We start from the raw sequence: 115,343 nt of genomic DNA on the forward strand, positions 1-115,343 counted from the left end.
CTGAGTGGCTCAGCCGGACTGGACGTGGTGGTGAGCCCCGACCGTGGAAATGCCGCCCTCTACGCTTATGCCGGGGCCGCTCTTGTGGCAGGTAGTAGCTCGAACAGCACTGTGGGATTTGTCGGAGGATTGTTCGGGATCCACAACTCCTCGGCATATGAGGGCGTCCGTGCGAGAATCTCGGTAGGCTTGTATCAGCTTCCGGTTAGTTTGCGAGGACCAATCAAGAATGCCTTACTGCAAGTTGCTCTGGCAGCAGCCAGGGGCGCGGTAGCGCCTCTGAACACGGGGTCAAGTGTCGGGGGCTCTCTTGACTTCGTAAGGCAGATCGGGAGGGCCAATGCCCGGCTGGCCGTGGCAATCAATCAGTTGGTCAACAACTCGGGGATTTCTATTGATTTCCCCATCGGTGATCCGAGCGGCCCTATCGGAATCAGTCTTGCGATCAATTTTACTGGCGCGTCGGCGTTTCAGACACGGAAGTACGGCAACGCAGCCACCTCGTTTTCTGTGGCGACCTACTTGCAATTGTATCCGTCTAAGTCCGTTGGCCTGTAATGTAGCGACGTTTAAGGCTGCTTGGACCTCTGCAATAGGCGTAGCTTGTCACAATTCCTCGGCCCTTTGGACGTAGCCCAATGGAGCGAGCCAAACTATCTGACGTCGTGCTCAAACGCCGTGCAGCCGTACTGAGTGACGTCAACCGTCTATTGAAGGCAGGGCATGAAGTGTCACTTCCCAGTCGCAGGAAGACGAGGTTCTTGTCAAATCCAGCCCAAATCTTTGTCATTATTATAGTTACCATGGTAATATCGCAATTGTTTTTGGCAATGATATTATCATGGAAACAGGTTGGCTTCGATCTTCGCAGCTTGTCGTACGTGCGTTCCCTTGCGCTCGCCGCTGTTGTGATGCTCTTCATTTGCAGAGCCCGGACGGCTAGGCTGAGCCTGCGATTAATTGGGCAAACTCTTGTAATAACTGAACACAGCCTATGGCGCACTAGTGAATATCATGTTAATAGTTTGGAATACAGCACCGTGTTATTGGAAGGTAATGCAGTAACGATTCGAGGGGCTCAGTGTTTGCGGCTTGGCACTGGACTCCAAGCTTGCGATCGGGAAGTCGTGGCCGACCTGCTTGTTTCCCTCATGGCGGTGCCTCAGACGACCGGAGGTAGCAGCCAGGCGAATTGAACCATCGAGGCCTCGGGGTCCAGATGCCTCGGGCAGGTTACCGAAGGAAGTCTGAAGGGAAGTCTGAAGGGGTCATTCTGGTCTGGAAGTCTGGACATGGCCGAAGGGTAATTGATTAGCGCCTGGGTGGCTTTCAGGCGGTCTGCGGGGTGGCGGGATGGACGAGGCGGACGATGGCGTCGAGCAGGCCTGGGCCGGTGAAGGTCCGCACCAGCGTGTTCACGACGCTCGTCCAGGCCTCGAAGGCTCGCGTGCCGGCCTCGGTCTTGGTGCAGTGCGACACCTTCCGCGCGATCACCGCCGGCCGCAACGCCCGCTCGTCGCGGTTGTTCGTCGGCTCGATCGATGGGTCATCCAGGAACCGCACCGGGGACTTCGGGGTCAGGGGACTTCGGGGTCAGGGGACTTCGGGGTCAGGTTTTGTTTTTGGTTTTTCGCGTTACCTTCTGTTGTCTTGGAGGGGGACTTCGGGGTCAGGTTTTGTTTTTGGTTTTTCGCGTTACCTTCTGTTGTCTTGGAGAGATGCGGGGGACTTCGGGGTCAGGTTTTGTTTTTGGTTTTTCGCGTTACCTTCTGTTGTCTTGGAGAGATGGGCTCGGCGAGGGGACTCGGCTCAAGGATTGTTGGATCAACCGGTTCGGGTTCGAGGGAATCGGATATCGCTCGAAGCTCGTCGGCGAGGGCCAGGTCGTCCTTCAATCGGCGGTCGAGCATGCGAGTCAGGTTCGGAACGCAGTCGGCGCGGGACAGGCCAAGGAGGCCGGCCAGCTCGCGAAGTGGGGCTTCGGTATGGCGGCGACAGAGCCAGGCCGCCGCGGCTCGCGCGATCGGGTTGCCATGGCGCTTCTGGAGTGCATCAGGGGCGACGCCGTAGTAATCGGCCACGGCGGTGCACACGCGATTCGGATCGAGTGCCGTGAGTCGTCGCGCCTCCGGTCGGATCGGATCCACTGCCTTGGTGCCAGCCAGTCCCCTCAGCCGATCGATGAAGCGTTGTGATCCCAGCGCCCAGCCGTCGAAGGCGTCGAGGAAGGGTGAACGCGGAGATTCAACCAGCCCCGCCTCCACGAATCTCCGGTAATCGCCCGCCGGGTCAGTCCCTCCGAATTCGCCTCCCCGCGCCTTCAGTACCTGATCGTAGTCGACCCACGGCAGCCGCCTCGATGCATCGACGAAGCCCGGGTAGCTCGACCAGGGCCAGGCCTCGGGCCGCTCGACCATCCCGGCCCTCACCGGGTTGAGATGGACATAGCGACTGACGATCCAGAAATACGACTCGTCCTCGATCATCTCGGCCTTGTAACGCCCCTGGAAGAGGTGGCCCAGGCGACGTCGGCGTCGTCCGAACCAGGATGCATAGGCCGAGAGGAAATGCTGCATCCCGTCGGCCAGGTTGGGCCGCGGCGTACGAACCATCAGATGGAGGTGGTTGCTCATCGTCACGAACGAGAGCACTTCCCAACCCGACCGCCTCGAGGCCCGCTCGAGATCGCTCATTAACCGGCGCCGATCGTCGTCGTCCTCCACGATGTCCTGCCGCCCATTGCCACGCGACATGACGTGGTAAGTCGCTCCCGGATACTGGATGCGGAGACGTCTGGGCATCCTCTCAGCAGACCCAAGACCGAACTCCTCGTCAAGAAAAAACCAAAAACAAAACCTGACCCCATCGGCCATGCAGGTCTACTCCCTCTTGATCTCAAGCGTCTCCATCACATTTCTGGTCCTGACGCTCTGCGCCTGGAAGTGGGGCGAAGGTCTCGAAGCGTCATCGCCAGGAGCGGGGATCGGCCTTGCTTCACGGTCTCTGCTCGCTCGCATATGGTGCGGCGGAAGGTGGGTGTTGCTGGCGATCACCCTGATCGCTTCCAACGTCGCCAGCGCGGCCTATCAACCTCTATACGACCTCTATGAGCCGAGGGCGGCCGACAGACCGGCTCTCGCCCCCGCGGATCTGGCGGCTCAACGACCGCACCGGTTCATCCTGAGGATCACGGGAGACCATGTCCCCGGCCTCACCGTAGAGGCGGAAGCCCGGATGCGTGCCCTGACCGACCTTCAGGTGGACTACCACGATCTCTTCGACGGCGATCCAAGAGTGCTGAACATCGCCGTCGACGGCACGCTCGTCGAACGGTGTGCCATGGAAGTGGAGGGCTACGCGCAGAGAACGTTGCCGGAGGTGATCTTCCAGGAGTCAACAATCGGCGAATCCACCATCGACTTCAAGCCGGACGGCAGCATCATCGGTTCCGTGGGGCGACCGGGAAAGACGCTGTCCCAACTGCGGCAACTCCGGCCGCCATCGTTCTCGTTCCTGGAGTGGCGATTGCCCTTGATCGGCTCCGCGGGAATCTCCGCGTTGGCCCTGTTCCTGACCTTGCGACGACTGAGCCGGGGACAGCTCCGACGCCTTATCGTTGCCGTTGCCCTTGTCGCCATCAACATTCCCCTTGTTCTCGCGTGCCTCCCCGCCGAGCCCCCTCGACTCCTGAGCAAGACCTGCAGCAACGCCGAGGTCGGGGAATTGTACTACACGGACGGAACCCGCCACGTCTACGATCAGCCCCGCGGAATGCCGAAGCGGGTCGCACGGATCAAACGGCCGAACCCCTCGCCGCGCCTGGCATCCCTGGGGCCGGTCATCGCCGGTCCTTCGATCACGATCCTCGTCCTGGGCTTCATGAGGCGGCGAAATCACCTGGCGAGGCGTGTCGATGCCATCGCAAGCTCCTCTTCCTGACGACTGGACCTGCTCTCGACTCCGCCTGGCCAGCGCCCCCTCGGGACAGACTCTCAGCCCCTACCGCCGTTTCCCGGCGGGTTCTCGCCCGATTCGTCGTCTCGTTCGGAGAGCAGCTCCGCCAGTTTCCCGGTCGACTGGACCCTGGCGGCGCTCGCCGGGTTGATCGCCACCGCTTTCCTGAAGGCCGCCATGCAGCGGGCGGAAAGGGAAATGTCCTCGGCCAGGATCCGCCGCGAGGGCTCCACCGCGCCGAGTTCGCCCAGGGCGAAGGCCGACGCAGCGCGGACCCACCCCGACGCCTCATTGCGACCTTCGAGCAACCGCACGGACTCGGCGGCCGTCGTCGGCAGGCAAGCCATGACCCAGGCGGCTCCCGCGCCGACGCGGGACTTCGGACCGTCGTTCAGGATTTGAAGGAGTTGATAGCGGGACCGACCCAGATTGCTGGAAGGCAGGGCGTGGGGCGTTTGACAGTTAGCACTAAGCTGAAGAGGGTGGCCGTGGTGGACGCGCAGCGACACCCCGGTGAGGCAGGCAGTCACGCCGGACGGAGTTTACTCCGGGGACGAGGCGGTCCCGTGGTGTGCCACCACGGCCACCCGAGCCCCTGCGTGGCGGCCGGGAGTGTCCTGAACCCCCCTCAGGATTTGGGGCGGTCCCGTTGATAGCCCTTCAACGATTCTCGGTAGATCGCGTGGAGCACCCGCAAATAGGGGCCGCCATCGTCCGTCCGGATCACGTCGCCGTGATGGATCTTCTCGACATGCCCCCAACTGAGAGAAGGGCTCGCAGCAAGTCGGGAACATCCTCCGGCGTGCCATGGGCGACTTCCAGGGTCTCCCACGGCACGTCATCAAGTCGTTCCAGCATGGTGCCGGCCCTCGCCATCGCTGGGGCTTGAGTCTCACCCCCGCTTCGGCTTCGGTGCCAGCAGCGGCCGGACCCAGACGCTCCGGAATTTCACCGGGCTGTGGTGGCCGAAGAGGACCAGCGGCCCGGCGACGACGCCCGGCGGCGGGGTGCCGGGGAGGACGGCGTGGTTGGTCGTGCCTCGGATCGGCTCGTCGAGCTGGACGAGGACGCCGTTGTGCAGGATCGTCACCCGCGGGGGCTGGACCTGCTTCGTTCCCTCGTAGACCGGGGCCTTGAGGAGGATGTCCATCGACTGCCACTGCTCCGGGGCGCGCTGGGCGTTGGCCAGCGGCGGGGTCTGGCCGTAGATGGCGCCGGTCATGCCGTCGGGATAGATCTTCACGTTGTAATTGTCGTAGATCTGGATCTCATACAGGCCCATCAGGAGGACGCCGTTGTTTCCCTGGTTGGCCCAGGAGCCGTCGTTGAACGGCGGGCCTTTCCATTCGACGTGGATCTGGCACGATCCGAACGAGCGGGTCGACTCCAGCAGTTTGTCGCCGGCCTGGAGCTCGCCGTGGTCGACGACCTTCCAGTCGGCGGGCTTGAAGGCGTCCAGGTGCGGCGAGGCGGCGTCGAACAGGACGACCGCATCCGAGGGCACCGGCGCCGGGGCGGGCGCCGGGCCGGGATCGATCCGCGGCGGCGCGGGCCGGTCCGGATCATGGACGTGGTAGCCGCACCAGGGCAGGACGGGCGTGTTCGTGTAGCCGAAGACGCCCGAACCATCCTTGGCCTTGACCAGGTCCTGGGCGGAGGCCGTCGCGGGGAGCGAGGCGGCCAGCAGCAGCGGGAGGGCGAACGCGCAACGGCGGGATGCGAAGGCGGGAATCATGGTGGGACTCCGGGAGGGTAGGATCACCCCGATCTTCGCGCCGCGCCGCGGCCCGGTCAAGCAGCAGCCCGGAAGGACGTCAAGGCGTCGAGGAGAGAACCACACCGGACCCAGGCCTGCACCCCGCACCCTGGGAGCCCGACGCCGCCACACGCAACCATTCATCCATCGATTTGTTTTTCGTTTTTTTTTCCAGGCGTCGAGAAATTCGCTACGGGTTGCAGGCGCGAATCACGCCCTGATCCTGGAGCGGGGTGCCGAGCTTCCGCACCTCCGGGAATTCCCAGTGATCCGGCGATCTGGGTTCTCCAGAGTGGCCTCTGATCCGAGGCGAGGTGAGAAATGAAGTGGTCCTTCGGCCTCGCGGTCTGTCTCACCGTGAACGCGATGGCCCAACCCTCATATTCCCAGTTCAATCGCATGGGCCCCGGGCCGAACAACCAGCCCTGGAATTCGACGAACACCGGATATGCAGCCTCGGTGCTACAGCAACAGCGTGATCAGCAGCAGCGGCAGGAAGCGCAGTCGCGCCAGAACGCCGCACGCATGCAGGAGATCACGAATCAGGGGCAGAAGAACTACGAGGCTCAGCGGGCGACATCCCAGCGGCTGGAGCAAGCCAACCGCGAGTCGGCCGAGAGGAACCGGAAGTCGATCGAGGCCATGAACGTCCGACGGGGGGATCTCGGATCCGAACGGTCGTTTCGGCCTCAGGCGACCGACGACCCCGACCTGAACGATGGGGCGGTCAGCGACCACTTCGGCTGGCGGGGCGGCGGAAGGTCGAGCATCGGAGTCAGGCTCGCCGTCGTCCTTCTCCTGATCGGCGGGCTCCTGCTCTGGCTGCGGGCGGACCGTGGGGCCTTCGGGAGAGCGTTCGCCGGGTCCACGACGCCGCCGGGCGACGGGCGAACCGGCCTCGAAGCGATGTCCCGAGAGCAAGCCGAAACCAACGTCGAGACCGGCCAGTCCGCGAGGGAGCACGGGCCGTTTCCGCGGGATCGGATCCACGCGTTGGCCGGCCGCATTCCCGGAGCCGTCCCGGTCTCCCTGATCGTGATCGGTATCCTGTGCGTGCTCTTCGGCGATGAGGTCGGCGCGGCCCTGAGCGGGGCGTACGATTCGATTCGCGAGGCCAGAGCGAAAGGCAGCCGCTTCCAATCGATCATGGATCGTGGCCGGGAGGCCCTCCACGCCGGCCGATCGATCGAGGCGGAGGAGCGCTTTGCGGAGGCTCGGGAAATTTACAGGGAAGCGGAGGACGCCGCGGAATGGAAGCTGGCCGAGGCCGCCCGGTCGGACGCCCAGAAACAGAGAGAGGCGGAAGCCGATGGACTCCTCGAAGCATTCGTCAGGAGTCGGGCCCGGAAGAAGTTCGAGGAAGCGGCCGGACTGCTCGCGAAGGCCGGGCCGCTCGCCGCCGGGTTGCCCGATCAGGTGAAGCGGCTCGAGGCGTATCGGGCGGGCATCGACGCGGATCGACGCAGGCTCCCGGAGTATCAGGCGGCGATGAGCCGAGGCGAGACCCTCCGCCGGGGTGGCAAATTCATCGAGGCGATCCGACAGTTCGAGGCGGCGCAATCGATCTATGCGTGGGACGACGAAGCGAAAAGCCGGGCGACCCAGACGGCCGCGGACAGGGATCAGGCCGTAACCGCCCTCCTCGCCGAGGCCCGCAAGCACGTGGTGGAGAAGCACGACGACGAGGCCGATCGCGCGATGACGCGGGTGGTTGAGGTGATGGGAGGGCCACAGGTCGCGGAGGCACACCGGCTCCGCGTCATCGCGCGCGACCACCTCGCCGAGGAGGCCGCTCGACGGATCCGCCGGGCGCTGGCCGGGGGCGAGTTCGAGCTCGCGGTCCGGCTCCTGGACGAGGCCCGAGAGCGGGGCCTTCCCACCTACCGCACGGACCAGGTGGAGGTCGAAGCGAGGTTCCGCCGGTCGATGCAGAGATCGGACCAGGCCCTGGAACGCCGTGACTACCGGGAGGCGGGCCGATTCGCCGAATCCGCAGCGGCGCTGCGGCCGGACGACCCCGCCGCCCGAGAGAGGATCTCGCTGACCTCGACGGCGGTCCGATTTGCGGAGACCGAACACCTTCCCTGGCCCGACAGGCCGGTCTCGCGGCTGGTGCCCCGACACGATGGCAGCGAGCTCGTGGCGATCGGAAGCGACGGGCTCGTACGCGTCTGGAGCCTGGAAGAGCGGGCTTCAAGAGGGACTCCCGTCCGCGAATGGCCGCCGCCGGGCGGGGACAGGGTGCTCGCCGTCGCCCTCGCCGCGGACGGACTCTACGCCGCTCGCGCGCTGACGTCGGGGAGGATCGAGTTGCGTGAGCTCGACGGGGGGAACACGGTCACATCCCCGCCCCCGACGGGCGAGCCGATCTCTTGCCTGGCCGTCTTCCACGACGAGTCGAACGGCATCATCCGACTTGCGGCCGGCGACCAGGGCGGCGGGATACGGATCTGGAAGGTGCGAGGATCGACTTGGGACGCGATCCGGGTGCCGCCGATCGGAAGGCCTCGGCCCGTGACCGGCCTCGCATTTTCGCGGCAGCGGGGGGACCTCGGCGTCGGATTCGACGGAGCGAACGTGGTGCTGTTCCGGGCTCGGGGGGCCAACTACGACGAGTTCGGAATCTGCGATCGAAGGGGTGACGTCGCCCGCGAGCGACTGACCTCTCTGTGCTTCTCGCCGGACGAGCTGACGCTGGTGGCGGGCTGGTCATCCGGACTGATCACGGGATGGGCCACGACATCCCGCAAACTCGTCACCTTCCGAAAAGTGCACGACCACAGGGTGAGCGATGTCGGGTTCTCGAACGACGGCCGGTTGTTCGCCTCGGTCTCCGATGACGGCAAGCTGATGCACGGCTTCAAGTCCAGGGCCGAGGGCGATCTGACGGCATTGACCGCGAAAGACAGGGGCTCGCGCGCCTCCCCGCCCCGAGAGGCGTGGGTCTTCCGGGATACCGTCCATCCCTCGCCGCACGGGACGCCGATCCAGGCGATCTGCTACCTGGGCGCCAACGGACTGGCGACGGCCGCTGAAGCGGGACCGATCCGCGTCTGGTCGTTGAACGAGGGTCAGTTCGCCGCCGATCTGGCCAGGTAATCGGTCGAATCGGTCGAATCGGTCGAGGTTCAGTCGACCCCGGGACTGGCACGGTTGCCAGCGGGCGAATACCGTCCCGGACCGGCCGTTGGCTCCGTCCGAGGGGCCGGGCCGCAGGATCGAACTCGCCCCGAAGCGAACCCCCTCTCAGTGCCCGAAGCCGCCGGCCTCGGGCGCGGGGCCTCCCTCGGCGGCGATCCGGTCCATGTCCTCGGGGAGGTGGCGGGAGCCGATCAGGAAGAGGATGCCCCCCAGGACCAGGACCGGGCCGACGGAGAGCATGGCGACCGTGAGGTTGGTCATGACTCCCTTCTCGTCCGGGGTGGGGGTCGCGCCGATCGCGGTCAGCAGGGTCCCCAGCGGCGAGGCCATCACGGCCTGCGAGCCGAAGGCGTCCGAGATCCAGCCCAGGAGGATGGGCGATCCGATGTCGCCCAGGACGTGGATCAGGAAGATGAACATCGCGTAGCCGGCCGCCCGGTGATTGGCCGGGACGACGTTGGCGGTGACCGTGTTCGCCGGCCCCAGGACCATCGCCATCAGGATCGAGGCGAAGAACAGGAAGCCGAGCGCGGGCACCCGCTGGGGCTCCAGGACGCCGAGGACCCCCAGCGGGACCGACGCCAGGATCGTCAGCGCCGGCAGGAGCATGTAGGCACGCCGCGTCCGCTTCCGGAGGAGATCGGTGAGGAATGTGCTCAGGGCGATGCCGATCAGGCCGGCCAGCGCCAGCAGGATGCCGATCCAGAGGGTCGCCTTCTCCAGCGACATCCCCCGGACTCGCTGGTAGAACGTCGCGCCCCAGGCCGCATAGGCGCCCGTGGCGAAGGTGGCGGCCGCCATGCCGAGCGTGTTGTAGACGAAGGTCCTCGTCCGGAAGAGCGCCAGATAGTCCTTGATCCGGGGGCGATCGGCCTTGCTGGCGGAGAACGTCTTCCCCTCGGACGCGCCGCGGCCCGGATCGAGGATCGTCAGGCCGGCGAACGCGGCCACGAGCCCCGGCAGGCCGACCACGTAGAAGACGTGCCGCCAGCCCCAGTGGGTCGCCACCTGGCCGGCGATCACGAACCCGAGCGCCGTGCCGATCGGGAGGGCCAGATAGTAAATCCCCATCGCCCGGCCGCGCTTCGAGACCGGGAACAGGTCGGCGATGAGCGCCGGGGCGATGACGCCGTAGCTGGCCTCGCCGACGCCGAGCAGGGCCCGCCAGAAGAACATGTGGTGCAGGTCGGTGGAGAAGGCGGTCCCGACGGTCGCGATGCTCCAGATCCCCACACCGGCCGCCAGCAGGACCCGGCGATTGTAGCGGTCGCCCAGCCAGCCCATGATCGGCGAGATGATCGTGTAGACGATCATGAACGAGCCGCCGAGGATCCCGTACCACTTGTCGTCGATCCCGATCTCCTCCTTGATCGGGGTGGCCACGGCGAAGAAGGAGTAGCGATCGATGTAGTTCAGCAGGTTCATCGTGAACAGGATCGCCAGCGCGAATCCGGCTCCGCCGATGGTGGGCAGGAACGTGCGCCTCGATCTGGACGCATGGAGGACATCCTCGGGAGAGCGTTGCATCGTCGTGGGGGCCTCGCCATGGATCTCAAACACCGGCCGAACCAACCGTTATACCCGCTCCGGCGGAGCCAGGCGAGATCCGCCGGGGATCACCGGGCGAGGAGGTCTGCGCCTTCATGCGCGGATCGGTCCGGGAGATGCCACGTCTCCCCCACGGCGACGGGCTCCTGAAAGTGCGTGTCCGGGCCAGGCTTTCGCGGTGCCGGCCGCCGTTCCGGGTGCGGTCGACCGCGATCCGGACCTGGTCCGCCTACTTCGCCCGCTCGAGCTTCCGGACGGCATCGAGGACCGACAGGAATCGGCGGACGGGCTCCACCCGGGAGGTCGCGTAGACCTCCGGATGGGAAAGGGAGACGGAATGGACGGCCTTCCCGTCGCGGACTTCCAGGGTGACCTCCCCGTGCCCCCCCTCCAGGACCTTCCGGGTCTCGCCGGCTTCCTCGAGGCGGCGGCGAAGGTCATCCGACTCGAGATCCCGGAAGGCACTCTTCTTCAGGAGATCGCGAAGATCCTGGATCACCTTCGGGTCCACGCGGCGGAGCTCCGCTCGGGTCTCCACCCGACCATCGTCATGGACCCGGATGACCCAGGGATGCGGGCGGGGGGCCAGCCCGCCCCCTTCGCGGAGCACGATCCAGGGCTCGCCTGGCTTCACGGGTTGCCCCCACCCGGCGGCCGACCTGGCGGCCAGGGTCACGGCGGAAAGCCCGGCCAGGACCACCGCCCCCCGGAGCCGCCGCGCGGCGGCTCCGGCGGCTCGACGGTCTTCGCGTTCAGGACGCATGATGCCTCCCAACCAGGCGCCCCCGGACGCTCACCACCAGGACCATGGCGATCCCGGAGAGGATGATCGATGCCGGCTCGGGGACGCAACAGCAGCCGTCGGCGATCGTGTAGCCCTTGTCCTTGTATTCCTTGAGGAACTGGTCCTTGAGGCTCTGGGTCGAGCCCGGTGACCAGAAGCCGGGCTCGATGGGATTGACGGAAGTCACGCCCGCATTATTGGTCGTGATCGTGAAGCCCCAGAGGAAGGAGCCGATCGTCTTGACCGTCTTCCCGGTCACGCAGACGAGGGCAGACTCCGCGAGCCACCTTAGGTCCTTGTAATCCGTCCCGAGCGTGCCGCGTCCCGGCGCGTCGAAGAGGGTCGCCGTGTATCCCTTCATGGTGAAATCGGTATAGAAGGGATCCCCGTCAATCTTCCGCGTGGTCTCATCCCCCGTCACGACGATGTCCTGCAGCCACCGATAAGTCGTATCCGGCCCTATCGGGCACGCGTCCGGCCCGGCGATGAAGCCGCCGTTGATGAGTGCGCCGCCGAAGTCATTCTTGTTGCCGCCGGAGAAGTCCCCCGTGTACGTCGTGTACTGGAACTTGATCGTGCCGATCTTGGCCCCGTCATCGGGACAGATCACGTCCTTCTCGAAGTCCACGACCTTCGAGGTGTAGGCGTTGATCTTGAGCTTGATGGAAGGATCAACCTGATTGTTGATGTCCTGGAGCGTGAACCCCGGGGGCGGGGCGGCCGGCAGGAGATCCGCCCGCACCAGCCCGCACGACCCGACGAACATCGAAGCCGAGACGACCAGCATGCTGAAACGCTTCATGACACCGCCCCTCTCCACGATGAGAGTCGTTCCCTCGAGGCGCGCGATGCCCCGGGACGCCGGAGCGACCCATCGCGGCCTCGATCCGGGCAAGTTCCACGCACGGTTGCGCCGACTCTTCAGGCGACCCGGACAGTCACGGCGCAGGCCCCCGGGCCGCGCGAGGATTCCCCTCACGCGGACGCGAGTGCGGCCGAACTCACTCCCGTCCCTTGCCTGCCCCTCCGCACGAGATGAGGGGTCGAAAGGGCGGCATGAGCAATATCAAGACCCACCGTTGTGTGGATTTTCCCGAGACGAAGCCTAGCGATCGCCATCCAGAGATGTCCACAAAAAACCCAAACGCCGATCGCGAATCGCCCGGGGATCATGTCGTCCGCCGAGGATTGTTGCTAATTATCAACACGCCACCGCCATCTTTCAAATCATTAGGAAACAACTTCGGGGAGGTACGGGGCGAACGGGCGGGCATGGAGCGGACAATGGGCATGGCGTGGGCCGGTCCGGCTTCGCCGCGACGTCGATTCGAGCTGACGCCGCGGCGACGCGGGTGCGGGTGCAGGCGGGGACGAGTCGGGTCGGGTCAGCGGTTCTCGCCGGAGGTGCCGTCGGAATCGAGGTCCGGCCCGCGGGTGGCTCGCCGGCTCGTCTTCCGGGGGCGGGCCGGGGGATCTTCCTCGGCGTCGGCCGCCGCCGCGGGGCGAGGCTTGGACCGCCGGGGGGCGGGAGCCTCCTCCTCTTCGGCGCTCGCCTGCTCGATCTCCGCCTTCTTGGCATTCTTGGATTTCGACTTGCCGCCGGTCTCGATGTCGATGAAGACGAGGACCTCGCTGGTCGAGGGCGCCCCGATCGGCGTGCCGAGCCAGCCGCTCTTGCTCTCGAGGATCCCGGGGTGGATCCCGCCGGTGATCAGGAGGACCTGGCCGAGTTGCCAGTTCTTGACGACCTGGTCCAGCCGGGTCATGCTCACCTCGGGGACGTCCACGGTCATCTCGGGCGGGCCCTGTTCGCGTGGGGCGATCACCTTGGTGCGGTGGAACATCCGGACGGTGTTGATCGTGAGGTCGATCGACGCGTCGACGGCATCGTCCTCGAAGGTCAGGAGCGGGCTGAATTTCAGGACGATGCTCTCCTCGATCTTGTCCGCCTTCGGGGCATAGCCCTGGCCCGAGGCACTCTCTCGCTGCATGCCGCCGGCGAAGGTCCGGGGCTGGGCCTGCTTGTGGGTGAGGGTCTGCCCGTTGAGCATCTCGAAGCGCTCCTCGGGCAGGGCTCGAAGCGTCTTCTGGCTCTGCAACTGGGAGACCATCATGGCCGCGTCGGCCATCCGCATCGTCCAGATCTGCTGGCCCTGCGGCCCGTTGCCCACGGCGGTGAGCTGGGAGAAGACCTGGTGCCGCCACCGCGTGTCGGCCGCGACGAAGTAGCGGACGTGGACGCTGAGGATGTCGTCGGTCGCCCCGGTGAAGCGCTCGACCACGTCGTCCACCTGCTTGAGGATCTCCGGGCTGTTGTAGGCGCGGACCTGGCCCCGGCTGGCCGAGAGGACGGCGATCTTGTCGCCGTGCCAGTCCGCCGTCCCGGTCCGCCGGAAGATCCACTCGACGATCGCCTTCTGCGGATTCTGCTGCCCCGGGGCCAGCTTCGTATACGAGGAGATGTCGTAGGTCCGCATCTGGTAGCCCGACTCGCGGAGCAGGCCGCTGGGCGGCTCGTCCGGGCTTTCCGGATCCTCACGCTCCCGTTCCCGGTCGTCGGCCGCCGGCCTCGACGCCTTCTTCGGTGCGGACTTGCGGCCGGCCTCCTCCTGGCCGAACAGCCTGGCCGGCGCGAGGAACCCCAGCAACGTCGTCAGCATCATGGCCTTGCGGCGATTCATGCCAGGGGCCTCCTTGCCGTTCATGCCCATCGGATCGATCGATCCGGAGAGGGACGTCTCGCGCCATCCTGGCGCGTAGTCCGCGAATCCGGCACGCCCGCGATGTGCTCGCGCAGGGCGTGCCTCGCCGAGTTCGCGGATAGATATCAGGATGCCGGATTTCCCTCAAGTCCAATGACCGGGGAGCCGACAGGGACGGCCGTGCGATGCAGGCGACCCACGTTCGTCCGATCGCTCGACCGGCCGAGGCACTGATCGAAGGTCATCAGCACCGCCCCGAGGACCGCCGCGGCGAAGAGGCAGACGATCAGCAACGCCAGAAGGAACAACCCCCAGAGGATGTAACGGTCGGGGATCCACGTGCGATCGAGGACGGTGAGGGGAAAGAGCTGGCCTCCGATCGGACCGACGGCCCCCGCAGGAAACACGGTGGCAAGCCAAACGTCGGAGGACCAAACATGGGCGTACCCGACCATCCGGGTGAGAAATTGCAGATAGCCAATCTCCACGAAGATGGTCCATCCGATCGAGAAGAGGACGAAACACGCCACGCTCGCGGCCACCGCGCGGCCGGTGCTCCGGAACCAGGTCGCGAACGCCAGGCCCAGGCTGGTCACCGCCGCGGCGTGGGCCAGCAGGAAGGCCGAGGGGAGGAACCCGGCGAGGATCCGCTCGTAGGTCTGGATCGGGACAGGCTCGCCGAGGCCGTACGTCATGGTCGGCTCCAGGGCCGTCGCGGCCACGAACAGGCCGGTGAGGGACGGGAAGACGAGGAGCGGGACCGACCGACGGAACACCGCGATCCATTTCCCGACAACGACCTCGCGCGTCGTGAGCGTGGTGCTGAGGAGGATATCCAGGCTCCCCCGGACGCGCTCCTCCGCCAGCGAGGTCGGCGCGACGGCGCTGAGGAGCAGGAGGCCGAGCATCGCGGTGACGAGATTGGTCGACGTGACGTACCTCGCCTGGCCGCCGACGGTCCCCATCCAGATCATCTCGTACAGGCCGATCCCCATGCTGACCGTCATCGCGATCGCGAAGAGGAGGCCGACGGCCCGGGCGATTCGAGTCGGCCGGTTCCTCCGCCACTCCCGCCAGAGCACCGGGTTGCCGTCGAGCGAGGGGGAGGGCCACCACGAGGCCAGATTGCACCGTACCCATGCCCCGATCGCCTCGAGCCGGGCCGATCGGCCACGGAGCGGCGCCGGCTCTTTCCGCAGCCGCGCGATCGTGAAGATCACGCACGCGATGGAGACGACCAGGCAGGCCGCCGTGAACCTGCCGACGTCCGCCCAACTTACATATCCGGGGTTCTGATACGGCGCGTAGACCAGGACATAGGGATTCAGCTTGATGAACCAGAGGGGAGGGCCGGTCAAATGGAAGAGCCCGGCCAGGGTCCTCCACAACGGTGCGGCCAGCAGCCACGCGGCCCACACGCCAAAGATGGCCATCAGGACCTCGTGGCTCGTCGAGGCCCGGGCCGAGAGCGCCATGGAGAGCGAGCCGCCCACCAGCAAGACCAGCATCGTGGCCACCGCCAGGATCCCGAGGGCTTCCGGGATGATCCCGCCCAGCAGCATCGCGAGCAGGAAGACCGGCAAGCCCGCGAGGACCAGCCCCGCGGCCGACAGGAACCGCGACGCCAGCTTGCCCAGGACGATCTCCGAGTCGGACAGGTCCGTGACGAAGGCGTGGGTCAGCCAGCCGCCGGCCCGGTCCGCGCAGATCGATCCCGCGGCCGCCGCGGGCGCGACGAGCAGCGCCAGCGTGAGCTGGACTCCCGCGGCCCCGTGGTAGAAATACTCCGCGACCTGGGCGAGCCTCCGCAGCGCCCCCTCTCTCGGGAGGCTCTCCTCGACGCCAGCCGCATACCAGGCGAACGTCAGCGAGCCCAGCAATCCCGCCACCAGCAGCCCTCGGAGCGCGTAGACCTGCCAGCGCCTCGAGGCCGCGATCGATTCGTAGACGAAGACCGGTCCCGGCGCGGGCAGGCGAGGCATGGTCGACGTGCTCCAGGAGGCCGAGGTTCATTCCTACAAGCGTCATGGGCCGCGCGCCACTGTAGCCGATGCGTCGAGGTTCCGCCAAGCTCCGGAGCAGGTTACGATCGCAGGGTCGGGCCTCGTCGATCGAGGCGAGCGGACCGAATGGAGAGGAGCGGGGCGGATGAACCGGGCAGGATGGATCCTTCGAGTGCTGCTCCCGGTCGCGATGGCCGGGATGAGCGCCGGGGCACGAGCGGGGGACGAGCCCGGGGACGCGATCGTCATCAAGCTGGTCCGTCCCGAGGGACAGGCGGCGGCGATCCTCGATCTCTTCGACGGCGCGAGGGCGTCTTCCCCGGCCGCCGCGCTCTCGCGGTGGAAGCGGGCCAGCATCGAGCCGGGGCGGCTGGGCAAGCCGCTCGAGGCCGTGATCGCCGTCTTCAACCCGGCGATGGCCCCGGAATGGAAGACCCTGGACGGGACGACCGTGGCGGCCGGGCTGGACGCGTCGAAGGGATCGCTCCGATGGCGGATGCACCTCCCCCACGATGACGGCTCGATCGCCTCGCTGCTCACGGCGATGCGGCTGTCCGGGGGCGGGGACGAAGCCCCGCTCGGCGCCTCCAGGGTCGCGACGGAACGACTGGGCGCGACCGGGGCGGTCGCGTCGCGGTCCGCCGACGGCCTGGACATCGCCGGCTCGCGAGCGGACCTCGAGAGGGAACTCCGCGATCGCGGGTCCGGGGAATCCCTGCCTTTCCCCGGGGCTGGAAGGGACGTCGCTTCCGGCCTGCTCTTCCGGATCGAGCCTTCGCGGCTGCCGGAACCGCAGCAGTCATCCGACGCGACGCGGCGGGCGATTGCGCTCGCGAACGGCCTGGGATGCCGGGCGCTCGACGGGTCGCTGGCCGTCCGCGGCGACGCGATCGGCCTGGAGGTCGCAGGCCGGCTCGACGAGCACAGCCCGTTCGGCCGGGTCCGGGGAGGACGTCCGATCGATCCGGCCTGGCTGGCCTTCGCCCCCGCCGACGCGCCCGCGGTCTTGTGCCTGGCGGCCGGCGACGGTCCCGCCTACTGGGATTCGATCTTCCGCCTGGCCGACCGAGTGGATCGCGCCCCGCCGGCCCGCGCGGGGATGGCACCGCTGCGGACACGGCTCACGCTCCTGGCCGCGACCGCGGGCGCGAGGCTCGAGGCGGACCTCTGGCCGCACCTGAAGGGCCTGACGCTCGTCGTGCTCGCCGATCCGTCGATGGCCCCGAGGCTCGGGCTGGCCCTCCACATGGATGGGGAGCCATCCGCCAGGGCTCTCGTCCTGCAGACGCTCCCGAGGCTGGCCGTGCTCTGGGGCGGCCGGGATCGGAAGGAGCCCGCCCCGAATCCGGCCGCGACGACCAGGCTCGGACAGGTCCGTGGCCGCCCGATCGAGGTGTCCGCACGAGGCTCGACGGTCGTGGTCGGCTGGGGCGCAGAGGTCGTCTCGGCGTTGCTGGCCTCGGCCGAGCGGCCGGCGAGCGGCCTTGTCGCCCGGCTCGAGCGCGAGTCGGCCCGGGATGCTCGCCGTGGGCTCCCCAACCGTGTCGGCCTCTTCCAGCCCGGCCGCGTCCGGCTGCCGGTGGCGGGGCTCGACGGCCACTCGCCACTCTCGGACACACTCGCCGAGGGCTCGCCCCTGGTCTGGGCCGGCTGGTCGAGCGGAGACGACTCGTTCGACCGCCTCGAATGGGCCGACCTGAAACCGCTCGTCCGCCGCTTCCTCGAGAAGATCCCGCTCGCCCCCGCAGCAAGGTAACGCCGCCCCATGCGACTCGTCGACCTCCGATGCGATTGGTCCCTCCAGTACGCGACCGAGAGCGTCCAGTACGACCCCGCGTTATATCCCGAGATCCCGGGCCGGCTGGCGCGGCTGGACGGTTACCTGACCACCGTCCGTGCCGCGATCCTGCCGTGCCGGCGCAGCCGGCCTGACTGGGCGAAACAGCCCGATCGCTGGCAGGCCCTCGATGCGATGCTCGCCCGCCATGAGGCCGAGTTCTCCGGCCGGCTCCTGATCGGGCCGGACGACGTGGCCCGCTGGGATTCTCAGCCGGACGACTTCCTCTGCTGGGGATTGCTCGGGCTCGCCGACCTGGACCTCATGGTCCGCGAGGAGTCGGACCTGACACGCCTCGAACCGCTGTTCGAACGCGGCGTCCGCGTGTTCCAGCTCGTCGCGGAGGAATGGTCGCCCTCGCTCCTGCTCCGGACGATCGAGGCCCTGGGAGGACTCGCCGGGGGACAGGAAGGGCCAAGGCCCGTCATCGACGTGGCCGGGATGAAGGCCGAGGCCGCGGCGGGAGTGCTGGACTGGTATCAGTCGGACGAGGTCCGGCGCCGGCTCCTCCTCGTCCATTCGCACGGCGAGCCGTCCCTCGACCTGGAGCGGTTTCGCGCCCTGGGGGGGCTGGTCGGCGTGGGTGTCAGCACGTCGTTCGCGGCGACGGCGGACGACCTGGCGGCCCGGATCGAGGCGATCGCCGCGATCCCGTTCCGGGGCAAGCCGGGATTCGAGGGGATCGCCATCGCCACCGATTTCCTCGGGATCGAGGAGGTCATCGCGCCCCTCGAGACCGCGGAGCGAGTGCTCGAGTGGCTGACGGGCCGGTTCGGGGAGCGCGAGGCCGCGATGCTGAGCCGGGCCAATGCCGAGGCCCTGCTGCGGGATTCGGCGGGGGCCCGCCCATCGTAGGGTGGCATCCGCATTCGTCTGAGGAAGTCCCCTGGCGTTCGGGGCCGGCACGGGTTCATAATCACGTTTCTGGATCTCCATATCCGGAATCAAAGGCGACATCGCGCATGATCTCTCAGACCGCCGAATACGCCCTCCGGGCCGTGGTCCTCCTGGGGAACAACGGGGGGAATCCGATGACGACGCAGGATATCGCCCGGGAGTCGAAGGTCCCGGGGGGGTATCTCTCCAAGGTGCTCCAGTCGCTGGGCCGGGCCGGACTGGTGGAGGCCCGCCGGGGCCTCCATGGGGGTTATGTCCTGACGAGGCCGCTCGACGAGCTCACGATCTATGACGTGGTGAATTCCGTGGACCCCCTGACACGGATCCTGACCTGCCCGCTCCGCCTGGAATCCCACTCGAAACGGCTTTGCCCGCTGCACCAGAAGCTCGACGATGCCGTGGCCATGCTCGAAGAGACCTTCAAGCAGACGACCATCGGTTCGCTGCTCCGCGAAGCCGGGCCCGATTCGCCCAAGCCCCTCTGCGACATCCCGGCGCTCGTCGGCGGGCTCGGGTTCCGCGGGCCTGCTCCGTCGGCTCGCTGACCGCTCATCTCGAGGATCTGCCGAAATGGCAGCGTGTCCTCGCCAAGTCCGCCTGTCGGCAGGCGCGGCCACCCCACCGAGGCCCGTTAAACCGACTCAAGTCATTCCACATAAACGACTTGTGGATATCAAACCCCTGGGCACACGGCTTGCATAAGGTGCGGGCGACATGGTTGCGCCCGGAGCCGGCGGCATCGTGCTCCGTGGGGCGCAAGTGGGTGTTTCGGATGTACCTCAGGAGACAGGGTCGATGAATCTGAAGCCACTCGGCGATCGCGTCGTGGTCGAGCGTGAAGAGGCGAAGGCGACGACGGCCGGCGGTATCGTGCTGCCCGAGACCGCGAAGGACAGGCCCCAGCAGGGTAAGGTCGTGGCGGTGGGCGAGGGCCGGATCACCAAGGATGGCAAGCGCCGCGAGCTGCAGGTGAAGGTCGGCGACACCGTGCTGTTCACCTCCTACGCCGGCGAGGAATTCAAGCTGGGCGGCGAGAAGAAGGTCCTGCTGATGCGCGAGGAAGACATCCTCGCGGTCGTCGGCTGAGCGTGCCCCCCAGATCGGATCGGTTCGATGAGCGGTGACCGAGGCCGCACGCCGATCGTTGTCGAAACACGAGATCGAATCCCAAGACGAGTCCCCACGAGAACCGGATCGGTTCGGGAGAGCATCGAAGATGGCAGCGAAGATGATCGCGTTCGATCAGGAAGCGCGTCAGGCCATGCAGCGCGGGATCGCGAAGCTGGCCCGCGCGGTCAAGGTGACGCTCGGCCCCCGCGGCCGCAACGTCATCATCCAGAAGTCGTTCGGCTCGCCGACCGTCACCAAGGACGGGGTCACGGTCGCCAAGGAGATCGAGCTCGACGACAAGTATGAGGACATGGGCGCGAAGATGGTCAAGGAGGTCGCCAGCAAGACCTCCGACGTGGCCGGCGACGGCACGACCACCGCGACCGTGATGGCCGAGGCGATCTACAACGAGGGCCTCAAGGCCGTCGTCGCCGGCGTCAACCCGATGCTCATGAAGCGCGGGATGGACAAGGCCGTGGCCGACATCGTCGAGCAGCTCCACAAGCTGAGCACCAAGGTCACGAACAAGACCGAGACCGAGCAGGTCGCCACCGTCGCCTCCAACTTCGACTCCGAGATCGGCAAGATGATCGCCGAGGCCACGGAGAAGGTCGGCAAGGACGGCGTGATCACGGTCGAGGAGGGGAAGACCCTCAAGACCGAGGTCGAGTGGGTAGAGGGCATGCAGTTCGATCGCGGCTACCTGAGCCCGTATTTCGTCACCAGCCCCGGGACGATGGAGGCGGTCCTCGAGGACGCCTACGTCCTGATCCACGAGAAGAAGATCTCCGTGGTCAAGGACCTGGTCCCGGTGCTCGAGAAGGTCGCCCAGACCGGCAAGCCGCTGCTGATCATCGCCGAGGACATCGAGGGTGAGGCCCTGGCCACCCTGGTCATCAACAAGCTCCGCGGCACCTTCCGCTGCGCCGCGGTCAAGGCCCCCGGCTACGGCGACCGCCGCAAGGCCATGCTCGAGGACATCGCCGTCCTGACCGGCGGCAAGCCGATCTTCGAGGCCCTCGGCATCGAGCTCGAGAACGTCGGCCTCCGCGACCTCGGCCAGGCCAAGAAGGTGATCATCGACAAGGACAACACGACGATCATCGAGGGGAGCGGCTCCCACGACGCGATCAAGGGCCGGATCGAGGCGATCCGCCGCGAGATCAAGGAGACCAAGAGCGACTACGACCGCGAGAAGCTCGAGGAGCGGCTCGCCAAGCTCGCCGGCGGCGTGGCCAAGATCAACGTCGGCGCCGCGACCGAGAGCGAGATGAAGGAGAAGAAGGCTCGCGTCGAGGACGCCCTCCACGCGACTCGCGCGGCGCTCGAGGAGGGCATCCTCCCCGGCGGCGGCGTCGCCCTCCTGCGGGCCTCGTCCACGGTCAAGGCGAGCGGCCTCTCGCACGACGAGGGGATCGGCTACCAGATCATCGTCCGGGCCTGCTCCGCCCCGCTCCATCAGATCTCCGAGAACGCCGGCCAGGACGGCGGCGTGGTCGTCTCCAAGGTCACCGAGGGCAAGGGCAACTTCGGCTACGACGCCCTCAAGGACGAGTACACCGACCTGGTCAAGGCCGGCATCATCGACCCCACCAAGGTCACCCGCTCCGCCCTCCAGCACGCCGCCTCGGTCAGCACCCTGCTGCTGACCTCCGACGCCCTGATCGCCGACCTCCCCAAGGACGACGAGAAGAAGCCCGCCGGCGGCCACGGCGGCTACGACGACATGTATTGAGTTCCGGCGACGTCGGAAAGTCAGGATACGTCATGCGAAAGGGACCGGGTCACCTGACCCGGTCCCTTTCTTTGTCCCCATCGGCCCGTCCACCCCGCGGTCGACGTGGCCTACCGAAGCCGGCTCACGGGCTCACCTACCAATGGAGCAACTCCGTGATGACCGCAAAATCCAGGGGCTTGACGAAATAGTGGTCGAATGCCGGCTTGCTATCGTCACGCCGGTCATTCGAGTTGTAGGCGGTGATGAGGACCAGCAGCAGGTCCTCGCCGAATTGCTCGCGGAGCCGCGCCGCCACCTCGTGGCCGTTGAGGCCCGGCAGGCCGACGTCGATCAGGGCCGCCTCGGGAAGGAAGCGACTCGCAACCTTCAGTGCATCCAGCCCGTCGAACGACGTCTGGACCTGATGCCCTTCGAGTTCCAGCAACCACGACGTGCTGAGGGCGATGTCGCGGTTATCGTCCACGACGAGGACCCGCCGCCCCCGCGAGGCCCGAGGATCCGGCTCCTTCCCACCGGCATCGAGTTGAGCTCGAATTCCGTCCATCGCCACTCGGAGCACTCCCGTCTCGTCCCGGGACCCTATCCTCGGCCCCCGAATCCCGACGGATTCCTGATATGCATCCCCGATACCGGCGCGCGGCGATTCCACGGACACCTATCCGAAAAAGACTCCGGCGATGACCGTCATCATCGGACCTCGCCACGAAGCGGAGGCTCAACCTCGAACTCGATGGCCTCGCCCTCGGCCCCCTTGTAGCCGCCCCAGCCGACGCTCACGGCCCCGATCCGGGACAGGTCGAGGATCCCGTCGCCGTCCTTCGCCCCCTCGAATCGCTGGAACCGGCTCACGGGGATGATGCTCCGGATCCGCCCCGGGGTGGCGAGCGAGCGGCCGGCACTCGCCAGGAAATCGCCGCCGTCCGCCTCGTGCAGGAAGACGAGCAGCTCCGTGGCCGCCGCCTGGCCGGGTGGGACCGTGACGTCCAGGACCAGGCAATCCGTCGGCGACAACGATCTCGGCCCGTCGAACCGGAACTGGACGAAGAGGTGGACGTCCACGCCCCCCTTCGTCAACCGGCCTCGAGCTGCATACCGCGAGGGGCCGCCGGCCGCCGAGGCGCCCATCGGCCTCAGGTCCGCCCGGACGAATTCCCCGTGCCCGACGGTCGGCTCGCCGGGGTTGAGCGGCGTCAGGGTGAGGCTCGGCAACGTCCCGGACGTCATCGGCTTCCGCGCCCCGGGCAAGGTCGCGGAGGTTCGCAGCAGGGTCGCACCGTAGGATTCGAGGGAGATCGGGATGCGGCTTCCATCAGTCGCGGCCCGGATCTTGCCGTCGGCCGGATCCCAGGTCGTGATGCCCCCGGCGGAGGCCGGCAGGGACAGCTCGCCGGCCCACGGCCGAGGAGAGTCGTTGATGAGGAAATACCAATCCTGGCTGTCGCCGCGCCGGTGCGTCAGCCGCAGGTTGGCGGCATCGCCGGCCACGACCAGGTCGGACTCGACGACGCCCCGCAGGGCCACGGGCAGCAGGAACTCGGTCCCCGCCGGCAGGTGGATGCCCCCTCCACCCCGGGCATTCGCGTTGGCCGTCGGCCCGGGCGCAGCCTCGCCGAAGACCTCGCGGGCGATGGCCTGGACGCGGGCCGACGGGAATTCGGCCTCCGAGTTCTCCGGCAGGCCGCCCAGGGCGATCAGGACGCCCCCCTCGCGGGCGAATCGCGACAGGTTCTCCCAGGCCGCGAGCGGCAACGTGTCGGCCCCCGGCAGGACGACGACCCGCCAGGCCTGGTCCCGGTGCCGGAGGGTCCCGTCCACGACCTTGGCCTCGATCAGGGCCCGCGAGTCCGCCACGAGGAACTCGCGGCGCGACTGGAAAAGGAGCTCCATCGCGTTCCGGAAGAGCGCGTCGACGGAATTCGCCGCGGCACAGTCGCGGGTCCACTCGCGAGAGGGTGTGAACCGCACCCAGGTGCTCTCGATCGGATAGACGACGGCGACGTCGGCGGCCGGGTGCGTGCCGCGGAGCACCGCGGCGACGCGGCCGAGCCAATCATTGAGGCGCCGCACGGCGTCGTCGGGAAGGCCCTCGAAGCTGTAGTAGCTGGTGATGCAGTTGACGCCCCCCGCGAGGAGTCGATTGAGCGTGCCCCGGATCTCCGACTCGCTGACGGGTCTCACCGGGCGGGCGTCCCCGGCGGGTCGATAGCGCTGGGAGTGGTCCGAGGTCTCGCTCATCACCAGGGTGTTGCCTTCCAGCTCCGCCGCGCTCGCCGCCAGCCGGGCGACGAACCAGGGGACCTCGGGAGGCAGGCTCGTCAGGCAATCGATCCCCGGGGCGTCCAGCTTCCGGGCACACCGGAGGAAGTCGCCATAGAGCGGGACATGCGCCGCCAGGCTCTCCTCCATCAGCAGATGGCCGCCCGAGAGGAGCGAATGCGACCGGCACCAGTCGCGGATCTGGCCGAAGTACCCGTCGGAGACGAGCTCCGCGACCGTCAGCCAGTAGTCGTGACGGGCCTTCGCCGCGGACGGCCCGGAATCCGACGCGAGCGAGGGCAGGATCGACTCCAGCGGATAGCCGCGACGCGATCGGAACACCTCGGGGAGCCGCGGCGACCACGGCAGGACGGCATACGGCATGGGCCGCATGAACACGCTCATCAACGAGGGCTCATCGGTGAAGGTCGCGATGAACAGGCGACCCAGGTCCTTCCCCAGCCGACCGGCATACCGGGCGTGCGTGACATCGAGGAAGTATCGCGTCACCTCCGGCGCCAGGAGGTCGACGTAGGGCCGCTTCTCCCAGACGTTGGAGTCGGCGTGCGTCCCCTCGTAAAGGCGTGACTCCGTGATCAGGAGCACACGCCAGGGCCCGCCGGTCGCCGGCGGCTGCCATTCGAGACGGCCGGAGCGGGCCCGATCCGCCAGGTCGACCTTACCGCCCAGGTCGATCGCCCCATGACGCAGCGGGAATGCCGCCGCGAGCACGAGCCGGCCCGGGGGCAACGACACGGCGAGGGGTCGATCCGTCGCATCGGCGCCCGCGACGAGCAGCCCGCTCGCCTGCCATTCGGGGTGGTCGCGGAGCACGATCCCCCCCGCGTTGCCGGACGGGTAGCCGCGCTCGTCGTAGAGCCATTGAGCGAAGCCGCGCCGGCCGGCCTCGCGGACGGCCCTTTCGAAGGATCCCCAGTGCGACGGACTCTCCAGGTAGCCGTCGAACGACACGTTGCTCACGACGCCGCCGAACCCCTGGGCCTGAAGCCGGCCCATCAGCTCATCCTGTCGAGCCGGCTCGTCGGGCCAGCCGTGGACGATCTTGAAGATCCGCGCGTCCGCGGGCGGGCGGGCGAATCGATCCTCGAGCCGCGGGCGGTCCTCGCCGACCGCCGAGGCGACGGACGCGAGGAGTATCGGGATGGACAGGAGGGCAGGGGGGCAGGAACGGATCATGGTCTTGCTCCGTAGCGACGCAAGGCGACGCGGTCGCTGCACGACGAGCGAGGAGGGAGGGAAAGCGCCATCCATCTTCGCAGACGCGGCGGGAGCATTCCAGGCTACGGCTCGCCCGGTCGCCGGACGCGGCCGGCCATCACCGGGGGGGAGAGGCGGAGCCAGCCGCCGCACGATCCTCCATCGGCCGCGTCCAGACGGTGGCCTTCAGCTCCTTGACGGTCAGCGTCCGGGATATCTCGCTCTGCGTGTTGGCCCCGAAGACGCCCACGTGAACGTCGGTCGCCGGATCGAGGAAATCCGGGTGCTTGATCGTGAGGGTATTGGACGAACCGCGGGTGAGGTTCTCAACCAGGAGCGAGTACCGCCCGCCGACGCGCCGCAGGGTCACCCGAAGATCCTGGCCGCGCGTCATGAGCCCGACCTCGTTGAGGTCCTGGTCGATGCCGTCCTTGTTGTTCACGAGGAAGAGGTTGTACCGGTCCTGCTCCTGCCGGCTGATCAGGCCGCCGCGGATGCTCGCCTTGCTGTCCTTGCCGGCATAGAGGCCGAACTGGCCGACCTGGTTGAGGCCCGGGATCTGAGTGAAGGTGGCGCTGACCTCGAAGTCTTCCTTGCCGGAATGGCCCAGGTCGGCGAGCCGGAAGCCCAGGTACTCGCCGGAGGGCATCCCGACCTGCGTGTTCAGGTCGCTCTTGGTGGTGGTGAGGCGCAGCGTGTGGGTGGCCGAGTCGAGTTGGAGGTTGGGATCGCGGGGCGGGAGCTCGGTCCCCGTGCCCGGCAGGCGGTCGGTCAGGCCGACTCCCTCGCCGGCCCGGTCGGCGAGCGAGCCCGGCAACGGCTTCGAGAAATCGAGGCTGACGGACCGGGGGACCACCACCGACGCGGGGATGATGGTGCGGATGAAGCGAAGGGCCTCCGCGGTCGCGGCCGATGTCGGCGTCGCTCGCGACCCGTCGAGCCGCGCGGCCTGATCGTCGTGGAGCGTGAGGGTGTTACTCGGCCACTCCGCGGCGTCGAGCGGGGACGCCTCGACGGCCCCCTTGAAGACGCGGACCGTGGTCGCGCCGTCCTCCTCGACGGCCAGGCCGAATTCGGTTCCCAGGTCGATGACCCGGCCGCCCGGGGAGAAAATCGTGAACCCCCTGGCGGGCTCGGGGACGCGGGCCGTGAGGGCGCCCCGGACCAGCCGGGCGGAGCTGCCCCCCAGGAGCACGATCTCGGCCGGGCCCTGGAGGAGGACCCGGGCCCCCTGTTCGAACTCGATCTCGGCGAGGCCGGATCGCAGCCGGAGCGTCTTTCCGGACCTCATGTCGCGGCCCGGCATCTCGGCCTCGGCCCCGGACCAGACGCAATCCTGGGCGTTGCGGAGCCAGGCCACGTTGCCGTCGGGCAGGAGGGCCGACTTCCGGCCCGTGGCCGCCGCGCCGCCGGCCGGCTCGCGCCCGCCCCGCAGGAGCAGGACCGCCGTCCCGCCCAGCAGGACGAGGGCCGCGGCGATCCCCGCCCTCACGAGCGTCCGGCTCCAACGTGTCCCCTCCCCGGCCGGACCGTCGCCGCGGGCCGACTCCGTCCGGGCATCGGGAAACGCCCGTCCCGCCAGGACGCTCTCGAGCACCTCGTCGGTGGCCCGCCGCGAGCGGACGGCGAAGGCGAGCTCGGTGTGCTCGTGGAAGGTCCTCACGAACTCGATGCGGGCCGCCTGGCTCTCCCGCAGGAGCGCCTCGAGCTCCCGGAGCTCCTCGTCCTCGATGAGGCCGTCGCAGTAGACGGCGATGAGGTCCTGGAGCCGCGACGATCCGTCTGCGGTTGCGTCGTCACTCATGCGAGACCTTCCCGGGAGAGGCTTCGCCGCACGCACTCCTGGATCGCTTGCCGGAGCCGCTTCAGCGAGTTGTGGATGCTCTGCGACGACCGCCCCCACGACTGCGCGACCTCGGCGACCCGCATCGATCGCCGGTAGCAGGCGTCGAGCAGGTCCTGATCGCGGCGCCGGAGCTTGTTGATGCACTCGTTCATCGTCTCGAGCCGCCGCTCCACGTCCCCCAGGTCGATCTCACCGTGCGCCTCGGCCAGCATCAGGTTGAGCTCGTCGCTGAAGTAGAGCTTCGATCGGCTCCGGGAGCGGAGGAAGTTGGAGACCTCGAAGCGGGCGATCCCGAACGCCCAGGCCACGAAGCTCCGCGAAGGGTCGTACTGGTCGATCTTCTTCCAGAGCGCCAGGCACGTCTGCTGGTAGAGGTCGTCGGCGTCATCCATGTCGCGGACGAGCGAATAGATGAAACCGAAGAGCTGCACCTGATGCCGGAGGAGCCGCTCCGAGAACTCGGCTTCCTTCTCCCCGTTCCCCATCGCTCGCTCCGGGATCTCGGCCCGATCGGCCCGTGAACGCATACCCCGCCTTACGGATTCAGCCGGCCTTCGGCGATTGTCATCCGAAATCCGGGGCGGCCGACCGATTCTCTCATGGATGAATGATCCCGCCAGGCCGTCGCTCCACGCCAGGACGAAATACCCGTCCGTCCGGTTTTTCGGGTGAATCCACGACGAGGCCGGCTGAATCCTTGTGAGAATCGCCGCCCTCCCCGCCGATCAAGCTCTCCCGCTCGTGGCCGCCACCGGTTCATGATGGATCGGTCCCGGCCTGATGACCTCATGTCCTGATCGTTCTCATTCAAGGATCCGCCCCATGGTACGAGACCAACGCCGCGGCTTCACGCTGATCGAGCTCCTGGTGGTGATCGCGATCATCGCCGTCCTGATCGCCCTGCTCCTCCCCGCCGTCCAGTCCGCCCGCGAGGCCGCTCGCCGGGCTCAGTGCGTGAACAACCTCAAGCAGATCGGCCTGGCGATCCACAACTACCACAGCTCCACCAACGCCGTCCCCTGGGGCGACGGCCCGTGGTGGAACGAGTGGTCGGCCCACACCCTGCTGCTCCCCTACATCGAGCAGGGTCCGTTGTACAACGCGATCAATTTCGGGGACGGCTATCCCACCTTCACCCCCGACTGGGTGGCCGGGGCACCCTACAATACGACTGTGACTTACGCGAAAGTCGCCGCATTCCTCTGCCCTTCTGACGACGATCGTCTCACGGGTGCCTTCGGCCACAATAATTACATGGCCAATTCCGGCTCAGCGCCGAACTCGTGTTACGGTGGAAATGCCGGCACCCCCGCCTGGAACGGACCGTCCGCGGGACCGTTCATCTTCTCTTCCGATCCTTACCATCTCGGCGGGGGTACCTATGGCGGAAGCTCCATTTCTATGGCGTCGATCACCGACGGTCTGAGCAACACAGCCGCCTTTAGCGAGCGGGTCAAGGCCATCGGATCGAACATCAGCGAGGCGAGCGCCCCGTTCGACGGGTCCAAGCCGTCTGCATCGCTGGCCGTGCCGACCGCCGTAGACAACAGCCTGGAGGGCAGCCCGCAGGCCTTCTATCAGGTCTGCTTCCAGACGCCGCCGAAGCCGGGCCCCTCCAACAATGACATGGCCGTCGGCAACGACGACAATATCTCCGGATCGCTCTGGGCGATGGGCATCCCCGCCGCCTCACGCTACGTCCACGTCATGCCCCCCAACACCTGGAGCTGTCGAAATGGCCTCCAGATCGCCCATGTCGCCAGCAGTCGTCACCCCGGCATCGTGAACGTGCTCTTCTGCGACGGCTCGGTCAAGGCCATCAAGTCCTCGATCGACAAGTCGACCTGGTGGGGGCTCGGTTCGCGCGCCGGCGGCGAGGTGATCTCCGCGGATGCCTATTGAGTCGAGCTCCACGTGGGATTCTCGCCCGATCCGCCTCGCCCTCCGAGGCGGATCGGGTTGGCCCCGTTTCCGGCCCGCAGATTAGAAAGAGGCTGACGATGAGGAGATCGAAGGGGCATCTCGCCCTCGCCGCCATTCTCGCCCTGCCGGCGCTGATTCTGCCCGGCTGCGGCGACGGCAAGCCATCCACCGATACCTCGCTCACCGAGGCGACCGTCTCCGGCGTCGTCACCGTGAAGGGGACGCCGGCCACCGGCGGGGAGATCCACTTCAACCCGAGCAATTACGCCCGGATCGTGCCCGCCCGGACGGCCCCGATCGGGCCCGACGGCAAGTACACGGTCAAGACCTACACGGGCGACAACGTCGTCACGTTCGGCGGCGAGGTCGCCACCAAGAACCGCGGCGTCGGGCTCATGAAGGAGGGCACCGTCGTCCAGTCCGGCGACAACGAGATCAACTTCGACCTCATGGGGGCCGGCGCCAAGAACGTCACCTATGACCTCTCGAAGATGGCCAAGACGAAGAAGAAGGGGCACTGAAGTCCCGTAGGAGCGCCAGGATGCCCCTCGCAGACAGGGAATCTCCGCCGCGGCCCCGCCTCGTCCCGGTCGTCGCACTCGCCCTGCTTCCCATCCTCGGCGTGGCTCTGACTGGCTACCGGCTCCTCCGCCCGGCTCCGGATCCCGACAGGCTCTGGGCCCAGTCCGAGCGCGCCTTCCTCTCCGGCCATCATGCCGAAGCTCGCAAGGGGCTCGATCGGCTCCGGCATCTCCGCCAGCCCACGCCCCGCGACCTGATGCTCGAGGCCCAGCTCGCGCTCGCCGAGGATCATCCCCGGGCCGGCCGCGACGCGCTCGCCCGGATCGCCGACGATCAACCGCTCGCCGCCCAGGCCCGGTTGCTCGAAGGCCGGCTCTCTCGCCAGGAGAAGCGGCTCAGGGACGCCGAGGCCAGCTTCCTGCACGCCCTTCGCATCGATCCGCGTCAGGTCGAGGCCCGCAAGGAACTGGTGTACATCTACGGCATCCAGCTCCGCCGCAACGAGGTCGACGCCCAGTTCCGAGCCCTGGCCGCCCTCACACCGTTGACCCACCATGACCTCTTCGCCTGGGCCCTCACCCACTACACGACCTGGCGTCCCGAGATCGCCGACGAGCTCCAGGGCTACATCGACGCCGATCCCTCCGACCGCGCCAGCCGGCTGGCCCTTTGCGAGTACCTCATCGACCAGCCCGGCCGAGAGGGCCAGGTCGAGAAGGCCGTCCAGGGCCTGCCGGCCGACGATCCGGATGCGCTCGCGGTCCGGATCGCGCTGGCGCTCAACAAGGGAGACCTGGACCGGGCTCTGGCCCTGCTCGTCAACGCCCCCGAGGATCACCCGCGGATCGCCCGGATGCGCGGTCAGCTCGCCATGAAACGGCGGGACGTGGACACGGCTATCCGCTGCTTCACCACCGCGCTGACCGCCGAGCCCTACGACCGCATCTCGCCCATGGAGCTGGCCCAGGCGTGTCGCCTGAAAGCCGACGAGGCCGCCGCGACGCGATACCTCGACCGGGTCCGGCGGCTCAATGACGTCTTCGGCCTGGTGATGAAGATCCGATCGCCGGAGCAGGTGAGCCGCCCCGCCGACCTCCTTCCCGTCGCCAGGGCCTGCGAGGCCGCCGGCCTGACCGATGAGGCACGCGGCTGGTACTCGCTGGTCATCGCCGCCAGCCCCCTCGATTCCGAGGCCCAGCAGGCGCTGGCACGCCTGCCACGGCCCGCCCCCGTCTCCGGCTCCGCCGCACCTCTCACGTCAGGGTCACGTTGAGCACGCCACCCGCCTCGATCATTCGCCGTGCGGGCAGGATCACCCGGACGGCCGAGGCCTCGGGCTCCCACCGGGTGGTCACACCATCAACGGGCACGCCGTTCACGTCAACGCTGACCCTCGCGGGGGCCTGCTTGCGGCCCGGGACGAGCTTCAGCTCCTCGAGCCCGAGCCGGCCCCAGCGGACGCGGATCGACGCCGTGAAGCCATCTCCGGCGACTCGCTGCGAATAGGTGCCCCAGCCCTCGGCCCCGGTGAACGCCGCGCGAAAGTCGCCGGGCGTCAGGCGCGGTGCGAAGGCGAGGGATCCCTTCGGCCCGTGGTACTCGAAGCCGCAGGCCGCCAGGTAGACGCCGTAGCTCGCCATCGACCGCGCGTAGTGGTCGCCGCACTCGACCTCGTTCCACGGGTTCCGCCGCGAGGCGTCGTAGCGGTCGTGGATCGCCCGGGCGATCGCCAGCCCCTCCTCCACCATGCCCTCCCAGATCATGTGGCCGGCGGCCTGGTACTCGAATCCGTTCATACATTCATTGAAATACATCGTCGACCAGCCGCCGGTCGGGTCGTCGATCCCCGGCCGGTTGCCGTTAGGGAAGGTGACCATCAGGAGGCCGGCCTCCCCGGGCATCGCGTACCAGCGGCCCGGCTTGTTGACCGCGCGATACGGCCCGACGTCGGGCGTGAAGTTGTACGTCCAGAGCGACCGCAGCGCCCGCCGGACGCGGTCGGCGTCGAGGATCCGCCCCAGGCCCACCTGGAACGCCCAGTGCTGGCCGAAGACCTGGTCGATCTCGCAGCCGTCGTACGAGCCCACGGCCTTCGCGTGCGCGGGGTCGGCGCGCTGGATGAAGTAGCCGTACCGCTCATTCCACGTCGTAGCCACGAGGTTGCCGGCCCCCCGCTCGCGGAGCGCCCGACAGCGGGCCGCGAAGCGATCGTCGCCGAGCTCCCCGGCCATCGCCTCGCCCGCGGCCAGGGCCGCGATGTAGAGCGAGCTCAACCAGGGCACCAGGCCGAACCACTGGGCGTCCAGGGTATTGTGCTGGGCCCCCTCGAGCAGGCCGTCGGCGTTGCGGTCCTCCGCCATCAGGTACTCGAGCGACGTCTTCACCCGCGGCCAGAGCCGCTTCAGGAACGCGGAATCCGCCGACATCTGATGCTCGCGGTACGTCCGCAGGATGTTCCCCGCCTGACCGTCCACCGCCGGGCCGACCGGCTCCTCGGCACGGTGGCTGATCGCGCCAGTCTTCGGGTCGAAGCCGATCCCGTCCGCGTAGTCCACGCATTCGCGGAGGATCCGTTCGAGCTCGGGAAAGAGCCGGGCGACGGCCTGCGCGTAGTGCCAGACGTGGGTGCACGTCCCCGCGCAGCAGCCAACGCCCTCCCAGCCGTAGAAGCGACCGTCGCGGAAGCGGTGGCTCGTCGAGGTGGCCAGGATCGACGTGTTGGCGAACGTCCGGTCGAGGAACCAGTAGGGGAGCGTCGAATCGTACCAGGTGTCATGCCAAAGCGTCGTCTCCGCCACGAGCCGCGTCAGGTCCTTCTGGAGGAACCGCGCGACGTCGAGGGCCGAGGCGAATCGCGTGGCGTAATGCCGCCCGAGATCGGCCGGCAGGCGAGTGCCCGGCAGCGACAGGTTGGGGAAGTGCCAGGTGATCGCGAACCGCACGCGGGCCTCCTCGCCCGGGGCGAGTTTCCACGATCGGGCGACGGCCCCGACGAGCTTGCGGCCGATGGGGGCGGACGCGGGAGGCGGGCCGGCGAACAGGGCGTCGCTGGCGGGGCCGGCCGTGATCGCGGGCATCGCCCGGTCCTCGGGCAGTGCCTCGAGGAGCACCAGGCACATGGTGCCGAAATCCGGCCGCTTCGCGAGCGGGGCCCTCGGCACCCTCGGCACGTCGGACAGCTCAATCTGGTCGATGTCGATGTGGCCCCAGCCGCCGGAGTGCTCGTCCACGATCTCGAGCACGGCCTGCTTGCCGGCCAGGACGCGGACGTCCCAGGTCGTCCAGGCCATGGCGTCCGTGTCCCGGCCCGTCGCCGTCCGGACGACCTTGCCGCCGACCTTCAGGTTGATGCAGGTCTCTCCCGGGTGGTTGCCGCCGCCGATCAGGAAGTTGACGTGATCGCGGTCGATCGGGAAGGGGGGCGAGACGAGTCTCCCCTTCGGACCGTCGTCCTTGACCCAGGTGTTCACGAGCCCCTTGCCGAGGAACCCCGAGAGATGCTGCTCGGCCGTCGGCGCCCCCGTGCTCGGCGCCGAGCCGAGTGCAGGGCCCGTGGCCTTCCACGAACCGTAGGTGCCGCCCTCGAAATCGGCCAGGATGATCGCCGGCCGCGCTTCTCGACGGATCGGCTCGGCCGCGGGCTCCGCCTCGCAGACGAGCGCGAGGAGCCCGTCCTCGCGGACGATCCGATTCCGCCTCCGCCCGTCCGGGGCCTCTCCCGTCTCGAGCGCGACGGCATTCTCGAGCCAACCGCCGATCTCGACCTCGATGCCGGTCGGGGACGTGTTCGCGACGGTGAACTCGAGGACCGTCGCCGGCAAGCTCGAATCCGCCGTGTTCAGGGGGATGAACGGCGAGAAGGCCCGCAGCGAGGCCCGGACCGGCGCCTTCTCGTCGCGGTACTCGACGAGGCCGATCGGGTACTCGCCCCGGAATTTCACGTCGCCGAATCCCTCGCCATCGAGCGTACGCGTCTCGGTCCCGGCCTGCGTCGTGACCCGGATCGCGAACCCCTGATCGAGCGGCGATCGCGCGGGCATCGGATGCTCGTAATGCTCCGAGCCCGTCGTGAAGACGTGGTTGAAGATATCCCAGTGCCAGAGCCGGCCGTCCCCGCCCAGGTAGAGCTGCCCCGCGCAGAGGCCACCGACGGGCATCCCGATCCGGGCGAGGTCGTCCCCCTTGTAGACCTGCGGTTCGCCCCGCGTGAACAGCGACTTCACCCACTCCGGGGAGAGCTTCTTGTCCCGGGGGATGAGCTTGGCGAAGTCATCGGCCTCGAACGGGCCGGCCATCGCGCGTGCCACGTTCGCGGCCCCCGTCCCGACGGCCGCGAGCCCCCCCAGGCCGACGACCTGGAGGAACTCGCGGCGGCTGCCGCAGCATCCCGGCCCCGTGCATGCGCCATCGTCTGTTCCCATCTTGCTATCCTCCCATTCTCGGGGCACGAGCCCGGCGTCAGGTAAACTTGTACTGTCCCGGGACGGCGACCGGCGGGAACGGCTCGGGCCCGAATCGGTACTCGGCCGGCCCCAGCCTGGTCCGGGAGCGGAGGGCTTCCTCCCAGGTGATCGCCCGGCCGCTGTAGGCCGCCTCGCGGCCGAGGATGCCGGTGAGCGTGGACTCCGCGATGGCCCTGGCCTCGTTGATGGGCTTGCCGGCGAGGATGCTGGCGATCAGGTCCTGGTGCTCCTGGTCGTACGGGTTGGGCGACGGCCCGCGATACCGCCAGCGGCCCGACCTGTCCTTGGTCTCGATCCGGTCCGAGCAGTTGCTCGTCCCCTTGGTGCCGACGACCGACTCGCCGACGAGGTTGTCGCAGTTGCTGATCTGGCGGCACTGGCTGAAGACCGTGACGCCGCCGGGGTACTCGAACTCGACGGCGAAGTGGTCATAAATGTGCCCCTGCCGCTCCCCCTGACGCGCCTGCCGGCCGCCGAGCGCGGAGACCGCCTTCACCGGATGCGCCCCGATGGCCCAGTTCATCACGTCGAGGTTGTGCACGTGCTGCTCGACGATGTGATCGCCGGACAGCCAGGTGAAGTAATTCCAGTTCCTGACCTGCCACTCCAGGTCCGACATCGACGACTCCCTGTCGACGACCCAGATCTGGCCGCCGTTCCAGTACGCCTTGGCGTAGACGATGTCGCCGATGGCGCCGTCGCGGATCCGCTTGATCGTCTCGATGTAGCTCTTCTGATGCCGCCGCTGGGTGCCGGCGACGATGCCCAGGTTCTTCTTCGCGGCGAGCTCGCCCGCCTCGATCAGGAGGTGGACGCCGGGGACGTCCACGGCGGCGGGCTTCTCGATGAAGACGTTCTTGCCGGCCTCGACCGCCGCCATCAGGTGCGCGGGGCGGAAGTGCGGCGGCGTGGCCTGGATGACGTAGTTCACCTCGGGGACCTCGAGGAGCTTCTTGTAGCCCTCGAATCCGGTGAAGCAGCGGTCTCGCCCGACGTCGACCCCGACCTTGGCGAGCTCGCCGCGGGCCTTCTCGAGCCGGTCTTCGAAGAGGTCGGCCAGGGCCACGACCTTGACGTGCGACTGCGAGACCTTCGCCCCCTCGGCCGCATCCTCGGTGTGATAGCCGGCCGACGGGTAGATCACCTTCGTGGCCGCCCCCAGCGCGTTGAGCACCGCCCCGGTGCCGCGGCCTCCGCAGCCGATCAACCCGATCCGGATCTCGGTCGTCCGGGCGTCGTCGCCCGATCCGGCGTGGACCATGGGCACGGCCATGGCCGTCGCCGCGGCACCGGCCAGCCCGGCCGTGGTCGTCGTGAGGAAGTCGCGGCGCGAGTGGGCGCCACCGGGATGGGCGCTCGAGGTCTTCATCGATGAGGACTCCGCCATGGAGGCGGGAAGGGGGGGGGAATGAGTCCACGGGCCGAAGGCTCCCGCCGGCCCCGGCTCGTCCCTCAAGATACGACGCCCCGGTCCCCGATGTAAGTCGCCGCCGGAGCGGCGACGCTCCGAACTTCTCGAGCGGCGGACTGCGACTCCGGCGGCGGAACGTCCGTGGTGGCCGCACCGGTGGGATTCGCAAGCCGGTGCGAGCCGGCCGGGGCGATGCGCGACGGCGCGAGCCGGCTCGATCGTGCACCCGGGCCAATCACTCCGGGGACTGACGGCGCAGCTTGCTGACCACAACTTCCTCGCCGCCGGAGGTGACCAGGCTTATGCGACCCGGTTCGCCCGAGCAGTCGTCTCCCGGCGCCGCCGGCCGTCCTCGCACGCCTGCAGATACGCCTTCGAGCAGATCGACACCATCGACGGAATATCGATCCGGGCCGGCAACGGGATGAGACGTGGCCCGGCCCGATGCGAGGATTGGCGCGTCAGGGCGTGATCGAGTGGGGTCTCGTGGAAAACACCCGCCGCCGATCGGATCGCACCCAACAGGATGGATGGGTCAGCGTCTCCGGCCGCACCGTCGAGGTGGCTGAGCCACGGCATGTCCAGGCCTTCCACGATATCAAGGACAAGTCGATCGGCGGTCCTCGACAGCGAATGGATGACGTCGATCTCGTGAATCCGGATGAGCTCCCTCAAGATCCTGCTGCGGCCGGGCTGGCCGGAGAGGCCGACCGAGCCCCGCGGCTCGACCGGGAGCGTCGTGGGCGACCGGCCGAGTGTCCCCTCCAGGAGGACCACGTCGTCGTTCACCAGGTACGCCGTCTCGGGATCGTCATCACGGGGTTGAACGACGCAGAGGAAGACGCGATGGCTCGTCGAGAGAGCGTTGGCGAGCCGGATCGCCACGGACGGCTCGTCCGACTGCCCCAGGTCGTCGGCGACGAGCAGGATCCCCGGCCCGGTTCGGCCGCCCTCCTCGTGGCGCGAGCGAAGGTGTTCGCGGATCCGCCCCAGGGCCGCTTGCGCCCGGGGATTGGCCGTGAAGGCGGGCCGGTCCAGGTTGAACCGCCGGGTCAGCTCATCGTACTCGACGACGGAGCGACCGAGGGTGGAGGCGATCGAATTCAGCGAGACGCGGAATGTCTCCATGATCCGCGCCTTGACGTACAGCGTCTCCTCCACATACGTGTCCTCGCGTACCACCTGGTGCGTATTGGTCGAAGGATGGCGGCGGAACAGGTTCAGGATCTCGGGCGCGTACGAGATCTTCCCGGCTCGCAATTGCATCGCGTAGAAGAGCCAGTCTCCGGCGAACCGCATCGCCTCCAGCTCGTTCGCGAACTCGGGACGGCCCGGAGGGCGGCGAAATACGACGCCGCTGGCGTTCGGGATGGTGTTCTTATGGATCAGCGACCGCTCGACCTCATCGTGGCCGGCCGATGAGAAGGGCGAGAGCCACCGCTCTCGCGAGAGGTCGTCGGTATGCGCCAGGAAATCGGCCGACAGCAACTCGCCGTCGGCACCGATGATCGCCGACTGGGCGTAGGCCAGCGACACATCCGGATCGTAGAACTCGGGGACCAGCCGCTCCAGGAGCCGCGGATCGCAGGCGTCGTCCGCCTCGGCGATCCAGACCAGGTCCCCCGACGCCTCGGCCAGCCCCTTCATCCACTGGCGGAACGTGCTCCCGTTGTTCGTCTCGTTGACGAGGATCTTCATGGGCACGGGCGACTCGCGGGAGAGCCGGCGGGCCACCTCCACGCTGTCATCCGGAGACGCGTTATCTAGGAAAATAATCTCATGCGGTAAGACAGTCTGATTGAAGATGCTTCGAAGTCGCTGCTCGAGGTATCGGGCGTGGCGGAAGTTGGGGACGACGACCGAGACCCTGAGCGGCACGCGGGGATGGTAGCCGAAATCGTCGCGGAGGATGTCGACGAGCTCGCCCATGAAGCGATCCCAGGTGAAGCGATCCCGGATGGTGGCACGCCCTTCCCGGCCCATGGCCGCTCGCCGGGTCGGATCATCCAGGAGCTCCCGGACCGAGTCCGCCATGGCGATGACGTCGAGATAGGGCACGCAGAGGCCGGCATCCTTCAGCACCTCGGGGGCGCCGCCGGAATCCGCGAACGCCACGACCGGCAGGCTGCTTTCCATCGCCTCCAGGTTGACGAACGGGCAGGGATCCTCGCGCGAGGTCAGGGCGAACAGGTCCGCCGCCAGGAAGTACGGGACCGTGTCCTCCCGCGGGCCGGTGAAGACCAACCGCCCCTCGGGAGCTCCCTGGCGGGAGTCGTGAAGCAGCCATTCCTCGGTATAGGTGTGATTGAAGGCCCCGACCCAGACAAACCAGGCCTTCGACGCCGGCGTTCCCGCGCCACCGCCTCTCTGGACCAGGCGGCAGACCTGGGCGAACAGCTCGGCCCCCTTTCGGAAGTCGGCCGTCCCGCATCCCAGGACGATCGGAGCGTCTTCCGGAATGCCCAGCTCTCGTCGCACTTGCGTCCGTATCTGCGAGCGAAATGCATCCAGCCCTTGTGTCCTGGGCTCCAGGCCGTAATGCAGAGTACGCAGGCTGTCTGGGCTGACGTCATAGGTGTCGATCAGGGCATTGCGCACCGCGTCGGCCGGGACCACGATTCGGCGCGATGCCGAGCAGATCTGGTCGGTGATCGCCCGTCCGCCGAGATGAGCAATCCAGACGGGAAGCTCGTGGACCCAGGACAGGACGGGGATCTTCTGCGCCTCGAAGGCCGCATGGAATTCACCGACCGCGGCCGTGTTGCAGATTGCCATCCCGCGACTGGAATAGCCGCGGAATCGGTCCGCGATGGTCCGAGCCATCTGAGGCATGCCATGCCCCGCCACGCCCAGGGCGGCGAGATCCAGCGTGGGCGCGATTCGCGCGAAGGCGTCGGCGAGCTCGCCGCCCTGCTTCAGGACGACCCGGCATTCGACATCCGGCATCTTAGAGAGCTTCTCGGCGAGTTCCAGCAGGCAGAGTGGCGCGCCGGTCCTGGTGGCCTCATGCGAGACCAGCAGCACCTTGAAATGGCCGCCGCTGCGATCGGTCTCCGGGACCGCGTCTCCCAGATATCGCCAGGGCAATTCCAGCAACTCACCGCGCAAGCAGGTCGGGGCCACCCCCACGGGGGTGGCTTCGCCGGCTGGTCCCTCCGGCGAGGGGCGAGCCCCGGTGAGCTTGGCGCGGATCTTCCGGACCGCCTTCCGGACCGCCACTCTCGGCCCGGCGACGATCAAGGTCGTCGCGAAACGCGACAGCAATCTCCAGCAGCGCCCGGACAACCGGCCCTCGCGGAAGATTCGCCGGCGGATGGCACCCGCTTTCTGGACGAGGAGCCAGCCGAGGCTGCCCTCATGCGCCCCGGCGTGTTCGACCAGGGAGCGGGAACCCGGCGTCAGGGCCGCGAGCCGTTGCTCCATCGACGCCGCTTCGGCGCGAAGGGCTTGCTCCTGGAGCCGCAGCGACCGATACGCGGCCCGAAGTCGGGAATTCTCGGCCCGGAGGCGTCGAGCCTGCTGCCACGGGTCGCCGTCCCGCCCCGCCGGCTTGGGGCTCCCAGTTGACTCCACGAGGGTTCCGATCTTCCGGCCCGGCTCCGCCGGATCATGCGGCATCGGTGCTCTCCCGCCCTCAAGGCTCTCGGCATCGTCCGCGATCGAGTCCATCGAACCGCCGCGCTCCGACGCGGGTCTCGGCAATCCCTCGCGCTCAGGTCCATCCCCTTGCCCCGACTCCTTCGTCGCGCCCCACTCGCCTCTGTCCCAATCCATGTTCGACAAGCTCCCTAGGTCCTTTGGGGGCAAGAGTCTCCGCAAACTGGGGCCGTTGATGCCATCTTGGGGGATCGTAGACGTGTGCGGATTCGTCGTCGATCGGCCGAGAGGAGCGTTCGCAGGATGGGGTCGGCTCGGCCTTGGGCGGGAATATGACACGGGAGATTGGGGCAGTCAATCCCGAGTGCACGACCCGACTTCGCCTGTGGTTCCTCCACTCCGCAGGCCACCGGCCCCCTTGGCGTCCGCCGATCGCGAAAGGCCACCGGGCGCGAGTCCTCTGCACGCATGGACCAGGCCCCGGGCACGACATCCGCCGCCTCGTCCTGATCGGCCCGCCCCGAGACGTACCGCGTTGCCGGGTTCGACGTCGACGGGCGGCACGAGCACCGGGGGCGGAATCGCCGCGATCGCTCGCGACTCCCCTTCGTCGTCACGCCCGAAGGTTCGGCCAGGCAGGTGGTCGAAGGTAGGATGCGGATCGTGAGTCGCTGCAAGCGGTCAGGCAAAGATCGGCTGAAAAGGCCGTAACACCCGACCGTCGTCCCGTGCTAGCTGCCTCCGACCCTCACCTCGCCGGCCCGGACGAAGTTCCCTATTTTGCGACCAATCCAATTGATCTTGCACTGCTTTTTGGCGCCGAATATAACATCGCGTCGCCGGAGGTCGCGTCCGTCCGATCGCCCTCAAATCGCGACTCCATACGACCTCCTCGGCTCACGAGGCATCGATCAGGTCCGTTGTCGAGGACGGCAGGCCGTCCTCACCCGCATCGTCAGAACGGGGCTCCACTGACGAGGAAATATTCTGAAATGTCGATGCCATCAACGTTTCGTGATGATCCGGTTGCTCTCTCGTCGTCCGATCTCGTCGCCGGCGTGCTCCGGTCGGCACGCGGGGGCGAGTCCCGTACTCCGATGCGGGTATGCATCGCGTGCGACGACCTGCCGGGTCCGGTCCGGGATGGGTCGATCTCGAGCCGGTACATGGAGCTGGCCGAGATGTTGCGGGAGGCGGGCCACGAGGTGACCTATCTGGTCACCGGCGTCCCCCCGCGCGAGGCGACGCCGCTCGAGGATCGCGCGGCCCGGTGGGCCGAGACGGGGGTGAAGGTCGTCTCGCTGCCGAGGCCGGGACCAACGATCAAACATTACATTGATGAAACCTGCACGTCCTACTGGACGTACAAGTGGTTGCGCGAGCATGATGATTTCGACCTGGTTCATTTCCACGAATGGCGGGGCATCGGCTATTACAGCCTGCTGGCGAAACGGCAGGGCCTGGCCTTCGACCGCGCGACCCTGTGCGTCGGCACGCACGGGCCGTCGCTCTGGAACAAGGAGCGCAACCATCATTTGATCGACCACGTGGTCGACCTGGAGGTGGACTACCTCGAGCGGCAGAGCGTGGCTCTCGCGGACGTGCTGATCAGCTCGAGCCGCTACATGCTGGAGTGGCTCTCGGGTAGGGGCTGGAACTTGCCGTCGGACCGCAAGATCATGCCGATGCCGCTGCCCGCCTCGGCCTTGCCCGGACCGGCTCGCGAGCGGGGGACGCGGGCGGCCGCGGACATCGGGCGGCCGGTCGAGGAATTCGTCTTCTACGGTCGGCTCGAGGACGGCGCGGGGCTGGCCCTGTTCTGCGACGCGCTGGACCGGTTGGCGGCCGGCACCTCGCGGCCGTTCCGCGCGACGTTCCTGGGGGGGGACGGTCATATCGAGGGCCAGACCGGCCTCGACTATATCCGGAGACGGTCCCTCCTCTGGCCTTTCCCCTGGGGCGCGATCACGACCCTGGCCAATGACCAGGTCGCCAATTACCTGAGCCGACCGGGCCGGCTGGCCATCCTGCCCTTCTCGATGGGGAACACGCCGTTGGAGGTTCTCCACTGTCTGACGGCCGGAATCCCCTTCCTGGCCAGTGGAGTCGGCGGCATCCCGGATCTGGTGGACGTGGCCGATCATCCGGAGGTACTCTTCCTCCCCAGGCCACCCGCCCTCGCCCTGCGAATGCAGAAGGCGCTTGGCGTCCCGGCGCGTCCGGCGCGATCGGCCTGGGACGCGGAGGCCGACCGCCAGGCATGGCTGGACTGGCACGATGAGTTGGCCCGATCGAGGGGCCCGGCCCCGGTGATCGACGCCTCGCCCGCCGAGGCCGCCCGCCCTCGTGTCACCGTCTGCCTGACGCATTTCAACCGGCCGGAATACCTGCGGCGCGCACTCGAGTCCCTGGAGGCGCAGGACTATCCCAACTACGAGGTGATCCTCGTCGATGATGGCAGCACGCAGCCGGCCGCGACAGCCTACGTCGACGCGTTGGAGCCGCAATTCTCGGCCCGAGGTTGGAAGGTCCTGAGGCAGGACAACCTCTATCCGGGGGCGGCGAGGAACAACGCGGCGCGACATGCAACCGGGGAATACCTGCTATTCATGGACGACGACAACGTCGCCAAGCCGCACGAGATCTCGCGATTCATCCAGGTGGCCAATCGCACGGGGGCCGACATCCTCACGTGCTTCATGGAGATCATCGAGACGGACGAGCCGATTCGGGACGGCCAGGATCCCGATGGCTTGACCATCTTCCTGGGCCCCTCGCTGGCCGTCGCCGCCCTGTACAACTGCCTGGGGGACACGAATGCCCTGGTGCGCCGCGATTCCTTCCTCGCCTTGGGCGGGCTCACCGAGGACTGGGGGCACAATCACGAGGACAAGGAATTCTACGCCCGCGCGATCTTCCAGGGGCTTCGCATGCACGTCGTCCCCGAGGCGCTCTTCCTCTATCGTTCGAGCAAGGACAGCTTGATCAAAGTATCATCGGATTATCTGAATAGCATGCGAGGGCTACGCCCGTACTGCCAGAACCTCCCCGAATCGGTCCACCAGGTCGTGGTCTATGCGCTCGCACAGTTCAAGAGGGGGCTGACTCCGTTGGAGCCCCCGCCCAGCACCGACCGGGCCGAGTCGGCCGAGCTGCCGCTGCGATACCGGATCGCCGATCGCATCAACCTCCTCCTGAAGCGAATCGTCCCGGTCCACCGCGTCGCGAAGGCTTGCCTGAAGCTCGTCCTCCTCGTCGCTCGGTCGTTGAAGAGGATCGTCCGTCGGGCCCGTCCGGTCGTCTCGACTCAAACTGCCCCCAAGGACGGCCTGCCGCAACCGCTCAGCGATCTGAGAGGACCTCATGCTCGGCCCCACGACGCAGCGACCCCTCGGGCAAGCCGGCGCGCGTGAGCTTGCCCGGGGGCCTCGGGGATCACGTTCGAATCCCGGACGACGTCGGCGAAGTCGTCGCGAGTTCCAGGGACGCGGACCCTGCGAGTCCGCCCATCAGGCCGCGGTGATGTCCCTGCGGAGCGGAGCCGTCGGTCGATATCCGGGCGTCTCCGCGACCGCCCGCGCGAATCGTTCGGGCGAGTGCTGATCGAGCAACCGCTGGTAACCTCGACTCGCCATCCTCGCCGCACCGCTCCGGTCCCGATCGATCGAGCGGATTGCCTCGACGAACGCAGGGACATTGTCGAATGGCTCGATGAGATAGCCGGTTTCGCCCGTCCGGATCAGTTCCTTGGCCCCGCCCGCGCCGGACGCGACCACGACCAGGCCGCGAGACATCGCCTCCTGCAGGACGTTGGGCAGCCCATCCCATTGCGACGTGTACAGGAAGACGTCGAACTCGTGTGCCGGCAGGCTCTCGAAACCGTCGTAGGGCCCATGGAAGGTCAGGTGCGGGCCGTGCGGCAAGGGTGTGTCCCTGTCGAGCACATGACTCCCGTAGGCATGGATCTCGAAGTCGTCGTCCGCACAGGCGACGGCGATCGCATTCAGGATGTCGACTCGCTTCTGGTAGTCGAGCCGCCCGGCCCACAGGATCTTCAGCGGCCCGCGAGAGCCGGCAATTCGCGGCACGCGCCGTTCCTTCAGGAGGACGGGCTGGTAGTGGGCCACCAGGCGAGCCGGGTCGAGCCCGTACAGTTCCTGCATCTCCTCGAGGAGGGTGCGGTTGTCGCTGATCAATGCCGAGACGAAGTCGAAGTACCTTGGGGCGTGATCGACCGGATAGCCCACACGTTGCCCCTCGCGCGTCAAGTCGTAGCAGAAGAGGTGCCCCAGCAGGATGGATCCCGCTGCAAGGGCCTTGCCGTGGCTCACGAACGCCTCGCTTCCGACCAGCGAGTTCAGGTTGTGTATCATCCGAGGACGCATCTGGAGCAGGAGGCGGACAAGCAACGCCTTCCGCTCTTTGAACGTCAAATGTCGGTAGAGTTGCCCGAGCGGTAAGAAAGTCGTCCCGGGGGGCAAGCGGTGGGTCCAGGTTGAGTCGCGGTCTTCCGTCGCCAGCACGACGATCCGGTCCGCCTGCCCCTGTGCGTGAAGCGCGTGGACGTAATTCAGGGCCGTAAGGTCCGACCCGCCGGTCGTGAGCCATGGCACGAGAAAAACGTGACTTGGCCAGGGCTCTCCGATGCGGCAACAGGCATCAACATAGGCCGCCCCGACAGGCGACGGGTCGTCCTCGAGGGCCAGTCGGGCCCGCGAGAGCTGATCACTCGAGGGAAAGAGCTGCGGCTCGATCGTGTGAATGTCCCTCCAGTCCGCGAGCAACCATCCTGGCAGGATGTCGGCCGGATTCGGGGAATGCGGATTCGTCGGCTGTTGAGCCGCCGTCCCGTGGCGGAGGGCCCGAATTTCCGCCCGAATCGAAGCCGGGATCAGCGCCCTTGCGACCCTCTTCACACCGCGGACCGCACGGCGGCCGAGGGCTCGAGCAAGGGTCGATGCGGCCCCGCGAAGATTCCGGGTCCAGTGCCTGATACCCGACGGGAAAGTCGCGAAATAGAGGCGTTTCAAGGCGACGTCGAAGGCCGCCGGCAGGCAGGGCCTCACGATGGAGGCGTAGGCGACCTTGAGCGGGGAACGGTGGCCGGCGATCGGCGGCTCGATCGGGCCAGAGGCTTCGATCAGCCACGGATCCTTCACGACGTGATCTGCCCCGATCGCGGGAAAGCCGGGCCGGAGGCCGAATCGCCTCATCCCCGAGAAATCGAAGAGCCGCGAGGGGCGATGGATCGCATGCCGCTGGAGTTGAGTCGCAGCATGTGAGCCGGGTCGACGGCGATGGAAATAGGTCGTACCCTCGACCGCCCTGATCGAGATCCCGTCGGCGAGCAGCTCGCAATGCCAGTGCCAGTCCTCCAAACCAAAGCCGGAATCGGGGCCGCACTCGATGAAAGGGTATTCGAGCGCAATCCGGCGGGGAACCAGGAGGCTGGAGAACCAGCGACGCGAGGAGATCAGTGATTCGGGACGGAAGTCGGGATCGTCGGAGGACGGGTGCCGCCAGACGATGTTCTCATGGTCGAAGATCAGGCTGATCTGGGGTGTCCAGACGGTACGGTGGCTGGCCGACTCGGCGGCGACAAACGCCTCCCAGAGCCACGAGCGGCTCAACAGATCGCCGCCGTCGAGATAGTTGACGTATCGGCCGCGTGATTGCTGGACGCCGAAGTTGCGTGCCAATCCGCTGTCTCCGAAGTCGACCTCGTAGCAACCAAGGTCGGCCTGGGCGCGGAAGAGGGACCGCGTCGCGGCATCGGGGCGGTCCAGGACCGCGACGACCTCGGCCCTCATCCCGCGCTCCGCCGCGAATGCCATCGAACGGCGTACGCTCTGCAGGGTGCGGTGCGAAAGCCCTCCCTCTCGATGCGCCGTGATCACGATGGACATGTCAAGGTCGGATCGATTCCCCATCCTTGGGATTCCCTTCCCAGATCCAGCTCCGGGCTGCTGGAGTGATTGATGTCCGGAACCGTAAGTCTCCCCGTGTATCCCATCACCTGGCGAGTGTCAACTCGTAACATGGGCAGCCGGTGCCGTCCCGGCGTCGTCGATTCTCGTCAGGTAGGCATGTGGCGGCATGGCGACGGGCGGCCAAGCCACGCGCTACCGGGCCTCGGGGATCGCCTCGAAGGTGTGATTGGCGATCGGGAACTTCTCCCATCCCTGGTAGTCGAAATGCCACCATTCGAACTGGTAGACGCGGAAGCCCTGGTCTTCCATCGCCCGCCGCAGCACGTCACGATGCCGGCGACCGCGCGTGGTCCCGCCGGGATAGCCCGGGAAGGCCCTCGGGGAGAACTCGTCGTAGCCGCTGACCATCTCCACCGGCTCGCCGGTCGCCAGGTCATAGAGCGTCAGGTCGACCGCCGCGCCCCGGTTGTGGCGAGAGCCCTTCGACGGATCGGCCACGAAATCGTGCTGCTCGAGGGGAGTCGCGTCCCAGAAGATTCGCGTGACGTACCACGGCCGATAGGCGTCGTGGATGAGGAGGCCCAGACCCAGGGGCCGGAGCGCCCCTTGAACCCGCACGAGCGACTCGGCGGCAGGACGCCTCAGGAAGGCCCGCGGCGATCGATAGAGGGGCTCGCCGAGGAAGTTGTTCGCCGTCGCGTAGCGGATGTCGAGCTTGATCGTCGGATCCAACGACCGGAGGTCGACGAGCGGAGGAGGGTCGCCCGGGAGGTCCTCGTGGGGCGGCGAGGCTTTCAGCGCCTCCGCCTCGAGCTCGCGGACCGGGCGGACGGGACGGATCCTGAACGTCCCGGACGACGTCCCGACGGGTCGCCTCGCGAAGTCGAAGCCGCCGGCCCGGACCGAGGTGGCGCGTCCGTTCGGGCCCATCGTGAAGACCAGCTTCTCTCCGCCATAGGGCCCATCGGCCGGGAACGCGAAGATCGTCGGCTGGATCTCCGAGAGGGGGCAATCGTAGAACCACTCGATGAGCACGTGGAGCGACGCATCCTTCTCGAGTATGTAGAGCGTGAACTCGTCCGGGCCGTACTCGCCGATGAGTCCGTCCCACCTCGCCGGGGCGGCGGGGTGCTCGCGATCCGGAATCCGCGTCAGGATCCGGTCGTTCCATCTCAGCTTGCCACCTTCGAGCGGCTCGATCGTGTCGCCGTACCCGAGACGACCATCCAGTCGAAGGCGGTCCCCGTCGGCACGGACCTCGACGCGGAAGATGCCCCTGTCGGCGAAGAGTGCGCCGTCCAGGTCGTTGAGATCCAGCCGCGTACCGGCCTCCTCGTATCGTCCCGCGAGCTGGCGAGCGACGCCGGTTGGCAAGGGGGCGGTCGTCCTCACCTCCGGCATGGGCCCCCCTCCGCGGGCGGCGGCGAAGGCCGTCAGGGCGAAATCCGCGACGCGGCGGGATACCGAGCCGACCAGGTCCATGTTGGCGCTCACCGCCACCGCCAGGTCCAGGTCCGGGACCAGGGCAAGCTCGGTGGAGAAGCCATACAGGGCTCCGCCGTGACCGATCCGTCGCCGGCCGTCGAGCTGGCCGATCGCGAAGCCCAGCCCGTAGCCCTTCGCCTCTCCGGCCGGGACGAACTGCGGCGTCCACATCGCCTCGAGCGTCTCACGACGTAGGATCGATGCATCTCGCCCGGACCAGCACCGCAGCAATCCGGACGCGAACCGGGCCAGGTCTCCCGCGCTCGAATAGAGTCCGCCCGCCGGGGCGATGCCGAGCGGGAACGTCGGGGCATCGAACGACCGCCCGTCCAGGGTCCACATCGTCCCCGTCGCGAGCATCGCGCGATCGACGGCCATCGGGTCGAACGTCGAATGTCGGAGCTCGAGGGGATCGAGTACCCCGGCTTTCATGGCGTCCGCGAAGCCCCGTCCGGCCCTGCCGGCGAGGACCTGGCCCGCCACCGTGAATCCCGCGTTCGAATATCGGTAACGCGTGCCCGGCTCGCAGGTGGGCTCCGCGTCAGCCAGGCTGCGCACGATCTCGTCGAGGGGCGGTGGCGACGCGATGAAATAGCCGCCGCGCGGCGGTTCCCAGGGGAGCCCGGAACGATGCGAGAGGAGATGGCGGAGCGTGATCGGCTTCCCGGGCGGACCACCGACCCGGAAGCCGGGGAGATACATCGTGACCGGCTTGTCCAGGTCGAGCTCGCCCCGCTCGACCCGTCTCATCAGGGCCACGGCCGTGAACGGCTTGGAGACCGACGCGACGCGGTAGATCGTCTCCGCCGTCGCCGGGGCCTTGCGTGCGGGGACCGCGAGCCCGAGCCCCTCGGCCCAGAGGATGCCGCCACGATCCGCCACCGCGATCGAGAGGCCCGGCACCTGCTTCGCTTCCATCTCGGCGCGGATGAATTGTCGGACACGCTCCACGGCCCCGGCCACCGCCGCCTGGGGTTCTTCCTGAGCGCCGACCGGCGTGGAGAGCATCGGCACGAGGAGGGAAGGCAGAAGGACGGAGAACGCAGACAGCAAACACCTTTGCATCATATTCATGAACATTCACTTCCCTGTCTGGGAACGGTCGAGCGAGTGGGCTTCACTCTACACGAACCGGGAGAGGGCGTCTCCGCCCCGCCGGGGACGGGCGACCAATTCAGGGGAGGTCGGGGACGTGGTCGCGAAAGATCGTCGTGGCGACCAGATGCCCCCGGCGGGCGTCGGCGGAGTTCAGCCTCCAGGTCAGGGCGTTCGCGAGGGGCGGCCTCGCCGCGGCGGACGGGCGGGGCCGTGGTGCGAGCGGGCGAACGCCGCGAGATGTCTCAGCCCGTCGCCGTAGCACGTGTAGGGCATGGCGGAGCGGAGCGAGTCGCTCAGGGCCCGGCCACCGATCGCGACCGCCACGCCGGCCCGCTCGGCCTCCTGATAGAGTTCGAGATACTCAGCCAGGAAGCGTTCACGATCCGCCAGGTGGCTCACCGAGATCCACACGAGTCGCGGATGAAGCTCCGAGATTGCCTGGCGGAAGGATCGGATTGGGGTGTGCGGGCCGAGGTCGATCGCCCGCCAGCCAGCGTCGAGCAGGACCATCTCCGCCAGGAGGTTCGCCAGCATGTAATAATCCAGCTCCGGGCTCCCGCCAACCGCCAGGGGGCGATCTCGATCCGCTCGCGCCAACAGGACGGCCTTGAGCTCGTAGAGCACCGACATGCAGAGCTGAGTGCTCCGATGCTCGTGGAACACCTCGATCCGACCGGCCTCCCATTCCTGGCCCAACTGGTTCATGGCCGGCGCGATCACGAAGTCGGCCAGGGTCTCCATCGGGACGCCCGACTGATGAGCGCCGTGGATGAGCGAACGGACCGCATCTCCTTCCCCTCGCTTGAGCGCGGTCAATAGTTGTTGCGAGAGTACCTTCGGATCGAGGCTCCCCTGCGTCTCGGCGACCAGCCTAAGCGGGCTCAGATCAAGCTGAGGGAAGTCGCCCTCCCTGACCAGCCGCAGGACGTCCGCCAGCAGGAGCTTCCGGTGCCCCCCGGCCGTCTTGTGAGCGGGCAAGATCCCCTCGTCCACCCATCGCTTGACGGTCGAGACGCCGATGCCCAGCGCCCGGGCGACTTCTGCCGTGCTGACGTACTGCAGGTTCGGCATGCGAGCGACTCGACCTTGATTCGCGGACGATTCGGACGTTCCATGACGAGTGTACACATCCCCCGTGGTCAATTCAACCGCGTCTCCACGAAATCCCAAAGGCGCATAAAGTGCACCGTTCGCTCGGAACATTGGCCATGGACTCGAGCAACCTCGAGAAAAAGATCGATTCAACCTTGACATCCCCAGGACAACTGGCCTATTGATTAATCGGACGATTTGAACGATATACCGACAGATGGCCATCCGGTGTCGCCTCCGGATTTCTGCGCCGGGGTGTCGCGTTGACGTCGGTCGACGTGGGTTCCGCGGGGCTGGTCGGGGCGGTGCAACGGGGGCCGGTCGGTGCGGCCCAGGCGCCACGGAACGCCATGCTCGCCGAGGCCGTCCTGAGCGGTCGTGGTCTTTCTCCGGATAGCCGGAAGGTGCTTTCATGGACGCCGCGGTGAAGGTGGACGTATCCAATTCGACATTGGGCCCGACCCGCGAGCGTCGGTTGCTCGACGAGCTGGCCGACTGCAAGCGGAAGCTGGCCGAGGCGTTCGCTCGGGGTTCCGCGGAGGCTGACGCGGCGGAGTCCGATGACCCTCTGGCGGTCAGCCGATGGATCGTCGCGCACCACGCCAAACACGGCCCGGTTGAAGGCCCGCTCGAGGCCGTATTTCGACGCTATTTCGAGCTTCGCGCCGAATTGACCCTTGCCAACATGCGGTTGGTGGCCTCCATCGCCAAGCGGTACGTCAATCGAGGCGTGGCCTACACCGACCTCCTCCAGGAGGGGTCCTGCGGCCTGCTCGAGGCGATCGACCGATTCGACCCGTCACATCAGACGAAGCTGACCACGTACGCGACCTGGTGGATTCGCCAGGCGATCCAGTGCGCCGTAGCCGCGGGGGCGTATCCCGTCCGGCTGACGCCGCGCCATCTTCGTCAACTCGCCCGGAATCAGGAGGAACAGGATCGCGAAAACGCGCCGCACTCCGGCCGGCAACACGTCGCGCCCGAGTCCGTGCGACGGATCCGCTCGGCCACCCGGCCGGCCGTCTCGCTCGACGAGATCGGTCTCATCCCGTCCGACGCGAGGCGCGATCCCGAGGGGGATCTCGCCGACGGCGTCGATCTGGATGCTGCGGTCGGCGAGTGGATGGTCTCGCTGCGCCCGCGCGAACGGCAGGTCCTATCCTACCGCTTCGGGCTGGGAGGCAGCCCCCGTCTTTCCCTCAGCCAGGTCGGCAAGGTCCTGGACGTTTCCAAGGAACGCGTCCGACAGATCGAGAACGCCGCCCTGGAGATGCTCCGCAAGAGCGTGTCCCGTTACGACCTCATGAACTTCAACTGACAGGTGAGAACACCAATGCGTAAGCTGCTCGGAATGATCTTCGTGCTGTCCTCGGCCGCCCCCGTCTTCGCCGCCGAGAAGGACATCGTGGACACCGCGGTCGACGCCAGGTTCAAGACGCTGGTCGCCGCCGTGAAGGCCGCCGGCCTGGTGGATACTCTCAAGGGGAGCGGCCCCTTCACCGTGTTCGCCCCGACCGACGAGGCGTTCGCCAAGCTCCCCAGCGGGACCGTCGAGGAGTTGCTCAAGCCCGAGAACAAGGACAAGCTGAAGGCAATCCTGGCCTACCACGTCGTCGCGGGCAAGGTCCTGGCAGCGGACGTGGTGAAGCTCGACGGCAAGGACGTGAAGACCGTCCAGGGAAGCCCCGTCGCCATCAAGGTCGATGGCGGCCACGTCTCGGTCGGGTGTGCCAAGGTGACCAAGACCGACATCGAGACCAGCAACGGCGTCATCCATGTCATCGACACCGTCCTGCTTCCGCCCGCCCACAAGGAGTAGGCGAAAGCTGGTGCGACCGCTGAGCTTTCCTGATCGACTTCCCCTTGCCAGGGAGGTCGATCAGGGAACCCGGCGGGGAGTCGTCCGACCCTGGTCGAGTCGATCCCCGCCTACTCGGATGGAAATGAGCGTCGCCGAACTCGCAGCAAGGAGCCACGCCGGGGATTCACCACAATCCACCATGCAACGAGAGCCTTTAGACTTTTGGTCATGTATTACATTAGTATCTCCTCACCCATCAACTCGAGGACCGTCGAACATGAGCCATCTCGCCCTTCTCCTGCCTTTCGCCCTGCTCGCCGCCTCCGCTTCCGCCCAGACCGAAGGCCCGAAGCCCGCGGCGTCGAAGGTCAAGCCCAGGCCGGCCGATGGTGACGCCCCATTGGCCGAAGGGTTCCCCGGATCCACCGAGCCGGGCAAGATCGAGGTGAAGGAATATCCCGCGTATCGCAGCGCGGTCGCGAGGGCAGACGGGGCCACTGTCTCGTCGGGCGACCTGATGTTCTTCGCGCTCTTCAACCACATCCAGAGCAACAAGGTCGAGATGACTGCCCCGGTGATCAACACCTTCAGGACGCCTCGAATGATCGAGACGCCCGGGGCCCGCGGCGAGGTCGCCATGGAATTTGTCTACCGCTCGCCCAGGCAGGGCAAATCCGGCCCCGACGGCTCGAAGGTCGAGGTCGTGGACCATCCCGCCCAGAGTTTCGTCTGCCTTGGATTCCAGGGCGGCAACCTGAGCGCCGACCAGATGCGTGACGCCGTGGCCGCGCTCCGAAAGTGGCTCGATGCGCACAAGGGCGAATGGGTCGAGGACGGCCCGCCTCGCCGATTGGGCTACCACGGCCCGATGACGCCCGCGGCCCAGCGTCTCTGGGAGGTCCAGATCCCGGTCAAGAAGGCGAAGCAACCGGCCGGATCGTCCTCATGACCCGGCCCCTCGACTCCGCCTCGGTCGGCAATGCTCACGTGCCCTGGTCAGATTCGACTGCGTCGCCGTTGACGTAAGTCCTTATGAGCCTTAGTACCGAAGGTGGGACTTGAACCCACACGGGTGTTACCCCACCGGATTTTGAGTCCGTGCGCCTTCCATCGTAAGTCGCTTTCCGGCCACCCGGTTGCGATTCGAGGGCGGATCGTCGGTAGCGTTTTCGGTAGCAGGTAACAGGGAAGTCGGCGCCGAGAGCGGTCCCGGATCGGTCCCCGTCATGGCGGCGGCCTCGGGCTTCGGAGTTGTCGGTTTCAGGGACGGGAGCATCGATGCGGCGGCCTCGATATCCACGGCTCGGGGGCGGGTGTATCGGCCGGTCAACTCCAGCGTGGAATGCCTCATGAGTTTCTGGACGACCCGCGGACTGACTCCAGCCTGATCGGCGAGGGTCGCGGTTTCGCATCGCAAGGAGTGGAAGTCGAAGACCCGGCCGGAGCCATCGCGGTACGGGATGCCGGCGGCGGCCAGGTCGATTCGGAGCATCTCCGCCCCGCGACCACGGCGGGGCAAGGGGAAGACGGGCTCATCATCCGGCAGGGTCGCGACGAGGGCTTCCAGATCGTCCGCCAGGTCGCGGGGCAGGGGGAGCGTGGTCGGATCGCCGTTTTTCGTGTAGCCGGCCGCCACGGTCACGCTGGGAGCCTTCCAGTCGAACGACCCGGGGCCGATGCTGGCGATCTCCGAGAACCGGAGCCCGGTCGCCACGGCGAGGCGGTAGCAGGCGGCCCGCAGCGATCCCGTCATCCGGACGTGAGGCTTGCCCTGCTCGGCCACGGCGATGAGACGATGAAGCTCCTCCAGGCTGATCGTCCGGCGATCATGACGGCGGTCCTCCTCGACGTTGAACCGCTCGACGCCGCGGAGGGGATGCTCGCGGAGTCGATGGGTTGCATAGCACCACTTCGCGAACCCGCAGATTGCCGTTGCGTGGTGGTTACAGGTCGCCAGGGACCGGCCCGCATCGCGGAGGGTCGCGAGGGCGGATTGAACCCGCTCGGGGGTCAGGTCGGAAAGACGGGCAGGGGCCGTCCACTCGTCGAGCCGGGCGGCGGCGCGGGCCAACTCGGCGGCGGCGGAATTCGCGGGCTCGATCTCGGCCACGGGTGCGCCCCGGAAGATGGCAACGACGCGGCGGGCTCGACTCGTCGTCAGAACGATGTGTTCCTGAGTCCGCCCCTTGTCCCTGAGGTGCTTCGCGAAGGCGTCGAGGTGCGCGGAGAGCGGCCGGGCCTCGTGGTCGCGGTACGCTTCGGCCTTCGGGTCGATGATCCCCTCTCGCCTGAGTGCGATCCTGTTCTCCAGGTCCCGGGCGATCCTCTCGGTTACGGTCCTGTCGGTCGCCCCGCTCTTCTTGCGGCGGCGGCCGTTCTCATCCACGTACAGGATCGTGTACTTCTTCGATCCGCTCGACTTGAATACACTGGCCATCGGTTCGTCCTCTGGTAATGACAGGGGTCGAATCAGGGGGGCGGGACCGTTCGCAGCGGTCCCGTCCTCCGCTTCTCCCCGATCATGCCTCGCTCGTCTCAACACGTCAATGAGTGCGGGCCTTGCACTCGGCGTCCTTGCGGCCCGTGGTGGATTCTCCGGGGCCTCGGTCGTCCAACTCATCGTTCCGCTCGTGCGGCCCCTCCTGAAGCCTTCCAGGGCCTCGGAGCCAGGTCCGGAACCCGGCCACGCAGCCGGGGCAAAGGTCGATCCGTTCGGCCCCGTCCCGCCTGATGTCGCCGGCCACGAGTTCGAGGACAGACGCGCAGGCCTCGATGGACTCTCGGCACCGGTCGCACGTTACATGCACGTTTCTCATGGCAGGTCATCTCCCCTCGGGGTGTCGTCGTCCTCGGTCTCGTTCAGGGCCGGCCCCCAGCGTTGCAGCCGCAAGACCTCCCATTGGGCATCGCGTCCAAGCTGGGCCAGGAGGGTCGCCTTGTGCTCCACCAGGGCGGCCCGCAAGTCGGCGGTCAAGGCATTCCGCGGAGCATCGACGACCAGCCGCAGGGACAGCCGGACGCCGGCCAGGGAAAGGGCATCCTTCAAATCGGGGAGCGTCATAGCTCAAAGACCTCCCGGTCTCCGTCTGGACTCTCTTGGCGCCCGGAATTACCGCTATTCCCTCCATTCGGGGGGGCAGCGGAGCCAATTCCGGGATCTTCGGTAATTCCTGGCGCCTCCAAGAGAGCAGGGTGGACTTCATAGAGCGGGGTCGGCTTCGGCCCCGGGGTGGCCGGGTCGCGGTCCTCTGGCTTGGAGCGAATGACTCCGCGGTCGGTCAGGGCTTTGATCGCGCCAGCCAGGGCGGGGGGATCATCGCGATACCGCCGCAGGTCGGACCGGACGTCGGCTTCCCGGAACGTGGTTGCCCCCCTCCGCTTGATCCACGACAGGAGGGAGAGGGCGTCCGGATCGGCCGGCCCCCTCGAGATCGCGGCATGCACACGCCTGGCGTGGCTCTTGAAGTAGTCGGCCAACCGCCAGGCGTCATCGACGACGAGGGGGTCGACGTCGGGGACGGCGTCCGGGTTGGCGGTCGGATCGGCCGCATGCCTCATCAAGGCGAGGACCAGGGCCAGCCGGGCGGCGTGGTCGCGAAACTTCCCCCACGGGCCACGCAAGGCGTCCCCCTCGGGCGTCCTCATCTCGTCGGCGTGGAGGTCGTACAACTCGATCCACCGCCCCTTCCCCGAATCGGTGAACCGGACAACGTGCGGGACGGATCGGCCGTCTTTCACGTCCAGGGGTCGGAGCCAGAGTCGAGCAATCAGGGCGGACCAGTCGTCCAGGGCGTCCGTCGCAACACCCTCGTCGGACCAGTGCGGGACCGGCTCGGCCTCGGGGTAGGAGAGCAAGAAACGATCCAGGAATCCGTCGGCCCGCCCCCTCGGGTCGACCAACTCCCCGAGCATGTCAGGCTGGATTCCACCGATGATGGACAGGCAGGGGTGTGGCACGCGGACCGGAACATGATCGGCGTGGTTCACGCGGTCCTTCGTGATGGGCTGGCCGGCCCACAGCTTAAGGAGGGTCGGCCGGTCGCTCCCCTTGCCTCCGGCCTTGTACTGATTCAGACCCAAGATGAGCGCGGCCAGCTCGTCGCGAATCATCACCAAGCCGCGCGGGTTGTCGGCCAGGAGCAGCGGCAATACCTCCATCGTGGCGTCGTCCACATCGATTCGGCGGGGCCTCGGGCGAGGCGGCGTTTTCTGCTTCTTGCCGTCCCGCCCGGGGCGGTCGGCGTCCTTCTCCCATCGAGCGAAAGCATCCGCGTACTCTTCGGCGAGGGTGTCGGCGATCTTGTAGATTCCGCTTGCCACCATCTTGAGCGCGGGGCTCTTGCCGTCGGACGGCGGCCCAATGTTCGCCTGGAAGAGGATCGCCGGGGCGAAATATCCAGACTTGAGCATCAATGAAGCCGATCGGCCGATCGCCCCGGCGGCCACGCCAATCGCGGCGACGGCGAGGAAGTCCGGGGGGCAGCCGATCGCCTTGGCTCCCTCCTCCACCAACCGCCGGGCGGGCAGTGGGAGCACACGCAGCGGGAACGGAGCAGCCGGGGGCAACTCCGGAGAGCGGAGCGGCGGCCAGGGCCTCGGGGCCTGAACGCTCGAGATGCTCACCGCTGGACGAGGGCTTGCCAGGTGCGAGAGGTCGCGGGGCAGCTTCTCTCCGGCATCGAGGCCGGAACGAATTGTCTTCCGGGCGGCATGCTCCCCATCAGACCGGATGTAGTCGGAGGCGGCCTCCATCAAGCGTTGCTCGGCGGTCCCGCGGTCCAGGACGCGGGCGCCCACAAGCTGACCGAGACTGAATGCGGCGGTGTTGAGGCGGGCGTTCCTCTCGCCATTGGCGGCCGTCGCGACGGCGCTGCATTCCTCGTCCAGGGCGCGGGTCGCGTAGCCGTCATGGCCGGATGCAGTGCTCGTCATCCATGGCGGGGCGGCGGGAGCCGGTCGCGCTGGCGCCGGCGGCGGGGCGGTCTCCAGGAACGCGATTGCGGCTTCCGGCAAATCGGCGATGACCCAACATCCCCCCCACTGGCGGGGCTTGTCATCGTCGCCAGCCGTCGGCGGGCAGTTCGATTGAAACTGCTTCCCGTCGCCTCCGAGCCGGATTTCGAGGTCGGGCAGATCCGGGCGCTTGATGACGGTCTTCCCAAGCTTCGCCAGCCGGGGTGAGTGGCGGAAGATGTGGTGCGGCCCACGGTGAGAATTCCAACCGAGGGTTGCCGGCGGGTCGCCTCCGCAAAGCTTGCGGAGCGAGTCCGGACCTTGGGGTCCGTCGCATTCGACGTCGATGACTCCGGCATCGGGACCGAGCAGGATTCCGACACCGGCCCGGGGGTACTGATCGTAGATCCGCTCGATGTCCCGGGCTGTCGGTCGGGTCGCTCCCCACGATTCGCCGATCGGGGCCTTCTCGCCGGGGCGGATCGGGACCGGCCAGAGCTTGAGGCGGTCCAAGATCTCGAGGGCGGTCTGTCGGGCGTTCTTGCCGTTCAACTTCGACCTCCCTTCGCTATCCATCCGCGGACCGACTCGGGCAGCCAGCGGGGGCAGCGGCCGATGAGCAAGTCGGGCCGGGGCAACCGGCCGGCGGCGCGCTCGCGCTCGATCATGCGACGGGAAACGGACAGGACGCTGGCTAGGTCGTCGATGGAGAGCATCGGCTCGATGACGTGGCCGACGTGCTCGGCCACAGCGGGCCGGCGGGGGCGGGCGGGTGTCATCGGCCCTCCTCCCGGCCGGGGGCCTTGTGCACGGTCTCGGGAGTGTCAGAGGATGCCTGCTTGTGCCGCTCGATCGCGGCGTCCTCGGAGAGCCGCAGGAGCTTCCGGAGGCGGGCGGCCTCCCGGCGAGTCTGCGCCAGCCGCTCCCGGATGACGGGCGGACGTGGTATCAGGTCGTCATTCGCTGTCATGCTTGCCTCTCAGATGTCGAGATTGGTTTCGACTCCGAGGGGCAGTATGGAGGGGGACGGGTTACACCGGGGACACGCCACGGACACATCCGGCACATATCTCGGACACGCGACGGCTACTCGGGCAGGATCTCTCGGAAGACGTAGCCGGATGTGACGCGGAACCGTAGGGGAATGCCCATTTCTTGCAGAGCTGCATTCGTCCGCTCGGCGTTATTGCGGACCGTATTCTTGCTGGGTGCGTCTGTATCGTGGACAGCCTCGGCCACATCGAGTTCCGCAGCTTGCTCCTTGTCAGCCATGAACTCGACGAGCAAGGCCGGTTTGGCCTTGCCGCGCCCGTCCTGGCGGAGGCGAGCGGCAATCGCTGTGAAATCCAGTATGGGGACGGACACGCGCGGCTTCGTGGCCGACGGCGGGTCGATCGTCAGCGCTGGCTCCGCCCCCTGAGTCGGCGTTTGTGCGTCAAGCATGGCCAGGGCCTCGCGGACTTCCATCTGCTCCACATCCGACGCCGTTCGCCTGAGTGCCTGTGCCAGATCGAGGACCACGGCGTCGATGCTCTTCCGCGTGAGATATCGCTCTCGGTGCCTGGCGGTCAGGTACTCCAGGAGTGCGTCTCGTCCGGGGAACTGCATCAGGACCCGTTGATACCTTGTGTACAGCCGACGTAAGGAGACGTTTCCCGCGTCCACGGCCGCGCCGAGGCGCTCCGCGTCATGCACGGTTCGCTCCAACTCAGCCAGCGTCATCGGCTCGCCCGGCTCGCTCAGCGGGGCATCGTCGTCAGTCACAGCGTCTTCGTCGGGATCGTACCCGGCGAAGTCGTTCAGCCACGAGGGGGCGGGCATGTGAAGGGCTCCGATTGACGGGCCGAACCCCGCGGCGGGCTCGGAGCAACCGCGCCGCAGGGGTTCGCATCGTGCCGGTCGGTTTCGAACCCGACAGGCAACCCGTCCCATCAAAGTTACGAGCGTCGTGGAGGCGGGGCAAGCTGAGGTGTCATCCCCGCGTGCGCGGAGTGCACGAGTCATCCAGGATTTGGAACCGATCGGCTCCAGTATTCACATCAAGAAACCGCAATATTATTCATCCGATCGGATCGCTCCGTTGAAATTGATCTGGACGGCGGTCAGGTCCAGTTTGCGCACGGCGGCCAGGGCCTTCAGGCTCCGCAGGAACCGCTTCTGAGCGCGGTCCACCCGTTGATCGTGGTATGTCAACGCTTTCAAGTCTTCGCGGCCCGAGAGTCGTTCCCTCTCGATCACGCACCGATGGTAATCGGCCCACGAGAGCGCGGCGGCGTCGGCGAGGTTCCATTCCACCCCAGAGGGCTTGGGACCGGCCAGCTCGGAACGGACCTGATGCATCTTGCAGAGCAACCCCTCCCGGGCGGTCTCGGATTGAGGCTCGAGCGATTCGGCGAGTAGCTCCCAGGTCTTGTGGGCCAGGTCTCCGCCGGTCTCCTCGATGAACTCCTGGGGATGTCGACGGGCCGTGTCCCTGAGTTCTGACCGTAACCCCATCGCCTCTCCGCCCGAGGTTGAGCCGGCCAGGTCCACCAGGCCGACGAGGTTCTTGATGTCTTCTCTCGGGCTCTTGGGCTGGGCTACGAGGCGATCGAAAATCGACTCTGCCTTCTGCTTCTCCCAGGTGGAGAATGGGACGAAACGATCGTATGGCCCCCCCCTTGGCGGGACGACCAGGTCACGTGCCAGCTGCCGGGCCTCCTCCATTCGTTGATCGGCAAGAGGGGCGCGATCGACGATCACACTGTCTGCCCGGCTCATGCGTCCCCCCTCTCGGTTCGCGGGGAGCGGGGTTTCACCCACCCCGCGCACCGGTTCTTACGCCGTTGGAATCCGGCCTCTTCTAGGGATGCGGCAACGGCCTGTTCCATGGCCACGACATGGGCATCAATCCGTGAGTCAAGAGCGTTGATCCGCTCCCTCTGATCGTCCCACCGGGCTTGCTCGCTCGCCTTGCGTTGCTCCTTCTCGTCGCGGTCCTCTTGATCCAGCCGGCCGGCCAGGAGGGCCAGAAAGCCGCCCCCGACATACTCGCTCCTCACCCGTCCCCGATCCCAAACCTTGCGGTAGAAGTAAAACTTGCTCCCCCTCAATTCGAGCCCCATGGACACGCTCCGTTGTGCTAGGCATGGAACCTTTGCTCTCAGGAATTGTACTGAGGGTTTTCGACAGGTCAGGTCGAACGGAAGGTTACTGGCTGGAAACCAACTCGATTTGTAGGGATTGACGGGGCACCAGTCTCGGTCATTGAACTTGAATCCACCCCTTGCGAAGGTAATTGGTTCGCATGATCGACCCGGCGAAGAATGGATAGATCAGCCATGAGATGCCAAATGTCAGGAACGCAAGGACGAGTCCAGCTATCGCATGTGTCCAGACGCCTTTGACGGCGAAGTAGACAAATCCGAAGAGGAGCACCCAGAGCCAGGCCATGCCGGAAACCTCTTCGGTGTAGCCATTCGAAGGGTGTCTGAATCTCATAACGTTTCCGCTGCCATTGCCAGAGGCCAGCCAACCGGAACTTCCGCCAGCCGAATTGCCCGCAGTGACTTTGATGTTGAGCAGTTCGAGAGGGTCGTCTGGGATCTCCATCAGGTCATCAATCGAACCGCCGCCTACAATGGGATGGGCGGCCCTCTGGGTTTTCACGGCAGGAGCGGCCGTCGTCCTCATCGCCGAATCGGCACTTTGAGCGGGTTTGAAGTCAAACGAAAGTTGGCACTTCGGACAGCGAAGTCGCGTGCCATCGGGGACCTTCTGACGTGTTTGAGAGATCATGCCACAAGTGGGACACTTAATGCGGGTCCAATCCTCAGCCATGACATTTCCCTAACCCAATAGGCTCCGCCAGAAGTGGCACGGAGAAACAGGATTCATCGCATCCATCCGATCGGCCGATCGCCGGTTCGACGGCCTCGAGCTCGTCCCAGAGTGTAAGGCATCCAACCATCACAGTGAACACGAGAGCGGACCTGGTGGTTCATCAATCTTGGTTTGACGGGCGGGTTTCGCGGCTCATGCTGAGGTCTCCATCCTGGTGTCGCGGGACATCCGGCGGGCTCGGCTCCGGGCTCGGGGCGGTCTGGCCTCACCCTCATCTTACCGACCGACAGGAGGGCCAGGCATGCGTCCAGGGGCGTCATGGATGCACTTTGCCACCAGGGCCGAATGCATGCACAAGGGCCAGTACGGCGGCCTTGATGGGTTCCGGGAGGTCCGGCCATGCTGAGATCAGGTCCGCCAGGTCCGGGTCATTCATGACAACGGGCTGACACGAACCGGTAGCATTTTCGGTAGCACTTGGGGGACGGATCGGGGCGGATTCTGTCGGATTGGGTCGGTTGGAAGTGCTCGGGCCGTGCGGCGTCGCGGAAGGGGGCTCGGAGCGGGAAACCCCGAGAATTACGGGGCCGGACGTGTTCTGTCGGTCGCTGACGGGTAAATACCGAAGGTGGGACTCGAACCCACACGGGTGTAACCCCACCGGATTTTGAGTCCGGCGCGTCTGCCATTCCGCCACTTCGGCCAGTGGGAACGTCTTCAGGATGTCGCACGACGAGGGGGCTGTCAACCCTGGGGAGGTCGCAGGATTCGGACCCGGTGGCCTGGGAGGATGGACGCGCCCCGGGGCCGGGAGGTTCACCGGCGGAGCATGAACATCGACACGGCCATGATCAGGGCCCCGACCGGGAGCACCATCTTGGGGTCCCACGGGATCCGGCTGAACCACGGAGCGACTTCCGTCCGGAGCTGGACGCGCAGGTCATTCACGGTCTCCTGGAGCGAGTCGAACACGGGTGTGCGAACCGTGGACGAGACGCCGAAGACCTCTTTCCAGCCCCCAAGGCAGACCGAGGCCCCCTCGAGAAGCAGCGGCCCAAGTCCGAGCAGGAGGATCATCGCCGCGACGACGAGCGGCCAGCGACGACGCGGCCGGACATCGGCGATCGGATCGTCGAAAACCTCGATACCGAGCTTACGCATGACTCCCTCCTCCGCGACCGACCGACATCCCGCCCCCCCTCACTTCGCCATGAGCGTATTGGCGATCTGGATCCCGGCCGGGCCCACGAGGACCACGAAGACGCCCGGGAAGATGAAGAGGATCAGCGGGATCATGATCTTCACCGCGGTCTTCGCCGCCCGCTCCTCCGCGAACTGGCGACGCCGCAGCCGCAGGGCATCCGATTGCACCCGGAGCGCCGCGCCGATGCTCGAGCCGAACTTCTCGGCCTGGATGATCACGGCGGCCAGCGACCGCATGTCGTCCACGCCGGTCCGGACGCCCAGATCCCGCAGGACGTCCTTCCGGGGCCTGCCCATCTGGAGCTGGAAATTCGAGATGGCGAACTCCTCGCAGAGCGTCTTGCAGGAGCTCGACAGCTCGCTCGTCACCCGACGCATGGCCGCGTCCAGGCCCAGGCCCGCCTCGACGCAGACGACCATCAAGTCCAGCGCGTCCGGGAGTCCCAGGAAGATGTCCTCGGATCGCCTCTTCTTGCGGCCGTCGACGACGAACCCGGGGAGGTAGAAGCCGAGTCCACCGGCCATCGCCGAGTAGGTGAACGCGTTGGTGGTCATCCCTTCTCGGATCGCGACGATCGGGAAGACGATCGCCACGAACAGGGACATCAGGATCAGCTTGACGCCGAAGAAGACCGCCACGGCGTTCTCGTTCCGGAACCCCGCGTTGAGGAGCTGGATCCGGACCTTGCCGAGCTGCTGCTCGTCGGTGGGCCGGAGCGTCTGGCCGAGCTTGTTGGCCGCCCTGGTCACCTGCTCCTGGAACTTCTCCTGCTTCTGCGACCGAGCATGCTCGGCCTCCTTCCGACTCGTCCCCGGCGCCATGATCCGCCGGAGCCGATCCTCCGCGCCTCGCTTCCGGTCGCCCAGGACGATCGTCAGGACCGCCCATACGGCCAGGCTGATCGAGCAGAAGACCAGTATCGGCAGCAGCGTATTGAGGGAGATCATCACGGTCCTTCAGTCATACCTTGATGGCCACGATCTTGTTGATCATCCACGCGCCGAGGACCTGGAAGGCGGCCGTGATCGCGAGCATCTTGGTGCCGACCGAGGTCGTGAACAGGGGGCTGATGTAGGCGAAGTTGGAGAAGGAGAGGAAGGCGAGCAGGCCCGGGGGCAACGCCAGCAGGACGATGCCGGAGAGCCTCCCCTCGGCGGTGAGCGCCTTCACGTGGCCGAGCAGCTCGAATCTCTGCCGGATCAGCTTGCCGATCTTGTCGAGCACCTCCGCAAGGTCGCCGCCGGTGACCCGCTGGATGATGATCGCGATGACGAAGAAGCGCACGTCCATGACCGGGATCCGGTCGGCCATGTTGCGCAGCGAGATCTCGATGGGGATGCCGAAATTCTGCTCCTCGAAGACGCGGTTGAACTCGTCCGCGAGCGGCCCGCGCATCTCCTCCGCGACGAGGTGCAGGCCCGATGCCAGGCCGTGGCCGGCGCGGAGGGCGCGACTGATCAGCTCCACGGCCTCCGGCATGGCCTCCACGAACTTCCGGATCCGGCGCTGCTTCCGCTTGAGGAGCCAGAGGAACGGCAGCGAGGCCAGGAACAGGGAGCCGATCGGGAGCGTCAGCCAGGGGAGGTGGAAGAAGAGGCCGACCAGGATCCCGACCAGCCCCAACCCGAGCACCATGGCCATGAATGAGTTGAACGTCAGGTTGACGTCGGCCTGCTCGTAGAGCAGGTTGAGGTTGGCGGGATTGGGGATCAACTTCGCCCAGAGCGAGCCGCCGCCGAGGTTGATGGCCGAGGGGCGGAGGAGGATCCCCGAGGAGAGCGCCTCCCGGCTCTTCTTCGCCCCCCCCCCGGTGAGGTCCTCGAGTCGCTGCTCGGCGATCTTGCCGAACGACCCGGTCATGACGAGGCCGAGGCCGCCGACGAGGACAATCACGCCGACGCCGATCAGCATGGACCAGAGCATCGGATCCTGGAGCATGGTCGTCGTCCCGATCGCTTTCGCCCCGGAGGGGCGGGGGTGTTCCGGTCAGTCCTTCAGGAGCACGCGCTGGCGGAAGATGTCTGGGCTCAGGTGGAAGCCGGCGTATTCGAGGCGTTCCATGAACGTGGGGCGGATGCCGCTGGAGGAGAACTCTCCGTAGGCCCGGCCGTTCTGGTCGACGCCGGTCTGCCGGAACCCGAAGATCTCCTGCATGATGATCGTGTCCCCTTCCATGCCGACGACCTCCGAGATGCTGGTCACCTTGCGGGGGCCCCCCTGGAGGCGGCTCGCCTGGATGATCAGGTCGATGGCCGAGGCGAACTGGGCGCGGAGGGCGCGGATGGGGAGTTCCAGCCCGGCCATGCTGATCATCGTCTCGAGCCGGCTCATGGCGTCGCGCGGGGTGTTCGCGTGGACGGTCGTCATGGAGCCCTCGTGGCCGGTGTTCATGGCCTGGATCATGTCCAGGGTCTCCGCGCCGCGGCACTCGCCGATGATGATCCGGTCGGGCCGCATCCGGAGGGCATTCTTGACGAGGTCCGTCGGCGTGATGGCGCCGCGGCCCTCGATGTTCGCCGGCCGGGTCTCGAGCCGGACGACGTGGTCCTGCTGGAGCTGGAGCTCGGCGGCGTCCTCGATCGTGATGACGCGATGGTCGGGCTGGATGAAGCTCGAGAGCGTGTTCAGGAGCGTGGTCTTGCCGGAGCCGGTGCCGCCGGAGATCACGATGTTGAGCCGGGCCTTCATGGCCCCTTCCATCAGGGCGAGCATCTCCGGGGTGAACGCCTTGAAGCGGAGCAGGTCGTCCTTGGAGAGGGGGCGGGAGCCGAACATTCGGATGGTGACCACCGGGCCGTCGAGGGCCAGCGGCGGGATGATGGCGTTGAACCGGGAGCCGTTGGGGAGCCGGGCGTCGACCATGGGCGAGGTCTCGTCCACGCGGCGGCCCACGCGGGAGACGATCCGGTCGATGATCTGGAGGAGATGCTCGCTGTCCCGGAAGACGACCTCCGACTTCTGGATCTTCCCCTCCTTCTCGATGAAGATCTTGCGGGGGCCGTTGATCATGATGTCGCCGATCTTCTCGTCCTTGAGCAGCAGCTCGAGCGGGCCGAAGCCGAAGGTCTCGTCGAGGATCTCGTTGACCAGCCGCTGGCGTTCGTTCCGATTGAGGAGCGGGTTCTCGGTGTCGCAGAGATGCTCGACGATCTGGCGGATCTCGTCGCGGAGCGTCTTGGGATCCATCTCGCCGACGCGGTTCATGTCGAGCCGGTCGACGAGCTGCATGTGGATGTGTTGCTTCAGCGTCTCGTACTGGATGACGGCCGGGTCGGTCTCGCGGGCGGGGTCCGGCTTCCGCGGGGGCGGTGGCGCCGAGGCGGAGGCCGGGGCGGCCTCGGCGGCGGTCGGCGCGTCGGCGGGCGGCGGCGTGGCCCCGCCGTGGGGCGACCGCGGTCCGAACGGGCTACGGGAAAGTCCTCGCAACATCTCGGCTGGCTCCCTGGGGATCATCCCCTTCTCAGAAGAACGCCGCGAAGAGGCCCTTGCGCGGCTTGTCGGCCTCCGCGGACTGGTCGCTCCGGAGCGAGCGGGCGATCTCGAGGATCGACTGGTGGGCCCTCGAGCCGGCGGCCACGTCGGCGAGTGGGACCCCGCGCACCCGCGCGGCCTGGAACGCCTTGGACGCGACGGGGATCTGGTAAGAGAGGGGCATCTTCAGGGTCTCTTCCGCCTTCTTCAGCCCGATCTCGGATTCCGCCGACCCGGCCCGATTGACGACCAGCTTCACCCGCTCGGCCATCCCCTCGAACTGGTGGAAGAGGTTGAGCAGCCGCGCCGTGTTCCGCAGGCAGGTCAGGTCCAGGGAGATGACGATGAGGATCACGTCCGCCATCTCGAAGGCGACGAAGTCCGAGGATTGGAGTCCCTTGCTGGTGTCGATCACGATCGTCGGGAAGGCGGCCTTGAGGAGCCCGAGGAGCCGCTTCAGCGTCTCCGGGTCGATCTTCGCGGCGTCCTCCAGGGCGACCGGATGGGGGAGGACATAGAGGCCCGACGCGTGACGGGTCATCGACCTCTTGAGCAGCGTCAGGTCGAGCCGGTCGAGGTTCTGGACGACGTTGGAGAGCGTATTGTCCGGGATGATGTCCAGGCAGGCGTCCACCGAGCCGAACATGAGGTCGAAGTCCAGGAGGATCGCCTCGGCCCGCCCCGAAGAGGCGATGGTGGTTGCGAGGTTGACGGCCGTCGACGTGCAGCCGACGCCGCCGGAAGCCCCGGTGACGGTGATGATCTGCGGCCCCTTCGTCCCGCCGGAGCCGACATCCTCTCGCCCCCGGAAGAGGCGGCCGACGATGTCGCTGAGCTCGCCGGCCTCGGTCGGGAGGGTCAGGAACTCCCTGGCCCCGGCGCGGATGGCCTTGAGGATCAGGGTGCTGTCGCAGGTGGTGCTGGCGGGAAGCAGGATGGTATCGGGCGCGGAGTGGGCCAGGCTGGCGATCAGCTCGATGGCCTGGGCGGGATCGGCGTCCAGGGCGACCAGGCAGAGGTCCGGCCCGATCTCGCCGATGCGAGCGGCCGCGGCCCGGTAGCTGTCGAAGGCTTCCGCCAGCCAGAGCGTCCCGAGCGAGCCGAGCAGGCGCTGGAGCGTCCGCCGCGACTCCTCGTTCGGATCGATCAGGGCGACTCGAATCACATCCCTCATGGGTCGGCTACTCGTGCGCTAGGGGCCTCGTCTGTCCGGCATCCTGGGGGGGACGGCGGATCTCCGGCCGTCGCGGGCGGACGTGCCGGCCGCTCAGGGGCTCTCCCCGCCGGTCGTCGCGGAGCCGAGGCCGGTGATCGCCGGGACGCCGCTGCCGAAGCCCTGGGGCTCGGCGGCGAGGACGCCCGGGAGCGGCTTCTCCTTGACCACGTCCTGGTCTTTCGACTTGGCCAGTACCCGATGAGCTGCGCCATTGAGCGGCACCCGTTCGAACCTGTCCCCCTTGCCCTCCTTCTCCCGGATCGGCCGGTAGATGGAGACATAGCGGGCCTGCCGCTCGTCGGGCGGGTTGTCGGTCAGGTATCGCCGCCAGCCGTCCTTCACGCTCTCGAGCTCCTGCTCGCGCTGCGTGAGCTTCTGGTTCACCTTGTCGAGCCCCCCCTTGAGCGCGGCCATCTCCTCGGGCGTCGGCCCGGCCTGCTTCTTCGCCATGTTCTGACGGATCTCCTCGTTGTCCTTCTCGAGCTTGAGGCGAGCCTGACGCTCCTTCTCCAGGTCATCCCGGAGGCCCTTCATCTCGGGGGCTTCCTTCGGCCTGGCGACCACGTCATGGTCGTTGACGCCGCGGAGGGAGAGGGAGAGCGGGCCGTTGGCCTTGGCGGCGACCAGGATGGAGGCCTGCTCCGGGGTGACGGCCAGCGTGACCGTGTGGTTCTGGAGCGACTTCTCCTCGGATCGCGTGAAGACCTGGCCGGAGGCCAGCACGAGCACATTCTGGAGGATCATGTCGGCGTGGGGCTGCTTCCCGGCCTCCGGCGCCTCGTAGCGGATCACGTCCACGCGATGTCCCGGGAGGACGAAGCCGGAGACGCCCGATTGCTCGTTCACCTCCACCGCGAACGCCCTCATGCCCTTGGGGATATTGGCGACGAGCCCCGGCGGCGTCCCCTTGGGCCCGAGCTTCTTCTCGACGATCAGATCGCCCTCGATCATCGTGGTGCTGACCCAGCGATCCTCGACATCCTTGAACGCCGCGAATGCGCCGGGCGGGACCGACTTCCTGGCCATCCGCACCACGTTGACCATGTCCGCCTTGAGGATCTCCTCGTGCTTGAAGTCCCGGGCCGCGACGATGACGTCCTGCGTCTCCTCCTCGACGGCGGGCGGCTTGCCCATGTATTTCATCGAGATGATCATGGCGCCCAGGCCGAGGACGACGGCCAGGGAGAGCACCATCAGCGATCTTCCGTTCATGGCAGCCGCTCGCTTTCATGCGGTTGAGGAGGTCTTCGGTGGTGTCCCGGGCGATCAGACGGTGGGGCGGCTACCGGGCCCAGAGCAGGCCGGCGCCGGCGAAGTAGGCCACGGAACCGATGGCGATCGGGATGCCGTAGGGGAGCAGCCTCATCGACGGCTTGCGCCGTGCGGCCCGCTCGGAGAGCTCGACCGGGTTCCGGACGGTGAGGATCTCGTGGCCGATGATCTGGGCCGTGACCAGGTGCTGGATCCAGTTCCCGGAGATCGCGATCATCGCGGCGCCGATGACTCCCCCGGCCAGGGCCGTCCCCACGAAGGCCCAGAGCATGTGATGGGCCCCGATCCAGGCCCCCATGCCGGCCATCAGCTTGACGTCGCCGGCGCCCATGCCGCCGATGGCGTAGAGGGGCAGCAGCGAGAGCAGGCCGACGCCGGCTCCCGCCAGCGACCAGGCCAGGCCCCATGGGCCGCCCGTCGTCAGGGCGAACACCAGCCCCGTGGCGAAGAACGGGAAGGTCAGCCAGTTGGGGACCCGGAGCTGGCGGCCGTCGATGATCGCGGCCACCACCAGGACCCCGGACACGAACCACGCCACCGCAGGGATCACCGCCATCGCCGACTCCTCCAGGAGCATCCAGCCGACCAACCCCCGACCGGGACCACCCCGGACTGCTCTCGGGCCCATTCATCCACCAGAAACTTGGGTCGCATCGTCCGCCCTGTCAAATCGACGGCCGGGCCATCGTCCGCATGCTCCCGGCTTGGGGCCGCGACGGACCGGACGACGAAAACGGGCGAGGTCGACGACGATCCGTCGACCTCACCCGCTCCGTCCGATCCGTCGTCACGATCGCCGTCGGAGGCCGGCGACGAACCGGCCCGGGGGGCCGATCAGGACCCGCCGCCGAGGGTCGAGTTCACGGAGTTGAAAGTGCCGCTGATGCTCGTGCCCAGCGACTTGACGATCGTGATGCAGGCCACCAGGATCAGGGCCAGCATGACCGCGTACTCGACCGCGGTCGGGCCGTCCTCGCTGACCAGGAACCGTTCGACTCGCTTCATCAGGGTGTGCATGAGAACCTCCAGAGGGAAGGGATCAACGCAGGCGAGGCATGGGATCGTGCCGCGAGGGGAGCCTCGTAGCCGCCCTCGACCTCTGCGCTGGGGCCGATCGGATCGATTCGACCTCGATCGCGTCTATCGAACGCTAGGTCACGTCTGCGGGTGGGGTCAAATCCGAGGCCTCTTCTCGCCGAGGCGTTGCCGCGGAGGAACATCCCGCGGCTTGATCATGGCCCGCAGATGGCCCGCGGGGGAGGATTCGAAGAACGGTCGGGGCCGACGGGAACTCGTCCGCCCCGACCGTGACGTCGGATTTGAATCCCGCAGGGGCGGGATCAGGATCCGCCGCCGAGGGTCGAGTTCACGGAGTTGAAGGTGCCGCTGACGCTCGTGCCCAGCGACTTGACGATCGTGATGCAGGCCACCAGGATCAGGGCCAGCATGACCGCGTACTCGACCGCGGTCGGGCCGTCCTCGCTGACCAGGAACCGTTCGACTCGTTTCATCAGGGTGTGCATCGGGAACTCCTCGGTAGTTGAGAGCAGGGAAATCGTCGCCAACGCAAGATCGCCAGGGCGGCTTGTCCGCGTCATCCGCGGGAACGAGGTGCGTTCGCTCCGAGCGGATCAGGTCCGCTCGCCTTGCCGCCGGTTGTATCTGCTCAACACTAGGTCACGTCCGCGTCGGCTGCCAAATCCACGAGCCCCCGGGGGCGTATTTGTTGCGGCCCCGCGACGAGCCGGCGACCCGACCGGAATTCCACGGATTCGAAGGACCGTCCCCGCGCATCGGCGCACTACCTTGCTTGAAGGAGGAGCTTCGGAGGCTTCGATCGTCGGGGTGAACTTCGCGAGGCGGGACCGAAACCGTGAGTGGCAACTGGAAGGCTGCGGCCCGGGGCATGCTCGAGGCGCGGAGGGACCGGTGCGGCGCCTGGGGATATAGCCCCGGGCTGGCCCCGACGGCCGAGGCGACCGCCCTGGCCGCCCTGGGGATCCTGGCCGGCGGCGGGGAGTCCGACTTGCCATCGGCGGCGGACTGGCTCCGTCAGCGGCAACGATCGGACGGGGCCGTCGGACTCTCCTCGGAGCTGGCCGGAACCGGCTGGGCGACGCCGCATGCGATCCTCTTCTGGAACGCCGCGGGCCTCGATCTGGAGCCGAGGCGGGCCGCGGTCCGTTGGCTCCTGGCCTCGAGGGGCGCGCGCATGGACGTCCCGCCTGCGGAGCGGCTGGGGGTCATGGGGCACGACACGAGCCTCGTCGGTTGGTCGTGGATCGACGGCACACATTCGTGGCTCGAGCCGACCGCCATGGCCGTGCTGGCACTCTGCCGCGAAGGGCAGGGGAGCCATCCCCGCGTGCTCGAAGGCCGCAAGCTCATCCTCGATCGCAGCCTGCAACACGGCGGCTGGAACTACGGGAATCGGCGGGTCTTCGGGAGCGAGCTCAGGCCGCAACCCGGGCCGACCGGGCAAGCCTTGCTCGCGCTCGCGGCCACCGATCCGAACGGCCGCCTCCATTGCGTGGACCTGGCGGTCTCCTACCTCCTGAACACCCTGCCCGGGACATTCGCCCCGATCTCGCTGGCCTGGGGAGTCCTCGGGCTCCATGCGTGGCGAGCATGCCCGCCCGAGTCGGAGTCCTGGTTGTCCCGGTCGTTCGAGGCCCATCGGGCCGATCGAGACGCGACCGTGGGGACCGGGCTCCTGCTCGTCGCCTCGGCCGGCAAGCTCCCCTCCCATTCGGGGGCCTCATCATGAAGCGTCGCTCGTTCCTGACGGCGGCCGGGGCAATCGCCGCCGGCGGCCTGGGGCTCCGGGCCGCACGGTCATCCGGCGAGGCCTGGATGCGGTCCTCGGTCTTCGTCGGCTGTGCGCGTTCCTATTCGGAGGACCTCGAGCCGATCATCGCCGCCGGGCTCTCGGAGCTGGGGCTGGGGCCCGACCGGATCCGGGGCAAGACGGTCCTGCTGAAGCCGAATCTCGTGGAACCGGTCCGGGCCGAACCCCAGATCAACACCCACCCGGCCGTGGTCCGGGCCGCCGCCGAGGTCTTCCGGCGCGGGGGGGCTCGCGAGGTCCTCGTCGCCGAGGGGCAGGGGCATTGTCGGGACTCTCGGCTGGTCCTCGACGAATCCGGGCTCGGCTCGGTGCTGGCCGAGTCCCACCTCGAGTTCGTCGACCTGAATCACGACGACGTCGTCCGGGTCCCCAACGGCTCACGGTTCACGGAGCTGGCGGAGCTGGTCCTCCCGGCGACGCTCCGCCGCGCCGACCTCATCGTCTCCATGCCCAAGATGAAGACCCATCACTGGGCGGGCGTGACCCTGTCGATGAAGAACCTCTTCGGCGTGATGCCCGGTGTCTGCTACGGATGGCCGAAGAACGTGCTCCACCACGCGGGAATCCCGCAGTCGATCATCGACATCAATGCCGCGGTCCGTCCGCACCTGGCCATCGTGGACGGCATCATCGGGATGGAGGGTGACGGTCCGATCATGGGGACGCCGAAGCCGGCGGGATTGCTCGTGATGGGGACGAACTTCCCGGCCGTCGACGCCACCTGCGCCCGGCTGATGGGGATCGACCCGGCGCGGGTGGCCTACCTCGCCGCGTCCTCGGGCTTCCTCGGGCCCATCAAGTCCGAGCACATCGCCCAGCGTGGGGAGCTCATCGGCCCGCTCGTGCAGCCGTTCCGATTGCTCGACCATCCTAGCCTTGCCCAGCTTCGAGCACGCGGCTAGACCCCCGTCACGTCCGGTTCCGCGGGAACGAGCACCCCGGAGTAAAGACCGACGCGGGCCGACTGCAACCAGGATGAAGTCGCGAAGGGGTTCAATCGGCGCCAGGAGGATGGCAAGCCCGGCCTGAGGCAGCACCAGGCCCAGGATCGACGGAAGATCATGGCGCCGCATCGGAAACGCCGGCTTCGGCACTCAGGTCCCTACTTCGGCAACCCCCTTCAGGTTTCGACGACCACCGCCACTCAGGCGGCCATGGATTCGGTCCGCGTTCTCTCCAATACTGGCGGATTGACGTCGAACACACGATCGACGTGTATCAAGACCACCCGATGGGGAGATTCCGACGATGCAACTCGAAGCCGAATGGGACAGCAAGCCGAAGCCGACGATCCAGATGCGAGAGGTCCTGATCGTACCGAAGTCGGGCGGGACAATGCTGGCTTATGCACTCGGAACGATCGGCGTGGCGTTCCTGCTTTGTGTCATCGCCGCGGCGACCAACAGCCCAGGCTGGATCCTGCCCGCGATCCTCCTGGCGGGGGGAGCCGTGGTTGTGCTCACCGGACTCTTCACGGTCGGCCCGAACGACGCGAAGGTGCTCCAGCTCTTCGGCGACTACCAGGGGACCGTCCGAGAACCCGGCCTGCGCTGGGTCAATCCCCTCTACACGAAGAAGCGAGTCTCGCTCCGGGTGCGGAACTTCGAGAGCGAGCGGCTCAAGGTCAATGACCTCTCCGGCAACCCGATCGAGATCGCCGCGGTGGTCGTCTGGCGAGTCGTGGACACGGCGGAGGCGCTCTTCCACGTCGACGACTTCACGGACTTCGTCCACGTGCAGAGCGAGGCGGCCATCCGCAACCTGGCGCTGAGTTACCCGTACGATCCGCACGTCGAGGGGGAGATCGCGCTCCGGAGCCACACGGCCGAGGTCGCCGAGCACCTCAAGTCCGAGATCCAGGAGCGGCTCCACCAGGCCGGCGTGGACGTGATCGAGGCGAGGATCAGCCACCTGGCCTATGCCCCGGAGATTGCCCATGCGATGCTCCAGCGGCAGCAGGCGACGGCGGTCATCGCCGCCCGCCAGAAGATCGTGGAGGGGGCCGTGGGGATGGTCGAGATGGCGCTCGACCGGCTCTCGCATCAGAAGATCGTGGAGCTGGACAACGACAAGAAGGCGGCGATGATCGGCAATCTGCTCGTCGTCCTCTGCTCGGACCGCGGCACGCAGCCCGTGGTCAATGCCGGCAAGGGCTGACGGCCCCGCGGCGAGGCCGGGCGCGATCAGCGCTGGCGAGCCAGGGGCCTGGGCGTGCCGTCCCCCTCCCGAATTTCATAAGAGCCGTCCGGCTTCAGGTCGCGGAAGCGATCCTCGTGGCCGGACGGCCATTTCACGCGAACCGAGTCGATCTTCGACGCGGAGCCGAGGCCGAAGTGAAGCCGGCCGTCGCTCGCCGAGGCGTAGCTGCCGCCGCCCATTCGCTGCGAAACCCAGCGCCGGCCCGCGGCCTCCACCGTGACGCGCGTGCCGACACCGTCGCGGTTGGATTGAACGCCGCGGAGCTTCAGGCAGAGTGAATGAGCATGTGGCAGCCTGGATTCGTTCTTCAGCAGGACCGGGGATTCGTTCTGGGCCACGACGAGCGCGTCGACGAGGCCGTCGTCGTCGAAGTCGCCGGTGACCAGGCCCCGGCCGACGTGGGGGACGCGGAACGGAGAGTCGGGAGCGGCGGGTAGCTCCGCAAGGCGGCCCGATGGATCGCCGAGGAAGAGCTGGATCGGCATGGCGTAGGGGAAGAGCGGGCGGATGTCGCTGACGTAGCCGTTGGCGATCATGAGGTCGAGATGCCCGTCATTGTTCGCGTCCAGGAAGGAGATGCCGAAGCCGAGCCGGAAGCGCGTGGGGGCGGCCAGCCCCGCGGCGGCGCTACGGTCGGCGAAGAAGCCGTCGCCGAGGTTGGCATACAGAGTCGTCGACTCGTCGTAGAAGTTGGTGACCGCGAGATCGGGGCGGCCGTCGCCGTCGGCATCTCCGCAGGCGACCCCCATGCCGGCCTGGAAGCCGCCGGCGGCATTGGCGGCGAGCCCGGCGAGGTGGGCTCGCTCCTCGAACCGGAATCCGCCCAGGTTTCGCCAGAAGAAGTTCGCCGTCGTGTCGTTGGCGACGAAGAGGTCGACGAGGCTGTCGCCGTCGAGATCGGCGGCCACGACGCCGAGCCCGCGGCCCTCGCGCTCGTCCATCCCGGCCTCGTGCGTGACGTCCACGAACCGCCGGGCGAACTCGTTGCGGAAGACGTGATCCGGCATGGCGTCGACCTCGCGCGGGTTGCACGTCATGGCGATCGTCCCGGAGGGATCCTTGCAGAGCCTCGGATGGTCGGGATCCCAGGCACCATAGTGGCAGACGTAGAGATCGAGGTCTCCGTCATTGTCCAGGTCGGCGAAGGCGGCCGAGGTCGGCCAGTCCCGTTCTCCCCCCAGGCCCATCGCCTCGGTCACGTCCTCGAACGTCCCGTCGCCCCGGTTGCGAAACAGCGCGTACGAGCGCCAGCGGGTGACGAAGAGGTCGGGATGGCCGTCATTGTCGTAGTCGCCCACGGCGACGGCGTGGCCGTAGCCCCCCCTGAACGCGGCGATGCGGCTGCGGGTCGTCACGTCCTCGAAGGTGCCGTCGCCGCGATTGCGGAAGAGTCGATCGGCCGAACGGCCGCTGGGATCGGCGGGGGGAAACGCGCCTCCCTGGACGAGGAAGAGGTCGAGCCGACCGTCGCCGTCGTAGTCGAACGCCGCGGCCCCGCCGCTCGACATCTCCGGGAGCTGGTGGATCGGGCTCGTGCCGTTGTCCATGAGGAATCGTTCCAGCCCGGCCTCGCGAGTCCGCTCGACGAACCGGGGCAGGGCGCCGGGCTCGCCGCGGGATGGCCCGGCGAACAGGACATCTCGCTCATGCGGATCGGCGGGGAGCCCGAGGGCCTGGGCGAGTGTCGCCCCCGAGCGGGCCGGCGCGGGGTTGCCGACCGGGGGGGCCGGGCTCGCCGGGGTTGCACCCGGCTCCCTCGCGGCGATGATCTCCCGAAAGGCCCGGGCCTCGAAGGGTCGGCCGAGCTGATCGGCGAGGCCGGCAAGCTCCTCCAGGTGTTCCGCGAGCTTGCTCGACTTGTAGATCGTCAGATATCGGTCCCAGTCGCGGTCATGCGCGTCCTTCTGCCGGCGATATCGCTCCGCCTCCGCGTGATCCCCGGCCTCGAGTGCGAGCAGGGACAGTCGGACCATGGCGTCCGCGCGGCCGGGTTCCTGCATGAGCAGGCCCTCGAGGGCGCGTCGCTCCGCACCCGAGTCATGGCGACGTGCGGCGAACCAGGCTTCCAGTGAGTACATCGAGGCGGCGTCGAATGACGAGGCCGGCAGTCGAGACGCGGCCCGTGCCGCCTCGACCGGCTGTCCGGCCGCGAGGGCCAGGTTGAGCCACGCCTTCCACGCGTCGAGGTTGTCCGCCGGCCGGGAGAGGAGCGGCTCGAGGGTGGCGCGGGCCTGATCAAAGGCACCGGATCGCACGGAGAGGTTGGCCCGGGCGATGCTCAGCAGGGCCGCGTCACCCTCGACCGGGTCGCCCATGCCCGACTCGAGGACGTTCATGTTCAATTCGAGGGGGAACGGCTCCAGGTCCAATCCCAGGTGGGCCTTCAGGATCCCCAGCCGGATCTCCTCCTTCGCGGCGGGGGGCCCCGAGGCCAGCCGCCAGCGTGCTTCCAGCAACCGCCTGGCCTCGTCGGGACGCCCGAGCTGGTTGAGGAGGATCACGTGCGTGCGAGACAGCTCATCGCCGTCGGGCCCGTTGATTCCCGCGGCGTCCCTCAGGACCCGTTCCGCGTCGCCGATCCTCCCGAGGCTCAGGGCCGCCCGCGCCATCGGTCCGGCGGCCCGAGCGAAGTGGGGGGAATTCGCGGGAATCGCGGAGAGGGTCGCGAGCGCCGCCGCGGGGCTCCCCCTGGCCACCTCGCAGAGGCCGAGCTGGAGACGTACGTCCTCCCGATCGGGCCGTCTTCGAACCAGCTCGGCGAGGCTCTTGTGAGCGAGGCTCAGCCGGCCGGTATCCATCTCCCCGATGGCGCGGCGGAGCTCGCCATCGAGTCTTCGATCACGCCAGGCCGATGTGCCGACGAATGCGGCGGCGACCAGGATTGTCGCCGCCAGGGCCCAGGCCGCGACTCGTCGAACGCCGGCAGCCGGTAGGCCTCGCCGCCGCCGCGCCGGGCTGCGATGATCTGCGGTCGGCACGGCTCCCTCTTCCACGAGACGGCTCCCTGATCCTGACGGGCATCCCGAACGGATCCGGGGTTCATTGGGACGGGCGGGCCGTCTCGCCGAGGAGGCGATAGTGGTTCGCCAGGCCGGACTCTCCACGCCGCTCGTGATAGTCGGCCAGCAGCCTGTTGGCCTCCGGGTTGCGGGGCTGGCTCGCGAGGATGTTGCGGAGCCAGCGAATGGCCTGGTCGTCCCGGCCATGTTCGAGCATCCACGAGGCCAGCTTCAGGCGATGCTCCAGGCGATCCGGCTCGGTCATCATGCGATCCCGGAGCTGGACGACCTCGAGCTGGTCCGCTCGAAGCTTGTCGACCCGATCCTTGTCGGCCTGGGCTTCCTGCTTCCGGTCGAGCCGGCCGTAGATCAGCATCCGCTGATAGAGCGAGTCGAGGTCGAGCGGATCCGACTCGATCGCGGCGGTCAGATGCACGAGGGCGGCCGACGTATCGCCGCGGAGGATGTCGAGCGACGCGCGTTGACGGGTGGCGTCATGGCTGGCGGGCTCGAGCTCGAGTGCCCGGTCGATCAGGGACGACGCGGCGTCCAGCTCGCCGCGCTTGAGCCTCAGCTCGCCGAGCCCGAGCAGCCCGCGAGGGTCATCCGGATTCGCGGCGATGTAGATGTCGAATTCCCGGATCGCCTCGTCATCGCGGCGATTCTTGGCGAGGGCCCGCGCGAGCCCGAGCCGGGCCCGATCGAGGCCGGGGTCGCGGTCGAGGGCCTCGCGGAAGTGCTGCTCCTCGACCTGGGGGTTGTGCTCCTCGAGCCTCGCGTCGATCTCGGTCTGCCAGAGGAACGGCTTCGGGTCGCGGGGCGAATCGGCGATCCATTTCTGGATGACCTTTCCGGCCATCTCCAGCCGATAGGTCTCGAGATAGACGCGAGCCAGGGCCTCGAGGAGCGGCGGGTCGGGCTCGGTCGCCTCGTTGAGGAGATTCAGGAGGATCGGCTCCGCTCGGATGAACAGGCCAGCCTGGGTGAAGACCAGGGCACGAAGACGATAGAGGGGCCTTGCGTCATGGCCGAGCTGTTCGGCCCGATCCAGACATTGCATGGCCTCCGGGAGGTGACCGAGGGAGAACTCCGCCCGCGCCTTGAGGAATTGGGCCTCGGCCGAATCCGGACGGCTCCGGATCCAGGCATCCAGGTGGGCGAGGGCATCGACGGGCCGCCCCTGGTCGATCGCGGCACGGGCGGCCCGCGACTCGCGGGAAAGGGGGGTGTCCCGACGGGCTATTACGATGATTGCGACGACCACGAGCGCGGCGAGGACAAGAGCCGAGATCAGGCGACGGCCCCGAACCGTCAGCCCTCGTGAAGGGACGGCGGTGGGTTCGGCCATGATCTCAACCCTCGTCCTCGCGATGGAATCCCCGGCGAGGCATTCTACCCGACACCTGGCTGCTTGATCCAACGAGGGCCGGCTCCGGGGGACGGGGGCGGACGATGAAACTCGACCGATCGTCACAAGGAGCCGGCGCCATCACGACCCGGGAAGGGGGGAATCCGTCCCGGACCCCGGGGCGGCTCAGGACTCCGTCGGTGCCTTGGGCTTGGAGCCGAGGGTCGGCTTGCTCTTACCGGTGCCGTAGTCTTTCGGCTGCATCTTGGTCGGGACGTAGCCGGTGTTGGCGGGGACGCCTTCATCAATCCCGCTCGATCCGCAACCGGAGAGGGCCAGGCAAAAGCCCAGGAGGGCGAGGCACGACGGCACGCGCATCAGTTTCTTCATCGTTGAAATTCTCCGCGACCTTGCGACGTTCGAGCAAGGCGAGGGGTTGACGAGCAAGGATGGTCCGCATCGAGTTCCGCCCCGCGGGATCACCACGGACCTGGCGGCGGGGCGGGGGGACGAATTCGCGGTGATCGTGGACCCGGGCGTGCCGTCGAGTCCGGACGCCGGGGCCACGATGAAGGACGGATCAAGACCGCGATGCCCGACGATCAATAGGCGTCGGAGCTAACGACCTCGCCACCGTTTCGGGTGCCGATGGCCCACCAGGTCGGCTGGGAGATCGTATCCTTGATGAACTTCACCGAGCCATCGGAGAAGGCCATGTTCACGCCGCCCGGATGGTTGCTCGTCGCGGTGACGATGCCGGTCACGCCGCCGAATTCACCCTGCTCGCCTCCGGAGTTGAGGAAGCACGTGTACTTGTTCGGCGTGTTGAAGTGATTGTACGCGTTGACGTAGTAGTGCCACGGATAGGCAAGTGCCCAGGAGAAGCCATTGACCCAGCCGTTCGCGATCCCGGTCGTGGTCGGAGGCTGGCCCTGACACTGCTGCAGGAGCTTCTGGGCGTAGGCCACGTTGCCGGAATCATGGGTGTTCCAATCGGCCCCCTTGAGGTCGAATGCCGTCCTGAGCGCGAGGCCGCCGCCGGATGAGGCGGTGATGGCCGGCCCGTTGACGCCGATCAGCTTCTCGCTGAACAGCGCGGTGTTGCTGCTGCCGTCGGTGACGCCCTCAAGCCCGAAGAAGGCGAGGTTGGAGTCCGCGCCCCACCACTCCTGCGGATTTCGGGTGTAGTTGGAGACGATCGTCCCGCTCCACATGCGAATCGAGCCGGATCCGCCGAAATTGCCCCGATAGCTGATCGGGGCCCAGGGGGCGGCGGGCCGGGTCTTGATGCCGTCGGATGGGCAGAGGAATCCGGGGAGGGCGTTGTACGTCACGGTCGTGTTCTGCGGCCCGTCCGCGGCGATGCTCGAGTTGTAGGCGTTGTAGAGGGTCCCTTGCTCGATGTTCGGCAGCAGGGCGACGGCCCAGCTCGCATTCCAGCCCCACCCGTTGCCGCCGTTGCTGGGAGGACAGCAACTGGCGCCCCCCGCCGGCCCGAGGAACATCAGGTAGGAGGGGAAGCAGTTGTAGGTGGAGTGGTAGTTGTGGACCGCGAGACCGAGCTGCTTCAACTGGTTGGTGCATTGGGCCCTGCGAGCCGCCTCCCGCGCCGACTGCACGGCGGGCAACAGCAGGGCGATCAAGACTGCGATGATGGCGATCACCACGAGGAGTTCGATCAGGGTGAACCCTCGGGCGATGCGGGCACGTGACCTGAACATCGGCGGGAGACTCCGAAGTGACAGGGAAGCACGACGATAAACGTCGAAATGAAGCACGACCCGCCTTGGTGAGGCGGACGCAGCGCGCCGGACGCAGACGACCACTTGGAGGAGATCGATGACCCGATCAATCATCTGACAAAGGCAATGATCGCTCCTTATACACCAACGGCGACGGAAAGCAAGAGTTCGGCCCGGGAGTTTTTTCGCAATGCCCGGGTTCATCCCGATTGCACGGCAGGGTCACCCGGGGTGAGGTGGTTTGGCGATGCCGCTCGGTCCGGGGACGGGTACTTGTCGGCTGGAATTGCGATCGGTGATGATGACGTCCGAGCCGGCGATCCCGGGTCCGGATCATAGGTCGAACGATAGAGCCACCTCGTGCGAGGTCCAGGGATGCGGCGTGCGAGTTCCTTCTGGGTGGTGGGGATCGTGCTGCTCGGTGGGATCGTCGCCGCGGCCGCCGTCGTGGGCCTGGCCGCACGACGACGTGGATGGCAGGCCGATCTCGACGCCGCGCGGAAGGCCCTGGCGGAGGGTCGGCACGCGCTGGCCAGGCAGCGGCTCGCGGACCTGGCCGAGCGCTGGACCCATGATGGGGAGGTCCTCCTGCTCCTGGGCGAATGCGAGCTGGCACGGGGACGGCGGGATGACGCCCTGGCCGCGTGGAGCCGGATCCGGAAGGAGAGCCCGTATCATTCCCGCGCGGCCCTCCTCCGGGCGACCCACCTGATCAACTCCGGGCGCTATGGGCCGGCCGAGCGAGTCCTCATGGAGGCGCTCGAGGGCCCCGTCGCATCCGGCACCTATGAGCTCGAGCGGGCTCTGAGCCGACTCTTTCGCTTCGAAGGCCGGTTCGAGGACGTCCGCGAGATCCTCCGCCGGAGCTGGTGCCGGAGCGACGATCCCGCGGCGGTCCTCCGGGAGCTCTGGCTCCTCGACTTCTCGCCGATGCCCGTGGAATCGTGGGGGCTGGTGCTCGACAAGGCGGACGCCGAGGATGACCGCGTCTGGCTCGGTCGCGGACGGCACGCCACGATGACCGGTCGCTTCGAGGAGGCCCGCCGCTGGCTGGAACGCTGCGTGGAGAAGCGGCCCGCCGACGCGGCCGTGCTCCGCGCGGAACTCGACCTGGCGCTGGCCGCGGACGATCCCACGCGATTCTGGGCCATCGCGGGGCGCATCCCGGCCGACCGGCTGGGGCCGGCGGAGGTCGCGTATCTACGCTGCTGGCTGCGGCGAGTCGCTCGCGACCGCGTCGGCGAACGGCTCGAGCTCGAGGCCCTGGCCCGCGACTTCCCTGGGAACATCCCGGCCCTGGAGCGGCTGGCCGCCGTGACGCTGGAATCCGGCCGGCCGGGGGAGGCCGAGAGATTGCATCGCGAGAAGGCGGAGGCCGATAAGGCCAAGGACCGGTTTCGAAAGGTCCTCCTGGACGAGAGCCGGCTCCTCGCCCACGCCGGGGAGCTTTCCTCGCTCTCCGCCTCGCTCCACCGCGAGTTCGACGCGGCGGCCTGGTCGTTGCTGGCCCGGGCCGCGTCGGACGGCACGGGTCCCGAGCCGGCGCGGGTCCGGTTCGACGGCACGACGGCCGTTTCCGAGACGATCCTCTCGTCTGCCCGCGAGATTTCCGCCCCGACCCGGAAGGCGGCCGCCGGGCCCGTCCCCGATACGGCCATGCTCGCCGATCGCCTCGCGGACCTCCGCCCGGCCGCCGACAGCAAGCCTGGGCCGCTCGCCGCCGAGCGCGACGGCGACCCCGGGGCGACCGCCTCGACCACGGCCTTCGCGTTCCGCGACGACGCCGAGGCGGCCGGCCTCCGGTTCCTCTTCGACAACGGAAAGACCCCCCAGTTCCTCCTCCCGGAGACGATGTCCGGCGGCCTCGGCCTGATCGACTTCGACGGCGACGGCTGGCTGGACGTCTACTGCATCCAGGGAGGTCCGCTCGACCCCGGCATGGACTCGTCCACAACCGGGCCGGGAGACAAGCTCTTCCGCAACCGGGGCGACGGCACCTTCCAGGACGTGACCGAGGCGATGGGCCTTCGGACTCTCCTGCGAGGGCGTGGCTACGGCCTGGGGGTCGCGGTCGGCGACTACGACAACGACGGCCGCCCCGACCTCTTCCTGACCCGCCTGGCCACCTACGTCCTGCTCCGCAATCGGGACGGACGGACGTTCGAGGACGTCACCGAGATCGCCGGCCTATCTGGTCGCCGCGACAACCCGACGTCCGCGGCGTTTGCCGACCTGGACAACGACGGCGACCTGGACCTCTATGTCTGCCATTACATGATCTGGGACCCCGCCGATCCGCGCCTCTGCAAGAACGAGAAGGGTGAGTATTTCTACTGCGATCCCAGCAAGGTCGAGCCGTCCGCGGACCACGCCTTCCGCAATGACCGCGGCCGGTTCGTCGACGTCACCGAAGGGGCGGGCTTCGTCGATCCGGGGGGCAGGGGGCTCGGCGTCGTGGCCTCCGACGTGAACGCCGACGGCCTGGTGGACCTGTTCGTCTCCAACGACGGCACGGCGAATTACCTGTTCCTCAACAAGGGCGGATTCCGCTTCGAGGAGTCGGCCCTGATGGCGGGCGTGGCGGGGAACGCCTCCGGCGGCTACCAGGCGGGGATGGGCGTCGCCGCGGGCGACCTGGACGGCGACGGCCGCCCCGAGCTGCTGGTGACCAACTTCTACGGCGAGGGGACGAGCCTGTATCGCAACCTGGGGAGCGACCTCTTCGCCGACGAGAGCGGGGCGTCCGGGCTGGGGATCGAGACGCGCTACCTCCTCGGCTTCGGCATCGGGCTCCTCGATGCCGCCAACCGCGGGCGGCTCGACGTGATGATCACGAATGGTCACGTGAACGACAATCGTCCTTATTACCCGTATGCCATGCCCGCGAGGCTCTACGAGAATCGCGCCGGGCCGGGGGGATTCAGGCTGGTCGACGTCTCGGAGCGGGCCGGCGCGCCGTTTGAGGTCAGGCGGGTGGGACGCGGGCTGGCCGTGGGAGACCTGGACAACGACGGCCGGGTCGATGCGATCCTCCTCCCCCAGAATGAGCCGGTGGCCTACCTGCACAACGTCGGCGCCGCGGGTCACTTCGCGACCTTCCGGCTCGAGGGGAGCCGGTCGAATCGCGACGCCGTCGGCGCGGGGCTTACGGTGATCGCGGGGGACCTCCGCCGATCGCTCGAGCGGACCGGCGGGGGGAGTTTCCAGTCCGCCTCGGATGCGAGGCTCCACGTCGGCCTGGGCCGGAGGACGCGGATCGATCGCGTGGAGGTCCGGTGGCCGTCCGGCCGGACCGGACACTGGGAGGGCCTGCCGGCCGACGCGGCCTACCTCTTGCGGGAGGGGGATCAGGAGGCCCGCCCCTTGCCCGGATTCCGCGCCCCCATGCCGTCTCCGGGTGTGAGGGCCGCGAGGCCGTGAGAATCCCGGCGCCGGCTGCCAGTCCAATGCGCGGCAACTCGCCAACTCGCCACTGGCCCCGCGGGTGAACGGTCTGCTAGGATGGGCGGACCTCGGTGGCTCATTCCCTCCTCTCGCTGGTCCCTTCACCGGAACCGACCGAGTCAGGGCCCCACTCCGGACAGGTGAAGCATGCTCAAGCCGTCGGTTCAGCTCCACGAACAGGACGGGATCCTGATCGCGGAGTTCTGGGATTGCTGGCGTCTGGACCCCGCCCCGATCCAGGAGCTGCGGGGCCGTTACGACGCCCATCTCCGGAAGCATGGGCGTCCCGAGGTCGTGATCGACCTCAGCGGCGTGGGATTCGCCGGTTCCGCAGCCCTGGGCCATTTCGTCACGCTCCACCGCGATGCCCGCAAGAACGGCGGCCGGCTCGTCTTCTGCAACGTCGATCCGACCGTCATCGAGGTCTTTCGCGCCAGCAAGCTCGAGCCCCTCTTCGATTTCGTGGAGGGGCGTCAGGCGGCACTCGACCTGATCATGAAGGGGCCCGCCGCCGGGGCCGAGTCCCCCTCGCCCGGGCCGGCCGTCCCGTCGCGTCCGCCGCTCGGCGGCCGGCCGTCGTCCAGCCCGCTCCGGCGGAAACGTCCCGAGGCCGAATCCGAATGAACCCCGGGCTCCCGGTGCACCGGGAGCTCAATCCCGACAGGTCGCCGCCCTCTCCAGGATCTTCTGACATGGCCACTTCCGCCCGGATCCAGGTCCAAGACATCGACGGGATCAAGGTCGTCCGGTTCACCGACAACCAGCTCTTCGACGAACGTACGGTCCGAGAAGTGGCCGAGCAGATCGCCGTCAGCCTGCCGGCCGACGGGTCGCCCATCCGGCTGATCCTCGACTTCTCGGAGGTCAGCATGCTCTCCAGCAGCGCCCTCTCCAAGTTCATCCTGATCCAGCGCCGGGTGGACTCGACCCGCGGCAAGCTGCGGCTCTGCGAGCTCTCCCCGATCCTCCAGCAGGTCTTCCGGACCTCCAACCTGGACCGACTCTTCACCATCGACCGCGACCTGCGGTCCGCGACCGAGGCCCTCCGCTGAGCCGGTCGATCAGACGCGGGCCTTCAGCCATCCTCCGCCCAGGAACCGCGCGCCGACCAGCAGCGCCCGCAGGTGGAGGTCCACGAACATGGCGATCCATGCTCCTCGGAGCCCCAGCTCGTAGCCGCCCGCGGTCGACGGCATGATGAGGAGATAGGTCAGCGGGATGCGGATGACGAGGTAGCCGGAGACGGTGATCAGCCAGGGCCAGCGCGTGTCTCCCGATCCGTTGAGCGTGCCGTTGAGCACGTTGATCGTCGCCAGGGCGGGCATGGCCAGCGCGACGATCCGCAGGACCGAGGCGCCCTCCCGCAGCACCTCGGGCTGACGTCCCGCCAGGAAGACCTGGAGCATGACCTCGGACCGAGTGTAGAGCAGCACGCCCAGCAGCGACAGGAAGGCGGTCCCCGTCGTCCAGGCCGTCGCCGCCGACCGGGCCGCCAGGCCCGGACGTCCGGCCCCCAGATATTGCCCCGCCAGCGTGCTCGCCGCGACCGCGAAGGCGGAGATGGTCAGGAAGGCGATCGCCTCGCATCGGATGGCCACGCCGTGGGCCGCCGTGGCGATGGGCCCCAGCCGGTTGATCAGCCGGAGGAACCAGAGCTGGCAGCCGACGTTGGTCAGGCTGTCTCCGGCCGCCGGCAGGCTGATCCTCAGGAGCCGGGCCAGGGCCGACCGATCCGGATGCAGGTTCGCCTTCCCCAGGCCCAGCCCCGATCGTCCCCGGACCAGGATTGCCAGCATCAGCAGGCCGCCGATCCCCTCGCCGCAGGCCGTGCCGATCGCGATGCCGGCCAGGCCGAGCGCCGGCACCGGCCCCCAGCCGATGGCCAGGAGCCAGGTCAGGCCGACATTCACCACGTTCATCAGGACCATGATCTTCATGCCGGTCCGGGTGTCGCCGGCGCCCCGCAAGCAGGCATTTCCGACGGCCGTGCAGGCGAGCATGGGCGCCGCCGCTCCGACGATCCGGAGGAAGACGATGGCGGAGTGCGCGGAAGCCCCGCTCAGGTTCATGCCGAGGACGAGCACGGGTGCCAGGAGCTCGATGAAGAGGAGCGCGGCGAATCCCAGGCCGAATCCCAGGACGAAGGACTGGCCGCAGAAGCGTACCGCCTCGTCCCACCGCCGCGCCCCGACCGACCGGGCGACGAGCGCCGTCCCCCCGACCGAGGCGATGGTGAAGAGCGTTCCCATCGCCCAGAGCAGGTAGTTGGCGACGGTGACCCCCGCCAGGTCGTCGGCCTCGAGATAGCGCCCGGCGACGATCGTGTCGGAGAGGCCGATCAGGTACAGGAGCGATTGTTCCACGAAGACGGGACCGGCCAGCCAGAGGACCTGGCCGGCGATCGATCCGCCGGGGATCGAGATCGACGGCCCCGGATCCGGCTCCGGCCCGACCTCGGACGGCTCGCCGATCGACGGGACGACCTCCTCGCTCAACGTTCGCCCCCGGTCAGCTCGGCCCAGCGGCCCACGCGGCGTGCGACCGATCCGGAGTCGATCGCGGCGGCCGCCCGTGCCACGAGATCCACCAGGGAGCCTCCCTCGACCGCCCACAATGCCGCCGCGGCGTTGGCGAGGACCACGGCGCGGACCGGCCCCCCTTCGCCCGCGAAGAGGCGGCGGAGGCGGTCCGCGCTCTCGTCCGGCCCCTCGACGCGGAGCGCCGCGGCGGGCGTCCGGGGGAGGCCGAAGTCCTCCGGGCTCCACGAGACGCCACGCACCGCGCCGGCTTCCACGACCAGGACCCTCGTGGGACCGTCCAGGGTCACCTCATCGAGGCCGTCGGAGCCGTGGACGACCACGGCCCGGCGGATGTGCCCGGCCCTGGCCAGCGCCCCCGCCATGGTCGCGGCGTGCTCCTCGGAGGGGACACCCATGAGCTGGTGCGTCGGCGAGGCCGGATTGCAGAGCGGGCCCACCAGGTTGAAGATCGTCCGATGCGGCAGCCGCCTGCGGATCTCCGCGACCCCCCGCAGGCCGGGATGGAATCGCGGGGCGAAGAGGAAGACCAGGCCGATTTCCTCGAGACAGCGATGGAGTGCCGGGGTGTCCGGATCGATGGCGACGCCGAGCCGGCCCAGCACGTCGGAGCTCCCGGAGCTGCCGCTGGCGGCACGATTGCCATGCTTGACCACCCGGACCCCGCACGAGGCGACCACGGCCGCCGTCGCCGTCGAGATGTTGACCGTATGGGCGCCGTCCCCGCCGGTCCCGCAGGTATCCAGGCAGGGCCCGCCGGCCGAGCCCGGGTCGAACGGGATCATCCGCTCGCGGACGGCGAGCACCGCACCGTGAAGCTCCTCCGCGGTCTCCCCCTTGCGATGGAGCGCCGCCAGGAATCGTTCGACCTCCAGGTCCTGCAGGCCGCCATCCAGGATGGCGCGGATGGCGTCCCGGCACTGGTCGGCGGAGAGGGATTCGCCGCCCTCGAGCCCCTCGATCGCCCGCGTGAGGGTTGAGGAGACCATCAAGGCACCTGGATCGTGTAGCGCTCGAGCCCGTCGCGGGCCCTCCGATCGACGCTCAGGAAAAGCCGCTCATGGTCGCCCCGCGCCCCGATGGCTTTCACGGCCTCTTCCGCGGTCTTGACGTCACGATCGTTCACCTTGGAAAGGACGTCGTTAGGGTGGCAGATCGAGGACAGGGGGCTATCCGGCTGGATGCCGACGATGATCGCCCCGGCCATCGTCTCGGGGAGCTGGTAACGGAGGGCCATCTGGCGGTTGAGCGTGGCCAGCTCGAGCCCCAGGGCGGTCGTGGTGGTCGGGACCCCGACATCTGCCCCTGGTTCCGCGTTCCGGACGAGGTCCGTCGGCTCCGACCGTCGGGGCGGCGACGGCGAGGGAGACCCCGGGATCGTGCGGTCGCGCTCCCCGACGGTGATCTGGATCGACATCTCCTTGCGGTCGCGCCAGACGACGACATCGGCCGGGATGCCCACGGGGGTCATGGAGACCGCGTTGATCAGGTGGTTCAGGTCGTGGATCGGAACGCCGCCGAACTTGACCACGACGTCGCCGTCCCGCAGGCCCCCTCGGGCGGCGGGCGAGTCCGGATGGACCTTGCCCACCCAGGCGCCGACGGGCCGGTCGAGCCCTAGTCTGGTCGCAACCTCCTGGTTGAAATCCGGCTCGAGGTCGACCCCGAGCGCCCCCCGAACGACCCGGCCATGGTCGATCAGCTCGTTCATGATCCATCGGGCCAGGTTGATCGGGATGCTGAAGCCGACGCCCTCGTTCCCCCCGCCGTTGGAGGCGATCGAGTTATTGATGCCGACCACCTCCCCCTTCATGTTGACCAGCGGGCCGCCGGAATTCCCCGGATTGATCGCCGCGTCGGTCTGGAGGAAGTCCTGATTCTCCACGTCCTGGAGCTCATCCATGTGTCGGCTCCGGGCGCTGATGATCCCCTGGCTGACCGAGTGCATCAGGCCGAACGGGCTCCCCATGGCGAGGACCCAGGTCCCCACGACCGCCGTGTCGCTGTTCCCCATCCGGGCCGCCGGCAGGTCGTCTCGATCGAGCTTGAGGACGGCGATATCGGCCTTCGGATCGCTCCAGACGCGCTCCGGCGCGATCGTCCGGCCGTCGTGGAGGTAGATCTTGATCTTGGCGGACTTGCCCCCCTCGACGACATGGTGGTTGGTGAGGACGTAAAGGCCCGGGGTGCGGTCGCAATGGACGATGACGCCCGATCCGGTCTCCTCGATCTTGCGGGGGCGCTGACCCTCCTCGTGGCGCGTCGTCTTGGTGGCGACGATGTGGACCACGGCCGGCGAGACGGCGCGAGAGACCAGCTCGAACATCCGGTTGACGTGATCGAACTTCTCGTATTCCCGGGCGAGCTCGTCGTAGATGGACTCGTCCGTGCGGCGGCCGGAGGCCGGATTCGGCGCGGGACGTTCGGGGGCGGCCGGCCGAGCGGCCTTCGTTCCCGCTCCTTCCCCGCCGACCTGGGCGAGGATCGGACGCCCCTCCCTCCCCAGCGAGAATCCCAGCACCAACCCCGCGGTCAGGGCCATGGAGGCCAGGACGATCGACGATGAGCGCGACATCGGCTTGCGTCTCCAACGCCGAGAGGAGAGGTAAGGCAACGATCTCGGCCACGGTGGGTTGATTCGCCCGTCCCTGCCAGGGTCCATGACAATATACCGCCCCCCCCAAAGGGGTGTCAAAAAATGCCCCAAACGCCCGCGACCTCCGCCCAGACCGCCCAGACCAACCCGTTTCAGAGGGACTCTCACCTTTCGATGGACAAGGCTCGGAGCTAGATTGAGGGATGGGAATCAGGGCCGACCGCGACGACGTGCGGGGCCCGGCTCGCTCTCGACCCGGCCACGCGTCGCGCGCCCCCGTCGAGCCTTCCAATCGAAATGGTGCACCTGATGGCGACGACCAATCCTCCGGGCCTGGCATTCGAAGACGACCTGCAAGAACTCATCCGGAGGGTCAACGACCACCCCGAGGTGCGACTCCGGCTCCTCGGCGAAGTCTCCTCGGCACTGGACGTCGCATCGCCGGCCAGCGAGGAGAGGCGGCGATCGCTCGCGGAGAAGGTCGAGCGCTGGCGCTACCAGGTGATCAATCACCGCGGTGGACGCCTGAGCGAGGACCAGTCCGAGCTCACGAGGAGGCTCGACCTCCTCGAGCTCGAGCTCGACGGTTCCCGGCCCCGGCCCCCGCGTTCGCTCCAGGCCCAGCTTGCGACGATCCGGGAGCGAAAGATCGAGGACGCGGCCTTGGAGGCGTGCCTCGACCCGCGGCGACGGATCGAGGACGTGGAGCGCGAGGCCGCCGGCCTGACGGACGCAACGTTCGGCGAGCGAGGATCCACGGCCGGGAGGCGGATCCTGCTCTACGCGCCGCTCTACCTGTCGAATCACTGCATCAATCACTGCCTCTATTGCGGGTTCCGGTACTCGAACCCGATGGCGCGGGACCAGCTCGACCTCCCCAGGGTGCTGGACGAGCTCGAGATCCTCGGCCGACGGGATTTCCGCCACATCCTGCTGGTCGCCGGGGAGCATCCGGCGATGGTCTCGGGCGAATACCTCGCCGGCATGGTGAGGGCAGTCTCGGGCCGCCACTATCACGTCGGAGTCGAGATCGCACCCCAGTCCACGGCCGGTTACCGCAAGCTCGCCGAGGCCGGCGCGACGAGCGTGACGCTCTACCAGGAGACCTACGACCCCGAGCGTTACGCGGCCTACCATCCCCGAGGGACGAAGGCGTGGTATGACTGGCGTGTCGAGGGGCCGGAGCGCGCGGCGGACGCCGGGATCCGACGCCTCGGCCTGGGGATCTTGCTGGGCCTGGGCGATCACGTGGAGGAATTGCGAGCCCTGGTCGCCCACGGGCGTTACCTCCTCGATCGCTATCCCGGCCTCAAGCTTTCGCTCAGCCTGCCGAGGATCCACGAGGCCCCGCAAGGATTCCAGCCTCCGTTCCTCATCGACGACGACACGCTCGTCCGGTCGTACTGCGCCCTCCGCAAGGCGTTCCCGACGGCGAATCTCGTCCTCAGCACCCGCGAGTCGGCCAGCCTGCGCGATCGCCTGGCGCGCGTCTGCATCACCCAGATGAGCGCCGGCAGCTCCACGTCCCCGGGGGGCTACCAGGAAGCCGAGTGCGACGTCGAGAGCCGGCAGCAGTTTCCCGTCCACGACCAGCGAACGGTCGAGGAGGTCCACGCCCGTCTCATCTCCGACGGCTTCCGGCCCCTCTGGGAGCCGGAAGGGCTCTGATGACCGGCGGCCGCCCGGACCGCAGCCGTTGACCCGCCCGGGTCGTTCCCCCATAATTCATGCACCTGTCGATTCGGGCCGGACCGTCGTCGGCACTGCTCCCGGGGGCCGGAGGGATGGCCCCCCGGCTCCGTACAAATCGCGCGAGGAGGGGGAGGATTGGATCTGCTCGGCCGGGCGCGGAGTTTCCTGAAGGGGGTCGCGGCGCCGCCGGTCTCGCGGACACAGTACTACAGCGTCGTCTGCCCGCTCGGCCATCGCGTCCGCGGTCAGCGGACCGAGGGATACCAGGCGCTGAGGTGCCCGGCCTGCGGAGAAGGCGTCTTCGTGCTGCCGGCCAGCCCGCTCCCCGAGCCGAGCCCGCCGGCGAGATCGTCCGCGCGGCGGCCCGTCCGCGACCGCGTCGCCGCCGATGAGGGCCCCCTGAAGCTCGAGGAACCGGCCGAGGCCACGGTCGACTTCGAAGAACCGCGCGAGATCGGCCGGGAGGTGGATATCGTCTGGGACGATGAGCCCCCGGCACCTCCGCCGCCGGTCTCTCCGCGCCCCTACGACCCGGACCTCTCGCTCCCCGAGTCGACGAAACCCCGGCGCGAATCGAAGCCGGACGGCCCGAGGCCGGCGAATCCGGCGGAGAGGCCTGCCTCGACGAGGGCCGTGCCGGGTCCGAAGGCCGATCGCCCCCGCGGAGAGACTCCGCCCGAGCTTCGCCCCGCCGCCGGGCCCCTCGTCGCCCCGGAGTTGAGGCCGGACCGCCCCGCGCGAGGCCTCGATCGCCGGCCGATCCTGATCGTGGCCGCCGTCGCGTTCCTGATCGTGGCCGCGTTCGCCATCCGCGGCTGGCGCACCCGGCGGGGCGAGCTGCCGCAGATCGCACGCCAGGGGAAGGAAGAGGGGATTCCCGCCCTCAAGGCCGGCAAGTTCGAGAGGGCGAACCAGATCCTGGGCGCGGCCCGAGAGGCGGTCGAGTCGCTGGGCGGCCGTGTCGAGGACGCGGAGGAGATCGTCAGGGCGGCCGGCGAGGCGGCCATCCTCGCCGACCTCAGCACCGACTCGCTCGAGTCGATCCTCGACGAGGCCGGCCGGATGTCACCCCAGTCCTGGGCTTCGCGCTTCGATCAGGTCTACAAGGGCCGGGCCGTGGTGATCGACGCCGCCATCACGGCCACGCCCGATTCGGCCCCGCGAGGCCGCTTCGAGATCGATTACGTGGTCGTCCCGGTCGGCGAAGGGGCGGCCCAGGAGCGCTACGCGCGGTTCGACCTGAGCGACTTCGAGCTGCTCAAGGAGTCCGGCCATCGCGTCGGCGATCACATCCTCATCGGGGCCCGTCTGGACCGGTTCGCTTACGACAAGGATGCCGGCTGCTGGATGATCCGGTTCGAGCCGAAGAGCGGGGTCCGGATCACGTACAACGAGGCGCTCGAGGCCCTGGGATGGTCCGGGACGTTCGAGCTCGACGGGATCGAGAAGGAAGGAGATCGGCCATGATCCGGCTCCGCACCGCCGGCGCCTCGGCCCTCTTCCTGGCGATCCTCGCCTTGCCTCGGGTGCCGTCCCTCGGCCAGGAGGCGGCCGTCCCGATCGAGCCGGCCGATCTCGGCCGACGCGCCGATCTCGTCGGCAAGCTGATCTCGGTCGATGACCGGGTGAAGCATTACATCATGACCCCCTCAGGGCCCTTCGATGAGCTTCATCTGAAGAGGACGAACGTCGTCCTGCGACTGCGCGGGCCGCAACGACCGCGGTCCCAGCCTCGGCCGATGCCGGTCATCGCCGTCGGGAGGCTGGCGCGCGAGGGGGATCAGCTCGTCATGGACGTTTCGTCTCTGGCCGTCCAACTGTCGGACCTGGAACGGTTGGAGAAGGGGGTGTCCGCGTTACCTCCCGGCGACTTCGAGAATCGCAAGGCCTGGGCCGCCTGGGCGGAGAAGCGGGGTGCGGAATTCAAGGATGCCGCCCTTTCCGAGAAGGCCCGCGGGGTGCTGACCGAGGCCCTTCGGCTCGAGGCCGACGGTCGCCGGGGGACCGTGGATGCACCCCGGGAATGGCTCGCGATGGCCGAGGAGGCGAGACGCCGCGGGGTCAAGGAGCCGGAACCGTCGGCCCTGGCCCATCGTGCGTTTCGCGCCCAGCTCGCGGAGGCGAACGGGCTGAAGTCGCTGGAAGCACTCCAGAAATCGGTCGAGCGTTTCTTCCCGAATGCCGCCAGCGACGTGGATTCCGGCCGGCTGAACCTGGCCAGGTGGGACGAGCCGTATCGCAACGATCCCGCCGGTGCCTACCGAATGGCGGCCGCCGACCAGCGAAAAGGGCTGGATCGACGGCTCTGGGGGGACGTGGAGCAGAAGATCCTCGAGGCCAAGGCCGCCGCCGACCCGATCTCCGCGATCGAGCTGGCGACGGAGGCTGAACGACGGCTCCCGGAACGCAAGGATCCGCTCGCGAATCGCCTGCTGGCCCAGGGCCTCGGCGTAGCCCGGCAGAACCTGGGTACGCTTCGCAAGGATGAGGCCCGATCGATGGCGGCGATCTACCGCGACCGGCTCAACGACCCGCGGGCCGCCCAGGAACTCCTCCGCGCCTGGCTGAGGATCCGGCGTGACCGCCTGAGCGAGACGGATGCCGATGGTCCCGTTGAGCTTGCGTCTCTCTACGAGGAGATGCTCCAGGATCGCACGGCGGCGAAGGAACTCCTCGATCGGGCCTGGAAGATCGCCCCGGGAACGAACGCGATCGCGGAGGCATTTCGGACCCGGGGTTATCGGCTCGACAAGGATCAATGGGTCGAGCTCTCGGCCACCGCTCCCACCGAAAACCCATCCCCCAACCCGGCTCCCGCGGCGGGCCTTGGCGGCGGCCTGCGAGGCAAGTCGACGGACGAGGTCCTCCGCCAGATCGGCTCGAAACCCGATAGCAAGGTCCTCTGCGGCACCAGGGGCCAGGTGGTCGAGCAGTGGATCTTCCACCTCCCCGGCCAGAACAAGGATCGCTACGTGAACTTCCTGCGATCCGCCGGTGACCTCCGGCCGCATGTCATCTCCGACTACACACTCCCTCGCCCGGCCGTCGGAATGCGGAAATAGGCGTGCCCGATCGAGGCAAGAGTGGATTTCAGCGGAATCCGCCGGGCCGCGGATTTTTTCGTTGATTTTTCCGGTTCGCACACCACAATACGGTGGAAATCCCTCCCCCCTTGCCCTCCTGATTCGCCGTCAGGCTGTGCTTCCTGCATACTCCCCAGAGGAGGCCGGTCGCTCAGTCGGACAACGAAAGGACTCGGAGATATCCCAACCGAGGTGTCGTCAAGATGCGGCGGGAATCCGAGGGATTTCGTCAAACCTTTGTCGCGATTGATCGTAAAGGAATGTGAGCCAGACAGTATAGGTCTCTGCCTCTTGCCGACGGCGCATAATATGCCTGGACCGAATGCAGGGGCTGCGGTCCGACGACAGAGGCCGAGAAAATGGACTGCGGCTCACGAGCGAACAGAGCGTGAGCTATCATCGTAGTGAATCTGAAACCGCTGAATGAATCATCCGGTTAGGCGGGCGTGATCTCGGTCCTGACGTGGCCGATCGGCTCCCGATAACCTGTGATGCTATAGAAACTCACCAGGAGGTGTCCAGTGGCCCGCAAAGACGCTTTACTCCGCCTCACGACCCGTCTGATGGCTCGCCGTGATGCGCTCCGCAAGGCCATCAATGGCGACCTGGATAGTTTCCATAAGTTCTCCCAGGTCAGCGGTGTCGGTGATAATGTCGACGCGGCGGTCGACTCCGCGAACGATGAGATCAGCTCTCAGCTCGTCGAGATCGAAAGCCGGGAGCTCGGACACATCGAGCATGCCCTCCGGCGGATCGCGGCCGGCGTCTATGGCCGGTGCGAATTCTGCGGGGGCAAGATCTCCGAGGCTCGGATCAACGCCCTCCCCTATACGAATAGCTGCATCGACTGCCAGCGCGAGAACGAGCGACTGGGGCAGCACCGCGGCATGGACGGCGAGCCGCAGCGCTGGGCGAAGGTCTTCGAGAAGCCGCTCGACGACAGCGAGGGCGATGCCCAGATCAACCTCAGCGACTTCGAAATGGACTTCAGCGAAACCGGTCGCTGAGCGAGCCTCGTCAACCCACCCCGGACGATGACTTCAAGCTGCCGCCCATCGGAACGGGCGGCAGCTTTTTGCGCTTTCGGTCATGGCCCGCGGGCTCGACATCATGACCGAGAACCCATCCACTGTATCCTGGCGGCAGCGGATGGGTCGGCATGTGAAGCGGTCGGCTGGCGGGGCGAGACCCCTGTGGACCGTCGGTCAGGGCAGGGCTCGATGTCAATAACGGCCGCGGCCACCGCCGCCGCCACCATAGCCACCGCCGCCGCCGCCGCCACCATAACCACCACCGCCGCCGCCGCGACCGCCGGGACGCTCCTCGCGGGGGCGAGCCTCGTTGACCGTCAGGCGACGGCCCCCGTGATCCTGATCGTGGAGGGCACGAATGGCCTCCTGCGCCTCGGCGTCGGTGTCCATCTCGACGAACCCGAAGCCCTTGCTGCGGCCCGTGTCACGGTCAGTGATGACCTGGGCGCTCTGGACCGTGCCGAACTGGGAGAAGAGCTGCTCAAGCTCCGAGCTCGTGACCTTGTAGGTCAGGTTCCCCACATAGAGTTTCTTGCCCACCTGCGATCTCCTGAGCGAAACGGAATCACGACGGCCCTCGCTTGAATCTCCGGGCCGAGTGGAGACGGGTTGCATCACAACCCGAAGAGCGGAAGGGCGACAGTGGAGACGAGAGGAGATTCCGGCAAGGATCTGCGTCCCGGGCTCATTGCGTTCCCAACCAATCAGGAACTATATCATAATCCCCGGGCCGGCCTAGATGGCTCTTTTCGATTTTGGTAAATTGTGGAATTCTCTTCCGGCACGTCCTCAAGACCCTCGATCACACCCGGGCTCCTCGGATCCCCTCGGCGTTCACGCCGGGCCGATCGCCGCCTCCCGGAGGGCCGTCTCATATTCCTCCGGCGTGTTGAGGTTGCGCAGCGACCGGAGCTCGGGATCGATCGAGAGGAACTCGGCGGCGGGGACGGTCCGCGTCCGCAGCCGGTCCTTCAGCGCCGCGAGCCGGAACCGGCCGTTCGCCAGCGAGTCCTCGATCACCGGGATGGCCGCGCGGACCCGGTAGAGTGCGGCCAGCGGATGCACCCTCCCTTCGGACTCGGGGATGGCCAGGTCGAGATCGCCGATCAGCTCCTCCAGCCGGAGGATCCAGCCGGGTCGAAGGAAGGGGGCGTCGGTCGAGACGGCAAAGGCAAGCTCCGCGGAGTGCGGCAGGGCCGTCAGGCCCGTGAGCAGCCCTCGCAGGGGGCCTTCCCCGGGGACCGCGTCGCGGACCACCGTGGGCCCCGGGGCGAGCGGGGGGAGCACCTGGTCGGGGGCGGCAACGACGACGATCGGGGACGCGACCTCGCCGACGATCCGAACCACCCGTTGGAGCAAGCACTCGGGGCCCAGGGGGAGCCATGCCTTGGGCCGCCCCATCCGACGGCTCTCTCCACCGCAGAGGATCACGCCCGCCACGCCCATCGCGGCCCCTCCCGTCCCCCGGACCCGAGGGCTATCATCCTGCCCGGTCCTTGATCGGACCACAAGGACGGGGGCATAATCCGGTTCGCTCCCCGGTTTCCCCACCAAGGACATCCCCCATGCTCAGTCTCCTCTCCGCGGCCTGCCTGGCGCTCCTCACGCCCGGGGATCCGGCCGCTCAGACGCCCGTCCCCTTCGTCGTACCCCCCGGCCTTGGGGACAGGCTGGAGATCCTCTCACCCTCGCAGGTCACGGTCGAGGGCTGGCTCGGGGCCCGAATCGCCGCCAACGAGACCCAACGGCTGAGGAACGTGGACACCGAACCCCTGCTCGCCGGCTACCGCAAGAGGCCGGGCGGCCATCCCTGGATCGGCGAGCACATCGGCAAGTGGCTGCACGCCGCGACGCTCGCCTGGGTCAACACGGGCGACCCGTACTTGAAGGCGAAGCTGGACCGGGCGGCCGCGGACCTCATCGCCTGCCAGGAGCCCGACGGATACCTCGGGACCTACGTCCCGGAGAAGCGGTTCGGCCTCTACGAGGGCGCGGACTGGGACGTCTGGTCGCACAAGTATAACCTGATCGGGCTCCTGACCTACCATCAGTACACCGGCAACGCCGCCGCCCTCGACTGCTGCCGCCGGATGGCGGACCTGCTGCTGGCCACCTTCCCGGCGAGGCGGAGCATCAGGGACGCCGGCACGCACATGGGCATGGCCGCCACCAGCGTGCTGGAGCCGATCGTGCTCCTCTACCGATTCACGGGCGAGACGCGCTACCTGGAGTTCGCGAGATACATCGTCAAGTCCTGGGACGAGCCCGGCGGCGCGGGCATCCTGGCCGCGATCCGCGCCGGCAAGGGATTGAACGCGACCGCCAACGGCAAGGCTTACGAGATGCTCTCGAACCTGGTAGGGCTCTGCGAGCTCGCCAGGGCGACCGGGGATCGGGACATGGTCGATCGCGACCTGGTCCGTGCCTGGCAGGACGTCGTCGCCCATCGACTCTACGTGACCGGCAGCACCAGCTCCCACGAGCACTTCCAGCGTGACCTGGTCCTGCCCACTCAGCCCTCGGCCAACGTGGGCGAGACCTGCGTGACGACGACATGGATCCAGCTCAACCTCCAGTTGCTCCGCCTCACGGGCGACGTCCGGTTCGCCAACGAGCTCGACCGGTCGGTCTACAACCATCTGGCCGCCGCCCAGAATCCCGAAGGAAACGACTGGTGCTACTACACGCCCCTGGAGGGCAAGAAGCCGTATGACGCCGGCATCAACTGCTGCCACTCGAGCGGGCCGCGGGGGATGGCCCTGGCCGTCCAGTCGGCCTATTTCCGGGCCGCGGGCGAGGGCGGCGACGTGCTGGTCTTGAACACACTGGAGAGCTCACGGGTCGCGGCGAAGCTCGGCGGCGTCGAGGTCGGGGTGATCCAGTCCGGCGGGTTCCCCGAGGACGGTGTGTCCGTGCTGACCATTCGCGCGGCCTCGCCGGCCCGCTTCGGCATCCGAGTTCGCGTGCCGTATTGGACCGAGCGACTCACCGTCGCGGCGGGAGGACAGACCATCGAGGCCCTCCCTTCCGGGGGCTGGGCTTCCGTGCCGGTCAAGGACTGGAAGGACGGGGACCGGATCCTGCTGGGCTACTCGTTCTCCGCGAAGATCGGAGACCAGGGCGGACCGAACAACCACGGGCGGGCCTTCCTCTCCTACGGGCCCTTCGTGCTGGCCCATGATGAGGCGCTCAATCCCGGCCTCGCGGCCTCCCCAGCGATCGGCCTGATTGAGCCGGTCGCGAGGCTGACCCGCGCCCGAGGGTTCAACCTGGCCTTCCTGGGGCAGGTTGCCGACCGTCACGGCAAGGCGCACCAGGCGGTGTTCGTCCCGTTCGCCGACGCGGGCTCGACCGGCGGCCGGTTCCGGGTCTGGTTCCGGAGCCCAGGAGAGCCGGCAAGGCCGACGGCCTCCCTGCTGGGGGACGGCGAAGAGGGCCGGTCGCGGCCGGGGAACCAGGAAGGCTCCATCGTGGACGGCGATCCGGCGACGTTCGTCGTGACTTATGATTCCCGTCCGGCCGACGACGATTGGTACTCCGTGACCCTGGCAGAGCCCTCGCGGATCACCCGGGTCGTCTTCACGCACGGGCATAGCTTCCACGATGGGGGCTGGTTCGACGCCAGCAAGGGCCGGCCCAGAGTCCAGGTCAGGCGCACCAGGGACGGGGCCTGGGAGACGGTCGGCGAGCTGGCCGGCTATCCGGCCACGACGGCGACCGACGACGGCGACCTGAAGGACGGCCGGTCGTTCGAGCTGAAGCTGGCGACGCCGCTGTCCGTCGCCGCGGTCAGGGTCGTCGGCTCGCCCGCGAAGGGGGACAAGCCCAGCCAGGCGTTCTCCTCGTGCGGCGAGCTCGAGGCCTTCGGAGACTGAAGGGAAGGATCACCGCGAGGGGCGGGGACCGTGGATCCAGAGCTCCTCCAGCACGCTGTATCCGCCCGGCTTCATCCCGAGCGCCTCGTAGGTGCGCTGCGCCCGATGGTTGGCGTTCTCGACGTAGAGTCGAACGCCGATGACGTCCGGGGTGGCGAGGGCCTCGGCGCGGAGATGGCCGAACAGGGCCCTGAAGACGCCGCGGCCGCGGTGCTCGGCATCCACATAGACGCTCTGGAGCCACCAGATCCAGCCATTTCGCCAGTCGCTCCACTCGCGGGTGATCGCGGTCTGGCCGACGACGCGGGGACCGGTCGGCTCCGAGACCTCCGCGACCCAGTAACGAAGCCGGTCGGGGTCGGAGAGGGCCATGGCGACCCCTCGATCGAGGCTTTCGAGGTCGAGCTGCTTCTGTTCGGTCTCGAGCGCGAGGAGCCGATTGTACTCGACGATCACCGGCCGATCGGCGAGCAGGGCGTCCCGGACGGTGACTCCGTGGAGGGCGCTCACAGGCGATCGCTCCGCTTGCTGCGGGCTCGGCGGCTCGCCTCCTGGAGGATCCGATTCTCGTCCTCGGTCAGCGCGGAGCGGCCTTCCCGGGCGATCTTGGCGAGGACCTCATCGAGCCGGGCGTCGAGCTGCTCTTCCGGTATCACGGTCACCGGAGAAGGCCTGGAGCCGAGTCCCTCGCCGCCCGAACGGCTCGTGCCCGAGGGCCTGGAGCGGGGGTTCTCGACCGGGACGGGCTTCACGATCCGGAGCCTGGGCCTGCGGAACCGGCCGCCCACCAGCCTTGACCAGCGGAGGTCGAACTGCTTGTAAACGAAGGCGAAGGCGGCGCCGATGAGGTGGGCCTCATAGGCAACGTTGCGCTCCGGTCGCACCAGCGGGAGCAGGAGGAAGATGGCGAGTGCCACCCACATCGGCATCCGCAGGAAGAAGAAGAGGAGGATCTCGCGTCGCGGGAAATAGAGGGTGAAGAGGGTGACCACCGCCATGACCGCCCCGGAGGCCCCGAGGAGGTGATAGAACTGGCCGCCCTTCGGGCCGAATTCGTGGAGCAGGGCCCAGCCGAGGGTGCTCACGCCCGCCGAGGCCAGATAGAAGGCCAGGAAGTCGCGGCCGCCGTAGAGCGATTCCATCTCGCGCCCGACGAACCAGAGGAAGAGCATGTTGAAGACGAGATGCCAGATATCCCGGGTGTCATGCAGGAAGGTCGCGGTCCAGAGCTGCCAGATCCGCCCCTGATGGAAGATGCCCCAGGGAGAGGCCTCGAGCCAGTCCGTGAACAACGGCGAGTCCCCGCCCAGGGAATTCATCAGCAGGAAGGCGGCGACGTTGATGATGATCAGGGTGTTGCACCAGGGCGATACGCCGCCGAACCAGCCCGGACCTCCTCCTTCACCACGATAGTACTCGCGGTCATAGATACCCATGTCGGCTGCGCTCCGGCGGGCGAAAAGGCGACGGCGACTTGCGATCCCGAGAGGATTCGCCGGCCCTCCATCATCATCATCATGGGTCTGGGGACGAAGCCTGTCAACGGCTCGCGCAGCCACCCTCCCGGCGGGGAACGGGTCGGGCGAGCGAGGGGACGGCCTCGCGGGGACGAGGTGGACTCAATCGAGCTCGAAGGCCTCGATCGCTTCCTGGCGAGTCGCATAAATAGGCCAGACGATATCCAGCGAGGTGATGCGGAGCAACTCGCGAGTCCTCGGGGTCACGCCCGAAAGCGCCATCGATCCGCCCCGAGAGAGGGCGAGCTTCCAGCAGCGGATGAGGAGGGCGAGGAACATCGAGCCGAAGAAATCCACGCGGCTGAGATCGAAGATGATGAGCGGGATCTCCACCCGCTCCAGGGGGCGCAGGATCAGCTCCGCCGCCTGCTCCTCGAGGCCGAACTTGAGCCGTTCGAGGGCCGGTGTCGCCACGATCACGGTGATCTCGCCGTGCCGCTCGATGGTGAACGCGTCTTCGGTATTCGGCTTCCTGGTGCTCATCATGCAAGCTCGGGAGGAGGCGCAACGCCCGCTGAAAGGGTGCGGGTGAAGGTGGCCTGAGGTCCCTAGAGTAGGGACCCGAAGCCCCCCAGGCAAGGTAAATGCTCCCGAGAACCGAGAGATCGCGCCGTCGAGGCGGGTGAATCCGACCGGACGCAACGTTCCCGCCCCCCCGGACCGGGTCCGGGGGGCGGGGTGCCGGGCGTCCCGGGCCGCTCAGGCGGAGGGGCGGCAGTTGGAGAAGGCGCGGATGACCTCGTACAGGTCGCTGCTGACCATCAGCTCGTCATCTTCGAAGTCGCGCAGCCAGAGGAAGTTGTCTCGGTAGGCCTGGGCCAGGAGGGGATAGAGATCCGCCAGGCGAACGGAAATCGACGGGGCGTGGATATCCTCCGCTCGCTCTTCGTTGTAGGGGAAAAGGCGCAATCGCGCGGTTGCCATAGAGATCCTCCTCCGTGCGGTCCTGTTCCGTTCCGAAAACTCAAGCCGGGCGCTCCGGATCAACGTCCGCGACGTCCGGTCATCGAGCGTGCCGGGATTGACGAGAGTTGCAGATTTCTGCGGCCCCGTGCCTCTTGCCCGGCCATTCCATCATCGGCCCGGCGAGCCGGTTTTCATGAACCTATTATGGACACGATCGCCAATATGCTCGCTCGCATGCGGCATCGCCGGAATAACCCCCATCCATTCCCCACTCCCGCCATCGTGCCGCAACCTCGATTTGGAGGAGGAAGGTCGGGAGGACATGGCCGGGCGTTTCTGCTAGAGTCCCCGGCCTCGACGAAATCCGGGCCATTCGCAGGAGCGACCGGCCCGGCCCTGCGCTCATGGAGGAGCTACGAGCATGGCGGACAATCACCGGCGATCGGCGGGTCGCGTCCCCGGGGTCTCCCTGCTGATCCTCGGCGGACTCCCGTTCCTTTGCGGCGCCTCCCACCGGACCGCCAATTTCGTGGTGGAGGCCCCGACCCCCGCGGTCGCCAGGAAGGTCGCCGAGCACGCCGAGAGCTGTCGACTCGCGTTCGCGCGGGACTGGCTGGGTCATGAGCTCCCGGACTGGTCCAGGCCGTGTCCGATCAAGGTGAAGCTGACCGGCGGCGAGGCCGGCGGCCTGACCTCCTTCGGCTTCAACGGCGGCAAGGTGACCGACCAGAGCATGAGCGTCGAGGGCCGGTTGGACCGGATCCTGGCCTCGTCGCTCCCTCACGAGGTCACCCACACGATCTTCGCCGCCTACTTCGGCGCCCCGATGCCTCGGTGGGCCGACGAGGGGGCCTCGCTCCTTTCCGAGGATGACCGGGAGCGGAAGCGGCACGACCAGATCGCCGCGGACCTCCTGGCCCGCCGCGGAGAAATCGCGCTGGCCCGCCTCTTCGTCATCGACGAGTACCCGAAGGACCTGATGTCGTTCTACGGCCAGGGCTATTCCATCTCCCGATTCCTCGTCGAGATGGGGGGCCGGCCGCGGTTCCTCCGCTTCGTCCGCGACGGCCTGAAAGGGGGCTGGGACGCAGCGACCCACGACCATTACGGCCTCGCCAACGTCCGCGAGCTCGATCGCGCCTGGCGGTCATGGCACCAGGTCACGCTGACGGCCTCCGCGTCCCCGGCCGCCGAGCCGGCCGAGGACGACGACGCCCCCAGCCTGGCCCTCCGCGAGGAGGATGGCCGCAGGACGATGATCAGGCGCTAATGCGGAGCGTCTGTCGGATCCATGGCCCGGGAGATACAATGGAGCGTAGCTGAAGCGATTTCCTCCCGAGGAGATCCCCCGATGCCCAGTCCCTTCCCCGGCATGGATCCGTACATCGAGGCCCTCGGGCTATGGGAGGGATTTCATGCCCCGATGATCACGTATTGCTCCCAACTTCTTAATCAGCATCTCCCCGGCAATTACCTGGCTCAGATCGAAACCCGCGTCGTGATGATCAGTCCGGAAGACTCGCCAGGCCAGCGCGTTCCCGACCTCCTGGTCGCCAGGCGACGCGACCAGCCGCATCCGGCCGTCTTCACGGACCCCGAGGGCGGGGGCATCGCCACGCTCGAGCCGGTCACCATTCCCCTGGCCCGTGACTCCGTCGAGATCCGCCGCCGCTGGATCGAGATCAAGGTCCTGCCCGATCTCGACCTGGTCACCGTCGTCGAGATCCTCTCCCCCACCAATAAGGCCGGCATCGGTTACAGGGAGTATGTCGAGAAACGGAACGCCCTCCTCGACCGACCCATCAACCTCGTCGAGCTCGACCTCCTCCTCGACGGGGATCCGCCTCCCATGGGAAGGGCCCTCGAAGCCGGACGCTATCACGCAATCGTCGCCCGCGCCGAAGACCGACCCAACGCCCAGGTCTACTCCTGGGGCCTTCGGCAGCCTCTCCCCTCGATCCCCATCCCGCTCCGGGCCCCCGAGGCCGACGTCAAGCTTGACCTCGCCGAGGCCTTCGAGCTCACCTATCGTCTGGGTCGCTTCGATATGATCGTCCGCCACGAGCTCCCGCTGCCCGAGCGGCTCCCCATCAATGTCGCCGATCGCGACTGGGCCGAAGCCATCGACCGGTGAAGCTTTGCTGACCCGACCGAAGAGCCACTGGCCCCTGAGTGTCCATCGAAGACCATTCGGACCGTATAGGCGGATCGAAACGTGATGCTCCGTACCTATCGTCTGTTTCGGTGATCGGGCCCTGACGAAGACGCGAACGCGAGGGCCGCGGAGATGGCCCGAGAGACGCGATGGGACATTCCCCGATGCGAGCCTGCGTACCCCTCGTATTCAGGACCATCGAGCAGCTCGACGCGGATCGTCAAGCACGCCGCTGGCGGCGAGCTGCTCGTCGCGATCGACGGTCATCCTGTGCAGGTCGCCGAAGGAGATCCCGGCGGGCACGGTCACAGTACCGATTGCGGTCGCGGTTTCGATCGCGCTCGCCATGGATCTCTCCCTTCGACCTAGGACAGGACGGGAAGCTGCTGGAAGAAGTCATTCCCCTTGTCGTCGACCAGGATGAACGCCGGGAAGTCGACGACCTCGATCCTGTAGACGGCCTCCATGCCGAGCTCCGGATACTCGAGGAGCTCGACCTTCTTGATGTTCTCCTTCGCCAGGATCGCGGCGGGGCCCCCGATCGAGCCGAGGTAGAAGCCGCCGTGTTTCTTGCAGGCGTCGGTCACGGCCTGGGACCGGTTCCCCTTGGCGATCATCACCATGGAGCCCCCGTTGGCCTGGAAGAGGTCCACGTAGCTGTCCATCCGGCCGGCCGTGGTCGGGCCGAACGAGCCGGAGGGCGCGCCCGCGGGGGTCTTGGCCGGGCCGGCGTAGTAGACGGGATGATCCTTCAGGTACTGGGGCATCCCCTCGCCCCTGTCCAGCCGCTCCTTGATCCTGGCGTGGGCGATGTCGCGGGCGACGATGATCGTGCCGCTCAGCTTCAACGGGGTCGAGATCGGGTATCGCGTCAGCTCGCCGAGGATCTCGCCCATCGACCGGTTGAGGTCCACCTTCACGCCGTGCTCGGCACCGAGCCCCGAGCGATACTGGGGCGGGATGAAACGGGCCGGATCCCGCTCCAGCTCCTCGAGCCAGATGCCATCCTTGTTGATCTTGGCCCTGATGTTCCGGTCGGCCGAGCAGGAGACGCCGAGCCCGACGGGGCAGCTCGCGCCGTGGCGGGGGAGGCGGATCACGCGGGCATCCAGGGCGAAGTACTTGCCGCCGAACTGGGCGCCGATCCCGCTCTTGCGGGCGATCTCCATCACCTTCGCTTCCATCTCCGGGTCCCGGAAGGCCCGGCCCAGCTTGTTGCCGGTGGTCGGCAGCCCGTCAAGGTAGTGGGCGCTCGCGAGCTTCACGGTCTTCATCGTCGCCTCGGCCGAGGTGCCGCCGATGACGACCGCCAGGTGGTACGGGGGACAGGCGGCGGTTCCCAGGGAACGGAGCTTCTCCCTGAGGAACTTCTCCAGGCTCGCCGGGTTCAGCAGCGCCTTGGTCTCCTGGTAGAGGTACGACTTGTTCGCCGAGCCGCCCCCCTTGGCGACGAAGAGGAATGAGTAGCTATCCCCGGCCGTGGCCAGGATGTCGATCTGCGCGGGCAGGTTCGTGCCGGAGTTGATCTCCTCGTACATCGAGACGGGGATCGTCTGCGAGTAGCGGAGGTTCTCCTTCTGATAGGTCTCGTAGATCCCCTTCGAGAGGTATTCCTCGTCCCTGACGCCCGTCCAGACCTTCTGGCCCTTCTTGCCGATCACGGTGGCGGTGCCGGTGTCCTGGCACATCGGGAGCTGGAAGCCGGAGGCGACGGCCGCGTTCCGCAGCAGCGCGATGGCCACGCCCTTGTCGTTCGGCGAGGCTTCGGGGTCGTCGAGGATCGCGGCCACCTCCTGCAGGTGGGATGGCCGATACAGGAACGACACGTCGCGGAGCGCCTCGCGGGCGAGGAGGGTGAGGGCTTCCGGCTTGATCCGAAGGATCTCCTCCCCGTCGAAGTTGGCCGTCGAGACGAGATCCGAGCCGAGGTGGCGATAGCGGGTCGAGTCGGGCTCCAGGGGGAAGGGATCCTGATAGGCGAATTCGGGCATGACAAGGCTCCTCTCGAATGGTCCGCGGGCGGCGTCGCGCCGGACTCGGACTGGCGTGAAGAGCCCATTGTATCACGGCTTCAGCTCGAGCGCGGCCCAGAGGCCGGGGTTCTCGCCGATCGGGAAATCGCGCCCGACGCCCAGGAACTGGTCCTCGCGTTCGTGGTCGGAGACCTGGTAGGCCAGGCCGAGGCGACGGTTGTTTTCCGGGTCGAATCCGTTGAGCACCTTCGACGGGAGGAAGACCTCGAACGTCCAGCCTCCCTTGGTCACCGCGGCTCGAGACGAGAGGTCCTCCGGGTTGCAAATCGGCGCATCGGCCACGGCTCGGGAGATGGCCCGCTGACCGATATCGACGACCAGGGTCTTGCGGTCGGGCCGGAGGACCAGCCGGGCGGAGAACCGGTGGCAGAACCGCGTCGCGCGGCTCACGTTGCGGGTATCGCGGGTGTCGACCCAGAGGTGGATGTCCGCGAAGCCCTCAGGACGGTCGGAAACCTTCGCCCGGCCGTCGGCGATGACCGCGATCCCGAGCCCCTGCGAGTTCCAGCCCACGCGGACCGAGGCCCACGAGGTCCGGCCGTCGAGGGCCGCGAAATCGGGCAGGCCGCAGGCGGCCGACAGGTCGAGGAGGGGGCCGTCCTTGCCGGGCCTGGGCATCGCCTCGACGCGAGGTGCGGAGGCCGAGAGTCGGAACCAGAAAGGTTGGGGCAGCAGGGCCTTGGTCATCGTGCGGGCCTCGTCTCAACACATCAGGGGAGCTTCCTCAGCAGGTTGACCATCTCGATCGCCGCGAGCGCGGCGTCGGCTCCCTTGTTGCCGGACTTGAGGCCGGCGCGGTCGAGGGCCTGGTCCACGGTCTCCGTCGTGAGGACGCCGAAGATCACGGGGACGCTCGTGGCGAGCCCCGCCTGCATGATGCCGGCGGCGGCCTGGCCGGCGACATGGTCGTAATGGCCGGTCTCGCCCCGGATCACGCAGCCGAGGCAGATGACCGCCGCATAGTCTCCCCCGGCGGCGAGCCGGCGGGCCACCAGGGGGATCTCGAACGAGCCGGGTACCCACACCAGGTCGAGCCGCTCGTCGGGGACCCCGTGGCGCACGAACGCGTCACGGCACCCGGCCCAGAGGGCCTCGGTCACGAGCCGGTTGAATCGGGCCGCGACGATCGCGAACCGGCCCGGCGGGGGTGAGAAGTCGCCTTCCAGGATCGCCATCGATCATCGGCCGCGGTCGGCGGCCGGGGCGGCGAGCATCCGCATCGCCGCGCGGCCGCTTCCCGGTTGCCGCTCCGCTCAGGTGAGGTTCATGCTCATCAGGAATTCGGCGTTGGTCTTCGACTTCTTCATCCGCCCGGTGAGCATCTCCATGGCTTCCACGGGGTTCATGTCGTTGAGGACGCGGCGGAGGATCCAGACCCTCCGCAGCTCCTCGGCGTCCATGAGCAGCTCCTCGCGGCGGGTGCCCGACTTGTTCACGTCGATGGCCGGCCAGACCCGCTTGTCCACGAGCCGCCGGTCGAGGTGCAGCTCCATGTTGCCGGTCCCCTTGAATTCCTCGAAGATCACGTCGTCCATCCGGCTGCCGGTGTCCACCAGGGCGGTGGCCAGGATGGTCAGCGAGCCGGCCTCCTCGATCTTCCGGGCCGCGCCGAAGAACCGCTTGGGCTTCTGGAGGGCCGTGGCGTCGATGCCGCCGGTGAGGATCTTGCCGGAGTGCGGGGCCTCCGTGTTGTAGGCCCGCGCCAGCCGCGTGATCGAGTCCAGGAGGATCACGACGTCCTTGCCGAACTCGACCATCCGCTTGGCCTTCTCGATGACCATCTCGGCGACCTGGACGTGCCGCGAGGCGGGCTCGTCGAAGGTCGAGCTGATGACCTCCGCGGTCGGGCCCTTGACCGACCGCTCCATGTCGGTCACTTCCTCGGGCCGCTCGTCGATGAGGAGGACCATCACGTAGGCTTCGGGGTGGTTGGTCAGCACGCTGTTGGCGATCTTCTGGAGGAGGATCGTCTTGCCGGTCCGGGGCGGCGCGACGATCACCCCGCGCTGGCCGAAGCCGATCGGCGTGACGAGATCCACCACCCGCATGTTGATCTCCTCGCTGGCCGTCTCCAGGTTGATCCGGCCCTGCGGGTGGAGCGGGGTGAGGTCGTCGAAGCCGACCTTCTCGCTGAGCTTGTCCGGATCCTCGAAGTTGATCGCCTCGACCCGGAGGAGCGCGAAGTAGCGCTCGTTCTCCTTGGGCGGGCGGATCTGGCCGGAGACGATGGCCCCGGTCTTCAGGCCGAAGCGGCGGATCTGGCTGGGCGAGACGTAGATGTCGTCGGGGCAGGGGAGGTAGTTGTAGTCCGGGCTGCGGAGGAAGCCGAAGCCGTCGGGGAGGACCTCCAGGGTCCCCTCGCCATACATCAGGCCATTCTGCTTCACCCGCTCCTTGAGGATCTTGAAGATGAGGTCCTGCTTCTTCAGGCCCATGTACTCGGCGATGCCCTCCGACTTCGCCGTGCGGATGAGCTGGGGCATCGTCATCTTCTGGAGCTCGGTGAGGTGGATCTCGCCGCGCTTGATGTCCTCGTACCGATCGTGGATCGCCGCGTCGCCGAAGATGTCCTCGTCCTCGACGTCGGGGAACTCTCCCGCCGGCAGGTCGCTCGGATTCGGGTTCTGATACGGGGGCGGGGGGGGCGTCCGCTCGATGCGGGAGGGCGCGGAGTAATCCCGGTCGCGGCTGTTGAAGGAAGGCTCGCGATCAAAGCGGTCGCGGGGCTCCGGCACGGCGGCGGGCTCGGCATCGCGGGCGCGGGCCACGGGCCGCGGCTCGCGGTCGCGATCCCGGTTCAAGGGGATCCCTTCGTGGTGGGCCGGGCCGGCGTCGCGGTCGCGATCCCGGTCTCGCTCGCGGGCGAGTCGCTCGCGGATCGAGAGCCCCCCGCCCGGCTCGCGCTCCCGCTCGACGCGCTCGCGGAGCGGCTCGCGATCGCGGATGAAGCGGATCGGCTCGCGATCCGCGGGCCCCTCCTCGCGATAAGGCTCGCGCGGGGCGCGGTACGTCGGGGGCTCGACCGGCGGGGCGGGCGTCTCGCTGGGGGCCGAGAAGGCGGGGCCGGCCGGGTCGTCCGCGGGGGGAGGCGGAGGGGGGCTGCTGGACTTGCGGATGCGGGAGGTTCCGGTGCCCTCCCGGCGGGGACGGGTCTCGTTGCCCATGTTCTTCCAGACTCCTGTTCAGTCGAAACGGATGCTCGGCTCGAGCCGTCGGTTTGAGGATGGGGCTCGACGTGAGGCAGACTCGCGTCGAGGGCCCCCGGGGGCGGCGATGTATGCGATCGCGGCCGGAGCCCCCCGACGACGCGGGGACGGGATTCTTGCACGAGGATTGTTGACGGGGACCAGTTCAGTCATCGGGGATCATTGCCGGGGAATCCTGGGGAGTAAGACCACGGGGTGGATCATCTCATTTTCGGGGGGCGGTCGGAGCGGCGACGTCCTGGAGCAGGTGATCGACGGCCCGCTCCAGCTCGGCTCGCCCTCGATCGTTGGTGAGAATCCGGTCCGCCCTGGCTCGCTTGTCCGCGAGCGGCCACTGGGCGGCCTCGCGGGCCCGGAGCATGTCGGCCGTCCAGCCGCGATTGCGGGAGACGCGTTCCAGCCGCGTCTCCCACGGGGCGTCCACGAAGACGATCCGATCGCAGAGGACATCCCAGCCCGCCTCGAGCAGGATCGCGGCGTCGAGGATCACGGCGAGGACGCGGCCGCCGGCGCCCTGTTCCGCGATGGTGCGCTCGAAATCCCGCCGCATCTCGGGGTGGACGATCGCCTCGAGGTCCCTGCGGGCGCCCTCATCGGCGAAGACGATCCGGCCGAGGACGCCCCGATCCACCCGGCCGTCTTCGCCGATCACCTCGAGCCCGAACCGGTCTCGGAGTCGGGCGCGAATCGCCGGCAGGTCCAGGACCCTGTGGCCGACCGCGTCCGCATCGATGACCGCCGCGCCGCGATCGAGGAGCATCGCGGCGACCGTGCTCTTGCCGCCGCCGATCGCGCCGATCAGGCCGATCACGGGGATGGCGGCGGCCGGCCCCGGGCGCGGGGCCGACGTGTCATCGAGGGCGAATAGGGACGAGGACGACATGACGATTCCGAGGACTCGCACGAGGATCATTCGGGCTCGCGGGATGGTCATCCGCCCGGCGGAGGACGGCTCCGCACGGCGGGCTCGCCGCAGAGCGATCAAAGGGTGCTCAAACGTGTCATCGCCGTGGTGACGAGGTCATTCGGGCGTTCGCACGAGAAGCCGTGATCCGCGATTCGTGCCGCAGGCCCTGCGATCGGGCATTGCGCACGTCTGCTCAGGAAGGTGGGTTCCCGAAAGTTACCTGGTGCCGTCATCCTCCAGCCACTCGCAGGTCTTGTCGTGGGGAAGTCTGCGGAAGAGGGGATGCGACGTGTGACGGGGAATCGGCGGATCAGCGACGGCTCAATTCTTTCGTACTCCCTCTTTATACGCCACGGCCCGGAAGCCTGCAATGGGTTTCCTCGCGCCGGATTCAAAAACGAACAAGGCGGAAAGGTCCTCGACTGGGTCTGCTTCTCCCTTGTAATCTGGATGAGGGAATCGAGCCCTTTCCGTGGAGAACATCGTCATGCCCATCCACGACTGGACCCGCGTCGATGCCGGACTATTCCACGCGTTCCATCAATCCTGGATCTCGACGCTTTGCAGGGGGCTCAATCGGGGCGTCTTGCCCTCCGGGTACTTCGCCATCCCGGAGCAGTCCATCCGGGGACCGATCCCGGACGTCCTGGCCCTGGAAAACGCGGTGGGGATGGATCTGCCGGAAAGGGGGGGTGAAGGCCTCGCCGTCGCCGTCGTTCCTCCTCGCGTCCGTCACATCGAGACGGCCGAGGGGATCATCTACGCCCAGAAGGCGGACCGGGTCTCCGTCCGCCACACTCACGGGGATGTTGTCGCGGTCATCGAGATCATCTCTCCTGGGAACAAGGCGGCGAGGAGCCAGATTCGGAGTTTCCTGGAGAAGGCCGCAGATCTGGTCAGCCAGGGGGTTCACTTCATGGCGATCGATCTGTTCCCGCCGGGTCGTCGGGATCCACAGGGAATTCACGGGGCACTCTGGGATGAGCTTACCGGAGGTGAGTTCGTCCTGCCGCCGGACCGCCCCCTGACCGTCGCCTCCTATGACGCCGGACCGCCGTTGACGGCCTATGTCGAGCCCGTGGCCGTCGGCCAGACCCTGCCTGAAATGCCGCTCTTCCTCGGCCCCGGCTATTACGTGCCCGCGCCGCTCGAATCCTCGTACGACCTCGCCTGGGACGAGTATTTCCCCCGGCCCATGAAGCGACTCCTCGAAGATCCGAAATGACGCCGACCGAGTCGCCCCCACGGATCATCCGGGCTTCACCTCGATATCTTCGACATCCAGCCAGTTCGGCCCGGCGGCCAGGTCCACCTTGAGCGGCACCTTGAGCGCCAGGGCCGTGGTCATCTCGTGAGCGACGAGGCCGGCCAGCCGGTTCACCTCTTCCTCCGGCACCTCGAAGACGAGCTCGTCGTGGATCTGGAGGATCATCCGCGACTTCAGCCTCTCGGCGCCGAGCCGCTCGTCGATCCGGATCATGGCCATCTTGATGAGATCCGCGGCGGAGCCCTGGATCACGGTGTTCACGGCGGTCCGTTCGGCCAGGTTGCGGCTCCGGCCGGTCGTGTTCTTGATGCCGTTGATCGGCCGGCGACGGCCGAGGATCGTCTCCACCCGGCCGTCGTCGCGGGCCTTCTCCAGGGTCTCGGTGATGAACCGGTCCACCCCGGCGAAGTCGCGGAAGTAGGCCTCGATGAACTCCGCGGCCTGGGCCTGCGGGATCCCCAGCCGGCCCGCCAGGCCGAAGGCGCTCAGGCCGTAGATGACGCCGAAGTTCACCGTCTTCGCGACCCGCCGCATCGCCGAGTCCACGGCCGTCTCGGGGACGCCGTAGATCTTGGCCGCGACCGCGGAGTGGATGTCGTGGTCCAGCTCGAAGGCCCGCACGAGCGCCGGGTCGCCGCAGTAATGTGCCAGGATCCGGAGCTCGATCTGGGAGTAGTCGGCCGTGAGGAGCTTGCAGCCCTCGCGGGCGACGAACGCCTGGCGGATCTGCTTCCCCTCCTCGGTGCGGACGGGGATGTTCTGGAGGTTCGGGTCGCTGGAGCTGAGCCGCCCCGTCGCCGCCACGCTCTGGTTGAAGGAGGCGTGGATCCGGCCGTCCTCCGGGTGGATCAGCTCGGGGAGGGCGTCCAGGTAGGTGCTCTTGAGCTTGGAGAGCTGCCGGTGCCGGAGCAGCAGGGCGGGCAGGGGGTGCTTGTGGGCGAGCTCCTCGAGCACCTCCTGGGCCGTGCTCTGCTCGCCGCCCGGCGTCTTGGAGACGGTCGGCAGCCTGAGCTTCTCGAAGAGGATCTCGCGGAGCTGGGGCGCCGAGTTGATGTTGAAGGGCCCGCCGGCGTGCTTGTAGATGTCCTCCTCGAGGGCCGACAGCCGGGCGCCGAAGTCGGCCGAGAGCTCCTTCAGCCGGGCCGCGTCCACCTTCACGCCCGCGTCTTCCATGCGGGCGAGGATCGAGATCAAGGGGCGCTCGACGTCCTGGTAGAGCTTCCAGAGCCCCTCGTCGCGGACCCTGGCCGCCAGGATCTCCTCGAGCCGCCAGGTGGCATCGGCGTCCTCGCCGGCGTATTCGACGACCTTGAAGACGTCCACCTGGTCCATCCGGAGCTGCTTCTTCCCCTTGCCGATGAGGTCGCTGATGGGGATCATCTTGTGCCCGAGGAGCCGATCGGCGAGCTGGTCGAGGCCGTGATTCCGCTCGCCACTCTCGAGCAGGTAGCTGAGGATCATGGAGTCCGTGATCGGCCCCCCGACGGGCGTCTCGGCCCGCCCGAGGACGAGCATGTCGTACTTGATGTTCTGGCCGATCTTCTCCGTCTTCGGGTCGGCGAGGATCGGCCGCAACCGGTCCAGGACCATGGCCGGGTCGAGCACCTTGCAGTGGATCGGCCCCCGGACCGGGATGTAATACGCCTCCCCCGCCTTCCAGGCGAAGGAGAGGCCGACGAGCGACGCCCGCAGGGGGTCGGTGTCCGTGGTCTCGGTGTCGAGGGCGAATCTCGGCTGCTTGCGCAAATCGTCAACGAACGCCTCGAACGCCTCGGGCGTGTCCACCGCGTGGTAGGTGGCCTCCCAGGGGGGGGCCGCGGCCTGCGCGGCCTCGGGCGCGGCGGCCCGGAGCTCGTTGAGGAAGCCGTGGAAGCCGCATTCGATGCAGAGCGCCTTGAGGGTCGCGAGGTCCGGGGGCTTGGTCTTGAGCGCGTCCCAGTCGAGGGCCAGCGGGAGGTCCTCCCGCAGGGCCACGAGCCGGCGGGCGCGACGGGCGGTCTCGGCGTGCTCGCGGAGGCTCTGCTGCTTCTTGGCCCCCTTCACCTGGTCGATCCCGGCCAGCAGGTTCTCGAGCGTGTCGAATTGCCGAAGCAGGGCGGTGGCGGTGACCGGCCCGATGCCGGGCACGCCCGGGACGTTGTCCACGGAGTCGCCCGTGAGGGAGAGGAAATCGACCACCTGGTCGGGTCGGAGTCCCCATTCCTTCTCGAGGGCGGGGATGTCCATGATCGCGTTCTTGCGGAGGTTCAGGATCCGGATGTGATCGGTCAGGAGCTGGCGGGCGTCCTTGTCGGCGGTGCAGATCAGGACGTCCAGGCCCCTCTCCTCGCCCCGGCGGGCCAGGGTGGCGATGACGTCGTCCGCCTCCATCCCGGGCTCCATCAGCACCGGGACCCCGAAGCCCTCGATGACCCGGCGAATGACCGGGATCTGGGGGACCAGGTCGTCGGGCATCGCGGACCGGTTCGCCTTGTAGTCCTCGAAGATATCCGACCGGAAGACCCGCCCCGCGCCGTCGAACGCCGCGGCCAGGAAGTCCGGCTTGCGGTCGCGGAGGATGTTGAGCATGTCGCGGAAGATGCCGAAGACCGCCTTCGTCGGCTGGCCGGCCGGGCCGGTCATGTCCGGGATGGCGTGGAAGACCTGGAAGATGAGGGAGTAGGCGTCCAGGATGTAGAGGGTCGGTCGATTCGCCATCGTCGGGCCCGCCGGTGGAGAGGTCTGGGTCGCGTCCGTGCTGGATCCTACCACCGTGCCGACGAGGCCGGCCACCGATGAGGCGGCGAGGGACCGCCTCCCGCCGCGAGAGTCGTCGCGACCGGATATCCTGACGGATGTCGGACCCGTTTGTCTTTCGCGGTCGCGAGTTTTACAATCCTAATGATCGCGCCGTCAGCGCAGGATGATCGGCCTCGCCGGGCAGGGGGCGGGTCGGATTTCCGGAGGACGACGCGGCGTCCCCCTTCCCGTGTGACATATTATCTCCAAACCGGCGGTCCGCATCCTCACGCCGCTACCGCTCCGCTCGCAGGGAGTCTCGATTCATGGCCGCATCGAACGATTCACAAGGGCTGAAGATCGCCGTCGCGGCATCTATCACGCTCATGGTCATCATGGCCGTCACGTCGTATTTCCTCTACTCGGCCTACTCCCGCTCCGAGGGCCAGCTCGAGGCCGAGCGAGAGAAGGTCGCCACGGCGAAGAAGGAAGCCGGCATCGCCACGACCCAGTCCAACGAGATCCTGGTGTTGGCGGGAGCCAAGGCCCAGGACTTCGACCCGGCCAAGGCCGAACTCACGGCCGCATTCAAGAAGGCGAATGACCGCGTCTCCGCGCTGGCCAATGCCACCAACGCCGCCATCCAGAAGGCCCAGCAGGCCGGGGCGGACGCCAATGAGCTCACGGCCATCCAGGGCCGCGTCCAGCAGGTCATCAATTCGTTCCAGAGCGAGCCGAACAAGAACTTCGTCTCGACGGTGGACCGGCTGCTCGAGCTGCTGGAGAGCATCAGTCTCCTGAATGCGGAGATGTCGACGAATTACGCCAGCATCCGCAAGGGGCTGGAGTCCTCCACCAGCATCGCCAAGACCGAGATCGACGCCCAGGCCAAGGCCGCGGCCGACAGCAAGAAGGACCTGGAGGACGAGCACAACAAGCACGACCAGTCGCGCGGCGAGCTGCTGACGAAAGTGGACCAGCTCCAGACCGACAACAACAACAAGGCGACCGAGATCGCCAACAAGGACACCGCGCTTCGCCAACTGAAAGAAGAGACCGATCGCCGGCACGAGCTGGACATGGCCATCATCAAGGACATGCGGGATCGGCTGGGCCTGAAGGAGAATGTCCTGGACAAGCCCGACGGCTACATCACGTACGTCGATCATGAGCGCCGGGAAGTCCACGTCAACGTCACCCGGAAGCAGGGTGCCCGCCCCCAGATGAAGATGACCATCTTCGCCGCCGGTTCGCCGGGAGTACCGACCGAGAAGCCGAAGGGGAACATCGAGCTCATCCAGGTCGGCGACACCTACAGCGTGGGCCGGATCACTCACACCGTCAGCACGATCGAGCCGCTCCGCGTCGGCGATATCGTCTACTCGGCCGCCTGGTCGCCGGAGACGCCGATCCGGTTCGCCCTGATCGGCAAGGTCGACGTCAATCGCGACGGGGTCGACGACCGCCAGGACCTGAAGCGGATGATCGAGGAGTCCGGCGGGGTCGTCGAGTTCGACCTGCCGCCGCCGGAGACCGGCACCAAGGAGTCGGGGAAACTCTCCGCGAGCATCGACTGGTATGTGATCGACGACCGTAACCCGCTGCGTGAGGTGTTCACCAAGAAGAGCGCGGCCGCCGACGCCGCCGCGTCCGAATTCCAGAAGCGGTACGGCAAGATCATCCAGGAATGCCGTAACGACGGCATCCGCCCCATGCCCCTCAGCCGACTCCTGCCCTATCTCGGCTACGAGATGGGGACGCCGGTCGTCGGCCGGACGGAGGCCGTCAACACCCCGGCGCTGAGGCGAATCACCGAAGCCCGGAAACCCACCGAGCCGGCCAAGGCTGCCCCCAAGGCCGACGAGCCCAAGGCCGACGAGCCCAAGGCCGACGAGCCCAAGGCCGACGAGCCCAAGTAATTCGCCTCGCCGGAATGCCTCAACGAGAGAGCCCCGCGGTCCCCCGCGGGGCTCTCTCGTTTCCGATCCCGCCGGATCAGCGATCGTCGACCTCGCGGATCTGACGGTGAGTCGGGCCGATGTAGCGGCCACGCGGTCGAAGCAATCGATTGTGGTCGATCTGCTCGATCACGTGAGCCGACCAGCCCGCGACCCGGGCCATCGCGAAGATCGGAGTGTACAGCCGGAGCGGCAGCCCCATGTAGTGATAGAGCCGGGCGCTCGGCCAGTCCACATTGGGCGGCAGCCCCTTCTGGCCCACGACCGCACGCTCGATCGGCTCGGCGATCCGCTCCCAGGAATCGTCGCCGATCTCGGCCGCGATCTCACGACAATACGCCTTCAGGATGGCCGCGCGGGGGTCCGATTTCTTGTAGACCCGATGGCCGAATCCCATCACCCGCTCGTGCCGGGCCAGCGCGTCCTGGATCCACGCCTCGGCGCGATCGGGCGAGCCGACGGCCTCGACGAGCTTCCAGGCCTCTTCGTTGGCCCCGCCGTGGAGCGTCCCCTTGAGTGTCCCGACCGCGGCGACGATGCCGGAATGCAGGTCGGAGAGGGTGGAGACCGTGACCCTCGCCGCGAAGGTGGAGGCGTTCAGCTCGTGTTCGGCGTAGAGCACCAGGGAGCCGTCGAAGGCCCGCCGCACCTTCTCCGACGGGACCTTGCCGGAGACCATCCTGAGGAAGTTGGCCGCGTGCCCGAGCCGATCGTCGGGCGGGACCGGCTCCTGCCCGGCGGCCAGTCGTTCGCGGCAGGCCACGGCCGTCGCCATCCGCGCGATGAGTCGTTCCGCCTTGCGGACGTTGGCCGCGTGATCCGTCGCCGCCGCGGACTGGTCGGGATCATAGTGGGCCAGGATGCTGACCGACGTCCGCAGGACATCCATCGGGCAGGCCGCCGCCGGGATCTCGCCGAGGATTCGAACGAGGGGATCGGGCAGGCTTCGGGACGCCCGGAGCCGATCGTCGAAGTCCCGGAGCTGATCGCGGTTCGGCAGGTCGCCGTGAAGCAGCAGGAAGGCCGCCTGTTCGTACCCGACGCGGGACGCGAGGTCCTCGATCCGGTAGCCTCGATACTCCAGCACCCCGGCGCCCTCTCGCTCCACGATGTTGGAGATGGCCGTCTCGCTGGAGATCACGCCTTCCAAACCCGGGTAATAACGCTCCGGCAATGACTCACTCATGGACGCACTCCCGCTCGACGGACCTCGACACGACTCCTGGGCCGGAAGGTGTCGTACACGGAAGGGGAGAGCGCAGGCAAGTGGGCTTTGGTCGGGAGTGTGCTTGGGCGATTGACTGACTGGGGCGAGAATCCGGGGGGTCGGGTGCGTCACAGGGGCCAAGCAGAACCCGTAGACGCGACGGGGACCGATCCATGCCTCGCGGCAGGATCGGTCCCGCGCCGGCACCACGTCCTGAGGGATCCCACCTCCGAGGTGAGTTATCCACGCCTTCCGCCCAAGATTGCGCGAACACCCGCCAGGTCGTACCTTGGCCTTGCCGCCGGGTCTCGAACGGGCCGGCAAGGCGCAACGAGGCTGTTCTATGCGGGAGCCGGAAATCGGAAAGGGGAGATCGGAATTGTCGGTCCGATTCGTGACCTGCGACCTATTCGAGTCCGTCGCCGGCGAGGAATTCCGCGAGCTCCTCGGTCTCCGCGGATTCGAGGCCGAGGAGCCGCACGGCCAGTGCATCGATGAGCCCGAAGAAGTGGCGGAGCGACTCCACCCGGCCCTTGACGTCGGCGAGCGAGGGCTCGACGGCGGCCTTCCGGCAGATCTCGTCCAGCACGTTGAGCGTCGGCTCCAGCTCGCGCCGCTTGCGTTCCTTGAGGATCCGGCGGAAGAGCGTCCAGACGTCTCCCTCGGCCCGGTAGAGCTCGCGCCGCTCTCCCTGCCTGTGGATCCGCCGGACGACCCCCCAGGCCATCAGCTCGCGCAGGTTCATGCTCACATTTCCCCGAGAGATCCGGAGACGATCTCTCAGCTCCTCCGCCGTCCAGTCCGAGCCGGTGATATAGAGCAGGGCGAACAGCTCTCCCATGGTGGGATTGATGCCCCAGGCCCGCGCCATCATCCCCCAGTGCTCGACGAATTGCCGCGCCAGGGCGGCGTGCGGCTCCGGATCCTCGGCCGGCACGAGGGGCAACCCACTGGAATTACTCATAAAGACATGCTCGCTCCCAACTGGTTGAGGAGTCTGCCCGCGGCGGCACGACATCGCCACTTGCGGGTTTCGACATGTGAGGGAACTGTCGCATGAATCCTCGAATTGCGATTAGATAAGCACGGAACCCGAGTATTCGGCCGCGAAAATGCATGAACGGGAGTGATGACGGGTGAGATCTCTGATGTCGAGGGCTCGGCGCGAGTGCCGTGCCGTTCCCCGGCCCGGCCGCCTCGCAGACCCCGCCGACCTCGGCCTCCAGGATCTCACGATAACTCGAACACTAGCATCCGAGGGAAAATATTAAAAGCCGCCGTGGAGATTAGGGTACAATGAAATGCATGCCCCTTTCTCCCTGAAATGCCATCCGGAAACTGGGGTCACCGCCCGAGGTGCGAGTGCGGTTCGGGCAATCTTCACCGCCATCGAGGAGTCTCCACGATGCCTGAGACTGTTGTTCATTTCCAGATTCGCATGCCACCCGTCCTCCACGAGCAACTCGCGAGCTGGGCCAAGGAGGACAAGGCCTCCCTGAACGCCCTCATCGTCGGCCTTCTCGAGAAGGCCATCGAGCACCACGAGAAGCTCGCACACGCCCGCGACTGATCACACGCATGGGCATCCGGGGACCTGCTCGCGGCGAGTCCTCTCGCCGCGAGCAGGTCCCCAGCGAGGAGCAATCGAGCTTGTTCGACCCGCGTGGCCGTGCGGCCACCCTCTGCTCCCAATTGCCCTTGAGTCGGACGTGACCGGCCGCTAGACTCTATACAGTCATTCCCCGATAGCTCAATCGGTAGAGCGAGCGGCTGTTAACCGCTAGGTTCAAGGTTCGAGTCCTTGTCGGGGAGCTGGGCTTGCCGTCTTCTCAAGACTCGGCAAGCCCTTTTCTGCGCGCCGCGGCTTGATCGCTGCTCCCGGTTGCTTCCGCTCGATCCCTCGTCTCATGATGGACAGGGATGATCGATGGAGGAGGAGCCAGGCCGATGCCACCCTACTTCCGGGATGCGGCTGACTACGGCGAGTGGTGGTTCCATTCCGGCGTCGCCTTGGGCGGCGAGAGC

General features: G+C 67.6%; 90 protein-coding genes, 3 tRNA genes and 1 pseudogene (1 of these 94 running past the window's edge). 33 read left to right on the forward strand and 61 right to left on the reverse strand.

The window, feature by feature from the left end; translation table 11 throughout:
- Positions 1-558 (forward strand): hypothetical protein (locus G6O54_RS37260; RefSeq protein ID WP_205678662.1); only part of this gene is annotated, 558 nt, incomplete at its 5' end.
- Between the two features lie 771 nt (positions 559-1,329).
- Here the strand turns inward: G6O54_RS37260 and G6O54_RS39035 are convergent.
- Positions 1,330-1,563 carry an IS66 family transposase gene (locus tag G6O54_RS39035; RefSeq protein WP_165220161.1) on the reverse strand — a complete coding sequence of 78 codons (234 nt, stop codon included), beginning with the start codon at positions 1,561-1,563 and terminating at the stop codon, positions 1,330-1,332.
- A gap of 173 nt (positions 1,564-1,736) precedes the next feature.
- Complete coding sequence (locus tag G6O54_RS03450; RefSeq protein ID WP_165220163.1) at positions 1,737-2,873, reverse strand: REP-associated tyrosine transposase; 1,137 nt, start codon at positions 2,871-2,873, stop codon at positions 1,737-1,739.
- Between the two features lie 166 nt (positions 2,874-3,039).
- Between G6O54_RS03450 and G6O54_RS03455 the strand changes: the two genes are divergently transcribed.
- Entirely contained in the window at positions 3,040-3,939 is a 900-nt protein-coding gene (locus G6O54_RS03455) for a hypothetical protein (RefSeq protein ID WP_165220165.1), read from the forward strand.
- A gap of 53 nt (positions 3,940-3,992) precedes the next feature.
- On the opposite strand, the gene G6O54_RS03460 is transcribed toward G6O54_RS03455, so the two are convergent.
- Entirely contained in the window at positions 3,993-4,301 is a 309-nt protein-coding gene (locus tag G6O54_RS03460) for a hypothetical protein (protein ID WP_165220167.1), read from the reverse strand.
- Between the two features lie 545 nt (positions 4,302-4,846).
- Positions 4,847-5,689: a 3-keto-disaccharide hydrolase gene (locus G6O54_RS03465; protein ID WP_165220169.1), complete on the reverse strand. Its 843-nt coding sequence runs from the start codon at positions 5,687-5,689 to the stop codon at positions 4,847-4,849.
- A gap of 342 nt (positions 5,690-6,031) precedes the next feature.
- Here G6O54_RS03465 and G6O54_RS03470 point away from each other — a divergent pair, with 342 nt between their 5' ends.
- A complete protein-coding gene (locus tag G6O54_RS03470; RefSeq protein WP_165220171.1) occupies positions 6,032-8,809 on the forward strand; it encodes a hypothetical protein in 2,778 nt (925 codons plus the stop codon).
- A gap of 147 nt (positions 8,810-8,956) precedes the next feature.
- On the opposite strand, the gene G6O54_RS03475 is transcribed toward G6O54_RS03470, so the two are convergent.
- The 5 genes from G6O54_RS03475 to G6O54_RS03495 form a co-directional block, all read right to left on the reverse strand.
- Positions 8,957-10,378 carry a spinster family MFS transporter gene (locus G6O54_RS03475; protein WP_165220172.1) on the reverse strand — a complete coding sequence of 474 codons (1,422 nt, stop codon included), beginning with the start codon at positions 10,376-10,378 and terminating at the stop codon, positions 8,957-8,959.
- A gap of 250 nt (positions 10,379-10,628) precedes the next feature.
- Positions 10,629-11,162 carry a hypothetical protein gene (locus tag G6O54_RS03480; RefSeq protein ID WP_165220173.1) on the reverse strand — a complete coding sequence of 178 codons (534 nt, stop codon included), beginning with the start codon at positions 11,160-11,162 and terminating at the stop codon, positions 10,629-10,631.
- A complete protein-coding gene (locus G6O54_RS03485) occupies positions 11,152-11,985 on the reverse strand; it encodes a hypothetical protein (protein ID WP_165220174.1) in 834 nt (277 codons plus the stop codon). Before G6O54_RS03485 ends, G6O54_RS03480 begins: the two co-directional genes overlap by 11 nt.
- Before the next feature lie 583 nt (positions 11,986-12,568).
- Positions 12,569-13,864: a hypothetical protein gene (locus tag G6O54_RS03490; protein WP_205678663.1), complete on the reverse strand. Its 1,296-nt coding sequence runs from the start codon at positions 13,862-13,864 to the stop codon at positions 12,569-12,571.
- A gap of 146 nt (positions 13,865-14,010) precedes the next feature.
- Positions 14,011-15,867 carry an ABC transporter permease subunit gene (locus G6O54_RS03495; RefSeq protein WP_165220175.1) on the reverse strand — a complete coding sequence of 619 codons (1,857 nt, stop codon included), beginning with the start codon at positions 15,865-15,867 and terminating at the stop codon, positions 14,011-14,013.
- A 166-nt stretch (positions 15,868-16,033) separates the two neighbouring features.
- Here G6O54_RS03495 and G6O54_RS03500 point away from each other — a divergent pair, with 166 nt between their 5' ends.
- The 5 genes from G6O54_RS03500 to groL all read left to right on the forward strand — a co-directional run bounded on the left by G6O54_RS03500 (position 16,034) and on the right by groL (position 21,467).
- Positions 16,034-17,644, forward strand: coding sequence for a hypothetical protein (locus G6O54_RS03500; protein ID WP_165220176.1), 1,611 nt, complete (start codon positions 16,034-16,036; stop codon positions 17,642-17,644).
- A 9-nt stretch (positions 17,645-17,653) separates the two neighbouring features.
- Positions 17,654-18,580, forward strand: coding sequence for a Zn-dependent dipeptidase, microsomal dipeptidase (locus tag G6O54_RS03505; RefSeq protein ID WP_165220180.1), 927 nt, complete (start codon positions 17,654-17,656; stop codon positions 18,578-18,580).
- 107 nt (positions 18,581-18,687) lie between these two features.
- Complete coding sequence (locus G6O54_RS03510) at positions 18,688-19,167, forward strand: Rrf2 family transcriptional regulator (protein ID WP_165220183.1); 480 nt, start codon at positions 18,688-18,690, stop codon at positions 19,165-19,167.
- Between the two features lie 250 nt (positions 19,168-19,417).
- On the forward strand, positions 19,418-19,708 hold the full coding sequence (gene groES / locus G6O54_RS03515; protein WP_165220185.1) for a co-chaperone GroES: 291 nt from the start codon (positions 19,418-19,420) through the stop codon (positions 19,706-19,708).
- 130 nt (positions 19,709-19,838) lie between these two features.
- Complete coding sequence (gene groL / locus G6O54_RS03520) at positions 19,839-21,467, forward strand: chaperonin GroEL (protein WP_165220187.1); 1,629 nt, start codon at positions 19,839-19,841, stop codon at positions 21,465-21,467.
- Between the two features lie 136 nt (positions 21,468-21,603).
- On the opposite strand, the gene G6O54_RS03525 is transcribed toward groL, so the two are convergent.
- The 4 genes from G6O54_RS03525 to G6O54_RS03540 all read right to left on the reverse strand — a co-directional run bounded on the left by G6O54_RS03525 (position 21,604) and on the right by G6O54_RS03540 (position 27,275).
- Entirely contained in the window at positions 21,604-22,014 is a 411-nt protein-coding gene (locus G6O54_RS03525) for a response regulator (protein ID WP_165220189.1), read from the reverse strand.
- 143 nt (positions 22,015-22,157) lie between these two features.
- Positions 22,158-24,923: a glycosyl hydrolase gene (locus G6O54_RS03530; protein ID WP_165220191.1), complete on the reverse strand. Its 2,766-nt coding sequence runs from the start codon at positions 24,921-24,923 to the stop codon at positions 22,158-22,160.
- A 139-nt stretch (positions 24,924-25,062) separates the two neighbouring features.
- The gene (locus tag G6O54_RS03535; protein ID WP_165220193.1) at positions 25,063-26,748 is read right to left on the reverse strand and encodes a FecR domain-containing protein; all 1,686 of its coding nucleotides are present in this window, start codon (positions 26,746-26,748) and stop codon (positions 25,063-25,065) included.
- Positions 26,745-27,275 (reverse strand): sigma-70 family RNA polymerase sigma factor, encoded by a 531-nt coding sequence (locus G6O54_RS03540; RefSeq protein WP_165220195.1) that lies wholly within the window; start codon positions 27,273-27,275, stop codon positions 26,745-26,747. Before G6O54_RS03540 ends, G6O54_RS03535 begins: the two co-directional genes overlap by 4 nt.
- Before the next feature lie 337 nt (positions 27,276-27,612).
- On the opposite strand from G6O54_RS03540, the gene G6O54_RS03545 reads away from it, so the two are divergent.
- The 3 genes from G6O54_RS03545 to G6O54_RS03555 all read left to right on the forward strand — a co-directional run bounded on the left by G6O54_RS03545 (position 27,613) and on the right by G6O54_RS03555 (position 30,508).
- Positions 27,613-28,692, forward strand: coding sequence for a DUF1559 family PulG-like putative transporter (locus G6O54_RS03545; RefSeq protein WP_165220197.1), 1,080 nt, complete (start codon positions 27,613-27,615; stop codon positions 28,690-28,692).
- Positions 28,693-28,790: 98 nt separating this feature from the next.
- Complete coding sequence (locus tag G6O54_RS03550; protein ID WP_165220199.1) at positions 28,791-29,234, forward strand: hypothetical protein; 444 nt, start codon at positions 28,791-28,793, stop codon at positions 29,232-29,234.
- A gap of 20 nt (positions 29,235-29,254) precedes the next feature.
- A complete protein-coding gene (locus G6O54_RS03555; protein WP_165220201.1) occupies positions 29,255-30,508 on the forward strand; it encodes a tetratricopeptide repeat protein in 1,254 nt (417 codons plus the stop codon).
- Here the strand turns inward: G6O54_RS03555 and G6O54_RS03560 are convergent.
- The 3 genes from G6O54_RS03560 to G6O54_RS03570 all read right to left on the reverse strand — a co-directional run bounded on the left by G6O54_RS03560 (position 30,489) and on the right by G6O54_RS03570 (position 38,727).
- Positions 30,489-33,656, reverse strand: a complete 3,168-nt coding sequence (locus tag G6O54_RS03560; RefSeq protein WP_165220203.1) for a GH116 family glycosyl-hydrolase — start codon at positions 33,654-33,656, stop codon at positions 30,489-30,491. The genes G6O54_RS03555 and G6O54_RS03560 overlap by 20 nt on opposite strands.
- Positions 33,657-33,693: 37 nt before the next feature.
- Entirely contained in the window at positions 33,694-35,067 is a 1,374-nt protein-coding gene (locus G6O54_RS03565; protein WP_165220205.1) for a Gfo/Idh/MocA family protein, read from the reverse strand.
- Between the two features lie 342 nt (positions 35,068-35,409).
- Positions 35,410-38,727: a glycosyltransferase gene (locus G6O54_RS03570; RefSeq protein ID WP_165220207.1), complete on the reverse strand. Its 3,318-nt coding sequence runs from the start codon at positions 38,725-38,727 to the stop codon at positions 35,410-35,412.
- Between the two features lie 1,076 nt (positions 38,728-39,803).
- Between G6O54_RS03570 and G6O54_RS03575 the strand changes: the two genes are divergently transcribed.
- Positions 39,804-42,119 (forward strand): glycosyltransferase, encoded by a 2,316-nt coding sequence (locus G6O54_RS03575; RefSeq protein ID WP_165220209.1) that lies wholly within the window; start codon positions 39,804-39,806, stop codon positions 42,117-42,119.
- Between the two features lie 96 nt (positions 42,120-42,215).
- Here the strand turns inward: G6O54_RS03575 and G6O54_RS03580 are convergent, their stop codons facing one another.
- The 3 genes from G6O54_RS03580 to G6O54_RS03590 all read right to left on the reverse strand — a co-directional run bounded on the left by G6O54_RS03580 (position 42,216) and on the right by G6O54_RS03590 (position 48,290).
- On the reverse strand, positions 42,216-44,540 hold the full coding sequence (locus tag G6O54_RS03580; RefSeq protein ID WP_165220211.1) for a glycosyltransferase family 4 protein: 2,325 nt from the start codon (positions 44,538-44,540) through the stop codon (positions 42,216-42,218).
- Between the two features lie 288 nt (positions 44,541-44,828).
- Positions 44,829-47,195, reverse strand: a complete 2,367-nt coding sequence (locus G6O54_RS03585) for a serine hydrolase (protein WP_165220213.1) — start codon at positions 47,193-47,195, stop codon at positions 44,829-44,831.
- A gap of 186 nt (positions 47,196-47,381) precedes the next feature.
- Positions 47,382-48,290, reverse strand: coding sequence for a B12-binding domain-containing protein (locus tag G6O54_RS03590; protein WP_165220215.1), 909 nt, complete (start codon positions 48,288-48,290; stop codon positions 47,382-47,384).
- 433 nt (positions 48,291-48,723) lie between these two features.
- Here G6O54_RS03590 and G6O54_RS03595 point away from each other — a divergent pair, with 433 nt between their 5' ends.
- The 3 genes from G6O54_RS03595 (at position 48,724) to G6O54_RS03605 (ending at position 51,061) form a co-directional block, all read left to right on the forward strand.
- Positions 48,724-49,629, forward strand: a complete 906-nt coding sequence (locus G6O54_RS03595; RefSeq protein WP_165220217.1) for a sigma-70 family RNA polymerase sigma factor — start codon at positions 48,724-48,726, stop codon at positions 49,627-49,629.
- Positions 49,630-49,644: 15 nt separating this feature from the next.
- Entirely contained in the window at positions 49,645-50,130 is a 486-nt protein-coding gene (locus G6O54_RS03600) for a fasciclin domain-containing protein (RefSeq protein WP_165220219.1), read from the forward strand.
- Between the two features lie 259 nt (positions 50,131-50,389).
- Positions 50,390-51,061: a heme-binding protein gene (locus G6O54_RS03605; protein ID WP_165220221.1), complete on the forward strand. Its 672-nt coding sequence runs from the start codon at positions 50,390-50,392 to the stop codon at positions 51,059-51,061.
- Between the two features lie 94 nt (positions 51,062-51,155).
- Here G6O54_RS03605 and G6O54_RS03610 read toward each other — a convergent pair.
- The 20 genes and pseudogenes from G6O54_RS03610 to G6O54_RS03705 all read right to left on the reverse strand — a co-directional run bounded on the left by G6O54_RS03610 (position 51,156) and on the right by G6O54_RS03705 (position 67,573).
- Positions 51,156-51,249, reverse strand: a tRNA-Leu gene (locus G6O54_RS03610).
- Positions 51,250-51,478: 229 nt separating this feature from the next.
- Positions 51,479-52,732: pseudogene (locus G6O54_RS38695) on the reverse strand (tyrosine-type recombinase/integrase); the annotation flags it as partial.
- A 192-nt stretch (positions 52,733-52,924) separates the two neighbouring features.
- The gene (locus tag G6O54_RS03620) at positions 52,925-53,173 is read right to left on the reverse strand and encodes a TubC N-terminal docking domain-related protein (protein WP_165220223.1); all 249 of its coding nucleotides are present in this window, start codon (positions 53,171-53,173) and stop codon (positions 52,925-52,927) included.
- Positions 53,170-55,617 (reverse strand): DUF3987 domain-containing protein, encoded by a 2,448-nt coding sequence (locus G6O54_RS03625; RefSeq protein WP_165220225.1) that lies wholly within the window; start codon positions 55,615-55,617, stop codon positions 53,170-53,172. Before G6O54_RS03625 ends, G6O54_RS03620 begins: the two co-directional genes overlap by 4 nt.
- Positions 55,614-55,844: a helix-turn-helix transcriptional regulator gene (locus G6O54_RS03630; RefSeq protein WP_165220159.1), complete on the reverse strand. Its 231-nt coding sequence runs from the start codon at positions 55,842-55,844 to the stop codon at positions 55,614-55,616. Before G6O54_RS03630 ends, G6O54_RS03625 begins: the two co-directional genes overlap by 4 nt.
- Positions 55,841-56,035 (reverse strand): hypothetical protein, encoded by a 195-nt coding sequence (locus G6O54_RS03635; protein ID WP_165220227.1) that lies wholly within the window; start codon positions 56,033-56,035, stop codon positions 55,841-55,843. The genes G6O54_RS03630 and G6O54_RS03635 overlap by 4 nt, the downstream gene beginning before the upstream one ends.
- A 116-nt stretch (positions 56,036-56,151) precedes the next feature.
- The gene (locus tag G6O54_RS03640) at positions 56,152-56,886 is read right to left on the reverse strand and encodes a hypothetical protein (protein WP_165220229.1); all 735 of its coding nucleotides are present in this window, start codon (positions 56,884-56,886) and stop codon (positions 56,152-56,154) included.
- 234 nt (positions 56,887-57,120) lie between these two features.
- Positions 57,121-57,825, reverse strand: coding sequence for a hypothetical protein (locus G6O54_RS03645; RefSeq protein ID WP_165220231.1), 705 nt, complete (start codon positions 57,823-57,825; stop codon positions 57,121-57,123).
- Positions 57,822-58,169, reverse strand: a complete 348-nt coding sequence (locus G6O54_RS03650; RefSeq protein ID WP_165220233.1) for a hypothetical protein — start codon at positions 58,167-58,169, stop codon at positions 57,822-57,824. The genes G6O54_RS03645 and G6O54_RS03650 overlap by 4 nt, the downstream gene beginning before the upstream one ends.
- A 139-nt stretch (positions 58,170-58,308) precedes the next feature.
- Positions 58,309-58,737, reverse strand: a complete 429-nt coding sequence (locus G6O54_RS03655) for a hypothetical protein (RefSeq protein ID WP_165220237.1) — start codon at positions 58,735-58,737, stop codon at positions 58,309-58,311.
- A 770-nt stretch (positions 58,738-59,507) separates the two neighbouring features.
- Positions 59,508-59,590, reverse strand: a tRNA-Leu gene (locus G6O54_RS03660).
- Positions 59,591-59,703: 113 nt separating this feature from the next.
- Positions 59,704-60,048: a hypothetical protein gene (locus G6O54_RS03665; protein WP_165220239.1), complete on the reverse strand. Its 345-nt coding sequence runs from the start codon at positions 60,046-60,048 to the stop codon at positions 59,704-59,706.
- Between the two features lie 39 nt (positions 60,049-60,087).
- On the reverse strand, positions 60,088-61,038 hold the full coding sequence (locus tag G6O54_RS03670; protein WP_250846700.1) for a type II secretion system F family protein: 951 nt from the start codon (positions 61,036-61,038) through the stop codon (positions 60,088-60,090).
- 13 nt (positions 61,039-61,051) lie between these two features.
- Positions 61,052-62,029 (reverse strand): type II secretion system F family protein, encoded by a 978-nt coding sequence (locus G6O54_RS03675; protein WP_250846701.1) that lies wholly within the window; start codon positions 62,027-62,029, stop codon positions 61,052-61,054.
- A gap of 48 nt (positions 62,030-62,077) precedes the next feature.
- A complete protein-coding gene (locus G6O54_RS03680; protein WP_165220241.1) occupies positions 62,078-63,520 on the reverse strand; it encodes a TadA family conjugal transfer-associated ATPase in 1,443 nt (480 codons plus the stop codon).
- A gap of 31 nt (positions 63,521-63,551) precedes the next feature.
- Positions 63,552-64,736: a CpaE/TadZ family protein gene (locus G6O54_RS03685; RefSeq protein WP_165220243.1), complete on the reverse strand. Its 1,185-nt coding sequence runs from the start codon at positions 64,734-64,736 to the stop codon at positions 63,552-63,554.
- Positions 64,737-64,829: 93 nt separating this feature from the next.
- Positions 64,830-65,990: a Flp pilus assembly protein CpaB gene (cpaB, locus tag G6O54_RS03690; protein ID WP_165220245.1), complete on the reverse strand. Its 1,161-nt coding sequence runs from the start codon at positions 65,988-65,990 to the stop codon at positions 64,830-64,832.
- Positions 65,991-66,060: 70 nt separating this feature from the next.
- Positions 66,061-66,606, reverse strand: coding sequence for an A24 family peptidase (locus G6O54_RS03695; protein ID WP_165220247.1), 546 nt, complete (start codon positions 66,604-66,606; stop codon positions 66,061-66,063).
- 278 nt (positions 66,607-66,884) lie between these two features.
- Entirely contained in the window at positions 66,885-67,067 is a 183-nt protein-coding gene (locus G6O54_RS03700; protein WP_165220249.1) for a Flp family type IVb pilin, read from the reverse strand.
- A gap of 323 nt (positions 67,068-67,390) precedes the next feature.
- Positions 67,391-67,573, reverse strand: a complete 183-nt coding sequence (locus tag G6O54_RS03705) for a Flp family type IVb pilin (protein WP_165220251.1) — start codon at positions 67,571-67,573, stop codon at positions 67,391-67,393.
- 350 nt (positions 67,574-67,923) lie between these two features.
- Between G6O54_RS03705 and G6O54_RS03710 the strand changes: the two genes are divergently transcribed.
- From G6O54_RS03710 to G6O54_RS03720, 3 genes are all read left to right on the forward strand, one after another.
- Entirely contained in the window at positions 67,924-68,817 is an 894-nt protein-coding gene (locus tag G6O54_RS03710) for a prenyltransferase/squalene oxidase repeat-containing protein (protein WP_165220253.1), read from the forward strand.
- Entirely contained in the window at positions 68,814-69,800 is a 987-nt protein-coding gene (locus tag G6O54_RS03715) for a DUF362 domain-containing protein (RefSeq protein ID WP_165220255.1), read from the forward strand. Before G6O54_RS03710 ends, G6O54_RS03715 begins: the two co-directional genes overlap by 4 nt.
- A 394-nt stretch (positions 69,801-70,194) precedes the next feature.
- Positions 70,195-71,055 (forward strand): SPFH domain-containing protein, encoded by an 861-nt coding sequence (locus tag G6O54_RS03720; RefSeq protein WP_439650241.1) that lies wholly within the window; start codon positions 70,195-70,197, stop codon positions 71,053-71,055.
- 26 nt (positions 71,056-71,081) lie between these two features.
- On the opposite strand, the gene G6O54_RS03725 is transcribed toward G6O54_RS03720, so the two are convergent.
- From G6O54_RS03725 to G6O54_RS03740, 4 genes are all read right to left on the reverse strand, one after another.
- Entirely contained in the window at positions 71,082-74,075 is a 2,994-nt protein-coding gene (locus G6O54_RS03725; protein WP_165220256.1) for an FG-GAP-like repeat-containing protein, read from the reverse strand.
- A gap of 61 nt (positions 74,076-74,136) precedes the next feature.
- Positions 74,137-75,444, reverse strand: a complete 1,308-nt coding sequence (locus tag G6O54_RS03730; protein WP_165220257.1) for a tetratricopeptide repeat protein — start codon at positions 75,442-75,444, stop codon at positions 74,137-74,139.
- 186 nt (positions 75,445-75,630) lie between these two features.
- Positions 75,631-75,834 carry a hypothetical protein gene (locus G6O54_RS03735; protein ID WP_165220258.1) on the reverse strand — a complete coding sequence of 68 codons (204 nt, stop codon included), beginning with the start codon at positions 75,832-75,834 and terminating at the stop codon, positions 75,631-75,633.
- A gap of 212 nt (positions 75,835-76,046) precedes the next feature.
- Positions 76,047-77,165, reverse strand: a complete 1,119-nt coding sequence (locus tag G6O54_RS03740; RefSeq protein ID WP_165220261.1) for a DUF1559 domain-containing protein — start codon at positions 77,163-77,165, stop codon at positions 76,047-76,049.
- Positions 77,166-77,561: 396 nt separating this feature from the next.
- On the opposite strand from G6O54_RS03740, the gene G6O54_RS03745 reads away from it, so the two are divergent.
- The 3 genes from G6O54_RS03745 to G6O54_RS03755 all read left to right on the forward strand — a co-directional run bounded on the left by G6O54_RS03745 (position 77,562) and on the right by G6O54_RS03755 (position 81,682).
- Positions 77,562-80,606, forward strand: a complete 3,045-nt coding sequence (locus G6O54_RS03745; protein ID WP_165220264.1) for an FG-GAP-like repeat-containing protein — start codon at positions 77,562-77,564, stop codon at positions 80,604-80,606.
- A 171-nt stretch (positions 80,607-80,777) separates the two neighbouring features.
- Entirely contained in the window at positions 80,778-81,254 is a 477-nt protein-coding gene (locus G6O54_RS03750; protein ID WP_165220267.1) for an STAS domain-containing protein, read from the forward strand.
- Between the two features lie 68 nt (positions 81,255-81,322).
- Positions 81,323-81,682 (forward strand): STAS domain-containing protein, encoded by a 360-nt coding sequence (locus G6O54_RS03755; protein ID WP_165220270.1) that lies wholly within the window; start codon positions 81,323-81,325, stop codon positions 81,680-81,682.
- A 9-nt stretch (positions 81,683-81,691) separates the two neighbouring features.
- Here G6O54_RS03755 and G6O54_RS03760 read toward each other — a convergent pair whose 3' ends face one another.
- Genes G6O54_RS03760 through G6O54_RS03770 form a run of 3 tightly spaced genes read right to left on the reverse strand, consistent with a single transcriptional unit; the run spans position 81,692 to position 85,742 of the window.
- Positions 81,692-83,125 carry an MATE family efflux transporter gene (locus tag G6O54_RS03760; protein ID WP_250846702.1) on the reverse strand — a complete coding sequence of 478 codons (1,434 nt, stop codon included), beginning with the start codon at positions 83,123-83,125 and terminating at the stop codon, positions 81,692-81,694.
- Positions 83,122-84,156, reverse strand: coding sequence for an anthranilate phosphoribosyltransferase (gene trpD / locus G6O54_RS03765; RefSeq protein WP_165220272.1), 1,035 nt, complete (start codon positions 84,154-84,156; stop codon positions 83,122-83,124). Before trpD ends, G6O54_RS03760 begins: the two co-directional genes overlap by 4 nt.
- Positions 84,156-85,742, reverse strand: a complete 1,587-nt coding sequence (locus tag G6O54_RS03770; RefSeq protein ID WP_250846703.1) for a trypsin-like peptidase domain-containing protein — start codon at positions 85,740-85,742, stop codon at positions 84,156-84,158. The genes trpD and G6O54_RS03770 overlap by 1 nt, the downstream gene beginning before the upstream one ends.
- A 318-nt stretch (positions 85,743-86,060) precedes the next feature.
- Between G6O54_RS03770 and G6O54_RS03775 the strand changes: the two genes are divergently transcribed.
- The 4 genes from G6O54_RS03775 to G6O54_RS03790 all read left to right on the forward strand — a co-directional run bounded on the left by G6O54_RS03775 (position 86,061) and on the right by G6O54_RS03790 (position 91,545).
- Complete coding sequence (locus G6O54_RS03775; protein ID WP_165220274.1) at positions 86,061-87,431, forward strand: radical SAM protein; 1,371 nt, start codon at positions 86,061-86,063, stop codon at positions 87,429-87,431.
- Positions 87,432-87,590: 159 nt separating this feature from the next.
- Positions 87,591-88,922: a TFIIB-type zinc ribbon-containing protein gene (locus tag G6O54_RS03780; RefSeq protein WP_165220276.1), complete on the forward strand. Its 1,332-nt coding sequence runs from the start codon at positions 87,591-87,593 to the stop codon at positions 88,920-88,922.
- Entirely contained in the window at positions 88,919-90,517 is a 1,599-nt protein-coding gene (locus tag G6O54_RS03785; protein WP_165220278.1) for a hypothetical protein, read from the forward strand. The genes G6O54_RS03780 and G6O54_RS03785 overlap by 4 nt, the downstream gene beginning before the upstream one ends.
- A 584-nt stretch (positions 90,518-91,101) precedes the next feature.
- The gene (locus G6O54_RS03790; RefSeq protein WP_250846704.1) at positions 91,102-91,545 is read left to right on the forward strand and encodes a TraR/DksA family transcriptional regulator; all 444 of its coding nucleotides are present in this window, start codon (positions 91,102-91,104) and stop codon (positions 91,543-91,545) included.
- Between the two features lie 216 nt (positions 91,546-91,761).
- On the opposite strand, the gene rbp is transcribed toward G6O54_RS03790, so the two are convergent.
- Entirely contained in the window at positions 91,762-92,109 is a 348-nt protein-coding gene (gene rbp / locus G6O54_RS03795) for an RNA-binding regulator (protein WP_165220283.1), read from the reverse strand.
- A gap of 294 nt (positions 92,110-92,403) precedes the next feature.
- A complete protein-coding gene (mobA, locus tag G6O54_RS03800) occupies positions 92,404-93,015 on the reverse strand; it encodes a molybdenum cofactor guanylyltransferase (protein ID WP_165220285.1) in 612 nt (203 codons plus the stop codon).
- A 119-nt stretch (positions 93,016-93,134) separates the two neighbouring features.
- On the opposite strand from mobA, the gene G6O54_RS03805 reads away from it, so the two are divergent.
- Positions 93,135-95,444 (forward strand): glycoside hydrolase family 127 protein, encoded by a 2,310-nt coding sequence (locus G6O54_RS03805; RefSeq protein ID WP_165220287.1) that lies wholly within the window; start codon positions 93,135-93,137, stop codon positions 95,442-95,444.
- A 9-nt stretch (positions 95,445-95,453) separates the two neighbouring features.
- Here G6O54_RS03805 and G6O54_RS03810 read toward each other — a convergent pair whose 3' ends face one another.
- The 4 genes from G6O54_RS03810 to G6O54_RS03825 all read right to left on the reverse strand — a co-directional run bounded on the left by G6O54_RS03810 (position 95,454) and on the right by G6O54_RS03825 (position 97,885).
- A complete protein-coding gene (locus G6O54_RS03810; RefSeq protein WP_165220289.1) occupies positions 95,454-95,954 on the reverse strand; it encodes a GNAT family N-acetyltransferase in 501 nt (166 codons plus the stop codon).
- Positions 95,951-96,880 (reverse strand): rhomboid family intramembrane serine protease, encoded by a 930-nt coding sequence (locus G6O54_RS03815; protein ID WP_165220291.1) that lies wholly within the window; start codon positions 96,878-96,880, stop codon positions 95,951-95,953. The genes G6O54_RS03810 and G6O54_RS03815 overlap by 4 nt, the downstream gene beginning before the upstream one ends.
- A gap of 183 nt (positions 96,881-97,063) precedes the next feature.
- The gene (locus G6O54_RS03820) at positions 97,064-97,444 is read right to left on the reverse strand and encodes an STAS domain-containing protein (protein WP_250846705.1); all 381 of its coding nucleotides are present in this window, start codon (positions 97,442-97,444) and stop codon (positions 97,064-97,066) included.
- Between the two features lie 216 nt (positions 97,445-97,660).
- Positions 97,661-97,885 carry a hypothetical protein gene (locus G6O54_RS03825; RefSeq protein WP_165220295.1) on the reverse strand — a complete coding sequence of 75 codons (225 nt, stop codon included), beginning with the start codon at positions 97,883-97,885 and terminating at the stop codon, positions 97,661-97,663.
- A 403-nt stretch (positions 97,886-98,288) separates the two neighbouring features.
- On the opposite strand from G6O54_RS03825, the gene G6O54_RS03830 reads away from it, so the two are divergent.
- A complete protein-coding gene (locus tag G6O54_RS03830; protein ID WP_250846706.1) occupies positions 98,289-99,137 on the forward strand; it encodes a hypothetical protein in 849 nt (282 codons plus the stop codon).
- Positions 99,138-99,218: 81 nt separating this feature from the next.
- Positions 99,219-100,001 (forward strand): DUF4058 family protein, encoded by a 783-nt coding sequence (locus tag G6O54_RS03835; protein WP_165220297.1) that lies wholly within the window; start codon positions 99,219-99,221, stop codon positions 99,999-100,001.
- Positions 100,002-100,211: 210 nt separating this feature from the next.
- Here the strand turns inward: G6O54_RS03835 and G6O54_RS03840 are convergent, their stop codons facing one another.
- The 6 genes from G6O54_RS03840 to coaE all read right to left on the reverse strand — a co-directional run bounded on the left by G6O54_RS03840 (position 100,212) and on the right by coaE (position 106,174).
- On the reverse strand, positions 100,212-100,370 hold the full coding sequence (locus G6O54_RS03840) for a hypothetical protein (protein WP_165220299.1): 159 nt from the start codon (positions 100,368-100,370) through the stop codon (positions 100,212-100,214).
- Between the two features lie 17 nt (positions 100,371-100,387).
- Positions 100,388-102,013, reverse strand: coding sequence for a fumarate hydratase (locus tag G6O54_RS03845; protein WP_165220301.1), 1,626 nt, complete (start codon positions 102,011-102,013; stop codon positions 100,388-100,390).
- 72 nt (positions 102,014-102,085) lie between these two features.
- On the reverse strand, positions 102,086-102,742 hold the full coding sequence (locus tag G6O54_RS03850) for a DOMON domain-containing protein (protein ID WP_165220303.1): 657 nt from the start codon (positions 102,740-102,742) through the stop codon (positions 102,086-102,088).
- A 23-nt stretch (positions 102,743-102,765) separates the two neighbouring features.
- The gene (gene ribH, locus G6O54_RS03855) at positions 102,766-103,230 is read right to left on the reverse strand and encodes a 6,7-dimethyl-8-ribityllumazine synthase (protein WP_165220305.1); all 465 of its coding nucleotides are present in this window, start codon (positions 103,228-103,230) and stop codon (positions 102,766-102,768) included.
- Positions 103,231-103,308: 78 nt separating this feature from the next.
- Positions 103,309-105,219 carry a transcription termination factor Rho gene (rho, locus tag G6O54_RS03860; RefSeq protein ID WP_165220307.1) on the reverse strand — a complete coding sequence of 637 codons (1,911 nt, stop codon included), beginning with the start codon at positions 105,217-105,219 and terminating at the stop codon, positions 103,309-103,311.
- 247 nt (positions 105,220-105,466) lie between these two features.
- A complete protein-coding gene (gene coaE / locus G6O54_RS03865) occupies positions 105,467-106,174 on the reverse strand; it encodes a dephospho-CoA kinase (RefSeq protein ID WP_165220309.1) in 708 nt (235 codons plus the stop codon).
- A 481-nt stretch (positions 106,175-106,655) separates the two neighbouring features.
- Here coaE and G6O54_RS03870 point away from each other — a divergent pair, with 481 nt between their 5' ends.
- On the forward strand, positions 106,656-107,393 hold the full coding sequence (locus G6O54_RS03870) for a DUF4058 family protein (protein ID WP_165220311.1): 738 nt from the start codon (positions 106,656-106,658) through the stop codon (positions 107,391-107,393).
- 24 nt (positions 107,394-107,417) lie between these two features.
- Here the strand turns inward: G6O54_RS03870 and polA are convergent, their stop codons facing one another.
- Positions 107,418-110,132, reverse strand: a complete 2,715-nt coding sequence (gene polA / locus G6O54_RS03875; RefSeq protein WP_165220313.1) for a DNA polymerase I — start codon at positions 110,130-110,132, stop codon at positions 107,418-107,420.
- A 347-nt stretch (positions 110,133-110,479) separates the two neighbouring features.
- Between polA and G6O54_RS37265 the strand changes: the two genes are divergently transcribed.
- Entirely contained in the window at positions 110,480-112,072 is a 1,593-nt protein-coding gene (locus G6O54_RS37265) for a hypothetical protein (protein WP_205678665.1), read from the forward strand.
- 76 nt (positions 112,073-112,148) lie between these two features.
- Here the strand turns inward: G6O54_RS37265 and G6O54_RS03885 are convergent, their stop codons facing one another.
- Both G6O54_RS03885 and G6O54_RS03890 read right to left on the reverse strand, forming a co-directional pair.
- The gene (locus tag G6O54_RS03885) at positions 112,149-113,297 is read right to left on the reverse strand and encodes a citrate/2-methylcitrate synthase (RefSeq protein WP_165220315.1); all 1,149 of its coding nucleotides are present in this window, start codon (positions 113,295-113,297) and stop codon (positions 112,149-112,151) included.
- Positions 113,298-113,724: 427 nt separating this feature from the next.
- A complete protein-coding gene (locus tag G6O54_RS03890; RefSeq protein ID WP_250846707.1) occupies positions 113,725-114,282 on the reverse strand; it encodes a GbsR/MarR family transcriptional regulator in 558 nt (185 codons plus the stop codon).
- A gap of 441 nt (positions 114,283-114,723) precedes the next feature.
- Here G6O54_RS03890 and G6O54_RS03895 point away from each other — a divergent pair, with 441 nt between their 5' ends.
- The 3 genes from G6O54_RS03895 to G6O54_RS03905 form a co-directional block, all read left to right on the forward strand.
- Positions 114,724-114,888: a type II toxin-antitoxin system antitoxin gene (locus G6O54_RS03895; protein ID WP_165220317.1), complete on the forward strand. Its 165-nt coding sequence runs from the start codon at positions 114,724-114,726 to the stop codon at positions 114,886-114,888.
- Between the two features lie 169 nt (positions 114,889-115,057).
- Positions 115,058-115,130 (forward strand) — tRNA-Asn (locus tag G6O54_RS03900).
- Between the two features lie 135 nt (positions 115,131-115,265).
- On the forward strand, positions 115,266-115,343 hold the 5' portion of the coding sequence (locus G6O54_RS03905) for a hypothetical protein (RefSeq protein WP_165220319.1). It continues 1,317 nt past the right edge of the window; the window shows 78 of its 1,395 coding nt (coding positions 1-78); its start codon is at positions 115,266-115,268; its stop codon lies beyond the right edge, outside the window.

Origin of the sequence: Aquisphaera insulae (genome assembly GCF_011064615.1) — a bacterium.
In the GTDB taxonomy this organism is placed as follows: Bacteria; Planctomycetota; Planctomycetia; order Isosphaerales; family Isosphaeraceae; genus Aquisphaera; species Aquisphaera insulae.

What these genes read in the sequence shown, in the direction of transcription:
- coaE (WP_165220309.1), bottom strand. Translation starts at nt 106,174, where the DNA reads ATGATCCTCGTGCGAGTCCTCGGAATCGTCATGTCGTCCTCGTCCCTA.
- G6O54_RS03770 (WP_250846703.1), bottom strand. Translation starts at nt 85,742, where the DNA reads ATGTCGCGCTCATCGTCGATCGTCCTGGCCTCCATGGCCCTGACCGCG.
- G6O54_RS03790 (WP_250846704.1), top strand. Translation starts at nt 91,102, where the DNA reads ATGGCTCGCCGTGATGCGCTCCGCAAGGCCATCAATGGCGACCTGGAT.
- G6O54_RS03525 (WP_165220189.1), bottom strand. Translation starts at nt 22,014, where the DNA reads ATGGACGGAATTCGAGCTCAACTCGATGCCGGTGGGAAGGAGCCGGAT.
- G6O54_RS03685 (WP_165220243.1), bottom strand. Translation starts at nt 64,736, where the DNA reads ATGAGGGATGTGATTCGAGTCGCCCTGATCGATCCGAACGAGGAGTCG.
- G6O54_RS03825 (WP_165220295.1), bottom strand. Translation starts at nt 97,885, where the DNA reads ATGGCAACCGCGCGATTGCGCCTTTTCCCCTACAACGAAGAGCGAGCG.
- G6O54_RS03620 (WP_165220223.1), bottom strand. Translation starts at nt 53,173, where the DNA reads ATGACGCTCCCCGATTTGAAGGATGCCCTTTCCCTGGCCGGCGTCCGG.
- groES (WP_165220185.1), top strand. Translation starts at nt 19,418, where the DNA reads ATGAATCTGAAGCCACTCGGCGATCGCGTCGTGGTCGAGCGTGAAGAG.
- trpD (WP_165220272.1), bottom strand. Translation starts at nt 84,156, where the DNA reads ATGGTCTCCTCAACCCTCACGCGGGCGATCGAGGGGCTCGAGGGCGGC.
- G6O54_RS03830 (WP_250846706.1), top strand. Translation starts at nt 98,289, where the DNA reads ATGGCGGACAATCACCGGCGATCGGCGGGTCGCGTCCCCGGGGTCTCC.
- G6O54_RS03470 (WP_165220171.1), top strand. Translation starts at nt 6,032, where the DNA reads ATGAAGTGGTCCTTCGGCCTCGCGGTCTGTCTCACCGTGAACGCGATG.
- G6O54_RS03600 (WP_165220219.1), top strand. Translation starts at nt 49,645, where the DNA reads ATGCGTAAGCTGCTCGGAATGATCTTCGTGCTGTCCTCGGCCGCCCCC.
- G6O54_RS03695 (WP_165220247.1), bottom strand. Translation starts at nt 66,606, where the DNA reads ATGGCGGTGATCCCTGCGGTGGCGTGGTTCGTGTCCGGGGTCCTGGTG.
- G6O54_RS03650 (WP_165220233.1), bottom strand. Translation starts at nt 58,169, where the DNA reads ATGGGGCTCGAATTGAGGGGGAGCAAGTTTTACTTCTACCGCAAGGTT.
- G6O54_RS03890 (WP_250846707.1), bottom strand. Translation starts at nt 114,282, where the DNA reads ATGAGTAATTCCAGTGGGTTGCCCCTCGTGCCGGCCGAGGATCCGGAG.
- G6O54_RS03840 (WP_165220299.1), bottom strand. Translation starts at nt 100,370, where the DNA reads ATGGCGAGCGCGATCGAAACCGCGACCGCAATCGGTACTGTGACCGTG.
- G6O54_RS03715 (WP_165220255.1), top strand. Translation starts at nt 68,814, where the DNA reads ATGAAGCGTCGCTCGTTCCTGACGGCGGCCGGGGCAATCGCCGCCGGC.
- G6O54_RS03745 (WP_165220264.1), top strand. Translation starts at nt 77,562, where the DNA reads ATGCGGCGTGCGAGTTCCTTCTGGGTGGTGGGGATCGTGCTGCTCGGT.
- G6O54_RS03550 (WP_165220199.1), top strand. Translation starts at nt 28,791, where the DNA reads ATGAGGAGATCGAAGGGGCATCTCGCCCTCGCCGCCATTCTCGCCCTG.
- groL (WP_165220187.1), top strand. Translation starts at nt 19,839, where the DNA reads ATGGCAGCGAAGATGATCGCGTTCGATCAGGAAGCGCGTCAGGCCATG.
- polA (WP_165220313.1), bottom strand. Translation starts at nt 110,132, where the DNA reads ATGGCGAATCGACCGACCCTCTACATCCTGGACGCCTACTCCCTCATC.
- G6O54_RS03590 (WP_165220215.1), bottom strand. Translation starts at nt 48,290, where the DNA reads ATGCCGAACCTGCAGTACGTCAGCACGGCAGAAGTCGCCCGGGCGCTG.
- G6O54_RS03820 (WP_250846705.1), bottom strand. Translation starts at nt 97,444, where the DNA reads ATGAGCACCAGGAAGCCGAATACCGAAGACGCGTTCACCATCGAGCGG.
- G6O54_RS03670 (WP_250846700.1), bottom strand. Translation starts at nt 61,038, where the DNA reads ATGATCTCCCTCAATACGCTGCTGCCGATACTGGTCTTCTGCTCGATC.
- G6O54_RS03720 (WP_439650241.1), top strand. Translation starts at nt 70,195, where the DNA reads ATGCGAGAGGTCCTGATCGTACCGAAGTCGGGCGGGACAATGCTGGCT.
- G6O54_RS03870 (WP_165220311.1), top strand. Translation starts at nt 106,656, where the DNA reads ATGCCCATCCACGACTGGACCCGCGTCGATGCCGGACTATTCCACGCG.
- G6O54_RS03775 (WP_165220274.1), top strand. Translation starts at nt 86,061, where the DNA reads ATGGTGCACCTGATGGCGACGACCAATCCTCCGGGCCTGGCATTCGAA.
- G6O54_RS03580 (WP_165220211.1), bottom strand. Translation starts at nt 44,540, where the DNA reads ATGGCATTCGCGGCGGAGCGCGGGATGAGGGCCGAGGTCGTCGCGGTC.
- G6O54_RS03850 (WP_165220303.1), bottom strand. Translation starts at nt 102,742, where the DNA reads ATGACCAAGGCCCTGCTGCCCCAACCTTTCTGGTTCCGACTCTCGGCC.
- G6O54_RS03480 (WP_165220173.1), bottom strand. Translation starts at nt 11,162, where the DNA reads ATGCGTCCTGAACGCGAAGACCGTCGAGCCGCCGGAGCCGCCGCGCGG.
- G6O54_RS03680 (WP_165220241.1), bottom strand. Translation starts at nt 63,520, where the DNA reads ATGTTGCGAGGACTTTCCCGTAGCCCGTTCGGACCGCGGTCGCCCCAC.
- G6O54_RS03465 (WP_165220169.1), bottom strand. Translation starts at nt 5,689, where the DNA reads ATGATTCCCGCCTTCGCATCCCGCCGTTGCGCGTTCGCCCTCCCGCTG.
- G6O54_RS03570 (WP_165220207.1), bottom strand. Translation starts at nt 38,727, where the DNA reads ATGCCGCATGATCCGGCGGAGCCGGGCCGGAAGATCGGAACCCTCGTG.
- G6O54_RS03665 (WP_165220239.1), bottom strand. Translation starts at nt 60,048, where the DNA reads ATGCGTAAGCTCGGTATCGAGGTTTTCGACGATCCGATCGCCGATGTC.
- G6O54_RS03815 (WP_165220291.1), bottom strand. Translation starts at nt 96,880, where the DNA reads ATGGGTATCTATGACCGCGAGTACTATCGTGGTGAAGGAGGAGGTCCG.
- G6O54_RS03545 (WP_165220197.1), top strand. Translation starts at nt 27,613, where the DNA reads ATGGTACGAGACCAACGCCGCGGCTTCACGCTGATCGAGCTCCTGGTG.
- G6O54_RS03640 (WP_165220229.1), bottom strand. Translation starts at nt 56,886, where the DNA reads ATGCCCGCCCCCTCGTGGCTGAACGACTTCGCCGGGTACGATCCCGAC.
- G6O54_RS03750 (WP_165220267.1), top strand. Translation starts at nt 80,778, where the DNA reads ATGCTCAAGCCGTCGGTTCAGCTCCACGAACAGGACGGGATCCTGATC.
- G6O54_RS03785 (WP_165220278.1), top strand. Translation starts at nt 88,919, where the DNA reads ATGATCCGGCTCCGCACCGCCGGCGCCTCGGCCCTCTTCCTGGCGATC.
- G6O54_RS03540 (WP_165220195.1), bottom strand. Translation starts at nt 27,275, where the DNA reads ATGGGGAACGGGGAGAAGGAAGCCGAGTTCTCGGAGCGGCTCCTCCGG.
- G6O54_RS03495 (WP_165220175.1), bottom strand. Translation starts at nt 15,867, where the DNA reads ATGCCTCGCCTGCCCGCGCCGGGACCGGTCTTCGTCTACGAATCGATC.
- G6O54_RS03630 (WP_165220159.1), bottom strand. Translation starts at nt 55,844, where the DNA reads ATGACACCCGCCCGCCCCCGCCGGCCCGCTGTGGCCGAGCACGTCGGC.
- G6O54_RS03505 (WP_165220180.1), top strand. Translation starts at nt 17,654, where the DNA reads ATGCGACTCGTCGACCTCCGATGCGATTGGTCCCTCCAGTACGCGACC.
- G6O54_RS03500 (WP_165220176.1), top strand. Translation starts at nt 16,034, where the DNA reads ATGAACCGGGCAGGATGGATCCTTCGAGTGCTGCTCCCGGTCGCGATG.
- G6O54_RS03705 (WP_165220251.1), bottom strand. Translation starts at nt 67,573, where the DNA reads ATGCACACCCTGATGAAACGAGTCGAACGGTTCCTGGTCAGCGAGGAC.
- mobA (WP_165220285.1), bottom strand. Translation starts at nt 93,015, where the DNA reads ATGGGCGTGGCGGGCGTGATCCTCTGCGGTGGAGAGAGCCGTCGGATG.
- G6O54_RS03535 (WP_165220193.1), bottom strand. Translation starts at nt 26,748, where the DNA reads ATGAGTGACGACGCAACCGCAGACGGATCGTCGCGGCTCCAGGACCTC.
- G6O54_RS03555 (WP_165220201.1), top strand. Translation starts at nt 29,255, where the DNA reads ATGCCCCTCGCAGACAGGGAATCTCCGCCGCGGCCCCGCCTCGTCCCG.
- cpaB (WP_165220245.1), bottom strand. Translation starts at nt 65,990, where the DNA reads ATGAACGGAAGATCGCTGATGGTGCTCTCCCTGGCCGTCGTCCTCGGC.
- G6O54_RS03885 (WP_165220315.1), bottom strand. Translation starts at nt 113,297, where the DNA reads ATGAGTGAGTCATTGCCGGAGCGTTATTACCCGGGTTTGGAAGGCGTG.
- G6O54_RS03655 (WP_165220237.1), bottom strand. Translation starts at nt 58,737, where the DNA reads ATGAGGACGACGGCCGCTCCTGCCGTGAAAACCCAGAGGGCCGCCCAT.
- G6O54_RS03510 (WP_165220183.1), top strand. Translation starts at nt 18,688, where the DNA reads ATGATCTCTCAGACCGCCGAATACGCCCTCCGGGCCGTGGTCCTCCTG.
- G6O54_RS03675 (WP_250846701.1), bottom strand. Translation starts at nt 62,029, where the DNA reads ATGCTCCAGGATCCGATGCTCTGGTCCATGCTGATCGGCGTCGGCGTG.
- G6O54_RS03585 (WP_165220213.1), bottom strand. Translation starts at nt 47,195, where the DNA reads ATGAATATGATGCAAAGGTGTTTGCTGTCTGCGTTCTCCGTCCTTCTG.
- G6O54_RS03730 (WP_165220257.1), bottom strand. Translation starts at nt 75,444, where the DNA reads ATGGCCGAACCCACCGCCGTCCCTTCACGAGGGCTGACGGTTCGGGGC.
- G6O54_RS03490 (WP_205678663.1), bottom strand. Translation starts at nt 13,864, where the DNA reads ATGAATCGCCGCAAGGCCATGATGCTGACGACGTTGCTGGGGTTCCTC.
- G6O54_RS03475 (WP_165220172.1), bottom strand. Translation starts at nt 10,378, where the DNA reads ATGCAACGCTCTCCCGAGGATGTCCTCCATGCGTCCAGATCGAGGCGC.
- G6O54_RS03565 (WP_165220205.1), bottom strand. Translation starts at nt 35,067, where the DNA reads ATGAAGACCTCGAGCGCCCATCCCGGTGGCGCCCACTCGCGCCGCGAC.
- G6O54_RS03595 (WP_165220217.1), top strand. Translation starts at nt 48,724, where the DNA reads ATGGACGCCGCGGTGAAGGTGGACGTATCCAATTCGACATTGGGCCCG.
- G6O54_RS03805 (WP_165220287.1), top strand. Translation starts at nt 93,135, where the DNA reads ATGCTCAGTCTCCTCTCCGCGGCCTGCCTGGCGCTCCTCACGCCCGGG.
- G6O54_RS03635 (WP_165220227.1), bottom strand. Translation starts at nt 56,035, where the DNA reads ATGACAGCGAATGACGACCTGATACCACGTCCGCCCGTCATCCGGGAG.
- G6O54_RS03560 (WP_165220203.1), bottom strand. Translation starts at nt 33,656, where the DNA reads ATGGGAACAGACGATGGCGCATGCACGGGGCCGGGATGCTGCGGCAGC.
- G6O54_RS37265 (WP_205678665.1), top strand. Translation starts at nt 110,480, where the DNA reads ATGGCCGCATCGAACGATTCACAAGGGCTGAAGATCGCCGTCGCGGCA.
- G6O54_RS03605 (WP_165220221.1), top strand. Translation starts at nt 50,390, where the DNA reads ATGAGCCATCTCGCCCTTCTCCTGCCTTTCGCCCTGCTCGCCGCCTCC.
- G6O54_RS03645 (WP_165220231.1), bottom strand. Translation starts at nt 57,825, where the DNA reads ATGAGCCGGGCAGACAGTGTGATCGTCGATCGCGCCCCTCTTGCCGAT.
- G6O54_RS03460 (WP_165220167.1), bottom strand. Translation starts at nt 4,301, where the DNA reads ATGGCTTGCCTGCCGACGACGGCCGCCGAGTCCGTGCGGTTGCTCGAA.
- G6O54_RS03740 (WP_165220261.1), bottom strand. Translation starts at nt 77,165, where the DNA reads ATGTTCAGGTCACGTGCCCGCATCGCCCGAGGGTTCACCCTGATCGAA.
- ribH (WP_165220305.1), bottom strand. Translation starts at nt 103,230, where the DNA reads ATGGCGATCCTGGAAGGCGACTTCTCACCCCCGCCGGGCCGGTTCGCG.
- G6O54_RS03895 (WP_165220317.1), top strand. Translation starts at nt 114,724, where the DNA reads ATGCCTGAGACTGTTGTTCATTTCCAGATTCGCATGCCACCCGTCCTC.
- G6O54_RS03735 (WP_165220258.1), bottom strand. Translation starts at nt 75,834, where the DNA reads ATGAAGAAACTGATGCGCGTGCCGTCGTGCCTCGCCCTCCTGGGCTTT.
- G6O54_RS03575 (WP_165220209.1), top strand. Translation starts at nt 39,804, where the DNA reads ATGCGGGTATGCATCGCGTGCGACGACCTGCCGGGTCCGGTCCGGGAT.
- G6O54_RS03485 (WP_165220174.1), bottom strand. Translation starts at nt 11,985, where the DNA reads ATGAAGCGTTTCAGCATGCTGGTCGTCTCGGCTTCGATGTTCGTCGGG.
- G6O54_RS03450 (WP_165220163.1), bottom strand. Translation starts at nt 2,873, where the DNA reads ATGGCCGATGGGGTCAGGTTTTGTTTTTGGTTTTTTCTTGACGAGGAG.
- G6O54_RS03835 (WP_165220297.1), top strand. Translation starts at nt 99,219, where the DNA reads ATGCCCAGTCCCTTCCCCGGCATGGATCCGTACATCGAGGCCCTCGGG.
- G6O54_RS03700 (WP_165220249.1), bottom strand. Translation starts at nt 67,067, where the DNA reads ATGCACACCCTGATGAAGCGAGTCGAACGGTTCCTGGTCAGCGAGGAC.
- G6O54_RS03845 (WP_165220301.1), bottom strand. Translation starts at nt 102,013, where the DNA reads ATGCCCGAATTCGCCTATCAGGATCCCTTCCCCCTGGAGCCCGACTCG.
- G6O54_RS03755 (WP_165220270.1), top strand. Translation starts at nt 81,323, where the DNA reads ATGGCCACTTCCGCCCGGATCCAGGTCCAAGACATCGACGGGATCAAG.
- rho (WP_165220307.1), bottom strand. Translation starts at nt 105,219, where the DNA reads ATGGGCAACGAGACCCGTCCCCGCCGGGAGGGCACCGGAACCTCCCGC.
- G6O54_RS03530 (WP_165220191.1), bottom strand. Translation starts at nt 24,923, where the DNA reads ATGATCCGTTCCTGCCCCCCTGCCCTCCTGTCCATCCCGATACTCCTC.